This window comes from Lactobacillus sp. ESL0260, assembly GCF_003692935.1.
Taxonomy (GTDB): Bacteria; Bacillota; Bacilli; order Lactobacillales; family Lactobacillaceae; genus Lactobacillus; species Lactobacillus melliventris.
This window is the reverse complement of the sequence record NZ_REHO01000013.1, coordinates 343,061-458,403: the sequence shown is the minus strand read 5'-3', so window position 1 is coordinate 458,403 and position 115,343 is coordinate 343,061. Positions and strand designations below refer to the sequence as shown.

Genomic DNA, 115,343 nt, shown 5'->3' with positions numbered 1-115,343 from the left:
AGACAGTATTTGTCATTGTTGCTAAAAAATCTCCGGTACTATTGTTGCTGAATTCATTTAGGTCGCTTGCAATAATCTCATTAAAAATATGCCTGCGATATTTTTTACTAAAATTATTAACAAACCTATTTTTGGTTAGTTCACTGGTAAAAACAGCAGTTGCCAAAAATATACATACTAATAAACAAACAAATATTGCATTTTTTAATTCATAAACATTCCTGGCAATCCCTGAGTCAATTAATCTTTTTAACACCAAAGCAAGCAATAAGTTTACAAGGGGATAAACTATTCCCGAAAAAAAGAGCGCAAGATAGTAGTTTAACTTATCATACTTTTTGTAATTTTCCATTAATATAAACATCCTTTCTATTCTAAAAAACATAAGTAAAAGTATCTAATTATTTTAAATTCTTCTACGTCTTCTCACTATACGCTAAACATTTTATAATCGAAAGAACTATTTTAAAATAAAGTTATATTTTTTAAAATTATAAAGTAATAGTTATTTTGATAGTTCTGCGTAAAAAATTATAGAAAGTTTTTTTAAAAATAGGCAGGTCAAGTTAGTATTAATTTGAAGGATATTAAGCATAGAAAGAAGTATTTCATTACAAATACAGAAAAAAATAGTTTCTACGAATCACAAAGGATTGTTTATATTTTGTCTTAATGAGAACATCTGATCTGGAGTATTTAAACAGATACAGGAGGAAAATAATGAAGGGAAAAATTTATGCTAAGGCGTAACAGGTTGGCAAGACATTCATGTTGCCAATTTCGTTGCTTCCGATAGCGGGATTATTTCTAGGATTGGGTGCTTCTTTTACCAGTCCGATTTTTATAAAGTTGTATCACTTGGAGAGCATTTTATCGCCAGGGATGCCGTTAAACAGGTTTTTAAGCATTTTAAATGACTGTGGCTCTGTAGTCTTTGACAATCTAGGCTTGCTATTTGCTGTCTCTATAGCGTTGGGAATGGCAAAAAGTGAAAAAGGGGTCGCTGCTCTTTCTGCGGTTGTAGGCTACTTTTTAATGTACGCTTCCTTAACCAGTTCAATCAAAAATCTCAGAAATTTAAATCAGCTCAAACAAGTTAATGGTTTAATTACAAATGTGTTGGGTTTTAACAACACAATGAACTTGGGAGTATTCGGGGGCATTATCATTGGTTTAATAGTCGTATGGCTACACAATAAGTACTACAATATTAAACTGCCTGATGTAATTTCATTTTTTGGCGGTACTCACTTTCCGCCAATTGCCGCTGCGGTTTCTGGCGTAATAATAGGAATTTTGCTTTCATATATTTGGCCTTATTTTGCAGCAGGAATTTCTGCTTTAGGCTTCTTCATTGCTAAATCAGGAGTAGTTGGTTCCTGTCTATACGGACTAATTTATAGAATGTTGATACCCTTTGGTTTACACCACATTTTCTGTTTGCCATTTTGGCAAACAGCGGTAGGTGGAACGGCCGTTGTTGCTGGACATACCGTACAAGGTGCCCAAAACATCGTCTTTGCACAATTAGCAGCTGGCGGTAAGATTTCGTATGAAGCTGCCAGATTCTTTTCATTTCAGTTCCCAGAAATGATTTTTGGCTTGCCAGCAGCTGCCCTTGCAATGTACTCTGTTGCTCGTAAAGATAAACGAAGTGAAATTAAGGGACTTTTAGTATCTTCTGCAGTAACTTCCATTTTAACTGGAATTACCGAACCACTTGAATTTACTATTTTATTTGCTTCACCATTTTTGTATTTTGGCGTTCACTGTGTACTTTTTGCTTTTTCTGCAGTCTTTGTAACATTGCTAAAAGTAGGAGTAGGCTTTACCTTTTCCGGTGGCTTAATAGACTTTATTCTTTATGGTGTGTTACCCGGAAATGCCAGAACTAATTGGGTTTCAATCATCTTCTTAGGTATTGCTTATTTCGTTGTTTACTATTTCTTGTTTAGATTTGTAATTACTAAGTTCGATCTCAATACGCCTGGTCGTAAAGATGATACTACTTTAAAAACCAAGAAAGATTATGTTGATAATAAGAAATTTACTGCTCTAACTAAAGATGAACAAGTAGCTTATGAAATAGTAGCAGCTCTAGGTGGAACTGATAATTTAGTGAATGTTGACAACTGCGCCACAAGACTGCGGGTGACAGTTAAAGATGGCAATTTAGTAGATAAAGAAACATTAACCGCAACGGGAGCAGCGGGAACGGTAGTTAACGGTGCATCTGTTCAAGTAATTTGTGGCACTACTGCCGGCAACATTAAAACAAATGTAATGGATCTGATTAATAGCAGCAAAGCACTAAAAACTGTTGCAAATTCTGTTAAGCCTGCAAATAGTTCGAAGTTAGATTCAGAGGATAAAAAAGTTCAAAAGTCGGTTGAAACGGGTCCGAGTCAAAAAATTGCATTGTTTGCACCTGCTGATGGACAGCTGGAATCATTGCAAACCTTAAATGATGGTGTTTTTTCCAAAGAGATGGTAGGTAAAGGCTTTGCGATCTTACCAGAAAATGGCAATATTTATGCTCCAGTTGATGGCACTATAACAACAATTTTTCCGACTAAACATGCAATTGGCATAAAAGATGAAAATGGCATTGAGCATCTTTTGCATATGGGATTAGATACTGTTGAACTTAAGGGCAAAGGCTTTAAGATTCTTTGCTCTGAAAAAGAACAAGTCCATCAGGGTGACAAGCTGGCAGAGATGAATTTAACAGAAATTAAATCTGCTGGAAAGGCAACTGATGTTATCTTTGTAGCTACTCTGTCTGACCGATTATTAGATGTCAAAGTTGCTGATAATGATAGAGTTACTGCTAATGATCAAGTAGCCGAGTTGTTGGTTAAAAAATAAACAGCTATCATGCCAGATTTCTATGTTAAAACATCTTGCTTCAGCCAATTGCTGCAAGTAAAAAAGCCAAGCTTTTCATTTAGAAAGCCTGGCTTTTGTTTTACTCAAAAATTAAATTGATGGCAAATGTGAAATAGGGTTTAGTTACCAATTTGCTTACGCTATATTTATTCACATTTTATTTTTACTGTCATAGATTCAACAAAAAATCCTGCTTTTGTGGATAATGTAATTGTGCATTATCTACTTAAGCAGGATCGTCTACTAACATTTTTTGCATATTTCAACAAAAAATTAAACAAGCTGTGCCTTTTTTATCTATGATGCCACTATAGTGATGCCCATTTACCATTATGAAAATGATTAAATAAATTTTTATTCTCTTTAAGCAGCCCAATTATCTGTTGTCTATCATAAACGGCTATTCCATGAGTATTAAAGATAGCAACAATTTCTACTAAATCTTTTGCTTGAATATTTCCTAATTCTAATTGAATTACTTTATTATTCACAGTCAAATTTAGTTTAAAAAAGTCTGGATTAAAATCAATTGGGCTAATTCTAACTTTTTTACGATATGTAATTTCAGCCTTAGTGATATTCTCAAATAAATATGATTTTGTATAAATTTTTTTGATATGTAATAACTGCATAAGTTTTATTACATCATTTGAACTATAACTTAACACAGTAATTCCGTTTTTATTAATCTGCCAATATCCACTAAAACATGTTGGTAAAGTAATAAAAATTCCCACCAAAATTATGAGTCCCAACACCCACCAAGGTTGATAGCCAAATCCAGTCATAAATAATGACACCAAAATGACTAAAACTAGTCCTAAGATTACATGCAGAATGTTTACTTTATGTCCAACAGTTACACTTTTATCCCAGTTACTAAATCCTGAATTATTCGCAGGATAGAGTTGTTGTCCTGCAATCATTTCTTCGTTTGACTTCATGATATTCACACTTTCACAATTTAGCAGTAACCATTTTATTTGTATTTAATTATACTACGTCTTGTTTTTTTAGAAAGCGTTTTTCTTAGCAGTAATGAATAATTTTTGCTGTTTAGTAGGACTTAGAATATAAAAGTTCATTATTCAAATTGTAATAAAAAGCTGGTTACCAGTGAATGCTGGAACCGGCTTCTATTTATACTAAATTGCCACCGGTCTTTTCTTGCACAGTTTTTTGCAACTGCTTACTATATTCAGTCATGCCGATTAAGGCAAACTCTTCTATTTGCCTTGCGCAATTATCTAGATAAACCTGTTTAGGATCAAAATGATAGTTAATAATGTTTTCCAAGAATAATAGAGTCATCTTATTAAAGCAGGTTAGTGGCTGGGTGTGAATCTCATGGGATTTTTCCAACAACTGCTTTGCTTGCTGGTACTTGTTTTTTTCCAGACAAATGCTAATCATATTGATTAATATTCCCAACACTATAAATTGAAGACCGTCATTTTCGCTATCTTTAAATTGTTGAAAAATTTTGTTAGTAATGATCATATCACTGGCAAAATCATAAAAAACCATGCAGTTCAGGAAAATTTTGATAGTTTTCCAGTCAAAATTCTCTTCATTAAAGAACTTATTCTTTAGTTGCTGGATTTCTGCAGCGCTTAATTTTTCTCTATTACCATCTATAATAGCTAAGATTGAGTTCACACTTAGCATTAAATCATTTTTACTGGTAAGCCCACTACCTGCAATAGCCTGTTTGATTTCTTTTAGGCGTTTAATATCAAAATTATAATAAGCGTCTGTCATTTGGGCATTAATCTTCTTTTTGAGATTATCTTCACTTTCAGCCTGGTAATCAAGTTGCTTAAAAAAAGTAGCAATTTTAACGTGATTTTGCCGTAATAATTCAATTAGGTCTGCCGCTGAAATACGGGTCAGATCTTTTTCTACTTTAGAATAAAAAGAGGGACTGATAATGTCACCAATCCATGCGCGTTGAGTTTTGCCAGCTTCTAAACGGTATTGCCTAAGTAATGCACCGATAGTCATAATTTAACCTCATTAATATTTTTTGTTTCATATATGACACTTTTTTATTTTCAATTTTAGCTTAAGTACAATTGAAAATAAAGAAAGTTAAAAAGGAGAAAAAATTATGACCATCTTTTTTAAAAATAAAGAATATCGCAAGTTTTCAATTGCCAGTATTTTATCTAGTGCTGGAGATATTTTATTCTACCTAGCATTGATGACATATGCCAGTCGGCTCAAGAATTATTCGCTGGCCTTATCATTAATCGCAATTTCTGAGTCAGTTCCCCGGCTGTTTTCCAGTGTTGGTGGCTATCTAGCTGACCGGACGCAGAATAAATTTCAAAAAATAGTCTGGATGGCCATGATTAGAGGAGCGCTTTATTTACTGGTTGGTTTTCTTTTTAGCCAGAATATTGCGGGTTGGAATCTGGTAATAATGGTGATTATCATCAACTTTATTTCTGATACGGCCGGAACTTATTCTGGCGGACTGACCACACCATTAATTATTAGTCTGGTTAAAAAGGATGAGATTGCTGAAGCTGAAGGTTTTACTAGCGGTGTTTCGCAAGTAATCACTTTGATTAGTCAGTTTGTTGGATCAGGACTTTTGTTATTCATGTCATATTCTGCGCTGGCTGTAATTAACGGTCTGACTTTCGTTGTGGCAGGGTTGATCTATTGCAATATTGCCAGGAGTAAACGAAAAAAGGGCATTTCAACTGTCACACAAGAAGTCGATGATCGTGGCTTTTGGTCCACCTTGGCCTTAGCATTAAAGCAAGTTAAAAAGGCTAGTGGCTTAATTACTACCTTACTGGTAATCGCCGTTTTAAACGGAGTTCTCAGCACGATAGAGCCCCTGATTTCTATTGTCATTGCGGGCAATCGTCAGGTGATGGTCATTGGAACCTATAGTTTTACAATCGCGTTAATCGGCGCTATGGCAGGAATAGGCGCTGCCTTAGGCAGCATTTTTGGTACTAATCTATTTAAAAATGTTAGCCTTTATATCATCATTATGTTTGCTTATATTGCTGGAGCAAGTGTCATAATTGCTATTTTAAGCAAACAAATTTGGTTCTGTTTAATAACTTATTGTATCCTAGGCTTCTTTGCAGGAACTGCTACTCCAAAATTAACCCAATGGATGGTAGGTGCAGTTGATCGTAAAATTTTGGCGTCCTCTGTTGGTCTGATTAATACGATTTTATTAATTGCCAGTCCCTTAATGACAACTGCTTTTACTACCTTATCGGCTGTGACAAGCGTCATCTATTCTCTTTGGGGTCTGTTTATCGTCAGTATTCTGCTCTTTGTAATTACCTTATTGGTGATGAGAAAATCCGCACAAAAAGGAAAATAAACAGCCAGTTTAGCTGATAAATTCGCAGTTGCTTTTTGCCAGCATTTTTCTAAGCCAGATATAAAAAGCCACCAAGATAATGGTGTGAATCCTAAAACTAGCACACTTTATGGTTGTTAACTGAGAACTAATTGCCCTTATTTGATCGGAGTTAGTTCTTTTAGTTTGGTCTTAATTTGATAATTATGCCAAAGCTGATAGATTATAATTTTATCTTGTTTAGCTAATTTAGACAGAAAAAATCCCAAAAGTTGGATAATTTTTGGGGTTCAGTACAGTTTTTGCTTTTTTAAAAAATTGAACTAAAATTGTGCTAATTTTTTCATATTAGCTTCGTCTAAGCTTACTTTGATATTACCTTTCATTCTGACAGTTGGATCTATTGCCCTAACATGCTGCAGCATAGATTTCATCTTGATCTATCTCAATAAATAAAGGTGATTTAACAGACTTTTCTGCTACTCTATATTTCTTTGGTGAAGATATGAGAACTGTTAAGACCGTGTTAAAAAAAGGACCAATCTTAGCTTCACAACATATCATGGAATTATTTACAGAAAGACTGCTTGGCTAATCTTTCTGAAAAACTACTTTTACAATTTTGAGTATCTTTCCCATATAGTCATCAGGTAGTTGCTCTAAATATTGAAATGATTGGTTATGATAATCGATTGTAACTAGCTGATCTAGCATGACTATGCCTTTTGTTTGAGATGCAGCAGGTAATTCTTGATATAATGGGTAGCGTCTTTTAGTAGTTGCTATAGGAGCAAACACAGCAATATGAGCGTATTTTTCAACCCCTTTATAGCTTAAATATAAATAAGGTCGTTTGCCAGATTGTTCATGCCCCTGTTTAGGACTTAAATCCATTAATAGAATAGATCCTTGCTTAATTACCACCTTTCATTTCCTTTTCTCTCATCTGGTAACTTAATTTCGGTATCAAATTCTTCACCTGAATAATCTTTAAAAAGTTCTTCAAAAGTTAAATCAGGTGTATCATCTTGCTTTGTCATTATTACTTTGTTGTCCTCAATTTTAAAGTTTAAACGATCTCCTATAGTAGCGTTTAATGCTTGCAGGACTGCTTGGTTTAATCGGATGCCTTTAGAATTACCCCATTTAGATATAGTAGCACGAATCATAATTTTCCCCCCTATAAAGAATAAACAATGTATATTCTGAAATGTAATAAAGTTATACAATGTTTATCTACGGAGATCAAGCAAAACAAAAAAGCATCCTGAACGAAATATGATGTGACCACCAAAATTAGGATACTTTATTAGTTGTAAGTTAGTTTTTATTTATTAGGACTTTTTCTCAAACTGAAAAAGATAATGAGAATAAAGTTAATCAGTAGGGTAAAGCCTGTAGTCCAGAAAACAGTTGCGTAGTTGAACAGTCCCGAGATAGTGGAGCCCATAAGTGACCCAAACACTGAACCGACCGCTTGAAAAGACTGATTGTAGCTAAAGATACGACCAAAGCTTTCGGCTGGAGTGTTCAGTGTCAAAACGGTCTGTGCTGCCGGTAACATGGCGGCACTGGCAATTCCCAGCAGAAAACGCAATCCTGCCAGCACCCAAGGTGAGTGTGTCAAAGCCATGGGTACGAAAAGAATTGCACCTACTATTAAACCTAGGCGTAATATTTTTAGTGGTCCAATTTCATCCATTTTATGTCCGATTTTGGAAGCAGCCAGCAATGTTCCGAGACCTGGGGTTGCAGCCACAATGCCGGCTACAAATGCAATGTTTTTACTGTTGGGCATCATTGACTTAACATATAAGGAAACAATTGGGTCAATTGACATATTAGCAGCCTGCACTAAGAGAGTAGTCACGAACATCACCACAATCAGCTTAACGTTAGGCAAAGACTGCATAATTTCTTTCATTGGCTTCATTTCTGCACGAGAAATGGGAGTAAAGTTTTCATGAACTAAGAAAGTTGACCCTAAGAAGACGAGCACCATCAAGAAACCGGTGATGAAGAATGGAATCCGGTAGCCCCAAACGCCACCTAACCAGTTACCAAAGAAGTTTGACAAAACACCACCTAAAAGTGGCCCTACCAAGTTTCCTGCCGTTCCGGCGGTCATCATTTGACTCATCACCCAGCCGCTTTTTCTATGGGGAGTTTCCCCTGCGATTAAAGCGGTGGCGTTGTTAATATATCCGGAAAAAGCGCCCTGAATAAAACGCATTACAATAATGTAGATGGCATTAGGAGCAAAACCGGTAGCGGTAATGGTCAAAGCCATGACTCCAGAAGCACGCATGCACATTAACTTACGGCCCTTTCTGTCGGCCAAATTGCCCCAATAAGGTGAAACTATTGCCTGAGCAATAAAGGTCATGGCAAAAGCAAGACCGGAATACATGCTAATCTGCAACTTGCTGTAGTTTCCTAGGTCAGCGATAAATAATGAAATAAAAGGCATTGTCATGGAGTAGCCCATGCCTGTAATAAAGCAGCCTAGCCATAAAGTAACAAAAGCTTTATGCCAGCCAGCTGGGAATTTTTCGGAAACTGTCAAAACGTCCTCGCTTTCTTTTTTAAGATTTTTCTAAAAAATATGATATCTTTTCTATTTTAGCACAATAAATTTGCTAAGAATTTGCTAAATAGCTGATATTTTCATTTTAAACATGATAGGATATTATTTCTGAAAGGAAGAGATGCCGGTATGGAAAGAAATTCACACTTGACCAGGCAGGAATATCGCCAAAAACACAGCCAAAAGTCCCAGCTTCAAAATAAAGAAATGACTAAAACAGCACTCAGAGGGCATGACACGTCTCAGACTCGTGCCGATTATCGTCATTTAAAATTAAATTTTTGGGATATATTTGCAGATCGACCATATGTTGCGGTGGCCATTGTTGTTTTGGCTATTTTCTTAGTTATGGCTAAACTGTGGTGGCTGCTTGCTGGACTGGCCGTTATTGTCGCAATCGGTATTTTCGTCATTGGCCGCAGTCACCATCCCGATCGCGTTCTTAGTCTGGAATTTAAAATGAAGTCATCTCGGAAATTAAGCATGTTGCGAGCTTTGCAATTTGGCGGCTCGATCATCATGTTTCTGGCTACTTACATGAAAAAAGTAGTAACAGTCAATTTTTCTACTGCTGGTTCAACCGATGGGTTACAGATTGTGCAGGGAATTTTATCTAATCGTGGCGGTGTCTATGGTCAACAAGGATCATATTTCTTAAGCTTACTGAATACCTTAACTGGTGGACAACTTTGGGGTAAATATCGCTATGCCACTAATAGTGCCCAAATGATGAACAGTAGCGCTGGACGCTTAATTATTATGTGGATATTACTTTTAATGATTGCGCCTGCCTTTTGCGTTTTAGCACAATTTTTCCGTGAACCCTATTCACGCAATACGGCTTTAGCAGCTTCAATTGTGGCAACCATCAGTTTCGTGTTGACTCCGCGCTTATTGAGTAAGTGGATTGTAGAATATGCGGTGGAAAATCGGATGGCAAGTGCTCAGGCACAAGCTGCCATTAGCGTGGGGCCAATGGCTTATGTGGCAATCTTCTGCGCAATTTTAGTTTTAGTTATTTCTATTTACCGGGTAATTAAAAAGGACAGGTTCGTCTAAAATAGTCTTCTCATAACTTTTAACTTAATTAGCATTAATGCTGGCACCTTAGTGGTGCCAGTTTTTTTGTGAAATTAATTTCTGAAAATGAAACAAATATTCCAAGTTGTGAAATACGTATTCACTTTCTTGGAAAGCGGATACAAAAAATAAGAAAGATGTTATAAATATAAAAGTAAGCTAGCTTAGAAAATATCAGCTCAGGTTGAGCAGAGTGAATTAAAGGAGAAAAATATGTCCCAAAAAGATAAACGTTATTCCGTAGTCATTGCAGGTGGAGGCAGTACTTATACACCAGGATTTGTTTTGAGCTTAATTGCAAACCAGGACAGATTTCCACTAAGAAAGCTGAAATTTTATGATAACGATGCCGAAAGGCAAAAGAAAATTGGTGATGCGTGTGCAATTATTATGAAAGAACGCGCACCGCAAATTGAATTTTTGTATACGACTGATCCTAAAGAAGCATTCACAGATGTTGACTTCGTTATGGGATCAATTCGGGTTGGCAAGTACCACATGCGTGAACTCGATGAAAAGATTCCGTTAAGATATGGCGTTAATGGTCAGGAAACAACCGGACCCGGAGGAATGGCATATGGGATGCGTTCTATTCCAGCTATTATTGAGATAATCGACTGGATGGAAAAGTACTCGCCAAATGCTTGGATGATTAACTATACCAACACGATAGCTATTGTTGCAGAAGCTTGCCGTAGATTAAGACCAAATGCTAAAGTAATTAATATTTGTGATATGCCGGTAGAAATTATGACTAGAATGGCTAAAATTTGTGGCTTAAATGACTACCATGATCTTGATGTCAACTACTATGGCTTAAACCACTTTGGCTGGTGGAAGGAAGTCCGTGATAAAAAGACGGGCAAAGATTTAATGCCACTTCTTAAGAAGCACATATCTGAAAATGGTTACTGGGTCGGTGGTGAATTTGATAAGGAAACAGAGACCAGTTGGGCCGAAACCTTTAAAAAAGCTAAGGACTGCTATGCTCTTGATCCAGAAACTTTACCTAATACTTATATGCAATATTATTACTTCCCACAATATGAGGTGAAAAATGCAGACCCTAACCATACTAGAACTGATGAGATTCGTGAATACAGGCAAAAAATAGTATTTGGTGAATGTGCCAGAATTGTTAAAGCCGGCACTGCTAAAGGCAATATCTGGGAGGCTAATGCCGAACACTCTAATTATATTGTTGATATTTGTCATGCGATTGCTTATAACACGCATGAAAAATTCTTTGCTAACATTCCTAATAACGGCGCTATTGCCAATATTGATTCTGATTCTATTGTTGAAGTACCTTGCTGGTTTGGCGCGGACGGAGTTCAACCTATGGCAACTGGAATGGCCGGTAGATTCCAAAAGGGATTGATAGAAGAACAACAAGCATGTGAAAAGCTGGTAGTTGATGCTTATGAACAACATTCATACACTAAGATGTGGCAAGCCTTTGCTCTTAATAAGACAGTTCCTGATGCTTCTGTAGCGAAAAAGATTCTTGATGACATGATCCCAGAAAACAAGCCATACTGGCCAGAACTTAATTAGTGATTGGGGATGATGTCTTATGATGCAGAAGTTTCAAAAGTTTGGTGCAGCAATGTTTGTGCCAGTGCTTTTGTTCTCGTTTGCGGGTATTGTAGTTGCCTTAGGCAGCTTATTTAACAACCAAGCAGTTTTCGGCTCTCTGGCAAATCCAGGGACAACTTGGTATTCAATTTGGGATACAATTAGCGCAGGTGGTTGGACAGTTTTTAAGCAGGAAGCTTTGCTTTTCGTTGTAGGTCTACCAATTGGTCTAGCAAATAAATCCAGAGGTAGGGCTGCCATGGAAGCAGTAATTACCTACATGACTTACAACTATTTTGTTGGTGCTATGTTATCTCACTGGGGCGCCAGTTTTGGTATTCCTAACTTTGATAAAATCCAGATTGTGGAAAATTCCACTAACCACGGACTAACCGAAATAGCAGGGATCAAAACGCTAGACACTAGTATTATTGGTGCTCTAGTGGTTGCTGGTATAGTAATTTGGTTACATAATCATTATTTTGATAAGAAATTGCCGGACTGGCTGGGAACCTTTCAAGGGTCCACATATGTTTATATTTTAGGCTTTTTCCTTATGATTCCTCTGGCACTTATTACCTGCTGGGGCTGGCCAAAAGTTCAGCTGGGTATAACTGGTATGCAACACTTTATTACTAACAGTGGCGTTATTGGAGTGTGGATTTATAATTTTCTCAATCGTATTTTAATTCCAACTGGACTTCATCATTTGGTATATATTCCGTTTCAGTATGGTCCAGCTGTAGTTGCAGGTGGATTACAACCTTATTGGCTAAAACATTTAACTAAATTTGCGTTAAGTACACGTCCGTTAAAGCAACTGGCTCCTGAAATGGGCTTCCAACTGTGGGGTAATGAAAAAGTATTCCTTGCTCCGGTAATTTGTTTAGCGTTTTATGCGACAGCTAAAAAAAATAAAAAGAAGCAAACTTCAGCTTTGTTAATTCCAGCAGCTTTGACTTCATTCTTTGCTGGAATTACTGAACCAATTGACTTTACCTACTTGTTTGCGGCTCCAATTTTATGGGTAATTTATTCATTACTTTCAGCTACTATGAACACTATTATGTTCAGTTTTGGTGTTGTTGGTAACTTTATATTTGGCAGCATTGATATGGCGGCAGAAAACTGGATACCACTCTGGGCCAATCACTGGCAAACATTTCTAGTACAATTTACAATTGGTATTATTTTTGCAATTCTTACCTTCTTTATTTTTAAATTTATGATTATTAAGTTTGATTATGCTACTCCAGGAAGGGAAAAAGATGACGAAGATGTACATCTACTAAATAAGAAGGAATATCAAGCTAAAAAAGAATCAGCTTCCAGTGCCACAACTACCGCACGGCCATCTAAAAATGAGAAAGAAACTGATCCATACGTTGAAAGAGCAACAGCCTTCTTAGATTTATTAGGTGGAAGTTCCAACATCAAAGAGTTAAGTTCTTGTGCGACGAGATTGCGTGTCACTGTGGCTGATCCTAATAAGATGGGCTCTGATGCTCAGTTTAAGGCAGCCAAGGCCGTTAATGTTGTTCATCACGGCAAAGCAATTCAGGTTATTGTTGGCTTGGATGTTGCCCAAGTTCTTGAAGCAATGCAGGAATTAAGAAAGCAGGATTAATTATGGCTAGAACGCTTGTATAGGTAAAAGCAATTTGTCATATGTAAAATTACTTTATATGGAGCGTTGGTCTATGTCAAAATTAGAATATTTAGTCTATCAAAATAGTGGTAAATTGAATGATTCTGAAATAAGGGTCATTCAATTTATTATAAATAATGCAAAAGCGTGTAAAGGATTAAGTCTTACTGAGCTTGCGCGCAAATTATACGTTTCACGTTCGGCGATTTTCCGATTATGTAAGCACCTAGGCTTGAGCGGATATAATGAATTGAAATTTTACTTAAATGAAGTCGTCCAAGAAAAAGAACAAAATAATATAAGTAAATTTATACCTGACAATTTTGATGCAAGCATAATAAAAGAAATCGAAAACTTACATAAAAATTTTAAGGTACTTAAGTTAGATGAATTTTACAATGAGCTAAGTAATGCTAAGCATATTTATATTTACTCTACCGGCTGGATTCAACAGATGCTGTCTGATTATCTTTCTCACGAGTTATTACTTTTTGGCATTTCATCAATAGTTTTGCCAGCTGCTGTCAGTGAACTGGAAATGGTAGGAAAAATAGCAGAAAAAGGCGACATGCTCTTTATTATTTCTTACACGGGCGATAATAAAGAAATTAACGATGAACTGGGTAAGTTTGAGATGGTTAACAACAAATTGCGTTATGTCTCCTTTACAGACCTAAAGCAAAATAAACTTGCTTCGCTTTCCGACTATAATTTCTACTATCCGACTGTAAAATTTTCGTCTAGCAATGATGTTTCGTTTATACTGGCTTACACCTTGGTGGATTTCATCATAAACAAGTTTGATATTTGGCAAAAAGAAAAAAGTGATAAAAATGGTAAGTAAGATAAACAACTTTGTGATTAGTTTCTTGAATAGGGCCCATTTAGACACCAAAAAAATTTTGACAACCTATATCTATGCTTTAATTTTAATTCCCTTGTTTTTCGGTTGCTTTATAATTTTGACATCATCTATTGCTAAACAAAACATCAATGTTGTTTTGAACAATACACCTTTGATTGCAATAGATATGATAGTAGCTCTTACGGATTTTATTATGGGTTATTATATTTGGCTCAAGAAAGATTTGATTCTTAAGCATGAGGGTAATTATCACTTTTTGATGTTCAGTCAGGCGATCAGCCAGTTAATGGTCGGTAACATTTTTTGCTTGATTTTGGCGCTTTTTGGCATCATACGTATTAATGAACAATCCGGCAAATTAAAATGTCAAAGCAGTTTTATCAAAGTGCCTGCTGTTATCTTTTTGACTATCTTTGGTTTTTGTTTAGTTTTAACAATTAGTATATTTATTAGGAAATAGGTAGAATTAATGTTTAATATATTTAAAAAACGCGGTTTTACAGTGGCTGCAGCTTGTGATGGGAAACTAATGCCAATTACAGATGTGAAAGATGAAGTTTTTTCTCAGAAAATGCTAGGCGATGGCTACGCCATTAAGCCTACAGATGGCAAAATTTATTCTCCTGTTGCAGGAACTGTCACCACAGTCTTTCCCACTAAGCATGCAATCGGCATTACTACTGATAATAATTTAGAAATATTGGTCCATTTAGGAATTGATACTGTGGAATTAAAAGGTGAGCCCTTTGAAGTGGCTGTCAAACAGGGTGATACTGTTAAGCAGGATGATTATTTGGCAAGTATGAATACAGAACTGATTACGGCTGAAAATTACGATGATACGGTAATAGTTGTTTATACTAATATGGACGTCATAAAATCTGTTTCTGATGTGTCGGCAGGTGATACGACCCACGGTGACACAGTTCAGACTCTGCAGTTTAACGCTTAATTATTTTTAAATAAGATGCTTCGACCGGTTAAATAAATTAAAGCCTTGAGCTTTAATTGCAATTTTAACTACCTCGGAGCGTTTTTTATTTAATATTGTAAAGGTATAGGTTTGGATTTATTATGAGGTTAACTAAAGATTAATCGTAGAATTATTCTGAATTTGAAAATCACTGGTATATTTGTGGGAAAAAGTAGCAAAAAGTATATTATCCTTAATGATATTTGTGCTGCCAAAAATAATTTTACTAACATGCTGCTAGTCGTGGCCAAGTGATCGACTATCCGAGAAAAAATAAGGAAATGATCAAAGCCTGCATTAATTTCAAATCAATTTTGAATTAATAAAAATAAATTAAAAATATTGTTGACTTTTTATTAATTACATATTATATTAAAATTAATCATATATGATTAAGAGAAGTATATAATAATGCTTTTGCTATCACAAATACTGTGCCAGCAGCTTCTGTTGGTAATTCTGCTTACGCTCAACTATCTAATGTCTTGAGTCAAGACGTCGTAAACAAAATTGACCCATATGTAGAAGTGAAAAATAATAAATATGTTCTTAATGACGATGTTAAAAAGGTTATTACTTATGCTGAATATGTCTCTGCTCAAGAAGTAATAGCCCATACCAATCAACTTATTAATGGATCATCTTTTGTAATAAATAAAAGCACAAAAACTGCAACTTTAGAATTTGAAATTAATAATTCTGGAAAATCAGTTAGAGTTTTACCATCAACAGAAGATTCTAAAATTCAACCCCGCGCAAAGCATCATTTTGGTGTAAATAAGGTTGAATTTGGATGGAATTACATTAGAGTTTTTATAGATAAACGCACTGCTAAAGCTGTTGCTTCAGGCGGTCTTGCAGGTCTCACAGCTATTATCACCGCTGCTGTTGACCCTGATTGAGGCCCTATAGTAGCTGCAATTGGTGCTTTTCTAAGTTCGACAATTGGTGACAATATTAAAGGTGGCGTTTGGTTTGATGTTAATTGGATACTTACTGGCATCAATCACTATCCAGTAATTACTCAGTGGGGCTGGCAATAATTCAATTTATAAAAGACAAAATGAATAGAAAGAAAAAGACTGAATCTGATTATTATGAATCGGTGAAATATCGTAACGCATTAGCGTACGGAATATCGACTGGAATTATAGTTTTCATATATCAAACATATTTATCACCTTACATAACTAATAGGTGGACAAATATTTTTGTACAATTTTGCATTATACTTTTGGATATTTTTATAGTTAATTGTGTGCTTCATTGGTATGACCGCAACAAAAAATAATTTAAATCAAATATTTTGTAGTCAATAAATGTGACGTATAACTAGAACTTAGACATCCAATTATTATGCAAAAGCCAATGTACGATTTTGATATGGATACGACCTCTGAAATTAAGATAATTTTTGAGGTCGTATTTTTATGGTTAAATTATCTTAATTTTGGTGGTTAACATTAATTACTAAACGATTTTTCGTATACTTTTTAATTTTAAGTTAGCACCAGTTGTTCGTTAGATTACACCCCTTTTGGTCTTCAAAATAAACAGGATTTAACTAAGATTATGAGCGCAATTAAGCATAGGGGAGTCACACTGCATTTTTTCGTCTTTGCGAGGCTTTTTGAAGATTCTAACCTGTAGAGTTGATGAATAACATCATTCTAGAGCTTTACAAGTACCAAACTGAGAGCGAACGTAAGAGAATTAAGGAACGGAAACGGCAGGACACATCCCAATTGCTAAATCTGAGGGCCGCTATCATGGCCGCAAGCCCAAATTCAATAAGAACAGTCTCCAATTGCAACACGCCTTTAAACTTTACCAAAGTGGTATGACTGATATTGCTGTCAGCAAGGTAACTGGAATCAATCGGATAACATTCAAACGATATAGAGAAAAATTAGGGATTACCCAGATAAGTTAATCAGGTTCTTGTGCAAGATCAGTTTAATCATGCTAGAATATAACTATAGAGAAAAAGAAGCCTTGCAAAAACAAGACTTCCTCTCTGAATTTCAAGCAGCCGCTTTAAAGGCGGTTAGCTAGATTATAGTTTGGTTAAAGACCAATCCCATAACGTGCTAAAGTTATTGTTGGGACGGTCTTTTTTTATTTGTGTTTGTCGATATAGGTCAACAAGACAATAATAAACGAGGCAAATGTCAGCGCTAATTCTAGCGCATGGTACACACTCAATAGCTGGACACCTTTCTAAAAGATTTCGTGCCATAGGCACCCTCTCCCTTCAAGTGAAACAGCCAGCCGCCCTCAAAACAATTTGCTATCAATTCAAACTTAATTATAGCAAATATTGTATTGTTCCTGAATGATGATGTGAGCCCCAAATTTAGGACAACTTTTAGAAGCTCAGTACATATTAATTTCGTGTTTTTCTTATATTTAGTTATCTTTTTGCCCTGAAAAAGATAATTTCTCTTGCCGCAACAATTGGACCGGATGATTGATAAATCGTCAGATGCACTTTTTTAGCGCGCACATCCCGCAAGCCTACTACCTTGTTTTTAGTATCAGCCTTCCACTGTAAGTGGTCTGCGTAAGTAGTGTAGTTTTCACCATCTGTTGAAACAGCAATTGAAACAATAAGAGGATCACCATTATGATCAATATTCCGGGGCACAAAAACCATTCTGCTTAGCTTTTCAACCTTTTCAAAGCTAAAAGTTAATTCCAGTGGTTGCTCAGGTGAAACAGATTGGCTAGTTTGCCATTCGCTCGCCAATTTCAGGTCAGTCAAATAGGACAGGGGATGGTTTTCTTTACTATCACAGTTGCTGGTTACCTCAATGTTTTCAATCGCATAGTCTTTGGCAGCGTGTTTCGTAATGACACCGAAAAGGTCAGACCATTCAGAAACTTTATTTCTAATGGCATAACGCATCCTAATAATATAGCGGGTATTAGGCGCTAACTCATGAAAAGTAAAACTTTTGCCGGTAATGCCAACATAAAGAAGATTATTAATTTCAATCTGCACGGCACTTTCATGAGGCCAGGCAAGTTCAAATGAATGAGCCGAGATCTTACTTGAATCTACTGCCGGTAGTTTTGGTGACGGCAAGACGCCACTGGTAATTTCGTGTACTAACACGTTTTTGCCATAGTTGAAGTTACGGACTGTGATTTCTATTTCAGTGGCGGTAATATCTCTAGCGGCTAATTTTATTTGCAGCGCAGTCTGCGTGTTCTTATGGTATTTTTTAAACTCATCGAGGCCGTAATTAGTATTATAAAAAATACCTTCATGAGCATGATTGAAAGCAGCCAGCGAGCCGTATTCTTCTACGGGGACAACTTGATCATTAATTTTAATAGTTACAGCATCAGGGTAAGAATCGCACATAATTGTCAGACTGGTAGGTTGTTCAACGAATTTCTTTGTCAAGTTACCCTCAGTCGGTGCAATAGTGACCACCAGCTTTTCCTGCTCAACTTTACTGCAGATTTTAGTAGTATAGCTGTTACTTGCAGCAATTGTCCCATCATCGTCATAGCTAATGGCTTCACTCTGCTCTTGGGGATAAAGTAGAAAATCACGTTTATTCCAGTCAAAAATACTGCCACCCCGAACAAAAACCGGTAGATGCCATAATGGGAAAGTTAAGTTATTGTAGACCTTGCCGCCAGCATATTTTTTACCGGTAAAAAGGTCAATCCACAGCGTTTTTTTGCCTGGCAAATATAAATTATCCTTACGAGAATCACCGTTTTTGTCTTCGCGACCATTCGTAATAGGAGCAATTAAAAGGTTGGGTCCCAACATAAACTCGTTGCCAAACTGAGCTGTATAATTAGCACGTTCATCAGGAAACTCGCTAAATAGTGGCCGCATAATCAGCTCGCCGCTTTTTGTCCGTTCATTTAACGTATAAATGTAACTGGCTAAGTGCTGACGCAATTTAAGATAAGCCAGATTAATTTCAGTTATTTTCTTATTATAAGCAAACGGGTTTTTACTGAAATTACCTTGATCATCAAAGTTAAATAGTAAAGCGGTAAAACTTTTCCATTCGAAGTCACGGACATTGATTTGAGCGTTGCCGCCGCCTTGCAGACCATCAACCGCTGCCCCAACTAAAGGTTGACCGGAAAGATTTGCTCCCAGTAATCCCGCAACTTGATTAGTAATATTGTCCCAGTTACCACCGATGTCGCCAAAAATAAGTGCGGCGTTTTTTTGCATGCCAGCGGTGCCGCTGTCAGCTAGCACTAGAGGCCGCTCTTTTTGTGATTCACTTTGGAGTTTTGCCGTATCTTGAGCTGCTTCGTCAGCTGCGGTATAAGTAAAGTCAGTTTTTTCAGGTAGATCAACTTCACCCTGATGCCAAAATCCGGGATGAACACCCTGAGTTTGCGCGTATTCATTAAAGAAACTAAGTGCCTGCTCATTTTCGGGTTGCTCACCATAATTAGGGACAAACCAGCTTATTGGAAAATGCATGGCGTGATAGCGATCAATTAGCGCCCTTGCGGAAAACTGGTAGTTTTCTTCGCCATTAAGTGAGGCCTTACCCGAAGCGGCATTTTCATCTTTGGTACGGGTATAATAATTGTTGCCAATTTTGCTGGCATTTCGCTCCTGGGCATGGCTTGGCTGCCATAAGGTCGTGCAGAAATTGCCGATATGGCCGAGACCTAAAGCATACTTAGGCAGTAACATCGGCTTGCCCGTTAAAGTGAAATAGCGCTGTAAAATTTCCTTGGGGGTAGTGCCAAGGAGGTAAAAAGTGTCAAAAACAGCATCTTGATGAGCGAGGATGGTAACTCCCCGCTGGGTTTTACCAAAATCATAGCTTCCCGCTGCAGTGGTATTTCTTAATTCACCATAACCGGCATTCGACCAGAAAAAGGGGACAGGCATAATTACACCGCCTTTTCCAGTTATTTGATCATGCTTAATTGCGATTTTATGGCCTTTATGACTAAAATAACCATTTTGCAGTCCACCACCGTAGAAAAATTCGTTTTGGTTTTCTGCTAAAAATTCTCGCGTTTCGTTTTTACTAAATTCGAGCGGTTGCGACTGACGCATCCTATTATGATGCAGCGATTCATCAAAAATACTGAGCACAGCCGGATTTTGGCCGAAAATAATTTGATAGTTGCCTGTATGAATGATTAAGGAATCGTTGGTAGCTCTGACCTGAGAATTGGTAAAAGCAGTATTATCAAATTGCGACAGCTGAATGTTTGCGACTTGATTTTCACTAAAATTTTGCTCTGGATCAATTAAAAGGCGAAAAATACCGTCAGCTAAGACGTAAAAGTGCGCAATTTCGCCAGTGGCAAAGTGTAATTCATAATAATGGTCACACTTGCTGGCACCAGTAAGTGCTCCCAATGAGTGTTTATTTGTTTGCGTATTTTGAATCATGATTTTTGCTTCCTAATTAGTTACCTACACCACTATTATAACTAAAAAACTAAAACTTTCCGTACTATTTGAAATTGAACTGGTAAAGACCAGTTGATTAAGCTAAAATGAAACTATAAGTAAGAGGTTTATTTTATAAAAGAAAGGCCAAAATATTATGACTTATTATATTCATGCAGATAAATTCTTTCTTGAAAATGTAACTGAACAAGGTGGTTACTTAGAAGTACAAGATGACGGCAAATTCGGCTTTTATTATACTGAAGACCAAAAGCCGGAAGGTAAAATTGTCGATTATAAAGGTAAGTGGATAGCACCGGGACTTGTTGACACTCACGTTCATGGGTCACTAAAAGAAGACGTAATGAAAAGTGATTGGGCAGGAATTAACCACTTGTCAGAAGGCTTTTTGCGTTCAGGTGTTACCAGCTGGTTGCCAACGACTTACACTGCCGGTGCTGATACATTAAGCAAAATTTGTCAGATGTTTGGCGCCCATAAGGGTGAAGAAACTGGTGCTAAGATTCAGGGACTTCACTTTGAGGGCCCATACTTTACTGCGGAACATGCTGGTGCGGAAAATCCGAAATACTTGATTGACCCTGATATTAACCAGTTTAATCAATGGCGCGAAGAATCAAAAGGACTTTTAAATAAAATTTCTCTTGCTCCTGAAAGAAAAGGTGCTAAAGAATTCATTCGTGCAGCTGTTAAAGAGGGCGTAGTTGTAGCTTTAGGACACTCAAGCGCTACCTTTGCAGAAGCTAAAGCCGGTGTTGAAGCTGGTGCCACTATGTTTACTCATACTTTTAACGGGATGCCTGATCCGTCACACCACGATACATCAATTTCTAATGCGGCAATGGCGCTGCATAATGTGACAGATGAGTTGATCTGTGACGGTCATCATGTTCAAAAAGAAATGGTACGGGCATTAGTTCAGCTTAAAGGTGCCGAACATATTTGCTTGATCACAGACTGTATGGAAGCTGGCATGATGCCTGATGGTGACTACATGTTAGGTGAGTTGCCTGTTTATGTTAAGGAAGGTATGGCTCGCTTAAGGGGTGGCAATAATTTAGCCGGCAGTATTTTACAATTGAAGACTGCCGTTAAAAACGTTGTTGACTGGAATGTTGCTACGCCGGAAGAAGCAATCATGATGGCCTCTTACGTACCGGCTAAGAGCGCTCATGTTTTAGATAAATGTGGTTCAATTGCTCCTGATAAGGACGCTGATTTCTTAGTATTAAACCCAGATATGACTTTAAGCGAAACTTACTTAAATGGTGAATCACGTTACAAAGCATAATATGACTAATCGATTAAATTATAAAAAGCCAATTCATCAAGTTGAATTGGCTTTTTGCTTGCTATTATTAACTATATTTAGCTCTTTATTATACACTATACGCTTTTACTATAAGTTAAATTAATTGCACTTTTTTCACCCCGGATATAGTCTAAGAATATAGTACGTGCTATTAATAATTAAATAGACGGAGAGTGAGAAAATGGCTAAAACAGGACAAGATAGGTTGAATGACCCATTTTTGAATAAAGGGACTGCTTATACAGAAGAGCAGCGAGAACAATATCATTTAGTAGGGATGTTACCGCCAAAGGTGCAGACTCTTGAAGAACAAGCTCGCGATGTTTATTTACAATACCAGGAAAAATCAACGAATCTAGAAAAACGAATTTTTCTAATGACGATTTTTAATACTAACCGCGTGCTGTTCTTTAAAATTTTTAGTGAACATGTCACTGAATTTATGCCTATTGTGTATGACCCGACAATAGCTGAAACTATTGAAAATTACAGTCATTTGTTTGTGAATCCGCAATATGCCGCATTTCTGTCAATTAATGAACCGGATAAAATGGCAGAAACATTAAAAAATGCGGCTGATGGCCGTGATATAAAACTAATAGTGGTTACTGACGGTGAAGAAATTTTAGGAATTGGTGACTGGGGCACTCAAGGCGTCGACATTTCTGTTGGCAAGTTGATGGTTTATACTGCTGCAGCTGGTGTCGATCCAGCATGTGTATTACCCGTAGTTCTTGATGTTGGTACTAATAATGATAAATTACTTAATGATTCGCTTTACTTAGGCAACCATCAGCGTCGGGTGAATGGAGATCCTTATTACCAATTTGTTGATCGCTTTGTGCAAACTGTAGAAAAGCTGTTTCCGGGACTATATTTACATTTTGAAGATTTTGGCCGGGATAATGCTGATAATATTTTAAAACATTATCGTGATCATATTCTAACCTTTAATGATGATATTCAGGGTACTGGAGTCATTGTTTTGGCTGGTATTTTGGGAGCCTTAAAGATTAGCGGACAAAAGTTAACCGAGCAAAAGTATGTCTGCTTTGGTGCTGGAACTGCTGGTACTGGAATCGTGGAACAAGTCTACGCTGAGATGTTGCAAGCAGGTTTACAGCCTGATGAAGCACGCAAGCACTTTTACTTAGTGGATAAACAAGGATTGCTTTTTGAAGATACACCTGATTTAACACCAGCGCAAAAGCCTTTTGCAAGAAAACGTTCTGAGTTCAGTAATGCTGACCAGCTTAAAGATTTAAAGAGTGTCGTGCAGGCAGTTCACCCTGACATTTTAGTAGGAACTTCAACCCGTTCAGGTGCTTTCACTCAGGATATTGTGACGGAAATGGCTGCCCATACCGACCGGCCAATTATTTTCCCATTATCAAATCCAACTCAATTGGCGGAGGCAAAAGCAGAAGATTTAATTCATTGGACTAAGGGCAAAGCCTTGGTAGCAACTGGTATTCCTGCTGATCCAGTTGAATATAATGGCGTCAAGTATGAAATAGGTCAAGCCAACAATGCTTTGGTTTACCCCGGACTTGGTCTTGGTGCTTTAGCTGTTAATGCCAAAATTTTAAGCGATGAAATGATTAGTGTAGCAGCCCATTCACTTGGCGGCATTGTTGATTCTAGTAAACCAGGTGCAGCGGTTTTGCCACCAGTCGAAAAATTGAATGTCTTTTCTCAAACTGTAGCGAAAGCTGTGGCTAATAAGGCAATTGCTGATCATCTTAACCAGAACGATTTTCAAGATGGTGAAAAAGCTGTAGCAGCACTTCGCTGGACGCCAGAGTACGCAGATGAGCAGGAGTGAGAATAAATGCAAGCCTTTATTACTTCGTTAACCAGTGTAGTTGAGCTGTTACTTGTAATTGCCTTAGGTTATTGGCTGCGCACGAGTGGCAAACTGGGTGACCAGTTTAAAGGCAATATTTCTTATTTGATTATGAATATTGCTCTGCCTGCTTCAATTTTTGTTTCTGTTTTAAAATATTTGAATCGACAAAAATTGTTCGGTTTAACAGGTGGCTTAATCTATGCCATTATCTGCTTTGCCCTAAGTTATTTGTTTGCCTGGTTATTATGCAAGGTTTTGCGAATTCGCAAGGGTCGTCGTGGTACTTTTATTAATGCCATTACGAACGCCAATACCATTTTTATTGGCCTACCATTAAATATCGCCTTATTTGGGCAAAAAAGTATGCCATACTTTTTAATTTATTATGTTTTAAATACTGTTTCTACTTGGGCAATTGGTGTCTTCTTCATTTCTAGTGATGATCCGACCGCACAAAAGAATAAGCAGCAAAAATTTAACTGGAAAAAGTTGTTGCCAGCGCCACTAGTGGGATTTTTAATAGCTTTGATTTGCTTACTGGTTGAAGTTCCAATTCCTGGCTGGATTACAGCCGTGTTGAGCATGGTCGGTGGTATCGTTACCCCAATGTCACTGATCTATATTGGTATTATATTGGCAGATGCTGGTTTGAAGTCAATCCACCTTGACCGTGATACTATTTGGGCATTGCTTGGCCGCTTTATCTTAGTACCGGCTTTAATGATGATTTTAATTGTTGTTGGTGCTAATTGGTTGCCAGCTTTGACAGGTCTAGCTAAACAAACCTTAGTTGTGCAATCTGCTACTCCTGCTTTGGCAGTTTTGCCAATATTAGTTGGTGAATCGCACGGGGATGTGCAATACGCTACCAACGTTGTGACCACCTCAACGGTCTTATTTGTAATTGTCGTACCACTGGTTTTGGAAATTACCCAAATACTAATATAATTAATAAAGAAATTGTAATATAAAACCCGTCTTTGATCGTATAAATAAGGCGGGTTTTTGTTAGGAAAATAATATTTGCAATTTTTATTTTTAATGTGTTATTTCTTCTTTTATTAATTTCAATATGATATTCTTTCCGTAGTGGATCCCATAGAAAAGGGAGAAATTTATTATGCAAGTTGTTAACAATTACTTTGCTTATACGGATAGCAAAAACTAGTTGCACTGCTTAAATCAAGATATGATTATGATATGTAAAAGAATATAATAAAGGTTGCTTAATATTGGAACATAGAGAATTAGTCAAATCAAATGGTATTTCTGATAAGGCATTAAAAGCAATGGATGAATCTGTTGCCAATTTAAAAAAAGGAAAGGTGTCCGCACCAATAGATTTATCAGACTTTTAGATGAAATAGTATTTAAAGAAATTGCTAGTTTTGTGAATGTAAAGATTTATACATATAAACATATAAAAATCCTCTTAGTTAAATTGAAATCTAACTAAGAGGATTTTTAGCTTTAATTATAGTGAGTTTTGCAAGCTATAATAATTAATCGCTCATTTTTAACTGTGTAAACTAATCTATCTACATTATTTATTCTTCTTGACCAACCAATTTGATATTTTAATTTTTCCGGCTTGCCAATTAACATATTCATTCCAAGCTTCATCTAAAAATTCTACTGTCATTCTTTCTTCTGCTCACTATTTAAAAGATGATGTGAATGGATATCCTGATTATTGTTAATCTTTTTGAAACGCTGATTTAGTTCAGCTTGATTTTCCTCACTATAAAATGGATCCCTAACTTCAAACGGTAAACCACCTTCAGCAATACTTTTCTTTATAAATATATTAATGGCAGTCGAAAGATTAAGGCCTAGGCCGTTAAATATTTCTGTAACTCGGTTTTTATCTTCTGAATTAACTTTAACTGAAATCGAAATTTTGCTTTTTTCTGGACTTAGCATTATTGATCACCTCATATGCATAGTAGCACTTTAGATGTATTATGAAGTATAGTTAATTGCTTTAAATTTACATATAATGTACTAGCTAAATTATTGTTAGTAAACATTTATAAAAAACGAAAATCAATTACAGTTTAAATAAATTATTTTATGGTTTTACCAAATCTTTTCTGCATTTTATTACTGGTATAGCCCAGTTTTTCGTAAAATTTATGAGCACCTAAACGTGATTCTCCTGAATTTAACCTAATTTCTTTCATGCCTAAATTTTTAGCTTGTTTTTCCAAAGTGTGCATAAGTTGACTGCCAACGCCTTTCTTTTGGGCAGAAGAATCTACGGCTAAAGCTAAAACATTGAACATGGGGTCAAAGTAGGTTTCTTCAAAAATTTCTGCATGCAAATAACCTTCAACTTTTTGGGTATTATCATCTTCAAAGACCCAGAGATAGTGGTGTTCAGGATCATTTAGTAATCTCTTAATATTGGCTGTGGTTTTTTCAACAGAATAATCATAACCTAATTCAGTTTTATTGATTTTTTGAATAGCAGCACTGTCAGCTACTTGGCATTTTCTAATCATGAAAATTCCTTTCCTATATATTTTTTTCTTTTCGTGATAAAGCCATTTTAGCGCTCCCAACATTGATTAAAAAGTCTTATTTACATACCTTAAAAATGCGCTCATTTTAAACTTGGATTGGCTTAGTACACTGGTAGTAAAACCGTCTTTTACCCTTGTCAAAAATGTATTTTAGTTTTTAAAGAGGGAAACAAAATACTATATAGTGGAAATAATCAAAATAAGCCATTGATTTGGCAATAATACTTTATAGTTATTCAATATGCAAACAGTATTTGTTATAATTAATTTAGAATTCAAGCAAATTGTTTTGAGGGCGGTTGGCTGTTGATCCGGAAAGGAGATGGTGCCTATGGCACGAAATCTTTTAGAAAGAGAAGCAGTCAATGAGCGTTTACCAGGCATTACAAATAATGTTGGCATTCGCCACGTTTATTATTGTGCTGTTGGATTATATCAATAATCACAAGAAATAAAAAAGACCGTCCCAATAATACTTTAGCAAGTTGGGGATAGTCTTCTATTACCTAGACAGCTAACCGCCTTTAGAGCGGCTGCTTGTTTTCAAAGAGGTCTTGTTAGCGCAAGGCCTCTTTTCTTTACAATTACATTATATCATGACTGAATTAATTTTGCACAAGTTGACTGAGTCAGGGATTGCATGTTGCCATTTATAATCGTTTTTTTACAGTTACAAAATAGGATTAAGGAAAAAATTAGTGCTAACGGGAAATTGTTCAGTATAAATATTAAAAGAAAATAAAATTATCTTATTGACTTTTAAAGATTAAAACCTTATTATTTTGGTTATCTAATATTTGTTTTTTATTAATTTAAAAGCCTGAGTTTTAATAATTAAGCTAAAAATTTCTTCACATGGCTTATTGGACAAGCTTAAGAGCAATATTGAATTTAAAAATGAGTATACATACTATAAGTGAAGAACTAGACTAACAAAATGCTATTTAAAAAATATTGAAAGGGAAAACTATGATTATAAAATACTCACACCCATGGAAAATAGCCTTATACGTTTTTTTTGCTTTTTTGAAATCGCTTCAGGTTGTTTTTGCTGCCTTCATTTTTCAAAAATTTATTGATTTCGCCCAAAAGCCTCAAGGCAGCTTAATCAAGCTGACTGTCTTTGCTGTTTGTGGTCTGCTAATATTTGGAATAGTCGGCGTTATATATCAGTATTTCTATTATAAAATTATAGAAGAAATTAATCTTAACCTAAAAAGTGCATCTGCCAATTATTTAGTTAATAACTATGCTAGCCATAACGAAATTGACAGTTCATTTATGACCAATGACCTCAAGCAAATTGAAACTAATAGTATTGAGGCAGAGCTTTCAATCATTTCTGATTTAATTCAATTTTTGGCAGCTGTAATCTCTGCATTTGTTAGTTCTTGGATTATTGCGCTGGTATTTTTAATAGCTTCATTTACTCCTGCCGTTATTCAGTCTGTTTTTGGCCCTAAGATCGAAAAAAATTCTGAAAAGTGGGAAAAATCCAATAGCAACTATACAAATACTGTTATTGAAACTCATTCTGGAGCGGAAATGGCTAACATCTATGATGTTCAATTTTCAATGGTTAACAGGTTGATTAAAGCAGCGAAGCTAATGGAAACGGCTCTTTTCAAAACCAATTGGACTAAAGGCATGTCTAATGAGATGACTATGATAGTAGCATATATTTTCAGTATGTTCCTTCCTTTTGCCATTGGTATCAGTTTCATTGTTAGCGGTCGGCTGACTTTAGGCACGTTTATGATGATTGCACAACTGGCTAATAATTTTATTAATCCTGTAGTTGGTATTTTTGGGTCAGTTAACGATATTAAAACGGCAAAACCGATTTTGCAAAAAATCAAAAAAATCGACTTGCTGATAAAGCCGCAGGGTAGCAATACTGCAACTGCTTCAGATACTTTCCAATCATTACAATTGACTGATGCTGGAGTTAGTCAGGGTAAACAGAAAATTTTTGCCAATGTTAATCTAAAAATTGATTCCGGGGAAAAAGTTCTCCTGCAAGCTCCATCAGGTTGGGGAAAATCAACTTTACTGAATGTATTAATTGGTATTCAACAACTTGATTCTGGATCCTATGAAGTTAATCATTCTGAAGTAAATGGTGATTGGGGAAAATTACACGAGTACTTCTCTTTTATTCAGCAAAAGCCTTTTATTTTAGATGATACTTTAAAATACAACATTACTTTAGGTCGCCATGTGTCTGAAGAAGACTTAAATTATGCTGTTGAACAAGCCGGCTTAACTGATCTCGTAAACGAAAAGGGCTTAGACTATCAGCTTGGGAAGGGTGGTAGTAATTTATCTGGTGGTCAAAATCAACGAGTTGAAATTGCACGAGCATTAGTATCAAAAAGACCGATATTATTAGCTGATGAAGCAACTTCATCTCTTGATCAGAATTTATCTTTGCAAATACACCAAACTATTCTAAGTGAGTTTAAAGGAACTGTGATCGAAGTTGCTCACCACATTTCAACCAACGAAAAGGAAATGTTTGACCAAATAGTTGACTTGGCAAAGCAATCTTAATTCCAAGTTATCGTGAGGTAAGAATCTAGAGAAAAAATAAAAGAAATCTATAATTTATCCTGTTGATGACTTATCCATGTAATAAGCTGTTAACAGGTTTTTTATTGCATAAAAAAGGTGAATATATTTCTCTTGCTCCTTGTAATACAAAACCAACACTACTCAATTTTTTTATCGTAGACAAAAGTATTAGATATACTGCCGGTAAAGTAGAACTAATAGCAAGGAAGCTTGTTACAGAGCTAAAAACGAATTTTTTCTTTAATTAATAACCTTAAAAAATAATTTACCTTGATGTCATCTTAGAATAATAAATTTGATAGGCTTTCACATAGGTTAATGCTAAGCTAATGAATTAAAGCTGAGCTGGAACTATTTAAATTTAAAGGTAGATAAAAAATAACTTCCCTATAATATGGAAGTTAATCAAAATAAGCCATTGATTTGGCAATAATACTTTATAGTTATTCAATATGCAAACAGTATTTGTTATAATTAATTTAGAATTCAAGCAAATTGTTTTGAGGGCAGTTGGCTGTTGATCTGGAAAGGAGATGGTGCCTATGGCACGAAATCTTTTAGAAAGAGAAGCAGTTAATGAGCGTTTACCAGGCATTACAAATAATGTTGGCATTCGCCACGTTTATTATTGTGCTGTTAGATTATATCAATAATCACAAGAAATAAAAAAGACCGTCCCAATCATACTTTAGCCAGTTAGGGGTAGTCTTCTATCTCTCACACAGCTAACCGCCTTTAGAGCGGCTGCTTGTTTTCAAAGAGGTCTTGTTAGCGCAAGGCCTCTTTTCTTTACAATCACATTATATCATGACTGAATTAATTTTGCACAACGGGCTGAGTAATGAGTGGAATCTTAATTAATAAAGTATCTTATAAAGAAAATCAGGTGAGTTTTCATAAAAAATCTAAATAACCACTTCTTTGTGGCTATAAATAGTAGTTCAATGAAAATTCCACAAATATTATATATACATGGGAACCTTTCTGCTAAACTCACAATTAAGGACATAAATTTCTTAATAAGTTAGTCTAAGTGATAAAAAATATAATCACATAAGGCTAAAAGGTTTAGTTTCATTTTATTAAAATTAATGACTAAATAGGACTGACTTTTAGCGATTAAACATCCAGGATTTATGTTAAACATGTGAGTAATTGACGCATTCTAAAAAAACGGTAAATTGTAAAATGAAGTTGAACACTTGCCCTGATTAGAAAATGAAAAAAGTCCATTGGACTTCTCTGATAGAATGTAATTACCCAAAATTCTAGAAAGAAGTTACCAATGAACTCCCTTAATTCTACCATATCTACTCACCAAAAGGGCCAACATCTTGCTTTGCAAGCTTTAACATTGCTGATTTTATTTTCTGATCTTTTTCAAATTCTGAAACATCTCTGCAGTAGTCATATCTATCGCCACTTCCGAGTTTATAGAACAATAGTGGGGGATTTGTCTTGGATTTGAAGAGAAGTGTCGCTCTTAGCTTGTATGCTTGTTCTTTAATGGCTCTTAACATGTGATGAGGTTTCAATTTATATTTTCTACATCCATCAATAAAGTAGTAGAAAACTAGGGCAAGATTCCTTTCTTCATTGTCTTTTAAGGAAAAGATCTGATCATCATCATTATAGAAAAGCATGTAATGGCCGTACTCACCATAATTTGTAACTTCATCTAAACCTTTAGCTAATCTATTTGCTTCTTTGTTTATTCTTTTGCCCAAAAGCAAATTGGGGAGTTTTACGGTTGAAATTGGCGCAAGGTTTATAGAATCAAAGTCAAACTTTTCTGTAGGGAAACTAGATACGTTGTCAATCTGCTTGCTAATCATATCGAAGATTACATCAGGACTAATAAAAGTGTCATCCTTTAAATGCTTATACGATTCTTGAATGATTAAGTTAAATATAAGCTTGGCAAAACTTTTAGAATCATTGTCTGATGATTCTATTCTGTATTGGCGATAATCATCGGCCATTATCCCTAAAACATAATCTTTAGCATTAACGGCTTTTGCTTTTTTAAAAAAACATCGAAAACCATAATTAGAACCCTTCTTCTAATCCATTTCTTTATCTTTTTGATCCTAGTCTTAATCAATATTTCTAAATACCTTTTGTCGAAAACCAAACTTATATTTAAGCCTAATTTTGGTTCACAGCTTTTATTGTAGATCAGCAAATGCTTAGTTTAAAAAGTGAGTAACTCGATTACGACATTATTAATTTTCTTTTGCTGATTCTTATGTTTGTGAATCTTAAATCGAGTATAATGCACAAGCTATAAAGCTTTATTTTATCAGCGTTTGGACGTATTTTATATGTTATAATTGTATTAACCAGAAAAGTTAATATGAGCGGTGGCACTTCAAAGGAAGGTGATGCCTATGGAAGTTTTAAATTCCTATGCAGATCTTACAATACTGAGGTGCAATTTACGTTGTGGCGTGGCTGACTGCTATCATGCTTGCTCTGCTTTCGCTTCTGTGGTTTGGTTACGAAAGCATTGTTGTGATGACAAAGATCACCAAGCAGGCTCAGAAGCTTATAAAGTCTTACCGCAAGCTGCGCAAAATGCTACACAAACATAAGTAAACAAAAACCGCTTTAACTTTTGGCGAGGTTAGCGGGTTTTGTAATCTATTAATATTAGCCACCGCTCTTAAAAGCGGCTCTGGGCAGGTGCTGTTTGCAGACAGCGCCTTTTTGTTTATACAAATTATATCACATCTTTGAGATTTTTGAGCAAATTCCACTTGTTCAGAGTAGTTTTTGATTCCGTTCAATAGGCTAAAGCCTGATTCCAACAAGTCTGGGGTGGCTTATTTTTTGTGTAAATTTATGTTTTAAAAAACCGATTTATATTCGATAATATGTCACAAAGCTTGATAAATCAACAAATATTTTTGTTTTATTTTTGCAAAATATAGTTGACTTTTGTTTTGCCGAAAATTGCAATTTTAAGTTGAACACTCTACCTGATCTGATAGATGCAATCTAATCTTCTTTCATACAATTCATCGGGTGTGTGGTAGGCTTAGTAATATCCAAAATTAATTAAAATTTGTGTAAACCTAACGCATGTTGTGCGGCTAAGTTTAAAATATTCCATTGCCGATCAAAACTTGGTGAGAAGAAGAAGTCTTGCTCAGCTAAATCTTCTAATGTTAATTTATGACCAATTGCTAAACTTAAGACATTGCCTTGAGCGGTGATATCATGCTTGGACATAACTGCACCTCCCAGAATCTGATGAGTATCCTTATTATAAGTTAAGGAAATATATCCTAACGGATTATCATCTGCAGGAATAAAGTCTGGACGCAAATGATCGATGTAGATGCTAGTTGCAGCATTAATGCCGGCAAATTCAGCAGATTTTTGTGGGAGGCCGCTAACTACCGCGTGTACATCACCGAACTCTAATAATTGGCCACCAACTAAACCTGGGAATGGTCGGCTTGGCTTTTTCTCAAACAAATGTTGTACTAAATAATTTGCTTCATGGCGAGCAGCGACTGCCGATGGAATCGGCATTCTTTTATTAGCCGGGATTGATAGTGGCCAAGTAGCGTCACCCAAAGCATAAACATCTTTTTGATTAGTCCTTAAATATTCGTCTGTTTCAATATAACCACGTTGGTTTAAATTAATAGTATCTTTAAGCCAGTCTGTATTAGCAACAATGCCTGCAGCAACAATGACTAAATCAGCTTTAATGTCACCATGATCAGTTTGGACTAGGTGATCATTGGTAAAGCCAGTAACTTTTGTATCAAGCTTTAAATCGACACCCTTGTCTTGCATTTCTTGTTCAAAAACATCGGTAAAGTCTTTTGAAAAATAATTAGCCAAGATATGGTTGCTGGCATCAACCAAGGTCATGTTTTTACCAGCTAAAACACCAGCTTCAACGGCAGCGATTCCATTACCAGCACCCACCACAACGATATTTTTAATTTCATCATTATGAAGAGCTTCATTGATCTTTTTAGCCCAACTGTAGCCCCGCATTAAATAAACGTAGTCTAAATCTGCCCCTGGAATTGGCAATTGGAGTGGATCAACTCCTGGAGACAAGATTAATTTGTCATAGTTAACTTCTTCTGTCTGACCAGTTTGGGTATTTTTAATTGTAACTTGCTTATTTGTCGGATTTAACGCAACTGCTTGCGAATTATTGACAATTTTACCACCTAATTTTTCCAGATCAGCAGGTGAAAAATTGCGTACATTGTCTTGTCCGGTAGTTTTTTCTTCTAAAAAGAGCTTCATTCCGCAAGACATAAATGAAACAAAGTCACTTGCTTCATAAATAGTGACATCAAGATCTTGATATCTGTCTAATAACCCGATAGCTGCTTCATGACCCGGATGGGAAGCACCAATGATGACTACTTTTTGATTCATAGAAAAAATCCCCTTTTTATCAATATCTGAAAGCGCTTGTAGCACTTTACTGTCTTCTATGGTAACACAAGAAATACGTTAGTTATACAAAGATGCATCAGTATAGCTAATTCGTTTATATATTAAAACTTATAAAACAACAAAAAAATTATGACCGTATAAATTGACTTTGCAAATTTCACTAAATATCAAATTTGCTGATAATTTATGAGCAAAATACGGCCAAGTAAATCATTTAAAAAGAACCTAAGAAGTAGAATTGATACTCAAATAGTAGTACAAATAGAGTATCATTTGAGAAAGAGAAGCATTTATTTAAGCATGCGAGATCAAAATGAAATTGCAACTTTTGCTATTGCTTTAAAATCCAAAAGAAAAGGCAAAAACAGTTCTTGATCAAATTTTGTTCGTTTTACCTTATTTTCTAACAATCTGGTTTTAGTTAGCAGATTGTGGAAATTGGCGCAGTCAAATGCAGTACGCTCACTTTATTTAATTTTGCGATAGAAGTTTTCTAAGTATCCGTTGGAATTACTCCGATACTATCTCTTTGATTACCGCATAAGCGGTGCATGAATTTCTTTAGCAGTCATTAGAAAAAGCATGTCACTTTATGGCAAAAATTCAAGATAGAAATTCAGTACTAAGCTCCTTTTAGTTTATTGTTATATATCCGTATAATTAATTTAATGCTATATGATATCAGTATTTTTGTATATAAAAAATAATAATAAATTGTAAATGTATATGTGTTTATATATCTAAAAATTATACTTTATAACAAATGTTATTTATGCTACACTTTGGTTAGGTGAAATTATATTGCTTAAAGGAGGCAAATAATGAATAAACACCATTTTAGGATTAAACTTACAACGTACTTAGCTATTATTGCTATGACTGTGGTAGGTTTAAATATTATTAAACCGCAAACAACATTTGCATCGGCTTCACCTCCTGCAAATTCAGCAAGAGAAACGAAAATTGCAACAAGAGACATTCGGACAGTTCCATGGGTCAGTACTGATAATGATGATAATAGTGAACTGTCACTTAGCTATGATTCGACCAGTAAAACATTAACTATTCCTGGTAACTCCACAGCTTTTAATGACCCGAAACCGCTGGCAAATGCTTTATATAATGTAGGGCTTGATCCTGTAAATGTTAACCATATTGTTATTCAGGGTCCCTTGTCACTTAGCGGGTCAGTCAGGTATCTATTTAAAGGCTTTAGTAATATAACTAATATAGACGGCTTGGACAAGCTTGATACTAGTAAAATTACTGATATGACAAGCATGTTTTCAACATGTATTTATCTAAGCGATGTTAATCTAAAAAACTTTAATACTGCCAATGTTACCACAATGTCAAGCATGTTTTATGGTTGCGAAAGTCTTAAAAATATTGATGTCAGTTCCTTTAATACCGAAAATGTTTCGGAATTAAGTGGCATGTTTGAAGAATGCAGAAGTTTAAATGCAATTGATTTAAGCAACTTTAAAACTAGTAAGGTGACTAATACCAGTACTATGTTCCACAATTGCTATTCACTAAAAAGTATTAAGTTTGGTAAAGATTTCAAAACTGATAATGTCACTGATATGAACTGGATGTTTAACAACTGTTGGAACTTAACTGACCTAGATGTTAGCGGCTTTTCAACTGCTAACGTTTCGACTATGTCAGGAATGTTTGCTTCATGTAAGTTATTAACAAAAATTGATGTTAGCAAATTTAATACTGATAAAGTAACTGTAATGAATGACATGTTTAATGACTGTGAGTATATCACAGAGCTTGATCTCAGTAATTTTAAAACCGCGAATGTTTTTAATATGAGCAGCATGTTTCAGTATGATATTCGGTTGCAAAGGCTTGACATTAGCGGTTTTGATATGAGCAAAATTACATACATTTCCAATATGCTAAATGATTTGCAAAGTCTAAACTTGTTAAAGCTAGGTAAAGATAATATTGTCAAGGGTACTGGATTTGATGCTGATGGCACTTGGCGCAATGTTGCTGATGGTACACTTAATGATCCTAAAGGCAAAAATAGGTGGAGCTCAAAAGAGTTAATGGCAAATTATGATCCAGCTAAAGATGCCGATACTTATGTTCGCGAGGGTACACACTTTGATGAGGATAAGCCACCAGTCAATCCGCCAACACCACCAACACCGCCGACTCCGACTCCAACACCAACCCCGACTCCAACGCCAACGCCAACCCCACCAAGTCATTCATCTGGTATTATAGAGCCGATTGCAGGAGCTGAGGTCAGAGTTCATTATGAAGATAAAAATGGCCTTAAACTAACACCTGATAAAATCTTGAATGGTAATGTTGGTGATGGCTACGTTACCCAAGAACTGAAATTTGCTGGTTATTTATTAAAGGCAAGACCTTATAATGCGACAGGCTTCTTCAGCTACCAGCCTCAGACTGTAACTTATACTTACCTTAAAGGGACTGAAAGAATGGTAATGCATAATTCGTATCTCTATGATATTAACGGTAAGCGGGTAACGGGCAAACTTATGTCAGGCCAGATGATTACTACCTATGATACCGAAATCATAAACGGTCAGAAGTATTATCTTTTAGATAATAATACGTTTGTGAAGGCTACTAATATTACAGGCCAAAAGCGTAAGTTAAAGCATAATGCACTCATCTATAATCAAAAAGCAAAGAAAATAAGACATGCTAGTCTGAAGCGCGGACGCAAAGTTAGAACATATGGTGGTGCAGTAAAGCGGAAAGGTAGTTATTACTACATCATCGGACTGAACCGGTACGTGAAGAAGGCTAACTTTTAGAATTTTTGGTTAAGCAGTTCAGTAGTACAGCATAAATATGTTTATAACTGCTGAGCAAAAACGGTCAAGAAAGAATTCACAATTTAAATGCACCTAATAGTAGAAATTAGCTATTAGGTGCATTATTTTGTATTATGCTATTTAAATTAGTCCAGAAAATTGTAAAAAGGTCCCGAAAGTTGCTTAACTTCCTGGACTTATTTTTTCTAGTTATAAATTTAATTCTGTTTTTAAGGCTTTAGTTAGTACAGCAGAAAAATTTAAATTTTTCTCTTTGCCCATTTTTACCAGATATTCTGGTACAGTTACTGTTTTGCGGATTGTCTTGGGATTATTGCGTCTATAATCATCCATATCAATGGCCACAATAGTTTTAATATCATTGTCAGCAACATGGATACTTTCTAACTTAGATGGTTTAGGATAATTAGTTGTGTCTTCTAACATTAATCCAATCATATCAGAAGCCATCTCCAAAGCATTAGTTAAATCTTCGCCCTGAGTAAAACCACCTGTAATATCTGGAACTTCGACAGTATAGCCAGTGTCTTCAGGGTGTAGTACAACAGGGTATACTAAAAGCTTAGACATATTAATTCCTCCTAACATGTAAAAATTAGCTGAAAAATTTATTTTAATCCAGCTTCTTTTAGAATTCTCTGTTCTAGTCCTTTTTTCATTTCTTTTGAATGAATGGGAACAGGAATAGTAACATTTGTAATGGGGTTATACATTTTTAGATGGGAACCGTTTTGAGACTTTTTCACAAAGCCTTGCTTTTTTTAAATCTTGATAATTTCTCTTGGCGTCTTCGTCATAAAGTAAACCTTCCATGTTTCTTATTATACGTATAAATACGTATAAATTCAACGGAGTAAGTTTAAAATTAAGTATCTTCCTATATGTTAAGATATTTCCTTAATTAAATTCATCATTTTTTATCTTCCATAATTATAAAAAGGGGTACATGATTAGTAATAGTTATTATATTAGTTGCTTTTTACTATTGTCTCGTTTTGCACTTTTGTTCCCAAAATAAAAGCAATAGCAAAAGATAATAATTTTTAAAGAAGAGAGGTTAAAGTACATGAATAAGAAACTTACTCATTATTTAGCAGCTGGTTTTTTAGGCTTAACAGCCATTTGGACATTTAATCATCAAGCCCATACTGTTCAGGCAAAGATTCCTAGTGCTATAAGAACTGTCATGTATACGTCACAAGCATACGATGAAGATGGACGGAAGGTTGAAGCTAAGTATCCAGCTTTTCATCAAATCAAAGTTGAAAAAAAACCATTAATCCTAACTTTCAAGCCCTATGCTCCATACTATAAAATCAGCGGGAAAAAGCAATATATCAAAGCTAATAACATTGACGGTGTTAAACGTGAAGTTAAGCATAATTCCTATGTTTACGCTACCAGTTCACGCAGGGCTGACTACCGCTTAATTCGAAAGGGAACTTCCATTACAACTTATGGTGGCACCGTCAAGTTTAAGAATGGTTTGCGCTACTACCGCATTGGTGGTCCCGCAAAGCAATATGTGAGAGCCAGCAACTTGGGTAAAATCACCGCTTCAAATACCGAAGAAACTGTCGCAACAGTGACAAGAGATGGCGGTGCCCCAATTTATGAGATCAAAAATGGGGTCAAAACTGCTAAAAAGGCTAAAAAAGGCACTACCTTTATAGTCGACCGAGCTGAAGAAGATAACTATGCGGAGGAGATTGGTCATTCAGCTATCCCTAATCCTACTATTTATCGTATTAAAGGGACGAATAATTGGCTCTATTGCCTGGATGTTAAAGTTCAAAAAGAACTTCCACATCATTTTTATAACTTTGAGCACTATTCTTATATTAGATTTTATCAAGACACAGATGTCTATAATGCTGATGGCACTAAGCAAGACCATAAAGGACAAAGAATCAGAAAACAAGGCGGAAATTTAAAGGTAGATAAATTGCTTTACATTTGGGTACCAGCTGAAAATAAAGCAGAACTGTTTTACCATTTAAAAGGTCATGAGTTTTATGCCTCTGACCTACCAGGTGGTGGAGGACCAGATTCAATTGATGTTGGTGACGGCTATGTAAAAGCAAGTGATGTTAGATTTATTGCTGGTGTTAAATTAAGCCCAATTAATACAGCAGAAGAAGCACAACAAAATGCTAAGCCAAAGACGGCCAAATAAATAATTTTAAGAGAACTAGATAATTTAAATGCACCTAATAGTAAAAATCAGCTATTGGGTGCATTTTTATTTGTATTGCTGTGAATGCTTGTCGATAAATTTAGTCTTAATATATCCCAAAATTCACTCAATTTCGATACATTCATCAAATTAATTTTGAGCCTTTTTATTTAAACTTTCACTGAAACAAAGTAAAGTTTTTATAAAATATTTATCATGTACCTTAAACTAATTTAAAATTTTATCAATCATTTCACTATGCTAGTTGACATAGTTTTTCAATAGATCTAATTTAATATGTGTATAGAAAAAGATAACAGAAAGTGAGACTAGATTATGACTGAAATTTTGCAAGTAAGTAATGTTACCAAAATTTATGAAAAACAATATCATGCAATAGCTGGTATTAGCTTTGAAATTAACTTTGGCGAATTTGTGGCAATCATGGGTGCGTCTGGTTCAGGGAAAACTACTCTGCTTAATATGATTTCGACTTTAGACACAGCTTCTGGTGGCAAAATTTATGTTGACGGTCATGAAATTTCAAAATTATCCGATGATGAAGCTGCCAATTTTCGTAAGAAAAAACTGGGCTTTGTTTTTCAAAACTATCGTTTATTAAAAAGCTTAACGGTAAGACAAAACATTGCCGTTCCTATGTCATTACTGGGTAAGGATGACCAAGAAATAGATCAAAAGATTGATAAATTAGCTGAATATTTTAGATTAAGTAATCAACTTGATAAATACCCCGTTACTTTGTCAGGTGGTCAAAAACAGCGTGTAGCAATTATTAGAGCCATCATTAAAAATCCCGCACTATTATTAGCTGATGAACCAACGGGAGCATTGGATTCAAAAGCAGCAAAATTAATTATGGAATACTTAGCAAAAGTGAATCAAAAGTTTCATACTTCTATCTTAATGGTTACTCATGATAGCTTAGCAGCTAGTTACGCTAATAAAGTTATTTTTCTAAAAGATGGAAAAATTGTTGACCAAATTGTTAAAAAAGATAGCAATGATGCGTTTCAACAGGAGCTAGCAAGGAAATTAGCTAAAGTAGAAGCCTAAGAGGTGAGATTAATTATGAATTACAAAGTAATAGCTAAAAATAATATCAAGAACAGCTTTGGCCTATATAAAAATTATTTTGTTTCCCTCTCAATAGCTTTAGCATTATTCAATACTCTGCAAATTTTCGCTAAGGACCATGTAATTGCAGATTCTTTATCAGGTTCAGCCAAAGTAGAGTTCATGTCTTATGTTACTTCGGTATTATTTACCTTGTTTACAATCTTCTTTATTATTTACTTTAACCGTTTTTTCTTAAAACAGCGTGCTGAAGAGCTAGGAATTTACTCAATGCTGGGTATGTCAAGAAAAAATATTATATCCATTTTAACGGCAGAAAATACTATAATTATTGGAACTTCTTGCTTAGCTGGGATGGTTCTTAGCATTTTGCTTTATAGTTTAATAAAAGCTTTTTTAATAGCAACTCTAAAACTTGATATACCATATTTAACACAACTCACAATAACTCCATTCATAATTACACTTGTGCTTTCTGTGTTTATGATATTGATTATCTTCTTTGATAACCAACATCTGATTAAACGATTGTCTCTAGTAAATATTTCAAATTTAAATCAAGCCAGTGAAAAAGTAATCAAAATCAAGTCTTGGACAGCCTATTTAGGAATTCTATCTCTATTAGTAGCATATATATTAGTTTTAAACACTGCAAAACAAAGTCAATCTTTATGGTCTAAAATTGGTTTTGCACCATTGGCGTTGATTACATTGGTGCTGGTAATATTAGGTACATTTTTAATTATAAAGAGTACTTTGGCTTATTTTATTAATCGGAAAATCAATAACCATCATCAGTTGTATCGACCTACGAATAACATCTTTTTACCAGAATCACTGTTTAAGTTAAAAACTAAATCAAATTTATTAATTGTACTATCCTTAGTTATTTCGGCCATTATTGCTCTTACTGGATCTTTTTTCCTGCTCATAAATTACCAAACGGCTTCATTAATAAAAACTGTTCCTTCAGCTATTGAGATTGATCAAAAACTTAGTCCTTATCAAACTAGCCAGGTGAAACAAATTGCTAGACAGTACAACGGAAAATATAAGGCTATAGAAGTAGCCAGTGCCACATCAAACCGCCCAATTCAATTAAGTAAAACTACAACCACTAAGAAATGTAAAATTATTAGTGAAAGTAATTTTATGGAATTACTACAACAGCAAAATAACAAATTACGTAATAATATTAAAGCTTCTCGAAAGACATCTTACCTTTTCACCTTATATCCGATAAGAGGTTCTCGTGGTACTGTCCATATCAATGGCCAAAGAATCAATTTGAAAGAAGCAAACATCTGGCCTATATATGCGAAAGGAAACTACGCATACATAGCTGTTAATGATAAGCAGTTTAAGGAGATAAGTAGTCATAGTCCAAATAAAACAGTCTATGCGATTAATGGCTCTAACTTACGTGAGAATGAAGAGTTATATAAAAAGATTAAGAAACTAAAAGTTGATTTTTTAAGTGCTTACAAAACTAATAAAGATGTAGTTTCATATAATAGTGCATCATTGCTAATGGATGCTTTTATTGCCGTACTATTTTTTGTCTTTGTTGGTTGTATACTTTATTTCACCATACTTATGGAAACTTTAAATGTAACTGATGAATTTAAGCTCTTGGATAATATTGGATACAATAAGATGCAGCAAAAAAAGATAGCAACTGCTAACAATTTATTGATATTCTTACCACCTATAATAATGGGAAGCCTCAATGGTCTAGTGGCATTTTTAGGTTTCAGATACATGTTTTTAACCAATGACGTAATAAAATTTTTAGGTACATTACAAATGGTGGCAGAACCAATTATTATAACTTTTTTATTACTTATAGTTGCGTATGGTGTAATTTACATTTTTTCATATCATAAAACTAAAGTGCTATTGGAAATATAATTAAAATAAAAATTGAAAAATAAGATCATTAATCTTATTGAGGAAGGGCAGACCACAGCTTTTATACATATTGAGTAGTCTGTGACCTATTTAAGATGTAAAATTCAAGACTGAGAGAAAATATATATGAAAAAGGCATTGAGCATTAAACTCAATGTCTTTTGTTGGTTTATAAGAAATAATTCTTCTAGACTGCACTTTTAAAAATAGGTGTTTTATGCGTTTTATTCGGGAAATAGTAGGAATACCAGACCAGCTTCCATAGAAACAAGACCTAAACCACTTCTCGGTTTACCTATAAGTTCCACTAAAGCCATAAAAAGCAAAACTAAACCTATGCAAGTCGAAAATATCTGCCTATTACTAGGCTTTTGTAAAAATTGAATAACTGTCTGATAGCTTGACCATGCTGTTATTAAACCAAAGCTATCGGTCTATTTATCTGTATCAGCAGGACTGCGTTTAACGCCATTTTTGTATATTCTTTTTTCATTTATTTTCATTTTATTAACAATGTCTTCGCCCAGGTCACTGTCCAGCATTTCTGCAATGCCTAATAGGAATATCCCTACATCGGCTAATTCTTCATTGATATTTTTCTTATTATTCTTGCGCCAGGCTTCAAATAACTCATTAGCTTCTCCATGTAATCGCAATAATTCAAACTCAATATCTGTGGTATTGAAACCGTGTTTTTTCTTATTTTCTATAACTGCTTTTTGTAGTTTCTTAGTATCTATGATCAATTTCGACTCCTAAATAATGATTTTATTCTATTTTATATTTAATCTGTGAAGTAGGTACATTGAAATATCAAATTAGGTTGTATAGTTTTACTGTGTGAGTTTTGTCGATAGGTTATAAAGCTTAATCCTTAGATATTGAAATTTTGCCAGTTCTACTGGTAACTTTAAGCAGTGGGGTTGTTTGAGAAGGAGTAGAAAAATGATGAGAATAATATTTTTTACCGACTTTGATTTTTTGTGTGGAATCAGTTGTAAGATCACAATTGATTTTCGGCAAATCAAACATATCGAACATGCTGAAATTACCGGTATTTAGATCAATTGTGCTTTGGCCAATAGCTTTACTGCTGCCAAAATTAAAATTGCCATGATTGATAAAAGTATTAGTTTTCAGCTTACTGCTGTAAATATAAATGTTTCCTTTATTTACCTTGAAGTTACTGCTTTTTAATTTAGAATCAAAGACATCTATGCATTCATTATCTTCGTCATGATTTTGTTTGGCGTCATAGTTTTTAACTGCAAAGGTCACATTATTTGCTTTAACATCTGAAATAAAAAGGGACCCTGCAGTTGAGCTTAAATTAATACTGGGAATGTTTAATTTATCTACTATGACACCATACTCATAATTGAAGCCGGTTAGCTCTTTTATACTATTTTTATGAGGAACAGTAATGTTAATTTGATAATCACCGTCATTAAATTTATATTCAGGTTCATCATAAACAGTAAGTTGATTGTTGGTTACTTCTGTTTTTATTTTATTAACATCGGCTCCTTTTTCCCCTATAACTGTAATTTTAAATTTTTTGCCCAAGTCAACGACTACATCTGGTCTGTAACAGGCAAGCTTAATTCTGTTAAATTGAGGAACAGCATAAGTTTTTTTGATTTTGCCTTTCTTAGTTGTTGTGACAACTGCTTTGTAACTATTTGTTCTTGTAGTTTTACTGGCTTTTGCATCAACAACTTTTGCCTGTGAAAAATTATTGCTAACCTTACCGACTGCCAAAAGGAGCACTGCTAAAGCAGCGATATAGCCACAAATTTGATAAAATTTTTTCATTTCTAATTTACCTTCATTATTAATTAGTCTATTTTAATATTTCCTTTGCTGTTAACTTTAAGAAGCGGTTGATTAGGCACAGTTTTTGAAAATTGATGAGTGTAACGTTTGCCCTGAAACTTAATTGTGCCTTTTGGTTTAGTTGTTAAAGCATAACTAATTTTTGAAGCTCCTGTCATAACAAAGTCACCGATACTCATATCGAATGTACTGCTTCCCAAAAGCTGGGAATTTTGAATTTTAACGCTACTGTACTTGAAATCAGGCGCCAAAGCTAAACTTGCCTTTGTTTTAAACATACTATTTCTAATTGTTAAGTCTCCGACACTTAATCTAATTGTACTATTTCTAATTGTTGAGTTTAAGACCTTCAAGTCACCATTTGTTTGCTTAACCCTGATATTGTCTGAGTTAACATGATTAAGGATAACATTGCCATAGCCTGTTTTGACAGCAACACTTGGAATATTCAAACCGTTGAAGTAGATATCACTGATATCACAATTCCCAGTAACCTTTTTTATAGAGTTTTTATGAGGAACAGTCACGGTTACTGTGTAACCGCCGTAATTATGATTACCAACAGGTTTGTCATTGATAGTTAGTATTTTGTTTTTAACGCTAACCCTGGTAAATGCAATATGAGCTCTGTGAGTTCCACTGGCTTTGACACTAAATGTATTGCCTACTATGAATTTGATATCAGGCCGCTTGGTATTAAGTTTGACTTGGTCAAATTCTGTAACATTGAAAGTTTGGTTAACTTTATTTTGAGGGTCTAGTTTTTTAGCAAAGACTACCTCATTATCTTGAAATTGAGGTTTCTGTAAGAAATTACTTGCTTTAATGCCAGTAAGTATCAATAATCCTGCAATTCCTATAACGCTGCCTAATTTATATAATCTTTTCATAGTTTATATCTTCTTTTCTGAAAAACTAAGCTAAATCTATCTATAAAATTCTATATTTGCGTTTTTACTAATTACTTTAACAGTTGGTTTGTTCGGTGCTAAGATAGACAGCCGATTATGATAATCTTTATTGTCAGTTTCAATTATATGCTTAGGATCAACGCGCAGATCATAACTGATTTTAGGAGCATCTGTCATCAAAAATAATCCTTTATTAAGAGTGAAGGAACTATCACCCAGGAAAGTGCTATCAACAACTGTCATGCCACCCTTATCAATGTGCACTTTAGCTTTGATTTTACTGTCATCAATAGTCATATTACCTTTACCGATATTAATAGAGCAATTCTTTAAATTAGAATCCATTATGTCTGAAACTTCATGTTTTATTTTTAACTTAACATTTTGAGAAGAGATATGATCAAAGGCAAAATAAGCAATGTTTGATTTGAGATTAATATCGGGAATATTTAACTTTTCTAAGTACACGGAGCCTCCTCGTAAATAGCCTGATACCTTTTTCAAAGCGTTTTTACTTGGTACAGTGACAGTGACTTCATAATAGCCATCATTAAAATGCTTTTCTGGTTCATCATAAATAGTCAGTTGCTTATTTTTAACTTTGGTTTTGATTTTTTGTGCATTTCCACCTCGTTTAGCCTTAATTTTGACTTGGTATTTGTTACCTAAAGTAACGTCAGTATTAGGCCTGTAAGAAGAAAATTTGATTTTATCAAATTTTTTAACTGTGTAAACTTTTTTGGTAGTTTGATTGGTTTGAGCTTCTGTTAATTGGGGCTTTTGTAAAGCATAGTTCATTTTGATACCTGCTAATACGAGAAGACCGACAATGCCGCAAAAAATGATTATTTTAAAAATCTTTTTCATTATAAAGTTACCCCCCATTAATTTAAACGAGCTGATGCTCAGAATTTCAGCTATATTGATTACAATAGTATGAAATAGATTTTAAATTTTTTGATAATAAAAATTTTGCTTATTTATTATTAAATGTATTATACTGTCTTCAGTCATATTATACAATATATGATATTAGATTTTTTAGGAGATGGACAGTAATAAATGAAGAAAATAGTAAGTTTTATTTTTATGACAATTGTCTATTGCGCCATTTTTGGAGCCTTGATTTACTTGTATCACTATAGTGGATTAACATCTGTTCATTTTATCTATAATGAATTCTAAATGGGCTACGCAAATGAAAGAAATTAATCAAGCACTTTATTGAAATAACAAGATTTAATTTTTTAAAACTATTTAGTTATAAAACAGCACAAGTATCAAATTAACTTTAATGTAAAACCAAAATTAAGGAGGTCAACGAGTAGTGAACTTTAACTTCATTAACTTACAGCCTTATTCCAATCCGCATTACTTTGTGTATTTGATGATTGGCTTAATCCCCATTATCATCGGGCTGTATTGGGGGCATCGCTTCAAAACTTATGAAGTTGTGTTCTCGCTAGTTTTTCTTTTTCTTATTTTTGATGCGGAAAAGTGGCAACAGGGCGTTAGCCTGATCATTTATATTGTGTTTCAGCTCTTGGTTTCCTACGGCTATCTCTATTATCGCGGGCGTAAAAATAGTCAAAATAAAACCTGGGTTTTCTACTTGGCCGTCATTTTAGCAATTGTGCCCCTGATTTTAGTCAAAGTGCAGACTGCTTTTCCGCAAGCTAAAATTCCGGGAGTCTTGGCCTTTCTAGGTATTTCCTATCTTACTTTCAAGACCGTGCAGGTGGTAATGGAAGTGCGCGATGGTGCCATTAAAGAGCTTAATCTCGGAACGTATTTACGCTTTCTCTTGTTCTTTCCCACCATTTCATCGGGGCCAATTGATCGCTACCGCAGATTTGCCAAGGAGTGTGATGCTGTTCCTAAGCGTGAGCAATATTTAAATGACTTGGAGCTGGCAACCCGCTATTTGTTTCAGGGCTTTCTCTATAAATTTGTTCTGGGCTGGTTCTTTGGTACCTACTGGCTGCCTCGAATTACCCGAGCAGCAATGATAACAGGTACGGCTAATGGCGGTTTGAAACTTTCTTGGTGGGTAGTCGCCTACATGTACTGCTACAGCATGTATTTGTTCTTTGACTTTGCCGGCTATTCTTTATTTGCCGTGTCAATTTCCTACTTTATGGGTATTCACACCCCAATGAACTTTAATAAGCCGTTTATTTCCCAAAATATTAAAGAATTCTGGAACCGCTGGCACATGACTTTGTCCTTCTGGTTTCGGGACTACATCTATATGCGGTTTACCTTCTTTGCCATGAAGAAAAAGCTGTTCAAGAATCCGGTCAGACTATCTCAAGCAGCTTATCTGTTATTATTCTTAGTGATGGGCTTCTGGCATGGACTAACCTGGTATTATATTGTTTATGGGTTGTTTCATGCTGTGGCCATCATCATCAATGATTGCTGGCTGCGGTTTAAGAAGAAGCACAAAGACAAATTGCCATCAAATAAATACACCAAATGGCTGGCAATTTTTGTTACTTTTAATGTAGTGTGTTTTAGTTTCCTGATATTCTCAGGTTTTCTCAGCCAGCTTTGGTTTGGTTGGGAATAAGCATTAAATTTATAAAGGAGTTTTGGTTATGGATATGAGGGTAAAAATGAGTAACAAAGGCCGGCTGTGGCAGATTTTTGGCCCAGTACTCTGCGCCGCTATCTTGTTACTGGTCATCTTTTTACTGCCGTGGGAGCGAACTTTTTCTCAAGATGCCATTTACCAAGCAGCTAATTCCCAGACCACGACTATTTTTAAAGGCTCTTTGATGAAACAGGATGCCTTTAAAGATGACTATGTGCCTTTTTATGGCTCAAGTGAATTATCACGGCTTGACCCACTGCACCCGAGTGTAATTGCGCAAAAATATCACCGCGATTACCGACCATTTTTGTTAGGTGGGCCAGGTAGCCAATCTTTGGCACACTTCTTAGAGATGCAGGGCACCTCAAAACAGCTTAAGGGCAAAAAAGCCGTGGTGATTGTTTCACCGCAATGGTTTACCAAGAAGGGGCAAAATCCTGATGCCTTCGCACTGTATTATTCACCGCTGCAAGCCTGCAATTTTCTGTTAGGGATTAAAAAAGATACACCGACAAACCGCTATGCGGCTAAACGCTTCTTGCAGATGCCGGAAGTAAAAGGCGTTATTAAGCTGGGAATGAAAAGAGTTACCCGCGGGGAAAAGCTGACCGGTTTTCAGCGTTTCTACTTGGAGAACCAGCGGCGCATACTTAACAATGAAGACAAGTTCTTTAGTACCTTTCAATTACGTGACCGGATCAAAAGGATCAATAAGCAAGCTAAACTTTTGCCGGCTACTTATTCAGTCAAGGCCTTAGACCAAGTGGCAAGTGAGCAGGCTGAACTTAACACTAATTCGAATAGCTTTGGCATTAATAACCGCTTTTTTAAGCGGCGTTTGAATAAACGCTTATTGGTTAAATTGAAGGGCAGTCAACGACACTTTAACTACACTAAATCAGTAGAATACAGTGATTTTGAACTGATGTTGCACCAGTTTGCCAAGCAACATACCAATGTGTTGTTCATTATCCCGCCGATCAATGAAAAATGGTCTAATTACACTGGCCTGTCACAAACCATGTACCAAAAGGCCGTTTCCAAGATTAAGTACCAACTGGCCAGTCAAGGTTTTGATAATGTCACTGATTTGTCTAAGCGCGGCGGTGAACAGTACTTCATGGAAGATACGATTCACCTAGGTTGGCGTGGCTGGGTAGCTGTTGACAAGGCAGTAAAGCCGTTCATGGCGCAAAGTGATCTGCCACGTAATTATAATATTCATAACTATTTTTACAGCAGAAAGTGGCAAAAAAAGCCATACGCAATCAGAACTATAAACCAAAAGCTATATGATTTTAACAAATCAGATTCACTAAAAAGGAAAATAGTGCGCCAGCAAATTGATGCTTTAGGAATCAAGGGCTCAATTCTAGTCATTAAAAATGGTAAGACTTGGCTTGATTACGCTACTGAGAATAATACGAACACTAGTTATTTAATTAATTCTGTACAAAAATCAATGACTGCTGCAATTATCATGCACCTAGTGCAGGAGGGCAAGCTAAGTCTGCAGGATAAATTGAGTAAATTTTATCCGCAAATTGCTGGGGCGAAGAAGGTTAAGTTGAAAAATCTGTTAGACATGACGGCAGGTCTTGATCTTAAGCCAGGGGCAAGATTAGGGCGAAAACATTTCATTTCAGATAATGATAATGTTCAATGTGATGCTAAAAAAACGGTTTTTAATGCTAAAATGCTCGGTAAATGGCATTACCGTTCACTAAACTATATTTATTTATGTGGCATTATGAGTAAAATAACGGGCCAAAGCTATGAGCAGCTATTCCGTGACACCTATGTCAGACCATTAAAGTTGCAACAAACGGAATTTTTGTGGTCAAAGCCGGACAAAATTGTTGCTAGTGGCTTAGTTCCAGGAATGGTTTATCGTAATGGTCAATATAATACTTTTAAATTTAAAAAGGCCTTGCATAATGCACATGACGAACTGGGGGCAGGATCAGTAGTGATGTCCAATCATGATTTAGCTAAGACGGTCCATTATATTTTAGCGGGCAAACTACTTACAAAAGCAAGTTGTAATTTTCTTTATCAAGCTGCTCCACCAGCTTATTACAATGGTGGCTTTTATAACGACAAGTCCCATAATATAAAAAAAGCTAATGGTGGAGGAGCAGGCTATTATACGTTTTTGCGTAGCTCAGATGATGGTAAAACTATTATAGTCATCCAGTCTAACAAAACAAAAGAAGGAGAATTTGATATATTAAGAAGTCAGATAAATAAGATTATGTTGCGATTACTAAAATAAAGAAGTCTCTGAAATTTTAAAGTTTCAGAGGCTTTTTAGTTAGTTTTATTTCAAATTAAGAAGCAGTCTTAGCTGTTGATTAAAATAAATTTTAGTATTATTGCAAATGTCTTTAATTTATAAAAAATCTTCAACTTCCTGTTTTAAACTTTCTGCCAAGTTTTGGGCACCAATTTTTTCTAATAAACTAATCTGTTCTAGTGCTTCTAATTTGTGTTTTTGACAAATTGCAATTCGAGCATTAACAACAAGCAATTTATCATACTGTCTTAGGCTCTTTAATAAAGGCTTTAAACTATTTAAAATAGTGACAGCTAACTTAAATTTGTGATGCGTCATTTGTATTATTGCCTGATTAATTAGCGTATTGGTTTTCAGAGTTCTCATAAATGGGTAATGATTGTCTATATTTGCAATAATCCTGGCAATAATTTCGTTTGCTGTTTGATAGTCAAAGGCAAATAAAATTGAATTAAGGATCGTAATATCTGTAACAGTAAAAATCTCGATATTACAAAGAGAGTTGAACCAAATAGGTTGAACTAGTTCTTGTGCATGAGTAAATCCTTTTGGTTTATCGACTAATAGTAGAGCTTTAAGAATAATAGTAATTCGTTTAATATCATCGTCGTTTTTGACTAAGAGACAATCTTGTAACAAACTATTTATTTTATCCTTATCAATACTACCATCAAGGTTTAAAAACCGATGCAGAAGTTGACTTTTAGTACTAATATGATAACCATTACTAATATATTCAAACTCGTTGGGAGTTAAACCCAGTCGCTTTATTAATTTAAGTTCATTTTCGTAAGTAGTTGATAATTCAGTATTTTCAATTTTTGAAATTGTACTACGGTCAAATAAATCTTGTGCTAAATCTTGCTGGGTCATTTTACGTGTAGTTCTAAGACTATGAATTGTTTTGCCAAAATTGCTCATGGTATTACTCTTTTTATGTTTATTTATTCTTAGAATGATGTGCTGATTTTGCACATTATTAATAATGGCTTAATGTTATTCTTAGTTTAGAAATAAATCAATAATTATATCTGATTTATTTCGTCAATTAAGAAGTCGTCATCTTACCTATAAAGACGTAATAGCATGACTTTTGTACATTTATTTGGAAAGGAGGATAAATACATGACCGAAACAATAGCAGGGGTATCTTTAATCATTACATGCTGGTGTTTGGGTAAAATCTATAAAGATAATCCAGCAATCAAATTTCTTAGGATTAATCGGGGAATGATATTGATATTAACCTCCGTTTCCTTAGTAGCCTTTGAATTAGTAATACATAATTTTCAGTTTGGCCAAATTTTACCGGCTTTCCATTCTGGAATTGCTTTGCTTATTCTGTTAGGTTTATTTTATATTTTTAGTGATTATCGTTCAGCAAAATAAACGATAGAGTTATTATGAGGTGAAAATATGTTGTGGATTATGATTTTACTTCTTATATTATTTGCGGGAATGGAATATACAGGAAGAGAGCAACTGCAAGCTCTTAACAAGATTTTTGCTGGGGTAGCAATTGCAATTATTGTTATACCACCAGTTGTATCGTACTTGCTATTTAAGAATTTCACTGCTTTAAACAGTGTCAGCATTATTCTTGGAGTAGTTCAGGTATGTGTACTAGCAGCAATATATTTTATATTCAGAAAAATTGCTTTGAACGATTAGTTATTAAAAGCAAGCACAGTGATATATGATAAAAATTTTGATTATAGAAATAGCTTAGGATTTTCTAAAAATCTTTTTGCTAATATTTTGACTCCAAGCTACAGTTAGCTTGGAGCTTTTTAAGTTAAAAACAATTGCCCAAAAAATTATTGTCATAGTCTGAATTAGAATTTGCAATAAAATCAAAAGAACTAACTTGCGAATAAATCGTGTGTTAGTTCTTTGTGTTTAATCTTAATTTTAGGGATGTTATTAGTTGGAAATTATTTTAATCTTTTTATCTGCAATTTTAATTAGGTAATCACATTCTCGCCAAACACTCGGATCATGAGTTGCTATCACAATTGTGGCAGCGGGATCAAAATTATTTAACAAGGTTTTTAGCACTACTTGGCTATTTTCTGAATCAAGCGAACCGGTTGGTTCATCTGCAAATATCACTTTGGGAGTTTTTAAAAGTATGCGGGCTAGCGCTATCCGTTGCTGTTCACCTCCGCTGAGAGTATATACTTTTTGATTAAACGGCATTTTTTCCAGACCCACTTGCTTTAAGGCTGACTGCATTCGTTTGCTTTTTTGTCCTTTAGTTAATTTCTGATTAGCAAAGCCTAATTCTAGGTTTTGCTTGACGGTCTCCGTGTCAATTAACCCAAAATTTTGAAAAATAAAGCCAAAAGTTGTGCGATATAGTTTTTTGCGATTTTTACCATTAACAGTTAAGTCAGAAATTACTACTTTTCCGGATGAAGGTTGCTCAAGTCCGCTTAAAACATTAAGAAAAGTTGTTTTACCAGCACCACTTTTGCCCACAATAGCATAAGTTTTACCTGTTTCTAAAGTGCAATTAATATCTTCGAAGATAACTTTTTCTTGAAACTTTTTAGTAAGATGTTCTACTTTAATCAATTTTTCGCTCCTAATTTCCGTGATTAAGGGTAATTAATAAATTGTGCTGTGCGTGAATATAAGTTAATAAAATAATAACTGCTTCTATTAAAAGGTAACCTAAAGTGAGCGGTATTAAGTTTAAATATCCTCTTTTAGCTAAAACCAAGCTAATCATTAAGAAATCAAACCCCAAATTAACAATTAAAAACGTGCAAATTAGTTTAGCGTTAGATTTTCCGAATACCTGATAAACCGCCATTTTATGCCTCTGGCTTTGCAAGAAGGTTGAGCTGACAAACAAGATAATAAAAATTAATTGCAGCAGTGATATGATTGTCGTAATGGTTAACAGGAGCAGCTCCTTATTTGCTTTTGCGACATAATCCGAAAGCAATGCCTGCTGGCTGGTAATTCCAACAGTATAAGGGGTTAAACCTAAACGCTGCACTAATCTTTGCAGGGCTTTAAGATCGGAAAAGCGGATCATTCCTTGACTGTTAGTTGACAAATAGAAATCATCCGATAACAACTTATCATTCACTACGATAATTAACGGATTAAATGAAATAGACGATAGTATCTCGTTATTAACGGTATAATTAAGGACTTTTTGATCACTTGCAATTGGGATGACTTGAACCGATGGCATCTTTTTTTGCTTGCGATAGCGGTTAGGTAACTTATTTTGAAACTTAAGGAAGCTCTTTAACTCCTTCTTAGCTTCTCCCAGTTGGTCTAAGCGATTCTTTGGTACTAAGAGCAAGACATTATTTTCAGGAACTTTAATATGTTTAGAAGTGAGGCCACTCTTTGCCAGGAAGCTTTTATTGGCAGTAATCACATTGCCATTTTCAGGCTGAACATCCCGCATTGCTGGTCTGAATACCTGTGAATTTTTTGCAATGATTGCTTGCGGAGACTCGACCACCAATTTATGAACCTTTCGCGCTACTTTCATATCTTCAGCCTTGTCCGAAGTATGCCAACTAAGATCCAGTGAATAGCCATTTTCTTTAGCAGAAAGCTTTTTGATGATACTCGTGTCTCTTGTATAAATTTGGTAATTTTTATATAAAGCTATCGCGTTAAGCATTATTAAGGCTAGCAGCACTATTTTTAAAAGATAGCCTATTAATAAAAACGCTCCCGAATTTTCTTCGCCCTTGATTGCGGCATATGGCTTTAATAACACCAGTACCAGATAGGATAAGGCGTTTAAGAAGAAGAAACTTAAAAATAAAATCAATAATACGAGTAGCAAGTAGGGTAAAAAAGTTGTCCAGCCTTTAGCAGTAAATGAATAAGATCCCCAAGCGACTATGAATATTACAATTAGGCCGAGAGCTGCAACTAATAAAGGTGCTTCTCTTTTTAAGTCGTTCATAAAAAGCTGCCAGTTATTTAAGCCGTTAATTTTCATTATGCCATACGCTTTGAAACGGTATAATTTTTCGAGCACCATTACAATGAACAAAATGCTGATAACACCCAAAAATATGACTACGTTGGTACTACTTAATTCCGTTAGAAATAAATGCAAAATATAATTAAATGATAGGGAGTTGTGTTCAGTTCGTACTCTTAATTGGTGTGAATGGAGTAATGAAAGCAAATCGCCCAAAACTTTATTTTGGGCATTAGTACAATATACTCCGTAAAGATCTTCTAATTGTAGCTTTTTATTTGATAGTTTTTTAACAGATTTATCTTTATAAAGTGAGTAATCTTTATTATCATTGCCAAAACTATAAACTATTTTACTTTGATGGCCATTAAAATTATTAATTCTTAGCTTAACTAAAGAAATATTCTTAGAATGAGCAAACTTTTGTAATATGATAAAAAAACTTTTTTTATTATGTTTTTTGTTCCATTCTTTACTGTCCGTTTTTTGCCATTTCCTAATTTGCGAATTATTAAGTTTTTTTGAACCATAAATTTCCACAATAGTTGGATTATCGGGTAAAGAACTGTCATCATAGGAATGAAAAATGTTAGTGAACAGGGCGATAGTAGCAATTGTAATTAGCAAGTAAAGTAGGACTTTTATTTTTCGTAGCACATTTAAACCTCTTAAAACCTCTTATCCAAAATAGCTCTGTCAAAATCGAATTGGTATTCTGTATCTTTTATCATATATGTAATTTTAGCTATTTACTATTAGATTAAACGAGTTATCATGTTCTTTCAACTGTGCTTTGCTTTTGATGTTGAAAAGATTGTTGAAAATAATTTTGTAGGTATGTATTTAAGTTGTTAGTTATTTAAACGAAGAGCTTTGATATTTAGTCAGTTTGAATTAATAATATTGAGTATGATTTTTGTAACTAAAAAAATACTTCCAGTAGAGAATAATTTAATACTGGAAGTATTTTAAATTGAACAATTAATGAGTTTTACGGATCACCACCATATTTTTTACGCAGCTTTAGGTCATAGTATGTTGCCAAAAGCAGAATTACTGCCCAGAAAACGCATAGTGCAATTATTGGCCATACATCTACTATTCTTTGAATATAAATTGAAATGTTAGCTTTAAGCGGAAAAATTATGTACCAAAGTACCGGAACCCAGGGAACAAGTATAACACCAAGGATTAAACACATATCAAAGCTTTTGGGATGAGTCCGAGGCCTGCTAAAGACTTCTTTTTCGTGTTTTTTTACATATATTGCGCTAATAATTACTAGTATAATTAGCATGAATTGCAGAATTTTCAGTATTGTGGTTACAAATGGTGGAAACATTATCTTCAACCTCCTTACTTTTATAATCCTAGTATTATGTAATTATGAAAGCTTATTACTAATTAATTTCTGCGATGCGTGTCTTTTAGCAATATCGAATTTGATTTTAAATTGGCATTAAAAAAGAGTAATATACATCTAAATATTTTCTATAGTGTTTGAGGATTCATTTAAAAATTAACCTCTAATGAGTTCTTAGTTTCATAATATCATTTAAGCGAGGTTTTTAAATAGGTTTTTACATGAACAAGTTTGGTCGGACGATTAGGAAATTAAGAATATAACGAAGGATAACACAACAAGTGTTAGCGTCTTTGATCGTATGATTACGAAACTGCAAATAAAATTGTTGACAAAATTATTGAAGCAATCGATAAATATTACCCCTTAAATAAGTCTTCAAAAGTAAATACATTAGTTAATCAGGTAATGACTGAAATGTTGGCACAAAAATTTGACTTGGCAGTAGTTAATTTAATTAAACTAAAACCCCTAATTAAAGAGTTGGTCAATATGATAAATTGCTTGTGAATAAAGTCAGGATTGCTGTTTGTCAGAAATATAAAACCGAAGCTTTAAAACAAGTAAGTTTGCTTCAAAAGAATCGAAGCTGATCATTTAGCTGATAGGTTAAGAACAAAAATTGATGAATTTTATAGTTTAATAAAACAAGCAAATTGCTTTTTTAATAAAATGAACTACTATTTGGTCAATATTGTAAATGAGGTGGCAATAATGACTAGAAAAGTAAAATTTGGTATATTTGCATGTATTGTTGCTGCAGGTCTTTTTTTATTTTACTATTGGGCATCAAATGACTATGTACCTGATGTAGCACAATATCAGGTTAATCAAATAATAAGAAAACACGATACCCGAGAAATTAACCAAGTAGCAACTAATAGGAAAACAGCGAAATTTTTACATTCTCTTAAAACTAGTGATCGTTGCCAGAAAATTAGCGAGTTTCAAGGTGGAACTGAAGAATGTGGCTATTATGTTGCAAGTATCAAAAATAAACCTGTTGGGATTTATATGCAAAAAAAATCCAATTCCTTTTGGAATTGGAAAATAAAAAGTATCATATGTTTTGATTGAGCCAACCCTATAAAAATGTAGGCTACTTCATATATCTATAAATGACAGGTTGCGAATTATTAAGATTTAGGCAACATTTTTACCAGGTCACTTAAATCCAATCCGTAGTTTCTAATACAAATTTGAAACTCTAATTCAGGCTCAGGTAAATACGAGGTACTAAAAAAGGCACCTATTGCTCCAAGTAGTCCTAAAGCCCTGCGGAAATCCTCTTTCGTAAAAACTGATAAGTAAATGTTATCATCATAACCATCTACTCTAGCAGTGTATTCTGTTTCTAAATTTTTTAGAGTGCTTTTGAAAAGCTTCATTAAATTTTCTTGTTTTGTTTTTTCCATGATAATTTGTAACTCCAATTTATGGTTATTGATCTGGCTAAAGTATAATTAAAAAATTATTCCTTGCTTTTTATGCTAGTTGACAAAATTTTGTATTATAAAACAATAATTTACTCAATCGCTTTTTCTTAACTGGTACTACATATTACTGTAATATACTTATTTAGCTAGATATTGTATCTAAAAAATAATGACAAAAGGAATTGAGAATTTTAATGGTAAAAAATAGTAAGCTAATTGGTTCAATACTTTCAGTGGGAATACTTAGTTTTTTGGGAATTGTGATAGAAACTGCACTCAATATTGCTTTTCCCCAATTAATGACTGAATTTAATATTTCTGCCAGAACGGTTCAGTGGTTAACAACAGGCTATATGTTAGTATCTACGATTATTATTCCTTTTGGTTCGTATTTACAAAAGAGATTCAAAGTTGTTTCTTTATTTAGAATAGCTGTTTTATGCTTTTTACTAGGTACTTTTTTAGCAGGAATTTCATCAAGTTTCACTTTATTGCTATTTGGGCGTCTTTTACAAGGAGTTGCTGCCGGCATTGGTTTGCCACTAATGTTTTCAATAATCTTAAGAGAATCACCTCAAAAGCAAGTTGGCATGTTTATGGGGCTCGGTACTCTTGTTATTGCTTTTGCTCCTGCAGTTGGTCCAGTATACGGTGGAATAGTTCTAAAACTATTTCAGTGGCAGAATTTATTTTTGTTTATTATCCCAGTAATTATATTGATCTGGGTATTAGGCGAGTTTAGTATCACTCAAACTACTAAAACTGAAAAAATTCCATTCGATTTTCAGGGCGGATTACTTTTAATTGCGTTTCTCATGTCCGCTTTATTTGTACTTTTGGGTTTTACCAGTGGCAATAATATTTGCCTGCAATTAATACTGGCATTAATCACTATTATTACTGGATCTTTCTTTATTTTGGTTGAAAAGCATAGTCAGCATGCAGTTTTAAAAGTTAGTTTATTTAAAAACTGGCAGTTTACTTTCTTTTTGCTGGCATTTTTTCTGTTGCAATTAATGTCACTGAGCATGTCATTTTTGATACCCAACGTGTTACAGACAGCTTTTGCACAAACAACGGCCACAGCTGGGTTGCTGGTTTTACCTGCTGCTATCACAGATGCAGTTGTTTCAGCGTTTGCTGGAATAATTTACGATAAGGTTAATCAAAAATTACCAATAATATTTGGAGTAGTAATAATTCTTCTCACTTTTATAATTGCTAATTTTTTAAACCCAAATATTACCAACATGGCCTTTATTTATATCAGCTTTATGTTTGGCTTGGGATTTAGCTACGGTAATATCATGACTTTTTGTTTATCCCATATTACGACTGATGTAAAAAATGATGGGAATGTCATTTTTATGACTGCCCAATCATATTCGGGGGCGATAGGCACAGCACTAGCAGCTTCGTTAATAACTTTGGCGCAAACAGGTTTTAAAAACAAAAAGTTAGCGGCATTGGCAGGTCTAAAACTAAATTACAATATGTTAGTATTCCTATCTTTGATCGTACTGGTTTGCATTTTAGTTTGCTTTATTTTTACTAAATCGAAAAGTAAATCTATACCAAATTAAGTTTAGTTATTCTGTTCCAAAAGAGTGTTATCTTTTAACTCGTAATGTTCAAAGTTATTGTCTTTAAATATTTGCTCATCGTAATGGTGTGCAATTTCCAACACAGTGCAGTTCAACCTGTTTATTACTTTTTGCACTTTTTTACCTGTTTCATTATCTAAAGCCGAGGTGGCCTCATCTACTAAAATAATCTTTTTACGGTAAATCAGTGCACGAGCAATTTCAATTCTTTGCTTTTGTCCACCTGACAGATTTGCACCATTTTCACCATACTTTTTGTCTAAACAATTATCACCTAGTTCTGCTAATAAACCGACTGCTTTTAGTGCTTTCAAGCATTCTTCATCCGAAAACTCTTTACCTAGAGTCAGATTAAGACGCAAAGTGTCATTGAACATGAATGGACTCTGAGCAATATAAGCAAGTTCACCAGAACCAGCGACATTTTTAACTACTTGAGAACCATCTTGGAGAAAAATTTGTCCGCTTGTAGGTTTGATGAAGCCTTCTATTAAGTTGAAGATTGTTGATTTGCCTGCACCGGATTTACCAGTAATTAAAATTTTGGTTCTGAATGGAATTGTTAAACTTAAATTTGTCAAAATCACCTTTTTGTCATTGTAAGCAAAACTGACATCATCTATCTTGATGCTAGGAGAATTAAGGTGTCTATTCTTGTTTTCTGCAAATTCAAGCGAATACAGTTTGAGACTTTTACGAATATTTTCTGTTGTCTTCATCTCATTTAGGCATTGTGCGGCATTTCTTAGGGGCCCAACGACACGGTCACTGGCTAAGAAAATGGCGATAATAGCTGCTGGTTCAGCCTGACCTTTGATAACAAAAAACAAACCTGCACCGAGAGGAAGAATAAAACTCAATGCAGAAAGAATGGCGCTGAGAAAAATTGCCCAAGCTTGATAGTCATTCATCTTTTTGTACGAATTTTCTGTTTGCTGCAAGTAGTTTTCTGTATCTGCAAACATTGTTTTTTCAGCTAAATAAGTTTTAATTGTGCGAATACCATTAAACAAGTCGGTTACTTTGCCTAAATAAGTGCTGCTGCTTTTTTGCCAAGTTTCAGAGGAATCACTTAATACTTTGCCAAAAATTTTGGATGAAAGCATTGGCAGCAGTGAAAACAAAATGAATAAGATCCCTATTGTAAAATTAAGCCAAAGAATATAAAAGCTGGATATTACAGCCATCAAAATGGCACCACACAACTCAAAAAAATTTTTAAAATAATTAGTTTCAATCAACTTGAAGTCATTAAAAATTTTTGAAACATTATCTGAAGCAACTGCTGCAAAGTCTGGGTTAACTATCTGACCGTAAACAAAGCTGTCTTTTATTTTGATATTCATTAATTTGATTGCCTGATTGATCCAGATTTGCTTTAGGGTCATGGCGAAATAAACTAATCCCAGAGCCAGCAAACTGCTAATGATATACAACACTGCTTTTATAGCGGGTGTATGGCGGTTGAAAAGCGTCACATTTGAAACTACTGAAGATAAAACCACGCCATCAAAAGAATAAATTATAGTTGCAATTAGAATTCCCAATAATAATGACTTAGGTAATGTTTTAAAAAAAGTTTTGAAAGACATTGCATTCTCCTGGTACTTTGAAATATAAATAGTTTTAATTAAATAAACTTTATTTTATCACGGAATTTTAATAATATTAAATTATTATTTGAATATTTTATTAAAAACATTATGGTGCTAAATTATTTTAAAAGGAGCAAAACGATGAGAATTAATGTTTTACAACACACGCCAAACGAAGGCCCCGGTTCAATTCAGGAATGGGCTGACTTGCATCAGCATGATTTTTATGTATATCATCCCTATCAGTTTGGCATTTTGCCTACTGCTGCCACAACAGATTTACTAGTTATCTTAGGCGGTCCTATGAGTCCAAATGATGATCTGCCATGGATTGAGCAGGAGCGTCAGTTAATTAAGCAGCTATTTAAAGAGGACAAGTCTATTTTAGGAGTATGCTTTGGCGCACAACAAATTGTTAAAACTTTAGGCTATCAGGTTAAAAAGGCGCCGGTTAAGGAAGTAGGCTGGGGGCCGGTCAAATTGCAATCCAAATTAATAAGCGGTTTGCCTGAACAATTAGAAGTATTGCATTGGCATGAAGAGATGTTTGAAATACCAAAAGAAGCTGACGTTTTATTTTCTAATGCTAATTTACAAAATCAAGGTTTTGTTCTGGGTAAGCAAGCTGTTGGTTTGCAGTTTCACTTAGAACCAGAAAAAGATAATATCAAAGAGATTGTGGTCAACGATTCTCAATATCTTTCTGGGTCGATGTTTAAACAAACAGCTAAACAAATTATTGAGCATCCTGTTCCTAAAGAAAATAAAAGGGCAATGTTTCGCATTTTAGATTATTTGACGGAATAAAAATATATAATTCGCTTTAAAGTATTACTTTTTGCTGATAGTTTTAGAATCAGATCAATTATTTGTAAAAGCAGAAAATAGACGAGACTTAGCAATGAAGTGCCCCAAATTTGGGGGTATTTTTATATCTAAATTATCTAAACAAAATAAAATTGAAGTCTATCATCTTTGGCATAATTAGCATTTGGCGCAAACAATATAAGTATTGTAACTACTGAAATAACCTTCAAAATAAAAACCAAGCCATTTTAATGGCTTGGTATATACGATTATAGGTAATTTTCCTAAAATCTGGTTAATATTTGAGATTGGTTTGTTATAATTTAATTAGCGTAGAAAAGTTAAAAGGACGGTAGCTGCCGCTTTCATGAAGGAAGTGAGGCCTATGAATTATTTTGATTCATACTTCAGTCTCCCAAAAGAAAGGAGCAGCAGTTGATGAGCACTGCCGAAGCGTTAAGTTTAATGCTTAACTTTGGTATGTTTATCTTGACCTTGTTAATGTTTATTGACAAGCATCATGATAAATGAGCAAATCAAAAAACCGTCCTAGATACTGGCTGGGCGGTTTATAAATTTAAAAAATTATAACTATAAGCGCAGCTACCGTCCTTTGTGGCGGCTCTACGTGAGGAAGACTTATTGGCGTAAGTCTTCCTTTTTCTTACACCTGTATTTTAGCATGAATGCTTTTATGGTGCAATTAAGTATTATAGAGCAGAATTCATAGCGCTAAAGTATATAAGGCATTTTTAAATTGCAAAGCTGGAGCTAATTTAACAATATGCAGTTAATTTTACGCACTACACTAAACCGACTTGAACAATCATATCTTGCTCACACAAAAACCGTCTCAACAGAAACGGTTTTTATTTGTCTTATTTAGTTTTTGTATGAACGCAGCTTTGTTTAATAAGCAGCTCCATCATAAAAGTCAAAACGAGGTTTATTGAAATCAAAGTCTTTCACTTCACTGAGCTTAAGTGCAATATCGCAAACGCCCCAACTCATTAAATTGATTGGTTTGCCGTAGTCTTCATCAGGAATAACCAATACAATGTATTTTCCTTGGGACAGCGCATAACCCAATTCCATACCGAGACCTACATCTTCTTCATCTGGTAAATAGACGCCGATCATAACATCGCTAGTCTTAATACCTGTTAAGTCACCGCGGTAAGTAGCGGTTTCCCATTCACGATCACGCAAATATTCAGGATGCTCCTCGACATTGATGCCTTTGTATTGATGATCTAAAGGAACATAGCTGTTTTCCAGGTCAATGGTTGGGTTTTCTTCTAAAGCTTTCATTGTCTTCTTGTAAGCGTCGTTTTGCTTATCATTAAACCAACCAGCACCAAAATAAACAGTCTTTGTTTTAGTCATAAAATTTCTCCTTACCATTTAAACCTATTTTAAATATATTTCACGTAACTTACTGATTTCATCATCAGTTAATCTCATAATATCATGTAAGTAGTTTTCAACGCTACCATAATTTTTATTTATAGTTGAAATTACGAAGTCAATGTACTCGGAGTGCACGGTTTGCAAGTCTTTTAGGATATTTACTGTAACGTCGTTTGCTCCTTCATCTTTGGCTTTTTGTAAAAAATTACGGACAAAGTCTTTGGTGGCAACATTTGTTAACAGGTAATCTTTTTTGATAGTTTCAAATGGCACACCAAGTGCTGATAAAATCAGTAGTGCTGCAAAACCAGTTCGGTCTTTCCCAGCGGTGCAATGGAAAATTACACTCCGGTTTTCTTCGTCATTAGCTAGCAGCACATCAAAAAAGTGGCGGTAAGCTTTTTGAGCAGATTCGCTTTTAATCATGTCGTCATAGGCCAAAAACATGTGGTCAAATCCCGCTTGAGGATCTTGGCTTTTTTGACTGAGAATTTCATCGATTCCCTTTGATGACTCAGTCAAGTCCTCACTAAATACCGGATCAAAATTGTAAATGGCGCCTGCAGGAACCCGATCAGGCTCTTTTTCAGCCTCATCTTTACTCCGGAAGTCAACGACATACTTAACGCCATAGTCATGTAAAAATTTCAGATCGGTTTTATCCAGTTTTGCCAAGTTAGCTGTTCTGAGTAATTTATGCATTTTAACAGTTTTGCCGTCAGTAGTTTGATAGCCGCCCAGCTCGCGGAAATTACGGCCGCTTGTTACGCCAATTAATTGATTTTTAAGTTTTTGGGTCATTGAATACCTCCACCTTTGCATTTGACAATTACACTTAATTTTAGCAATAAACTAGTATATAAACAATTATAAAAAAACCTAAGTGGATAGTGAAATTATGGTAAAATAAACAAAAGAACATTATATTTCAAAAGGGTGAGAACATGGAAACGAAAAAAGCTAGCATTTTAGTTCCAGTTGACGGTTCAGAGTCGGCAGAAAGATCCTTTGATAAAGCAGTTAAAATCGCAATGACGGAAAATGCGCATATCGATGTCTTAAGTGTTATTGATACCAGACAATTCTTGGGTGAAATGCAAGATACACTGATCACGGGCGACACCGTTTATCAGATGACGCAAGATTCAGAAAAATATCTTAAAAGCTTAAAAGAATGGGCTCATGACAACTTAGGCTTCGATGATATTGATTATCATATTCGTTATGGCAGTCCGAAGGCGATTATTTCCTATGACTTTATTAAAGATCATCACAATGATTTGATTATCATGGGTGCAACAGGATTAAATGCAGTAGAAAGAATGTTGATGGGTTCAGTTACTGAATATGTTAATCAACATGCTTTGGCTGATGTTTTAATTGTCAGAACAGACGTTAATAATAATCCACTTAAGCCGCAAAACGGTAAGAAATAATTATACATAAATTTAAAAGCATACGATCAACAATTCGTGTGCCTTTTTTGTATTGAATACTGAACCTTAAAGCACTATGTAATGATAGTGTTCGTAAATATAACTTTAATTATACAATTTTAAAATAAATTTTGATATTTTGTTGCCATTTTGCGAATATTTATGGTATCATCATTATGAAATGAACGTAATTATACTGTTTGGAAGGTTGAGGGCAATGAAGGTAACAGGAAGAATTTATAATTTATTTTCCTATTTATGTACTGTTCAACTAGCTTTGTTAACCGTTCGTTTTTCTTTCAGAATAACTACCAGGGCATGATATGACATTGGTCATATCATGCCTTTTTATTTGCTTAATTTCAGGAGGATGTAATGAAAAATAGAAACGGAAGCTGATTCGGGTTAATTTTATTTGAATATTTACATGAATAAATTGCCATGAATATGACAACGAAGTTTATGCTTAAACAAAATTAAAGTTATGGTAAACGTATTTATTAGGAGTAAAAAAACAAATGACCAAAATCAAAAAGTTTCTGATAGCATGTTTTGCATTATTATTAACCGTTGGTGCTACCGCATGTTCCAATTCAAGTAAGAAATCAAGTTCAAGCAGTAACACGCCAAAGTCACTCAACGTCCAGTTTGTTCCCAGCGTAGCAGCTAACAAGTTGGAAGCACGGGCTAAGCCTATGGAAAAGTTATTGTCTAAGCGTCTGGGGATTCCGGTACATGTTTCAATGTCAACGGACTACAACGGACTAGTTGAAGCCATGAAATCTAAGAAAGTAGAAGTCGGCTTTTTACCTTCAGATGCCTATATTATGGCGCATAAGCAAAAAGCAGCTGATCTGCTTTTACAATCTGTTCGTTATGGCATTAAGCAACCAAATGGTGTTCAAACCAAAGAATTAGTTAATTCTTATCGTGGTGAGATCCTGGTTAAGAAGGATTCAAAAATTAAGAGTTGGAAGGATTTAAAGGGTAAGTCAATTTCTGTTCAAGATATTACTTCCGATTCTGGCTATGTTTTCCCAGTTGCCGAATTAAAGCAAAAGGGTTTAGATGTAACCAAGAGTTGCAAGACGGTATCTGTTAAAGGCGCTGACCAAGGCGTTTTAAACGTCTTAAACGGTGACACTGATGCAGCCTTTGTATTTGAAGATGCTCGTAACAATGTTAAAAATGATGACCCGAAGATTATGAGCAAAGTAGTACCAATTTACTTCACTAAGCGTATTCCTAACGACACTATTTCAGTCATCCCAAGTTTGCCAAAAGCTTTCCAGAAGAAACTGGCTAAAGCATTTATTGCTATTGGCAAGTCTAAAGAAGGTAAGAAGATTATTGAAAATGTTTATAACCAGGAGGGTTATACATACGCCAAAGATAGTGACTACGATATTATTCGTCAATACAATAAAATAGTTTCTTCTACTAAGAAATAATTTCCCAATATTTAAAAAACTCAAAAGGCTACATACTAAGAATTAAATAAACTTTCTTAAACAAAATAAGATTTCTAGTCAATTCTCTTTTCTAAATAAAACATTTCTGCTATTATTTGATAGAATAAATACAGTATGTCGAAAGGAGGGTGAAGGTAATGCAAAAACGGCGCTTGGCGTTCATTGAAGTTTTTGCAAAAAAGCCTTTTCGTTCCTTTCAAAATGGTATTGTTCGCTTTTTAGTAAAAGTGTTATTGAAAGACTTAGTTTAATTCACGTTCGTGTTTTTAGCTAAAGTCTTTTTTTATGTCTGGGAGGGCATGATGAAAAAATTTAGAAAAATACTAGCTGGTGCCGCTATTTTTTTAGTAGCATTCATGATGGCTGCCTGCTCAAACAAAGAAAAGAGCAAAGATACTGGCACGCCAAAGTCTTTGAACGTCCAATTCGTTCCTAGTCAGGCTGCCACTAAACTGGAATCTCGTGCAAAGCCGCTGGAAAAAATGTTGTCGGATCGTTTAGGCATTCCAGTACACGTATCAATGTCTACCGACTACAACACGGTGGTTGAAGCCATGAAGTCTAAGAAAGTTGATGTAGGTTTTTTGCCGCCAAATGGCTACATTTTAGCTCATAAGCAGGGTGCAGCAGATGTCTTGCTGCAAGCTCAAAGATATGGTGTTAAGCAACCTGATGGACGACCAACTAAGGAACTGGTTAACTTCTATCGCGCTGAAATTGTGGCAAAGAAAAATTCAAAAATTAAGAGCTGGAAAGATTTAAAGGGCAAGTCTATTTCTATTCAAAGTCCCACTTCTTCAGCTGGCTACGTTTTCCCAATTGCTGAATTAAAGGAAAAGGGCCTTGATGTACGCAAGAGTTGCAAGCTAGTGACAGTAACTGGTCAAGACCAAGCTGTTTTAAATGTTCTCAATGGCGACACAGACGCCGCGTTTGTTTTTGAAGATGCACGAACAATTGTTAAAGACGATAATCCTAAGATCATGAGCCAAGTTGTTCCAATTTACTTTACTAAGCCTATTCCGAACGATACCATTTCCGTTGTTCCGAGCATGAGTGAATCATTCAGAAAGAAATTGGCTAAGGCATTTATCGCTATCGGTAAGTCCAAGAAGGGTAAAAAGGTCATCGAAAGTATTTACACTCACGAAGGATATGTCCACACTAAGGACAGCGACTTTAATGTTGTGCGTAAGTATGAAAAAATTATTGAATCGACCAAAAAATAAAGAATACAAAGGAAGTTTATAATGGCAGATTCTGCAGTTAAGCCAATAATCGAATTAAAAAACGTGAAGAAAGTTTATGGCAAAGATGTTGTTGGTTTAAAAGACGTCAATTTAACTATTAATAAAGGTGAATTTGTCGTTATTGTTGGTCTATCCGGCGCCGGCAAATCAACACTTTTGCGGTCGATTAACCGTTTAATTGATATTACTGAAGGTGATATTTTAATTAACGGTGAATCTATTACCAAGGCCAAGGGTAAAAAGTTAAGAACGCTGCGCCGGCATATTGGAATGATTTTCCAAAGCTTTAATCTGGTTAAACGGTCAAGTGTTCTGCGTAACGTTTTAACAGGCAGAGTGGGTTATTATCCTACTTGGAAATCTACTCTCAACCTTTTTACTAAAGAAGATAAGCAGCGCGCGTATGATGCACTCCAGCAAGTGGATTTGGCAGACAAGGTTTATTCACGAGCTGATGAATTATCTGGTGGTCAGCAACAAAGAGTGGCGATTGCCCGGGTCTTGACTCAAAACCCGGATATTATTTTGGCGGATGAGCCGACAGCTTCACTTGACCCGCAGACTTCACGCCGCGTGATGAAAGACTTGCAGATGCTGAATGAAAAGCATGGTATGACGGTAGTCATTAACCTGCACAGCGTCCAGTTAGCACAAGAATTCGGTAAACGGGTCATTGGTGTTCGTGCTGGTGAAATTATTTATGACGGCAAGATGTCAGATACTCCGGCATCCACGTTTGATCAGATCTATTCCGGTGGTGATCAAGATGAGTAGCACAGAGCAAGAAAAGCTGATGACTTTACCTAAGAAAAAGCTTAAAATTTTGAATTGGCTTTGGGTGCTGCTTTTTGTCGCCGGATTATTCATTTCTACTAATGAAACCAAAACAGATTTGGGTGCTCTATTTGCCAACTTTGGGGATTTTGCTGAAATTTTCTTGCAAATGTTGCACCCTGACTGGTCATACCTGGCAACAGTGGTACCGCTTTTGCTTGAAACTATTAAGATGGCGATCTTGGGTACGGCGATAGGTTCTGTAATTGCTTTTATTTATTCTTTGCTTATTGCCCGCAATATTGTCAAAAATAAGGCAGTCACGGGAATTTTGCGCATAATTATGAACATTATCAGAACTATACCGGACTTGCTTCTTGGTGCTATCTTTGTTGCTATTGTTGGTATCGGACCGGTAGCCGGTGTCTTGGCACTAGCTATTTGTACTTTCGGAATTGTGGTCAAGCTCTTTTATGAAGCTATTGAAACTATTGATCCGGGTCCGATTGAAGCACTAACTGCAGTTGGGGCTAATAAAATACAAATTATTGTCTTTGCGGTTTTGCCACAAGTTATTACCTATTTTATTTCTTATTGTTTATACGCATTCGAAATTAACGTGCGGGCCTCAACCGTTTTGGGTTATATCGGTGCCGGTGGTATTGGGCTATATCTGCAACAAACACTACAAATCTTCGATTACCCGAAGACAGGTACCATTATAATTGTAATTATCATTGTGGTAGTGCTGATTGACTACGTTTCATCTAAGTCACGGGAGGCGTTGATGCAATAATGGATACAAGTATGAAAAAGTTACCTCCTAGGCCTATAGATGTTAAAAAGCGTGCCTTTCACTGGTTGATGGCTATTATCACAGTAGTGCTGATTATTTGGTCGTGTACTGGTATTGACTTTGGCGGCATTAAAGAAACAGCCGGTCAAATTGCAGGTGCGATCTTTTCCGGTATTTTCCATCCTGACTGGTCGTACGTATATAATGGTACTGGTGAAGATCTGCTTTCGCAGCTTTGGGAAACTGTCTGCATTGCCTTTTTGGGCACATTTATTTCCGCTATTATTTCACTGCCCTTTGCTTTTTGGGCAGCGCATACCAAGCATAAGCACTGGTATGTCTCACGCTCTGGTAAAATTGTGCTCGCAATCATCAGATCATTCCCAGAAATTGTTTTGGCTCTGATGTTTATTAAAGCTGTAGGTCCAGGATCGGCAGCCGGTGTTTTGGCCTTGGGTTTTCACTCAGTAGGAATGCTTGCCAAGCTCTTTTCTGAAGCAATTGAAAATTTAGACGATGGCCCTAACGAAGCAGTTACCGCAGTTGGTGGTTCAAAAACAAATATTATTATGTTTTCCACTTTGCCTAATCTGATGCCTGCTCTTATTTCAAACACGTTATACCGGTTTGACGTTTCGATTCGGTCCGCTTCTATCTTAGGTTTAGTTGGAGCCGGTGGTATCGGTTATCCGCTAATTATTGCGCTGCAATATCGCCAGTGGAACCGCGTTGGTATCATTTTATTAGGTATCATTATTATGGTTGTTGTAATTGACTGGATTTCAGGCTGGATTCGGAAGAAATTAGTGTAAAACGCAAATATAACAAATGATGAATCAAGTTGGTAACTAGCAACTTGGTTCATTTTTTTAGCCGTGATATTTAAACGGGCAATTTTCAAGGTGATCGTTAATTAATCCTACGCTTTGTAAGAAAGAATAAAGAATTACTGGCCCCACAAAAGTAAAGCCGTCTTTTTTCATCTGCTTTGCTAGTTCTTGTGCAATCTTGTTTGTCGTTGGTACCTCAATACTTGTTTGGGGGTGATGAATAATAGGAGTAGGAATAAACTTTTGCAAATAATGCGCGAAACTGCCGTATTTGGCATCAATAATTAACAGGGCGCGAGCGTTGGTAACTGCCGCTGCAATTTTTCTTTGGTTGCGGATAATTGCCTTGTTCTGCAGTAAGCGGGTTTGATCCAGCGCACTCATTTGGGCAACTTCTTCTGGAATAAAGTTGTGAAAAGCCTGCCTAAAGTTTAAACGTTTATGCAAAACAGTGGACCAGCTGAGTCCGGATTGAAACAGTTCTAGTACCAGCATTTCAAATAAATAGCGTTCATCTAGGTTTAACTTGCCCCATTCGTGATCGTGGTATTCTCTAACTAAGGCATCATCATGGTCACTCCAGGGGCAGCGAGTGATATCATTCATTTTTATTTCTCCTTAAATATATCTTAGCGTTCATTAATAAATACGCCAAAAGTTTGCTATCCTTTTTAAAATAATTTGACTAGTAACTTTTAATTATTTTCTTTTTCCTAAAATATTAGAAACTTTGCCCTCAAAAAGTGCAATAGTAGTTTTTTTGGTATAATATATATTGAACTTTAGGAGGAAACCATGGAGAAGTTAGAAATAGTAACTTTGGCCGATGACTTGGCCGCAAATCAAGAGAGTATTTTAAATAAAGAAACGGATTTTGACGCCGAGGCAGTTTATCGTGTAATTGATAATTTGCACGTATTGCATAAGCCAATAAAAGAATACTTCGGCATGACTCAGGAAGAGTATTATGACACTGAAAGTGATCATAAACTGACTTTGATTAAATTATCAGAGCAGTTAACCGATTTACATGATCGGATTTTAACTAACCACGTTGACGGTTTTGTTGACAAGAATGAAATCAACTTGACTTATAATCATGAAAATCCTTATGAAGATGGATTTTACAATGATATAGTAGACTTTCACGTTGTTAGTTACAGCTTAAAAGTAATTGGAGCCGTTGAAGAGGTAGCGCCAAAAACATTACAAGGAGTTTTGTCTAAGGATGCACTTCTGTCAATTGGTTTAGCGGCACACGCTTTAGAAAAAAGTTTATAATTTTAGAGCTGAAACATGTGTGTTCAGCTCTTTTTCTTTCTGCTTGAGGCAAAAAATGGGTGTTTTTAAGTATGCTAAAGGATTAGCTGATAAAATAAACGGGGCTAAGCTGCATTCCTTATTTAAGAAAAAAGATGCACAGCTTGATCCCATGCAAGACTATTTGACAGTAGGAGAGTATCACGTTGACGGTGAACAAAGAACTCCCAATGATCAACCTTATACCTTGACTGTCTATCAAGATGAAGAAAAGGTGTTGCACCAGGCATTGAGCTTGGAAAGCACAGATAAGTTAGAGCCTGAATATGTGCGCAGGTATAGTCCTGAACTGCAGCGTTATCGCGCTTTTGTCAGCCGTAAAACCGGTAGGCGTTACGTGGTAGAAGAATATCTCGACCGCTTTATTGAAAGAGTAAAAGGTCACATTCGTACAGGGCAAAATTCTGTGAATGTGAGTGTCATTACGGACACTCATTATAAGGACCGTAACAGTATGGACTTTTATGGCTGGAATGGTTTGACACATGTTAATGAATTTTCTTATCTTGATGATTCCGGTCTTCTTAGTTTAAAAGTTCATTTAGGTGACTGGATCGATGGCTCTGATACCGGCTTTTTGGGCGAAAGTGAGTTAACTAAACTGCGTGATTCTTTTAAATCAGATAAGGTGCCTTATATTTTAATTAAAGGAAATCACGATGAAAATGATAAATTCGATGAACATCATGATTTAAGGGCTTCTTTTCCTGAAAATGAATTTGAAGGAATTATGTGGCCGGCTATGTATCAGCAAGATGGCATTCATTATATTTCCCGCCAGCACGGTGTTTGTTACTATGACGTGGATGACTTGCGCTTTATTTCTGTTAATACTTCAGATTTGCCCTATTATCTGGATGCACAAGGCAGAAAAAAATATGATGCTAAACTCACTTTGGCTGTGAGGGAAGATCAAATAGAAGAAATTATTGAAATTCTGGAGCAGTCATCAAATAAGCAAATTATCTTGATGAGTCATGCCAATCCCATTAATCGTAAGGGTTCAAACGCATTAAAGTACAACGGTCGTTCACTGCATGAACTGCTGGTAGCTTTTAATCAAGGTGAAAAAGGAGAGATGCATTCCAGCTTTGGTCTGCCTCCTGAATTTCGTTTGGCAAATGAGTTTGATTTTACTAATGTAAAAAATGCCCGCATTATTGCCTACTTCTGCGGCCACAGACATAGAGAAGATCAATACCGGATTAACGGGATCCAGTATATCTTGTTTAACTGTTCTGCACTGATGGGTCCTAATCACGCCTTGACCACCAAATACAATAAAAATTGGAAAAGGCAAATTGACCACCAAACCGAATTTGCCGGTTATATCGTAAACATTGATTTACAAAGACACTATATTCAGACCTTCGGTTATGGTGCTGCCAGCAAACGCAGAATCTTTTATATTTAGTAAAGTCGCGACGGGCAGTTTGGAAATTGCCCGGTTCTTAGCATATAATGGAAAAGTTAAAATGAAGACAAAAATATACAAAGTAAGACAAATTAAGGGAAGTTAAGCAATGTGCGGAATTGTTGCATTCTATAATCCAGAAATAAATGATAAACAAGCTGCTATCGGTAAAATGATGGCGGCAATGAAGCATCGTGGTCCTGATTCAGATGGTTTTTATACCAATGACAAAATTGCTTTAGGGTTTCGGAGACTGTCAATCATTGATTTACGTGGCGGCAGTCAGCCAATCTACAATGAAGATAAAACGAAGGCGATTATCTTTAACGGTGAAATTTATAACTTCCAGCCCTTAAGAGAAGAATTGCTTGCGGCAGGTCACACATTTACCACTAAGTCCGATACGGAAGTGCTTTTGCATGGTTTTGAAGAATGGGGCATGGCTGGCCTGCTCAAAAGAATCAGGGGCATGTTTGCCTTCATTATTTGGGATGATAAGACTCAGACAATGTATGGTGCCCGCGACTTTTTCGGTATTAAACCGCTGTATTACAGCAATGAAAATGGTCATTTGATCATGGGCTCGGAAATTAAAAGCTTTCTGGCACTGCCCGGCTTTAAACGGCGTTTAAATATTGAGGCGGTTAAACCGTATTTGATGAATCAGTATAATGACTTGCATGAGACTTTCTTTAAGGGTATTTACAGGTTTCCTGCCGGTCACTGGTTCGAATACAAAGATGGCTCAATGAAAACCCACCAATACTGGGACGCGGAATACAAAGCCAATACTTTAAGTTTCGAAGAAACTGTTAATAAAATTAACGAGGACTTGCACGAATCAGTTAAACTGCACCATATTGCGGATGTTCCCGTCGGTGCTTTCTTATCCGAAGGGGTCGATTCCAGCTATATCACCAGTATCTTAAATCCGGATGATGTTTTTTCAATTTCGTTTGATGATGCTACTTATGATGAAGCGTCAAAGGCCAAGGCGCTAGCGGACATCAAGGGCTGGAACTTCTTTTCCGACAAGGTTAAAGCTGATGAAGCGATGCATGACTTCCCCGAGATGCAGTATCATATGGATGAACCGGATGCCAATCCGTCAATTATCCCGTTGTGGTATCTTTGTAAAATGGCGCGAAAGCACGTCACTGTCGCGTTGTCTGGTGAAGGTGCAGATGAATTGTTTGCCGGTTATGTCAATTACGGGATGCACACGCATAACAGTATTATTAAGGCCTTTACTTCACAGTGCAAGAAATTGCCTAAGAACACTAAGGTTAAGTTGGCGCGCAGAATTAAGAAAATGCCGAATTTCCCGGGCAAAGTGCATCTGTATACCAACTTAGCTGAGCCAAGTGAATTTTACGTTGGTCAATCGGTTATCTATGACATGGATTACCCGACCATCTTCTCTTCTGAAGATGCTAACAGCATCTTAAAGCCGTCATACCGTAATAAGCTAACTGTCAACGGTATTTACCAAAGTGACTTTAAGAAGGTTAAAAATCTCGATAACGTCCGGCAAATGCAGTACATTGATCTGCATCACTTCATGCTTAATGATATTGAACAAAAGGCAGACAAGATTTCTATGGCTCATTCGCTGGAATTGCGGGTACCATATCTTGATAAAAAGGTGGCTGAAAGGGCAAATTCAATTCCCACTGATTATCTAGTTAATAAGCATGATACTAAATATGCTTTACGCAAGGCCTCAGAAAAAGTTTTACCAGCTGAATGGGCTAAACGGCCAAAACTAGGTTTCCCTACCCCAATCAAAGAATGGCTGCAAGAACCTCGTTTTTATAAACAGGTACGAGAACTGTTCAGTGAAGACTTTGTCCAGGATATCTTCGAGCAGGATAAAATTTTAGACTTACTTGATGAAAACTATAAAGGCGATGGCTCTCATCGCAGACAGATTTGGACAATTTATACGTTCTTAGTTTGGTATAAACTATTCTTTGTTGATTATGAAGGTACGGTTGCCAAATACCAGCGTGTTCAACCGGAAGTAGCCGATTTGATTAAACAAGGCAAATTGGTTTAATGAGGAGCAGAATTTATTAATGAAACGAAACTTTACACCAATTTTACTTGGTAGTGACATTAATGTTTACGGCATGGCCCGCTCGTTTAACGAGGCTTATGGTATTAGCGTGAAAGCACTGGCTGACAGCCAGCTGGCAGCAACGCGTTATTCTAAAATTGTCAGTGTGGAACTGTACCAGGGTTTTAGTGAAGATCCCACTTTTATTGAAGTAATGCGCAAGCAAATGAAACTCTACCAAGACCATGAAGAACCGGTGATCTTGATTTCATGCGGAGATGGTTATTCGGAACTGCTTGCCAAACATAAAGAAGAACTAGAGCAGGTATTTGTTGTTCCTTACGTGGATTATGATCTCTTACAAAAATTAATTTCAAAAGAAAACTTTTATCAAATTGCGGAAAAGTATGGCCTGCCGTACCCTAAGACTAAAATTGTGACTATGGCAGATTACAAGGCAGAAAATTATTTGGAGCTGCCTTTTGGCTATCCACTGGAGCTTAAGCCGGAAGACCCAGTATCTTGGCTTGATGTGCAATTTGAAGGTCGCAAAAAGGCTTTTACCATTCATAATGAAACTGAATTGCGCGATATTGTCTCAAAAATCTATGAAAATGGCTACAAAGAAGATTTAATTCTGCAGGATTTCATTCCCGGTGATGATTCCAACATGCGGGTGTTAAATGCCTATGTTGATAAGGATCATCATGTTAAGATGATGTGTATGGGTCATCCTTTACTGGAAGATCCCACGCCCCAGTCAATCGGCAATTATATGGCGATTTTACCTGATTATGATGAAAAGCTGTACGAGCAGGTTGAAGCATTTTTGGAAAAAATCAATTACACGGGGATGGCCAACTTTGACATTAAATATGACGCCCGTGATGGTAAATATAAGTTCTTTGAAATTAATTTGCGTCAGGGCCGCTCAAGTTTCTATGTGACCCTTAATGGTTATAATTTAGCCAAATGGTACGTAGACGATTATGTTTACGATTCACTGCAGGACAAGGAACCAATCTACGGCAACAAATTAAAGTCAAAGCATGAATTGTGGCTGGGTATCCCGGTGAGCGTGTTCAAGGAATATGCCGTGGACAATGAAGCTAAACAGATGGCCGAAGAACTGATTCATGAAGGGCGCTATGGTACAACTGTCTTTTATGATCAGGATCGCAATTTTAAGCGGTGGCTGCTTTTGAAATACATGTTTCATAATTATAAAGGACGCTACCAAAAGTATTACCAGGAAAATAAGGGCCAGTTCTTTTAGGCCTGTTTCCATTGCATAATAATAAAGATGATTGCAGCAAGGCATGTAATCATCTTTTTAGATATAAACTATCTTTTTACCAAGTTAGTTATTAGTTTTGGGGTGTTCTTTTTTAATACTTCTTGCTAAACTGGTAAATGGAATTTAAAAAAAGAAAGGACTGAATAAATGAAACTTAAACACGGATCTAATGAAGAAACAGAAATTAAGCTGCGTTGGCTGTTACTGGGAGAACTGGCCACGTGGATTGGGTCAAGTTTTGTTTGGCCCCTAACTTCGGTTTATTTAAACAAACAATTACACATCAGCCTTTCTGTAATAGGGGTTGTTTTATTTTGCAATTGTGCCAGCAATGTCATGGGCTCATTTTTAGCCGGGCGCTTATACGACCGCTTGAACCCCTACCCGTTAATTGTCACTGGTTTAGGACTTGATGCGCTGGTTCTGTTTATGATGGCATTCTTTCATGGCTGGCCGGAATATTGGATTTGGTTGATTATGACGGGATGTATCAGTGGCTGGAACGGCACGCTGATTAATTCAATTGCGACGAGTCTGCGTAAATATTCAGGACGCTACGTTTTTAATTTAATTTATTTTGCGCAAAACGTTGGTACTGTCACTGGTACTCTGCTTGTCGGTTATCTCTATGACTTCTCAATTGAATTTTTATTTATTCTGGCAGCATCTTTATTTGCTATTGCTTGTGTCAACGCGGCTATCCATTATCGCCCGATCAGCACTTTTCACCAAAACCGTAAAAAGAATGGTGTTAAAAAGGACGCACAATCCAAGGCAATTCCTATGCCAAAATATAACGTGATGTTGATGGTCGGATTTTTGGTTTCTTTAGCTGTGACCTGGTTAATGTATATGAACTGGGAGTCCAACCTGTCAGTTTACATGGTGTCTTTGGGAATACCTTTCCACATGTACAGTTTGCTATGGACCTTTAATGGTGCCATCATAGTTACTGTCCAGGTAATTTTGGCCCGTTTTCCTCATATTTTTAAAAACCTGTTTCAGCAAATTATTTTTGGCACGATCATGTTTGCAATCTCTTTTGCCACATTGATTTTTGCCAAAGACTTTGCCCACTTTGCACTGTCAATGTTTGTTCTGACGCTAGGTGAAGCGACAGCTTTTCCTGCCGTTCCTGCTTACATTAACTATTTATCCCCCGCAACCAGTAAGGGTAAATACCAGGGGGAAATTAATGTTGCCCGTGGTATTGGTCAGGCCTTTGGCCCCTTATTTGGCGGTATGGTAATTGATCGTGCGGGTTATATTCCGTTTTTTATAATTGCTGCCTGTGGTATTTTTCTGATGGTGTTAATGTTATTGCCCCTTCACGCAAAGCTGCGTAAACATATCACACTTTATAAATGATTTTGTAAAGGCTTTTTAATATTAACGGTTTAATTAAAATGATAAGATTAATTTAGTCTATTTTTAATTTAGATATAAAAGGGAGGACTTTCTGAATGAATAAAAATTTTGCTGTTCGCGGCGGTAGTGGCGATATTATTGAACCTAATGTTGCTGCTCGTCCACAGGACAACCTATACTTGGCTATTAATTCTGAGTGGATTAAAAATACTAAAATTCCTGAAGACCGTTCACGGATGGCTTCATTTGACGGCATCGATGTAGATGTTGAAAAGCATTTAATGCAGGATTTTGCCGATTTTGCGTCTGGTAAAAAAGAAGTGCCGAACGTTCCTAACTTAGGTGAAGCAGTTAAGCTCTATAAATTAGCATGCGATTTTGACAAGCGTAATAGAGAAGGTGCTGAACCAATTAAGGACGATTTAGCTATTCTTGCCGGCATTAAGGACTTTTCTGACTACAATCTAAATGCGCCTGACTTAGCAACTTTTACCATGCTCCCATTTAGCCTTAGCGTTGAACCTGACATGAAGAATACTAAAGTTAATGCTTTGTATTTTGCCGGTCCTGGCACTTTCTTGCCTGACACTACAACTTATCAAACGCCTGATGCACCAAAGCTATTAGATACTTTGCAAAAGCAGTCAGTTAAGCTGTTAACCATGGCTGGTATTGCTCAAGCTCAAGCAGAAAAATATGCAGCAGATGCTATTAAGTTTGATGCTAAGCTAGCTAAGATCGTTAAGTCTACAGAGGAGTGGGCAGATTATCCTGCTACTTACAATCCAATGAAGATTGAGGACTTTGAAGCTAAGTTTGATCAATTCAAGATTGCTTACTACTTGAAAGAAGCAATTGGCGAAGAACCAGAACGAATTATTGTTGAAGAACCACGCTACTTGGATCACATTAACGAAATTATCAATGAAGAAAACTTTGCTGAAATCAAAGGCTGGATGATTGTTACCTTTATTAATGCGGCTGCTGACACCTTGTCACAAGACTTCAGAGAAGCAGCGTTCCCATTTAGCCAGGCTTTATATGGCCAGCCTAAGTTGTCTAGTGGTGAAAAGCAAGCTTACCACATTGCCAACAGCGCCTTTAGTGAAGTAGTTGGTGTTTATTATGGTCAGACTTATTTTGGCGAAGATGCTAAAAAAGACGTTGAGGATATGATTCATCGTATGCTTGACGTTTATAAGGAGCGCCTGCAAAATAATGACTGGCTTTCTGCACAAACTAAAAAGCGTGCGATTGTTAAGCTTGATGCTTTGGTCTTAAAAATTGGTTATCCGGATAAAATTGAGGAGATTTATAATCGCTTAAAGGTTATCCCTGCAAGTCAAGGTGGCAGCCTTTATGCAAATGAACGTGCATTTACTATTGCAGAGCAAAAATACAACATTGAGCAATTGCACAAGGAAGTTGACCGGACAGTCTGGGCAATGCCAGGTAATTTAGTTAACGCCTGCTATGATCCGCAAAGAAATGATCTGACTTTCCCTGCAGCCATTTTGCAAAAGCCATTCTATGACTTGAAGCAAGACAGAGCAGCCAACTTTGGTGGTATTGGTTCCGTAATTGCTCATGAAGTTTCTCATGCGTTTGACAACAACGGTGCACAATTTGATGAATTGGGCAATATGACTAATTGGTGGACTGATGAGGATTATGCCGAATTCAAGAAGCGGACACAAGCTGAAATTGATTTGTTTGATGGCATCGAATATGGTCCGGTTAAACTTAATGGTAAGCAAATAGTTTCAGAAAATATTGCTGACCAAGGTGGTTTGACTGCTGCTGTTGAAGCCGCCAAGAATGAAAATGATGACTTAAAGAAGTTATTTGAAAACTTTGCGCGCATTTGGGCTAATAAGCAACTGACTGAATCAATTAAGAGTCAAACCGCTGTTGACGTTCATGCACCTGGTCCATTACGTGCCAACGTTCAAAGCCAATGTCAAGATGACTTTTACAAAGCCTTTGATGTTAAGCCTGAAGATGGCATGTGGCTCGATCCAGACAAACGGGTACATATTTGGTAATTATTAGTAGTAAATCAAAAACCATTGTTCTAATCATTTAGAACAATGGCTTTTTTTGTAAAGGTAAATAATAATTTTACTTATTTTAAAAAAGGATTAAAGATATATTGAAACATATTTTATATTTACTATAATGTAGTTACCATGAAGAATTTCAATCAAAACGCTGTATCAGCACGTACATCAGAAACAAATCGGATAATAAAAATTTTTCATTTAGCACAAACTGTGGGACAAATATTGATCTTACTAATTTGCGCTACTCTGGGTTTTGTTAATAGAAATCTTTTTAATCAAAGCCAAAGACTTGCTATTTCACTCTCTCTTATTTTTGTTTGTTTACAATTTTCTTTATTACAGACTGAAAGTGAACAGCCGAAAAGATGGCAATTGATTAACCATTACATTGAAACTATAGCAATTTGTTACACTTTGCCAATTAGTTTGTCTTTGCTAACAAAATTACTGAATTACTATCATTTGATCAATGGCACTTTCTGGATGCTTTTGGTTACTTTTTATTCCCTTATCATGTATATTCCAATGGCTAAATTAGCCTTAAGTCGGGTGAACAATAATTGGGGCAGGATTTTGCTATTGATGTTTGTTGTCTATGACGTCCGGGTTGTAAGCAAGATTGCCGGAACTTTACGGTACAACAAGGTATTGCACCAGATAAATAATTCGGGTTTGTCTGGAATTCCTGTTTTAATCATCATTACTGTTTTGGTAATGACCAGTTGGAAAATACAAAAACCACACTTTCTATATAGTCGGAATGACTCAATTCTGTTTTCCAGCTTAATAACTTTGCTTTTAGCGGGAGTTTTACTTTTAATTGCTTTATCTCCTTTAGCCAAAGTTGATAACATTGCCGATACTTTGAGTTACTATTTTGATCAAATTAATCTTGGTATTATCGGGTCAGCTATACGAACAGGGATTGCTGAAGAATGGCTAATGCGTTTTTTAGTTATTGCTCTTCTTGCGCAAATTTTTCAAAGCAGTAAGTATCGTATATACTTAATTGTGTTATTTGATGGTCTACTTTTTGGGTTTTGGCATATCACCAACATTGCCTATCAAACGCCATTAACTACTTTGCGCCAAATGTTTGAGGTAAGTGGCGCGGGGTTGGTACTTGCTGCTATTTACCTTTACACACATTCGCTACTGTTAAATATGACCTATCATGGCTTATATGATTTTATTCTATTTCTTCAAGCTGGTATCGGCGAATATGGCAATCCAGTTAAGTCTGCAGTGCAACCTACTATGATGGATTGGCAGGGAACCATTTTGAGAGTGACTATTTATGCAGCTATAGCTTTAGTTATTATTTGGACCAAACGGAGACAAGAAGTAATCGCAAAAAACTTGGCGCAAATGTAATATTTTAAATTGCAGTTTAGGAAGTCATCAAGATTTTACGCAAGATGGAGAAATTAGAAAGAATCTGTTTGACAGTGAAATTCTAAGGAAATTTTTTCCGAAGCAACAGGATTAATTACCATTGATTTTGATTCCATAATTGACAAAGTAATTAAAAAACGCATAAGCTAGACTTTAACTTCAAGCTTGTGCGTTTTTGGTTTGAATAGTTTTCATATAACTAGTTCAGACATATGATTAATAAAAGAGATTTGGTTTATGGGGTTAATTAGTTTTAAAAACTAAAGAGCCACAAAATCTACCAACTTTTCATTAATTAAAATTTGATAAGCATAATATTCAGGTCCAATGTGTTGTACCAATGGAGTCACTCACTTCAAGCTTATCGATATATTTATTCATAATTCGCTCTGTTTGACTAGACTTTTACTACTTGGTCATGATTTCTTCATATCACTTATTATAAACGCTTTTTGCTTAAAATAAAGCCGTCCCGACTCTAACAAGTCGTGGACGGTTATTTATATTATTCAGTATCTTTTTTCTTTAAGTTGGAATAGTCACGTGGTGCAACCCGCTTAATGTGCAAGTTGTGTCTTGGCTTGCCTAAAATCAAAGGCACTTGTTCGACCACCGTGTCAGTGTATTCCAAACCAAACCAGGAGGCAGGATTGGAAGACAGGTTTTGCAGCCATACCCGCGCTTTTAACATTACTTTTTCAAAACCCTTTAGTCTGGTCAAAGGACTGACAACTTCATTAACAATTACAAATGAGAAGTCGCCGACTTTACGACCAGGGGTAGTGGTGTATTCCTGCGGTTGAGCCTCAATGGTGCCGTCTTTGATCAAGTCGTGGACAATTTGGCGCAGGTAAACGTTGACACTGGTTTGTTTCTTGAAACCGAGATACAGCTGCACGTTAATGACATTTTTAGTGCCAAAAGTATTAACGGCGTATCTGGCTGTAAACGGTTCGTTGGTAATGTTAACAGTGACAAACCAGTAGGCCTGAGCGCGTTTAGGCCGTTTATCCAAGATGGAGTACATGATTTCCCGTTTAATAAACTTATTGTATTTAACTTTAGCCATGTAGACCAAGTTAGTCGCATAAGTAGGGTAATCATCATCATGACTTAGGTCCGTTAACATATCGGTGTATTCATCTAAACGTACGTAGGAATGAGCACCTTCGTGCTTGTCGCGGACTTTATTGCCGAAGTACCAAATGAACATGATAACGCCAATGAAACCGGCAATTAGGACGGTGACATAACCGCCATGCATGAATTTGGTTAGACTGGAGATTAAGAACATGCCTTCGATAAAGCCAAAGGCAAGTAAAAAGCACAGGCGCAATATTAGCGGATGGTGTTTTGAACCCAAATACTCAAACAAAAGCAGGGTAGTCATTAACATTGTGACCGTGATTGACAGACCGTAGGCTGCTTCCATGTGTTCTGAAGTCCTGAAGAAAATGACGATTGCAATAGTAGCAACGCAAATCATTTTGTTAACGGAAGGAATATAAATTTGTCCATGCTTAGTAGTAGGATAATTAATATTCATTCGTGGTAAGAATTTCAGACCACTTGCTTCGGATACCAGTGTAAATGAACCGGTGATTAAAGCCTGGGAGGCGATAATGGCGGCAACTGTAGCTAAAATAATAGCGAATAGGCGCAAATCAGTCGGTACAGCCTCAAAGAAAGGATTGAGCTCACCGCCATTAGTTTGGTAGTGCGGGTTCTGCAGTATCCATACCCCTTGTCCCAAGTAATTAAGTGACAGACAAAGAAAGACATATGGCCATGATCCGCGAATGTTACCTTTGCCAACATGACCAACATCAGAATACAGCGCCTCGGCCCCAGTGGTAGCCAGGAAGATTGAACCCAAAATGAAAATGCCGGCTTTATTAGATGGACTGAAAAGGACTTTAATTGCCCAAACCGGATTCAGTGCTTCCAGAATTGACCAGTCGTTAGCCATATTATAGATACCGATCAAACCTAAAAAGGTAAACCAGACAAACATAATCGGGCCAAAGGCTTTACCAATACTGCTGGTGCCCAGCATTTGAATTGAAAACAGTACCAGCAGAATGGCGATCGTAATAATGATGACGGCATTCTGATTAGGAACGGGAACGTGGGAACCAAAGTGCATGTTCTTTAGTCCCTCGATTGAAGTTGTGACGGTCACGGCCGGCGTCAATGTTCCATCGGCTAATAACGCTGCCCCGCCAATCAATGCTGGCATCACCAGCCACTTGGCTCTTTTGCGTACTAAAGCGTATAAAGCAAAAATACCACCTTCACCACGGTTAGTGGCCTTAAGCGCAATCATAACGTACTTAACGGTAGTTAGCAGCGTGACTGTCCAGAAAATCAGCGAGATTGAACCCAAGATTAGTTCCCGATCAACGTTGGCAATACCACCATTACCCGTAACGATTGACTTCATTACATAGAGCGGACTAGTGCCGATATCACCGTAAACGATACCGATGGTAATTAACAAACCGGCAGCTGAGATCCGCTTCTTCTTTTTATCCATAGTAAATATGTACTCCCATAGACAAGATTGAACTATTCATTTTTAAGTAAAAAAGAATGTCAATGTGGCATTCTCATTCAAGTATCTATTTTGTTCTTTTTTTTGCTTTAGTACAAGTAAATTATGATAAAGAAGCTGAAATTTTATTGCGACGGTCTTCGTACCAGTTATCCCAATCCTTGTATGATGTCATTTTTTCTGCTTCAACACCATCTTTAGCCGCAATTTCATCAATTATATTTTGGAAATTTTTGGCATGATATTGTAATACATGCTTAACTAATTCTTTGCGGGTAAAGTGAATGTTGTTAAGAAGATAGTGATTAATATCCACCATGTTGGAATTAGTATCGTATAAGTTCATGATTTCTAAGTCGCGCTGATTAAATTGTGCGATGTAGAAATCAGCGAAGACTATAAGGTAGTCTGGCTGCTGCGCGAATTCTTTTTGCGGCATGGTAGCCCACTCAGCCTCAGGCATGACAACCTTAAGTTCCTTTTCTTTTCTAGCTTTTTCCTTATCCTTTTCTTGTTGTTTTTCGTTATCTTTTTCTTTGGTATTATTTTCTTTATCAGTCAAAGCAGACACTCCTTTAATAAAAATAGGAAACGTGAAAGTCAATAGTCATTTTACAGAGTTTAGACTATAAAAGCAACTATTGGAGCAATTTACCCTTTACATAATAGTAGTTTTTCTCAATTTTAATAAAATTATAGCATTTTTGCCCACGCACAAAAAATTGCTGCTAGTTAAAACTTTGACAGCAAAAATCGTCTTAAATTGCAGCTTAGCAGTTTAAGGCGATTTTACTTAATTCAGAGATCTAAAAAGAATGATTATGGTCTGAGATAATCTTGAATGTCTTTTTTGGTAATCTTGCCTGGCTTGGTTCTGCCGGATTTTCTGTAAAGATCAATTAAATCTTGCGGACTCCAGGAAGTTGCGTCATAACCGAACTTAGCTACACGTTTACGCAATTGCGCAATCTGCTTCTTAGTAACGGTCTTGCCGTTTACCTTATGGTTGCCCATTGCTCCTTCACCGGTCTTACCAGCATTGCCCGTGTCTGGTCCTTTACCGGAAATAGCTTTGTAGCTTTGAGCTGCGTTACCGTTTGTGCCGTCTTTAGCAGCCTTTTGGTTATTCTTCAGTCCCTTTTCTGCTTCTTTCTTATATTGGCTGTAGTATTGCCCGTCGATATATGGCAGGTCTAGAACTTTTTGATACTCATCAGCGGCTTTAAGGTATTGCTTATTCAGTTCGGCTTGGGATGCAGCAAGAAAGATAGGCCGAATTTCGTGCTCGTAATTATCCTGCACATCTTTAATGGTGGTTTTGAGACTTTTACCTTGTTTTACTAAAACGGAGTAGCCATTTTTGCTTTGAATTACGTCTGCAGTTTTGCTTAAGGCATCATCATATTTACCCTTTTTGGTAGCCTTAATTGCAGAAGTCATATTGTCCGATTGGTTTTTATAAGCTTTAGCCTGGTCAGTCTTCTTAATTCTGAAAGCTCTGGCAAATGCGGAGCTTGCTTCTGAGTAGTCTTTGTCAGCAACTGCATTTTTACCGGTAGTCATTGCACTGTTATAGGAAGCATTAACTTTATCACTGTTAGATTTTTGGGTGGCATAAAAAACGCCACCACCAATAGCGATAATTACTACTGCCACAATTGTACCAATTGTCGTTTTTTTCATAATAGGAAATTATCCTCCTTACTCATACTTAGTTTAATTATAGATGGTTTAAGTAGATTTGACTACTTAATGGTGTTTTTTCACTTGTTTTAGCTAAAAAATCACGCCTAAAAAAGTTACATTTTGCAGTGCCAATTCGTTAGTAATAGTGTAAGACATCTGGCGCGCGGGTTGATTACAGCATTAAGATAAATTAAAAAAGGGAAGAAAGATACTATGAATTTTGCATTATTAGATCAAGCAGTCCAATACACATTTTTAAACTCCAAGTATGGCAAACAAGGTGCTAAAACACGCAATTTGAAGAATGTTAAACGGGGCGTTGCAGCTGACAGTTTAGCTAAAGTCGGAAACGCACTGGCTCACTTGCAAGGCGATGAACTGGGAGCGGCAACCTTAATTCAAAAGCAGGGCATTTCATTAGCAAGAGATTAAAACTAGGTAGTCAATAATTAGCAGGATAGGAGTATATAATATGGAAACTAAAACCAAGACTTTACAACTAGTATTTTTAAATGGTGCAGGTAAAAAGGTTAACTTGTCCTTGGCTAACGCTGCGGCCAACTTAACTGGCGCGGAAGTTAAAACGGCAATGACTACAATAGCAAATGCTGATGCATTTGAACAAGAAGGGGTGAGTCTATATCAAACTCCTCAATCTGCTGCATACGTTGAACGAACTGTTACTAGTTTGTTTGATAATACTGCGGATCAGTCTCTGTAATTTGCAGATACTGAAACTGATTAGCAAACTGATTGCTAAAGTCAGACGGATTTTAAAACGAGAGTAGATATTAATAAAGGAAAGGGTTGCACTCAGATTGTTAAGTGCAGCCTTTTTTACTTTATAAAAAGTTTTTTTGTTATTATTTTGTAAAATTTACGAGGAAATAAAAAAGTATTTTTGACTAAAATTGACTAGAAAACCCGCAAAGCATTGCTGCACAACGTTTTTATAGAAATAGGGACTTTACATATCTATTTTACAGCTGTAAGCGTTTGTTACAAAAGTGTGTAAAATAATTGGATGCCTTGCAATTTAAGCAAAAGGTTAGTACAATATGAAATGTGGTAAGTAATAGCTATGCTTCAGGTTCGATAGCCTGTACGCATGCGCGTTCTTCAGCTTGAAGGCTACCTCATAAGAGTTATAAACTTATGATTTCAGCTCGAAGGGTGTTGTAACAATGTAGGCTCATAACGACTGAACCTATAGTCTATTACTATTTTGTATATACACAAGGAGGAAAGACCACATGAAGAAAAATTTAAGAATTGTTAGTGCTGCTGCTGCTGCTTTATTAGCTGTTGCTCCAGTTGCTGCAAGTGCTGTTTCAACTGTTTCAGCTGATACTCCAACTACTACTACAGCAAATAATGGTAAGCTTACTGCAGGGGTTAACACCACTAATTTACAAACAGGGGCTAATAATACGCTTAATTTAAGCGTTTCTGCAAATGTTGCGCCACAAGTAGTAGATGGTAACGATGTTACTAATGGTAATTTGACAGTTAATATAAACTTGAATCAGATGCCTGATGGATATTCACTTGATCCTGCTAAGAACGTGTCTGATGTTAAAGTTTATGATATTACTGATGTAGATTCAACAACATCACTAGTTGGTCAAGATGGTCAATTTGTTAAGCCAGAAAGAGCTACAGAAGCTACTAACTTTAAAAAGGGTCATAAGTATGTTGCTGTAGTTACAATGGATATTGCTGGCTTGGTTGGTGGCCGTGACTATTATGTAAATGGTAGTACAAAAGCAGTTCCTGCTTCAGATAGTAAGAGTGTTCACCTAACCTTGGGAAGTAAACCATTCTCAATTAATGATGCTACCAAGCAAGGCTATCCTTATGTAAAAGCTAAGGAAATAAAAGATAAAGATGGTAAGATAATTCAAGCTGGTGGATATCAGGTTTCAAGAGGTTCAGTAATTTTTTCTGACACAGTTGAAGGTATTGTAAAGAGTATTAAAGATGCATATGAGCCTGCTTCTACTGTAGTTGGTGCTGATAACAATGGTGCTACAGCTGATTGGATAGACGTTGAGCAAGACGTAAGAGATGGTCTTCATGCGGCTGGTATAGTTGTTAGAGCTGACAACAGCATTGCAAGACCAACAAGTACGTTCCCTATTACTTTGCGTTTAGCTACTTCTAATCATCATACTGCAACATTTGTTGTAGATGTTAATCCAGATCCATCATATGGTGATGCAACTTATCCACAAATTGATTATAATGAAGGTACTGGCAGCCAGAATAACAAGACTAATTTACATGGTATAGTAGAAATCACTTCAATTGGTGATACAGCATTTAATTACATTCCACTAAATGGTTATGTTGATGTTAACGCTATTAGAAGAGCGTTCACTGCTAAAGTTAGTGCTACTGACTCAACAACATTGCCAGTAAGTATTGATACAAGCAAAGTAAATACTAAAGTTCTTGGTAGATATCCTGTAACAGTTAGTGCTACTAACGCAGCTGGTAGAACTACTAAGGTTACATTCTACGTAACTGTTGGTCAAAAGGGTGCTACTTATGTAACTGTTCAAGCTGATACTGATACTGTTCCAGTATACAAGATTGATGGTAATGTAGTAACAACTACAACAACAACTGTTAAGAATGGTGACCAAATCGCTACATTTGGAACAGTAACTGTAAATGGTAAGTCATACACCAGAGTTAACGGCCTTGATTCCAACTTCTTCGTAGAAACTAAGTATGTTGACGGTTCAGTTAAACCTGTTCCTGCAACACCTAAGACAATTATGCACAACTCTTACATTTACGACAAGAACCACAAGCGTGTTGGTACTAACAAGCTTGCAGCTTACAGCACTGTAAATGTTTACGGTACTCCAACTAAGCTTGCAGATGGCAGCCTTGCTTACAAGATTGGTGACAACCAATACGTAATGGCGGACAACATTGACGGTACTTCTCGTGTATTGTCACACAACGCTTATGTTTACAAGACCTCTAAGAAGCGTGCTGACAGACGTGTATTGAAGAAGGGTGCAACTGTTGTTACCTATGGTTCACCTTACACATTCAAGAATGGTAAGGCTTACTACCGTATCGGTGGACCTAAGAAGCAATACGTTAAAGTTGCTAACTTTAAGTAATTAATTCTTAGTTAATTATACGAAAACGGAAATGTGTTACATTTCCGTTTTTTTGTTGCCTTTTTAAGCTATGCAAGCGATAACAATACTGGTATAATAGCTTTTATCAATTTTAAAATTAGGAGAAGCTTAAATGATAAAAGAAAATGATACCATTTGTAACTTACCCCCAAGTAAAGACTATCCCATTTGGTCAGAAAGGTTATTGCGCCAGCGCATAGCAGAAGATAAGAAAATTTTAGACTATCTGGTGTTTGATGAAGAATACTGTGTTAGTGCCAGTACCATTGCCTTGTATCAGTTTCAAAATCAGCCGCTGTGGGGCAAGTTCAAAAGCGCCATTTTTGACAGTAAGTGCGGCATAGTCTTAAGTGGTCGTAGTACCAAGTCTCATCTGACTTCATTTGCGCAAAAGTGCCTGTTTGCCGGTCTTGAGTTTCAGCGTGAATTTGCCCGTCAAATTGGTTTAGCAGGACACAACGTCATAGCTACTGGCAAACTGGCTTACTTTTCCACTCGCAGCTACAACACCAGTAATCTTGACTGGGTTGCGCTCCATCAAATGGCCGACTATCAACCAATGCAGAATCACATGTTTGTCTTTGAAACTGTCAGTATTAGCAACAATAAATACCTTTTTGCTTACCGCAACTGCAGCCGGCATTTAACAGATAAGATATGTAACAGCTTATTCTTTAACCATGCCCTGTATGTGCTTAACAGTACCCATTTAGAGCAGAATTTAGGCTGGCGGGTTAGGAAATTTCATGGCAAATCTCTGATTGATCAACCGGCTAATTTTCATCCGCATCAATCTCTGGCCAATTTAAGTCTCAAAAGTATTATGACGGAAGTTCTGGATAAAAAGCACCTACGTTACGGCAACTACTTGGCAGATTTTTATGAATTGCCCCAAATGACCGAGGCACATAAGAAGGCCTACTATTCCAGCAAGAGACCCGACAGCTTATATTAGCTTGCTACACGAATTAAGTAATTGATTCGTGTATTTTTTTAACTCTTTTTTCACCCAGAAATTGTGCGTTATTAGGCTATCTGCAACTAGGATTAGGGTAAATTTTACTTTTATTAAAAAAGTCAGTGATAGTATAATCAACGCCTCATTTTATGTTTTTGCTATTTTAATAAACCTTGTTAATCTATAGGAGCACAAGCGCTTGTGACAAAATGACATAAAGGAAACGTCACAAATGAAGATTAACCAACAGGAATTTTTAACAGCATGGGATAACCAAAAATTAGTTAGAGGCGCATTAAAGGCCGCCCACGTCAGAGTGGACTATACTAATTATGAAGACCTTTTTCAAGAAGGTATTTTAATATACGCGGAAATGTTAACCAAGTTAGCAGATAAGAAGCGTTCTGAAGTAGATCGGCTGAGTTTTCGTAAGATTATCTGGCACACTATTGATCTGTTGCGCAAAAAGCAGCGTCAATCAGAAGAAGAAATTGCCTTTGATTCGCTCACAGAAGCTACATTAATGACTAACTGGAATAATCAGCTGGTTCTTAAGGGTGAGCTTGTTCGTATGAACGAGATAGAAAGACTGGTATTTATTAATCACTTAATTGGTGGTCAAACTATCAGTGCCTTGGCTCAAGAAGCCCATGTGAGCCGAGTTCAGCTGCAGAGAAGCAAGCATAATTTGTTAATTCACTTACGTGAAATTTTAGAAAAATAATTACTATTTGTAATATAAAAACGATCTATATTACTTTTTGACTACAATTCAAGTGCAGCTATTGTTTATAGTCAAATTGCCCGATACAATAAAGGTGTCGGTTAAGGAGGAAATATTATTTATGAAGAAAAGACTAATCACTGGTTTTGCGACAGCTGTCCTCGCCTCAGCGGTTGTCATGCCGGTTACCAACAACTTAATTGCCAATTCTCCAGTACGTGCTGAGAAAGTATCTGCAGCTACTGCGGCTGAAACTGCATTTTTAAATACTATGTCTAAACAGGCACAGAAGGTATCAAAGAAATATGGCTTATACCCTTCTGTGATGATTGCCCAGGCAATCGTAGAATCTAATTGGGGCAAGTCGGGTTTGGCAGTCAATGCCAATAATTTATTTGGCATGAAGGCTAATGACGACTGGCCTGGAGCAACTTACTCGTCTAAGACTCGCGAAGAAGATAAGAACGGCAAGAGCTATTACGTAACTGCTAAGTTTAGAAAATATGACTCTTGTCAGGATTCATTTGATGATAATGGTAAGAAATTGCGCTTAGGAGTAACTTGGCAGCCTGATCGTTATCAAGGAGCTTGGTTGGAAAACGCTGCTTCTTATACAGATGCCACTCAGGCGCTAACTGGTACTTATGCGACTGACAGTAAGTACAATACGACCTTGAACGCCAGAATTACTAACTACAATTTGACGCAATATGACCCTACGGTTTCAAACACCAGCAAGTCTTATGTTGTCAAGAAAGCGGGCGCTACTTACGCTTGGCCCACTGATCACTCGGTTTCAGTTAAGACTAATTCCGTTGCTAAGGGCGATGCTGTGACCGTTACGAAGACCATTACTTATTATAACGGCAAAAAACGCATGTATATCTCCGGCAAGGGCTGGGTTAATGATACGCTCTTAGACTTGGGCAGCGCACTTCCTCCTGCTTCGCAAGCCCCTAAGGGTGAAAAAAAGGTCAACAAGACCTTAATGCACAACTCTTATGTCTATAACTCTGAGGGTAAACGTGTTAAGAAGCTTAAGGCGATCAAGGTACCTAACACTGGCAAAGTGATTGCGACTTACGGCACTAAAACTATTAACGGTAAAAAATATTACCGTATTGGTGAAAACCAGTATATTGCCAGCGGCAATATTGATGGCACAGTGAGACCTTTAAAAAAGAATGCTTATGTTTATAACGATTATGGCAACCGTGATAATCAGCTGGTAATGAAGAAGGGGCAGTCAGTCGCAACCTTTGGCAGCGCAATTAATATTTATGGTCATAAGTATTATAGAATTGGTATTCACCAGTATATTAAGAAAGGCAATTTTTAGACCAGGGTCAAACGGTAAAAAGCAGAAATAAGGAATGAAAATTTAGATGAAGATAAAGAAACTAATAACTACTATTGCTATCGGAGTAGGTTTAGTTGCACCTATTTTTAATGTTAATCACGCACGGGTAGTTGAAGCTGCTTCAATTAATTCAATCGCAAAACAGAACAGTTATGTCGGCGAAACATTTTTGTATCAAATGTTGCAGACGCAGAATATCAAGTATAACAAATTTTATGCTAAAGGCAATAAAATCAAGTATCGAAAAGGAACACCTGAAGGTATTGTCATCCATGAGACTGCTACCCCTGGAGCTTCCGCCTATAACGAAGCCATTTACTTCAACCGTGAATGGATGAATATGTACTCCTACGTTCATGCCTTTGTCGACAGTAAGCAAGTTATTCAAATGATGACGCCCAACTACGGCGTCTGGGGTGCGGGCGCAATAGCCAACAACCGCTTTATTCAAATTGAGCTTTGTCGGGAAAACACGCGCAACAAATTTGCTAAAAGTGTCAATAATGATGCTATTTATGCCGCAAAACTATTGCACCGCTATAACATCACGCCGGTGAATGCTTCAAATACTGGCAAGGGAACTATTTGGTCACATCACGCTGTATCGCGCTTTTTAGGTGGTACCAATCATACCGATCCGGATGGCTATTTCCAAAAATGGGGCTATTCGATGAATGACTTTTTCTCCCTGCTCAAATATTATTATGACATGCAGGCGGCTGAAACCTCTAATACCACAGTGCCCGATAATAGCGTTGGCACAAATGATCCGGTGGTTTCTGATTCTAACACTGAGCCTAACACTGACCCCGTTTCTCAAGCACCAACTGGCAACAAGACTTTAATGCATGATGCCTATACTTATGATGCCCAGGGTAATCGCACCACTGCTGCACTGAAAACTGCAGGTACTGTGGTAACTGTAGCGCAAGAGCAAGTTATCAACGGTAAAAAGTACCTGCAAATTGGTGAAAGCGAATACGTTGTTGCCAGCAACATTGTTGGTACTAAGCGAATTTTAACTCATAATGCTTATATTTATGACACTACCGGAATTCGCAGTGATAATGCAAAACTTTTACGTGGTACTTCTGTTCGTACTTATGGCGGCCGCATCAATATTGGTGGCAAAATGTATTATCCAATTGATACCAACCGCTTTGTCAAAGCAGCTAATTTTAAGTAACAAGTAAAGAAACAGGTTATGATATGGCCCCCAAATTTGGGGGTCATTTTGTTATTTCTCACCCGTATTATTTTCTTCATTTGGCAATTTTTTGTATAATCGACTAAGAATAAATGAGGGGGCATTCCTTGTGGCACAGTTGTCTTTATTCTTAGTCGTTTTATTTGCGCTGGTAGTGCCTATATTAATGGCGCGTTTAAGGGTTAATGCAGTTCCGACCGCAGTTGCAGAAATTATTATTGGTATTGTGTTAGGTGCAAGTGGCTTCAATCTCGTCCGGCCGACCCATGACCTGTCTTTTCTGTCAAATTTAGGCGTGATCTTGTTGCTATTTTTGTCAGGGATGGAAATTAACTTTGACTTGTTAAAGCCGGGGCAAAAGTCCAAGAGGAAAAAGGGTCAGATTGCCCCTTTTAAAGTGGCACTCAACGCCTTTTTAGGTGTGACAATTTTGTCTATTTGCTTAGCATTATTGTTAAAAGTGTTGGGTTTATTTGGGGACGTCATGCTGGCAACCATCATTTTTATGACTGTTGCTTTGGGCGTGGTGATTGCTACCTTGAAGGAAAAGGATATTTTAAACAGACCCATCGGACAGACAATTTTACTAACTGCAGTTTTAGGGGAAGTAATTCCCTTAATGCTCTTAACGGTTTATGCAGCCATTAATGGCGGTAACACTAAGCAGTTGTGGCTGATTATCCTGCTCTTTGGCGTTGCTATTCTATTATTGTGGCGCTTTAAGCAGCCCTACTTGTGGTTTGTAAAAGTGACAAAATCAACCACTCAGTTAGATGTCCGTTTAGCTTTCTTTCTAATATTTGCTTTGGTTACGGTAGCAGAGAGAGTAGGAGTAGAAAACATCCTGGGGGCGTTTTTAGCCGGCATTGTCATGAAGTTGCTGGAACCCAGTCAGGAAACAGCGGACAAGTTAACCTCAATCGGCTATGGTTTCTTTATTCCTATTTTCTTTATCATGACGGGAGTAAAACTTAATTTAAGGTCACTTTTGGCCCACCCAAAATCACTGATCTTATTACCAATATTAATCTTGTTTCTGTTCTTGGCTAAAGTACCTGTTGCTTTGGTTTACGCGCAAAAATTCGGCAGCAGAAATGGTATTGCCGGGGGCTTTTTAACTGCAACTACGATTACTATAGTGCTTCCGACTTTAGCAGTGGCACGTAAATTAAACGTTATTACACGGCTGCAATCAGATGTTTTTATCTTGGCTGCTGTGATCGTCTGCATTCTGTGTCCGATTTTATTTAATGCCATTTTTAAATTAAAAGCAGAAGATCGCATTAAAGAAAAAGTTGTGATTTTGGGTACGAATGCCTTGACTGTTCCCGTAATGCTTGACCTGCATGATAACTGGTATTCGGTTAAGATGTTTACTACCAGTAACGAACACTATCATATTTATCAAAGCCGCGTGCCACAGCTAAAATTATTATCCCAATTGGATAGTGAAAATCTGGCACAATCCGGTGCCTTTACTGGTGATATTTTCGTTGCGGCTATGAGATCTGACGATACTAATTTGCTCCTAGGGCAGCTGGCACAAGAGCAGGGTGACTTCAAGCGCATTATTATTTGTCAAAAGCGTGCTGATATTGCCAGGGTCAAGGAATTGCGCAAGAGCGGTATGGAAGTCTTTGACTTAAGTAATATTACTTCAGCACTCTTACGAGCACTAATTGAATCACCCGCTCTCTATAGTGTCTTGAGTGATACTAAAAATGCTGTTTACTCTGTTGTTGTCCGTAATACGCAGTATTCTGGTCGGCAACTGATGGACTGGGATGTGGCTCATGATATCACTGTCAGCCGTATTCGCCGGGGGCAAGAGTGGTTGGTGCCGCACGGTCACACTGTCATTGAATTAGGTGATGAACTGATTTTCACCGCAAAATATCAGGCGGCCGATCGTATGCGCCAGGTTATCGGCAAAAAATAATTGCTAATTATATTGACTAACAAAGGACTGATTTTGACAATCAGTCTTTTTTAATTGAGAACTTTTCTGAGTTAGAAAATAATACAAAAATTAAGAAGTGACTGTCAGCATTTTTTAATCTTCAGTTAAAATATACTTTTGTATAGTTATAATAATTTTCATTTTTAAATACTGAAAGGTTTAGATATGAGTAAAAATAATCTTTGCAAGAAAGTGATCATTTCTTTGACCACCGTAACTTTGCTAACAGGATTTTTAGAGCAAGCGCCGCCGAGTGTCTTAAATGCCATGCCGGAAAAAGTAAGTGCAGCTAAGAAAAGTAGTCGAACTAGAAGAATAAAAAGGGTGGGAACCAATTCCGTTGTCTATGTCCGCAAGGGCCAAAAGCTGGTTAAATCCAAGAAAATCATCAAGGCGGGTCAAAAAGTACGTATTTATGGCCAAAAAACTGTTAAGAGTAAACTGTTTTATCGCATTGGTAAAAATAAATTTGTTAAAGCCGTTAACATTCAAGGCAAAATTTATCAAGTAACCAAAGATACGGTACTTTATACTCGAAATGGCCATAAACTAAAAGCAGTTCACAAAGGACAAAAAATCAGGATTTTTGGTGCGCCAAAGGTAATTAAGGGTAAGAAATGCTACGCCACTAGCCACGGTTACATCAAAAGGAGTGTGTTAGCCAAGCTAAATGCAGCGGCGAAATCACCTGAGCAGGAAATTAAAACCCTCTCACCGGCAGTAAATATCAGTTATGAATTGGCAAAAAGTATTGCTGATAATGAGACGCAAACTGCCACCACGTTGGCATTTAATGGCTCTAGCATGAATAATACACCAAGTAATAGTTTTACTCCTAATGTAAATAAGACTATTCAGGGTGAAACTAATAATAACCATAATAATAGTGTATCCAGTGCAAATGGGGCAGAGAACTCTGATAAGTCTGAAAGCACTAATGATAGCAATATTGCCCCAAGTCCACATAATCCGGATGATTTTTCAGATGCACACGTTGCTAATGTAGTTCAGGAAGACACTGAAGCTAATGGTAAAAATACTTCTGCACCTAAAATACCCGAAGACAAGACGAATCTTAATCAAGAAGATACCTCTGATGATGCGGCACAGGATACAGCCTCCGCTAATTTACCAGATCCTAGTGCTGCTAGTGAGAATGTTTCAGACTCTCACACAAATGAATTTTCACCTAGTAAATTTAGACAAGTCTTTTTAAGAGAACTTAATCAGGAACGGGTTAGCCGGGGTTTAACCAAATTAACAGCAGACCCTACTTATGACAAGGTTGTTCAAGAACGTGCCCAAGATTTGATCAAGAATTTTAGTCTTTATGATAAATCTGGAAGGTCTATTTTACAAAAGGCTTTTCAAAAAAGAGGCATTGATTATCCCATATTGGGAGAATGTATTGCTAGTTTTTCGTGGGAGTGGACTATTAATCGCACTACCAACATGCTAGAACTTGCACTTGATGGTGGATCAACTGAAGACGTTGCCAGCAGCATTCTTTACGAATATCTTAACAATAATATAACTAGAGACGGGAAGTATCGGGACATATTGCTTGATCCGGCTGCTAGAACAATTGGCCTAGGAGCAGCCTTTGAGAAAACTACTGTTTATTCGGCCGTAGCTGTGATGCCATGATAATATAACAGTGATATTTCAGTTACTGGCAAAGCAAATTATTTATAGTAACAGTGTTATCATTTTTAGACTTACTTATAAATAAAGTTAAAGAATTAACTTATTAATATTTATATTCTTTTTTCATAGTGCTAGAATAAAAGACATGTAACTCAATAAGAGTTATAGCGTTCTTAATTTTTAACTAAGCACGTCAAAATGTTGTCAATGGAAAAAGGAAGGCTCAATATGAGTAAAAATAGTTTTTATAGAAAAATGATAGTTTCTGTAGCTGGTGCAACATTGTTAGCAGTTGGCGTAAATCAATTGCCTGTCAATGCTTTAGGTAGTACTCCAACTGAAGTTAGTGCTGCTAAAAAAGCTAATAAAACTAAAAAAGTTGGTGCAAACTCTGCTGTCTACAAGCAAAAGGGCAAGAAGTTAGTTAAGACTAAGGTAACAGTTAAGGTTGGCCAAAAGGTTAGTGTTCTTGGCAAAAAGACTGTTAAAGGCAAAGTTTACTATAAGATCGGAAAAAACCAATATATTAAAGCCGTTAATGTTGATGGTAAAACTGTTCAAGTAGTTAAAAACACTGTTTTGGTAACTAGAAGTGGTAAAGCTTTAAAGAAGAGTAAAGTTCGTAAAGGCCAAAAAGTTACCGTTTATGGTGGTACTGTTAAAATTAAGGGTAAGAAGTATTACTCAACTTTAGCTGGATACATTAAAGTAAGTGCTTTAGCTAAAGACAAGACAGAGGTTACGCCAATTAGCTCAACTGGTTCTAATGGTTCAACCGGCTCCACTAGTTCCAACGGCTCAACTGGCTCAACTAGTTCTAATGGCTCAACTGGCTCAACTAGTTCTAACGGTTCAACTGGCTCTACCGGTTCTACTAGCTCTAACGGCTCAACCGGTTCCACTAGTTCCAACGGTTCAACCGGCTCAACCAGTTCTACTAGTTCTAACGGCTCAACTGGCTCCACCAGTTCTAACGGTTCCACTAACTCAACCGGTTCTAGCAGTTCATCCGCTGCTAATCCTTCAAAGTAAATAATATTTAATATTACTAGCAAAAGAGACCTAAGTGCTACCCCTGATAAATACTAAAATGTATTACAGGACTTTTAGGTCTCTTTTCATATTCAAAAACGCAGTTGCTCTAAATGAGAGGTAACTGCGCTTTTAATTTTATTTATTTGACCGACTCTTTTGCTTGAGCTAGAACAGCCATTACAGCTACGCTGTGATCATACAATTTGTCAGCTTCCACAGTGTCGTGATTGTCAATAATTTTAACAAAGTCTGTAAATTCACTCGCCATCCGATGATCAAATTGGTTAAAGTTGAATTCACTGTTTTCACCATTTCTTCGTTCAATGGTAAAGTTTTTAATTACACCCGTTGAACCGTCAAAATAGATAGTGCCCTTTTCACCTTCAATAAAGGATCTTGGCGTAGTATAGCTATCCTTTGAAGCAATCAAAACAGCTTGCTTATCTGGGTAAACTAAGTTAAGTATACCGGAAGTATCAATATGCTGCTGGATCACTGGGTAATATTGTACCTTTTCCGGTTTGCCAAAAAGACCGACGGCTAAATGAATATTGTAAATATTTAAATCCATTAAGGTGCCACCGTCTTTTGCCGGATCAAAAACGGGAGCGATCTTACCCTGCAAGAAATCATCATAGCGGCTGGAGTATTGTGTATAGTTCAGAGAGATGATATGAATAGGCGCTATTTTGGTTAATTTTCGTTTGATTTCCTTATAATTTGGCAAATGAATATTGGTGATAGCCTCGACAATAATTACATTATGATCATCAGCTATTTTTTTAAGTTCCTGAGCTTGAGCAACGGTTTCAACATAAGGCTTTTCGCAAATAACATTTTTACCTGCCAGAAGAGCTGTCTTAACAACGTCATAATGCAAAAAGTTAGGTACGGCGACGTAAACGGTGTCTACGTTGTCGTCATTACACAACTGATTGTTATCCGCAAAGACCTCTTTAATACCATACTGCTTGGCTAAATCTTCAGCGATATGGCGACTGCGTTTAGTCGTTGAAATTGCTGCTAGTTCCAAATTTTTAATTTTAGCAGCAGTGGTTAAAAAATCATGGACAATTTTGCCACTGCCAATAATACCTAATTTCATTTTGGACCTCCATTTTACTGATGAAAATATTTAAAAGAGTTAACACCCTTATTTTATCTCATCGAATAGATCTGGAGAACCCTATCATTTTAGATTATTTAGTTGTAGCAGGGGTCGCATTTTTAACTTCGTCAGGTAGGCTTAAAGAGTCAGAGCCGCCAAAGCCAAACATTTTAAGTTTGAATGCTGCTGGTGTCTTTTTATCATAATTCATCTTAAAGGAAACAGCATAGTCTGTTACTTCTTCGTCTTTCAGAGTGAAAGTAACGTAGCATTTGCTGAGTTTAACGTGTTTTTTGAAAGACTTGGTGTCTACCTTATAATCTTTAAAAATCTGATTTAATAGTTTAGCTGCTTTAGTCATATTGACGCTACTTTTGAGAGTATAAACGCCTTTTTTATGACTAAGACGGGCATTCTTGTTGAAATCATGCTTAATACTCTTGGCAAATTTCTTAATTGTACTTTCATATTTTTGCATGTCCGGCTGAGTAGTTTCACTTTCTTCGAGAGTTGTATATTGCCATTTGCCATCGACTTTAGTGTAAAGGCGGTTAGAAGTCATATCAACCCATTGTTCTACTTTACCTTTGTTTTTGCCAGCGTTGACGGTAGTAATAGATTGCACTAGTTGAGGCTTGGTAGTGAAGGCACCATGTGCATCAAAACCCAGTTTTTGCTTACCACTTTTAATCTTAGTGGTGAAAACGTATTGGCCACTGGTTGGTTCCGCCTTTTTATTGTTAACAATCGCAATAGCCTGCTTTTTATTTAACGCTGCGTCAACTGTTTTGGCGTGAGTCAAACCACCACCAACAAGGGCGGCAGATAATAATACAGTAGAAATTAGTTTTTTAAATTTCATTGGTAATATCTCCTTTTTTAAGATAACTATATTTTATATTAAAAAAAACTTTTGTATACCTTTTTTTAGTTAAATTTTTATTAAAATTATATATATTAGTCTGCCCAACAGGTCTTGACCAAATAAAAGTCTGAATAATCCTGTTGCCATTGGTGGTAGAGCTTGATTTTTAGATAATCCGGTCATAAAAATAGTCCCGCAAGTTGCTTAATTTGCAGGACTCATTTCATTATTCGGCATTTTTTCTAAATTAAAAGGACTAGCTTCTGCTTAGTAGCGGAAGTAAGTCCTTAACTAGAACCCCATAAACTTTGCTGGTTTTAGGGTTCACATTAATAATAGTTATTTCTTCTTTTTATTTGTTTCAGGTAATGGCTTGGCGTTAAGTGCATTATTAGGAATCTTTAAAAAGTCCCTGCTGCCAATGTTGCCGTAACTTTGACCAGCACTGAAGCGCATTAGTTTGTTTACTTTAATTTTAACTAAGTACTGAAACGTATAAAGTTTCTTATTTTTAACCACTAGCTTTGCGGTCATACCTTGAATTTTACCTATTTTGGCTATTTTACGGTAAATCGTTTGTTGCTTTGAGCTTTGATTATTAGTGACAAAGATGGGGTCAAGCGCCTTCTTTATCGTCTTTTGATCTTTAACTGTTGCGTCTAGCGTATATGTTTGTCCCTTACGTGTCATTTTATAAGCTTTTGTAAGAGCTGCAGGCGGATCCATTAACATGGGGTTGTTGACTATGGAGTCTAATAAATCAACGTATGAATGACCGGTTAATTTGTTAAAGTCGCTCTTGTACCAATTACTTGCACCATTAATATAGATATGATTGGAATTATCAACCCATTCTTGTGCAGACTGGGTTTTGCCTTTCACCTGTGTTTGGGAATTAAGTTGAAAAACGGTGGGATTGCCTCCAAATAGGGCAGTCGTAGCAACAACTTGGTTAGAGGTATCAGTACCCAAAGTGATGACTTGTTTTGCCTGGCCACTCTTAAAAGATTTCTGTGAACATTTGATTACTTGGCTTTTAGTTAAAATTGGTTCGCTTTGCTTTTTTGGCTTCGAGCAACCACCAGCAATTAAAGCTGCCATTAAGCTTAGGCCCAGCATTAGTTTTTTAATTTTCATAACGAGTTAGATAATCTCTTTTCTTATAATCATTATTATTTCTATTGTATCTTAAAACTTGAATTTAAAAAACGATTTTTAACCCTAAAACCTATGAAAACAAAATGTAAATGTGTAAAATAGTAAGTGAAACATTTAATTTGCAAAGGAGATATTTCATGTCAAAATTAGTTTTGATTCGTCACGGACAAAGTGAATGGAACCTTGAAAATAAATTTACTGGTTGGATTGATGTAGATTTATCAGAAAAAGGCGTTGAAGAAGCCAAGAATGCGGGTAAGTTAATTAAGGAACACGGCTTGAAATTTGATCAAGCTTATACTTCAGTTTTAACTCGTGCCATTAAGACTTTGCACTATGCCTTGGAAGAAAGCGACCAACTCTGGGTTCCCGAAACTAAGACCTGGAGATTAAACGAGCGTCACTACGGTGGCTTGCAAGGTTTAAACAAGAAGGCTACTGCTGACAAGTATGGCGATGAACAAGTTCACATTTGGCGTCGTTCATACGATGTTTTACCACCAAAGATTGAGGATGACTCTGAATACAGTCAAGTTCACGACCGTCGGTACGCTGACCTTGATCCCCACATTATTCCTCGGACTGAGAACTTAAAGGTTTGCTTAAAGAGAGTTATGCCATTCTGGGAAGATCACATTGCACCAGACCTATTGGCTGGTAAGAATGTCATTATTGCCGCTCACGGTAATTCACTTCGTGCTTTGACTAAATACATCGAAAACATTTCTGACGCTGATATTATGAACTTGGAAATGAAGACCGGTGAACCTGTAGTTTACACCTTTGATGACAAGTTGAATGTCACTAACAAAGAGAAGTTAGACGACTAATTTTAAATTGAAAAATAAAATTCCTAGCCTTCGTGGTTAGGAATTTTTTTGTGGTTACAGTTTATTTGTGACTTTTGACAGAAGCGTCAAGTTGCCGACCATATTGTTCAGCATATTCTTTTAATTTTGGTTTGATTTTTTTCAATAAAGTCTACTCTCCTTTTTATCACTTATACTCCGCAACATATTGTACTTTAATATATTCAAAACACTATATGTTGAAAAGGCTATTGCTTTTAGGCTTTAGCATGATTATCAATCCGGTTCCTTTTTCCAGCACAAAAAAGCAAAAAAATAGATCAAGTCTTTTCCAAAAGAAATACTTGATTTATCTTTTTGTCTAAAAATTAATTTTTACATTTTCTACTATAGCAATACCGTGCAAAGTATAGTTTTTTCCAGGAATTGATTCCTTATAAGAAATTGTATTAAACGACATTTCAATGCTTAAAGCTACTAATATAGCTTTTAAAATGAAAAAAGTAAAACATTAGTACAAACAAGATTATTAATGAAATAAAAGAACTAAGTAAAAAATATGGCTACCCGCCATATGCTGATCAATATATTATCAGAGTGACCTTGCTATAAAGATATTAAAAACCGATCTGTCCAATTACTAGGCAGATCGGTTTTGTTCTTTAGTTTTTGCCTTTTCTTTTGGATTTCAAAGCAATAGCAAAATCAGCAATTTCATTTTGATCTCGCTTACTTAAATGACCGATTCCCTTAAAGGTTAAACCTTTTTTGGGAAAGCGGTAAAGCTTACCAATATCGACCCATGAGGGTTTCATTAAACCGGCAGCTTGCCATTCTTTAATTGGATAATACTGTTGCCTGATATAAGCCGATTTATTTTTGTACTTACTGGTAATTTTATAAGCTTCAACTGTTTGCGCCGAAACCTTGCGAATTAATACTGGTCTACGCTTACCACCATTAGCTTCTACATAACTAACGTATAAGCTAATTAGGTCATTAGTCTTCATTTGGATCATTTAGCCAATTAGCAACTTCTTTAGCGTCTTTAAACTCCACTATTGGAGTATTTTCAGTGGCCTTTAAAAAACGTAACTCTGCTCGTTCTGTTTCACTTAAAGTTGGCTTAAAGGGGAAAGCACCATCTGCAACGATTTGCTTATAAAGCATGTTAATAGCCGTGGTGGGTGTTAGGCCCAACTCACTTAAAACTGCTTCGGTATTTTCAGCCAAGTTTTTATCAATTTGTACTTGAACTCTTTTTTTATCTTTAACTGCCATGACTGTCTCGCCTCTCTCAAATAGTACTCTAATTGTACTACTGTTTGAGTACTACTTCAATTTCTATGCCTTTTTGGGCTTTTGCTTTAATTTTAACCGCTTCGCTACTGCTTATTTTTAATTTCTTCGTCTGACCAAGTGTGGCTTTTCCCTTGATCTTGTATAATAGATATTATAAAGAATTTTACTTAGGTAAGAATCTGTTCAGACAACTAAATATCAATATTTAACAGAAATTAGGTGCTCTTCAACTTAGCTACGTAATACTGAAATTAGTAAGACTAAAATAATATCGATATTGGGCTTGATACTCTTGAACATTTAAATCGTGAAGATGTAATGTTGTACATTGATTATCTTAAGAATAGCCAAAATAAACAGGGGGAGTATAACTTCCCCCCATTTAAAAATTAGAAAGCAACGTTATCATGCTCCAAAGGGAGACAAAGCCCTATTTTTAACTATATTTATCGTAGGCTGGTTAAGTCGCTAATTGAAGAAAAAGAAATTTCAAACTGGGATTTAAAAATTGCAGGTCAGTGTTTCAAAAATTTTGAGCTAAGGGATGTGAATTCTTTGCCAGGTTTTAAGAATTACTCTGGCAAAAGTAGTTATTCAACTACTATAACAGTCGAGAAGCTTTTAGATGAGTTTTTAATTAATCTAGGACAAATCGGTGAAGTCGCTGAACTAAAGGTTAATGGCAAATTAGTGGGAAGAACAATTGAGCAAAACTCAACTTTTGCTATAACACCATTCTTAAAAGTAGGTCCAAATAAAATTGAAATTGAAACGGTAAATAACTTGGCTATTAAAATTCAAGATCCAGAATCCCAATTTGGTATTATTCCACCAGCTGGATTAATCGGGCCAGTAAAGTTAGAGATCTATCAAGGCTGAAAATAAGAAAGACAATCAATTACGTAAAAATAATTGATTGTCTTTTTCTTGAAATGGGTGTTGAAAAATTTCTAATCCGGTTCATTAATATTTAAAATGGCATCGAATACGCTCTGCGGCAACTTAATATCACTTTTAACAGCTTGCCTTTTGTTTAGACTTTGTCTACGCAAAAGTTGTTGTTTTTTCGAAATACTCCGTTTTTCGCCATTAACAGCCGCATTTTTACGCAAAGGCGGCACGTCAACTCTGGCTATTGACTTGTTTTCCACCATTGCTTGCACAGGCATGGGGTATAAACGCCGCGGCACAGTATATTTCAATTTTTTAACTAATTTATGAGCGATCAAATCGGCTTTTTGCCGCGGCACGATAATGTCTAGAGCATCAACAGCAGCATAATTAATCTGAATTTGAATTTTAACTACATCTACTAGTTCGTAATCCAGAAATTCAGTGTCAAGAGTCGCAAAACCATGAGTAATTGATTTTAAGCTGTTGAAAAAGTCATAGGCAATTTCAGACACCGGCAGTTTGTATGTTAATGTGACTAAATCTTGTTGATTGTCCAAGTCTACCATTTCCCCAAAATGCTGGTCGCATAATTTCATGACGGCACCCAAGTATTCATTGGGTGTGGTAATTACGGCCTTAACGTATGATTCAGTGACATAATCAATTTCAGAAAAATCAGGAAATTTTGCCGGATTGGTGATAGTGAGATATTCCTGTTTAGGCTGAGGCTGCTTGAGGTAAACATGGTAGGTGGCATTCGGCGCAGTAGTCAACACTTCGACATGATATTCATCGCGCAGTCGTTCCTGGATGATTTGCAAATGGAAAATACCTAAGAAGCCGCAACGAAAGCCGGCATCAAGAGCTTCAGATTGTTCGGGGGTGTAATGAAAGGCTGAATCATTGAGAGCGAGCTTACTGATAGCCTGCTTTAGAGCCTCATAGCTGGTATCTCCTTTAGGATAAAAACCAGCATAAACCATTGATTGTGCGGGTTTGAAGTGCGGAATCGCATTTTTAGTCGGATTGTCTGCAGCAGTTAAGGTATCGCCAACCTGCACGCTGGCAACATCCTTAATCCCAGTCACAAGATAGCCGACTTCACCCGCATTTAATTCCTTTACTGGCTTCATATCTGGCGTGAAGATTCCCACTGCTTGAGCATTAAATGTGCTGCCGTTCTGCATTAATTCCAGTTTTTGCTGGCTTTTTAACGTGCCGTCAATTAGTCTGACGTCCGCAATAATTCCCTGGTAAGAATCATATTGCGAGTCAAAAATTAAGGCTTTAAGAGGTGCAGCGGGTTTTCCCTGCGGCGCTGGAATTTTTTGATAAATAGCTTCTAATACCTGGTGAACATTTTCGCCGGTTTTAGCAGAAATTTTTAAAATAGCCACATCTGCGAATTCGGGACGCAGCGCACGAATTTGCGCTTCTGTTGCCGCAACGTCAGCCGCTGCATTGTCAATCTTGTTAATAACCGGGATGATGGTCAAGTTATGCTTTAAAGCTAAACGTAAGTTGGCTACGGTTTGTGCTTGTACGCCTTGGGTTGCGTCAACTAATAAAATAGCACCATCGCTGGCGGCGAGGCTTTTAGAGACTTCGTAGGAAAAATCAACGTGTCCTGGTGTATCGATTAGATTGTATTCGTATTCTTGACCATTGTTAGCTTGATAAAAGTTACGCACTGATCGTGATTTGACCGTTACTCCGTGCGCTTGTTCAACTTCCATGCTGTCGAGTAATTGGTCACTTAACTGCCTTTTGCTCACAGTATCAGTTTGTTCCATAATTCTGTCAGCTAAGGTTGATTTACCATGATCAATATGAGCAATTATGGCAAAATTTCTAATATTAGCAAGTTTCATTTTATTTAGTTCCCTCCAGTTTTTGTTGCAATCCTTGCAAGTAAAACAACATTATTTGATTGGCTTCTTGTTCGAGGTCGATTTGGAAGCCGTTAAAATCAACCGGCAATTGATCGTGGTGAAATTCGTCTAGATTCATCATGTTCATGAGGCCGCTAATTATGGCGCTCTGAATAATGAAAAGGTGACTGGCCTGTTTAACGCTTAATAGTGTAATTCTTGCAGCAATCGTCTGTCCCAGTTGCTGGTTTATTTCATATAGTTTTTCCCGACCGGCCAAAGTTTGTTCTCTGTCAGCCGCTGCTTCTAAAATTGGCCCCCGTAATGCGTTAAGCCGCAATAAATCGGGCCTTTCACGTATTAACAGGTGATTTTGTTCTAATAAAAAAGCAGTAAAGTCATTCCAAGAAGTGATACTTGCAGTTTTTTGAAAACGCTGGCGTACTTCCTTGAGGTAGTCTTGATAACCTGAAAGCAGCAGATACATAAAGATGTTCTCTTTAGTTTTAAAGTAATTAAATAGTGTGCCTTTAGCTACGCCTGATTCATGTGCAATTTGCGCCATGGATATTTGGTTAAAATCATTTTTTTGAAATAATTTACTGGCAGCAGCCGCAATTAGCTGCTTTTTGGCTTCTTTTTCTTGGGGAGTTAAGACATACATAATGATATTTTGTGCTCCTTTCATTCAATAATGACCAACGGTCATTTTACAAATAATTATTAATTTTTGCAAGCAAAAAACCAGCTACGCCTGCAGCTGGCTTGAACACATATTTTATTTATTAATGTATTTCTTTAATTGTTCACCATGAAGTCCGGCACTTAAGCCCACTAAGAGTTTAATTCTGGCCTTTTGCCCATTAAGGCCGCGGCAGAAGATAATACCCATTTTAGCTAAGCCGACACCGCCGCCCTCGTAATCATAAACCGGTTCAGCGATACCATTAAAGCAGCGTGAGACTAATACCAGCGGAATATTATTATCAAGCAATTTTTGCAGTGCTGGCAGTGTTTGTGGCGGCATGTTGCCGGCACCTAAAGCTTCAATCACAATTCCTCTAGTTGTCGGTTTATCCAAGGCTTGCAGAATTTCTGGTCCCATTCCTGCATAGGCCTTTACCAGATAGACATTTGCAACGACATGATCAATAGGTAAATGTTGTTGCGGATTAATGGTTTGCACATAATTGACGTGGCCTTCTGAAACAACGCCAATTGGACCAAAAGTGGCTGTCCGAAAAGTAGCTACATTTGTGGTATGAGTTTTGGTGACATAGCGGGCTGGATGAATTTCATCATTCATGACTACTACAACGCCCTTACCGATGGAAGCAGCAGAACTGGCTACCATAATTGCAGTCCTGAAATTGTACAGGCCGTCACTGCCAATTTCGTTAGAAGAACGCATGGCCCCGGTTACTACTACAGGCATTTTGCTGGAGATGGTTAGGTCTAAAAATAAGGCTGTTTCTTCTAAAGTATCAGTGCCGTGAGTTACAACTGCGCCAAAAAAGCCTTCTGCTTCAGCTTGGCGGATACGCAAGGAGAGCTGTAACATACGCTCAGGAGTCATATGGGGCGAGGGTAAATTAAAAATTTCTTCTGTAACTAACTGCACGTCATCATCAACATTTAAAGGTAAATCAGCCAATGGATTTTGACTGTTGGGCTTAATTTTGCCATTTTCATCTTCTGACATTGAAATGGTGCCACCAGTGTGTAAAATTAAAATTTTTTTGCTCATGATCGTTTTACTCCCGTAATTTCTTTTAATACCCATCAAGAGTAACACAAATTTTTAGCTGCTGATACCTTTAACGGTCAAAGTTTTTAGACATAAAAAAGCAGCCAGACGAAGCAGTGATATGACCCTCAAATTTAAGACAACTTTGGCCGTCATATGAGCAAACAGACCAGCCGTTTATATTAAAAGTTTTAATCAGTGAAAACCTCTTGCGCCAGACCAAATGCAGACCATGCTTTAGGCCAGCCGCAATAAAATGCCAAATGAGTAATCAGTTCGGCCATTTCGTCTTTGGTAATACCGTTCTTTTTTCCCATAATCATATGTGATTTAAGTTGGGGAAAAGCCCCTTGTGCCATTAATGCAGCACAGGTAATTAAGCTACGGTCGCGTGCAGATAATTTATCTTCTCTTGACCAGACTTCACCAAATAAAACATCATCATTTAATTCCGCAAATTTAGGTGCAAAATCACCTAGTTTATCTCTACCAGCAGTTTGTTTTGCCATTTTTAATCCTCCAGTTTCTCATATTCTTCATCTGTAACTGGTTCCAGCCATTTAGGTGTTCCCGCAGTAATAGCTATATGTGCAAACCAACTGTTCTTGGTAGCGCCGTGCCAATGTTTGACGCTGTCATGAACTACGACGACATCTCCTGGGTGCAGTTTGCGTGCCGGCTTACCTTCTTCTTTATACCAGCCTTCACCAGCAGTAGCTAATAAAATTTGAAAGCCGCCAATGTGCTGGTGCCAGTTGTTGCGACAACCGGGTTCAAAACTGACATTTGAAACGCTGACATTAATATTAGGATCACTGACTAAACTCTGCAGATAGCTTTGACCTTTAAAATATTTTTGATAAGCAGTATTTTTTTCACCTAAAGCAAAAATACCATCTTGCACATCACTTTTATAATCGTCCATTTTTTAACTCCTTTATATTTGATTTAATAAGATTACTTTAATCCTTAACGTGAACTTTAAGTCAAGTTGTTTTAACAGATGAGTTCAATGAGTTTTATTAATAATGATTATTGTTTTTTGAATAGTATATATTGGAAAAATATAATGTGATAAAATTAATTTGATAAATGAAAGCGATTTATACAAAGGAGATTTATATGATTTATCATAAAGATTTTGCATGGGATGCAAATTATGATGTTGTTGTTTTAGGATTTGGCGGTGCTGGTGCAACTGCTGCTCGGTTTGCGGCTGATCATGATGCCAAAGTGCTACTGGTTGATGCAGCTCCTGAAGGGCACGAAGGTGGTAATACCCGTTATTCTGCCCAATTAATTGGTACTGGCAATGACTTTAATGAGCTGAAAAAGTATTATCAGAAACTAACGGCGCCAATGGAACTTGACGAAGAGATGATTGATACTTATGTTGATGGGATGGTGCACATTCCTGAATACGTTTCTAAATATTTGGGTGTTAAACCAAATAGTGCTAAGGAATATGCCCCTGATAAAAGTTATGCTTTCAGGGAATTTCCGGAATTTCCAGGCTCGAAGTCCTATGATTTCACCACTGTCACTAAGCATTGGTTTGATGCTTCCTTATGGCAAATTTTAAAGAAGCAGGTAGTGAAGCGGCAAGACAAAATAGATGTTTTGTACAGCACACCTGCAGAAGAACTAATTCAAGATCCGGAAACGAAAAAGATTTACGGTGTAGTGATTAAGCGTGATGGTAAATTGCTCAAAATTCAGGCCAAAAACGGTGTTGTCATGACCACCGGTGGTTTTGAAAATAACCAAAGAATGATCGAAGACTTTATTGGCGCCAAAAGGCTGGCACCTTTAGGCACCCTTTATAACAAAGGTGACGGTCTGAGAATGGCCCAGGAAGTTGGCGCTGACTTTTGGCATTTACATAATTATGAATCTTTAGGTCTGCTGCATGGTATGGCTTTTGCGGTACCAGCAGGACAACGCGGTCGCTTAATGTTAGGGCCTCAAAATGAAGCTGTTTCTACCGGTAGTGCCTTTGTTGTAGGTGATGACGGTACCAGATACTTTAATGAAGCAGAAGAAAACCGCCACGGCCATATCAAGAATCATGGTCAATGGAAAGTGCCGCTAAATCAAGAGCACCCATACTTGATTTTTGATGAAACTAAAAAGCATGAATTAGATAGCGATAAAATTATTGGCGATTACAAACCATACACAGAAAATGTTATCAAAGCTGACTCTGTTTCCGAATTAGCCGATAAAATTGGTGTTGAACCGGCAGTATTGTCTGACACCCTCAATCGTTTCAATCAAGCATGTCAAAAGCAAGATGATCCCGAATTTAGAAGAGACCCAGCAACTTTACGTGCATTTACTGGTAACACAATTTATGCTGTCAGACTAGAACAAACTATGCTCAATACGCAAGGCGGACCTAGAAGAAATAAGAATGCCGAAATTTTGGATACCAGAGGCAAAGCGATTCCTAATCTTTATTCTGCAGGTGAACTTGGCGGTATCTGTGCTAACCAATACCAAGGCGGCAATAATTTGGCAGAATGCTTAATTTGGGGCAAGATTGCCGGAGAAAATGCGGCTAAACCGAAAGTTGCTGCAACTACTGATGCGGCAAGTGGTGCTACTATGCCTGAAAAGCACTTAACTTCGGATCTTAAACACGAAACCTATGAAACAGGAGCAAACCAATATATTGGTAAATCAACTAAAGGTATGGGTGATGAAATAGTTGTCCGCGTAACTGTTGATGAACAAAAGAACTTAAAGAATATTGAAGTTTTGAAGCAAGCTGAATCAGATGACTATGGCTTGAAAGCTATCAAGACTTTACCTGCCAAAATGGTTCAGGAAAATACCGTTGATGTTGATGCAGTCAGCGGTGCCTCAAGCTCATCACGCGGTCTCAAAGATGCGGTTAATGATGCGCTAAGTAAGATAAAGTAACAGTTTTTAAAAAGGCCATTTGCGCTAAATGGCCTTTTTGTATACACTAAAACAAATTGGATAAAGTAAAGCCCGTATTTTTATATTAAAAGTTTTTAGTATAATATAATATATACAGAAATTAAATTGAGATTTTTAATGAGGTAATAAAAATGAATTTTACTCAATTACGTTGTTTTATCAAGGCTATAGATAATTCAAGTTTTACTATCGCAGCTGAGCAGCTAAATTTTTCCCAATCAGCAGTTTCTAAAAACATTAAAGATCTTGAAAATACCATCGGGGTAACTTTAATTAATCGCGCGCATCATCGGATTTCATTAACAAACGCCGGCAAATATTTTTATCGTGTGGCCAGAAACGTAGTAGACGATATGGACTACACCGTTGCCTATTTACAGAGTAAGAAGAATGATCCAGAAACCCTTGTGCGGATAGGAGTTTGTGATACACCATTTGAGCAAAAAATCTTACCAATCTTTTTGCGTAAATTACGGGAATCTGGTAGCAACTTAAATATTCAATTTGTTTTTGTTCTTAATAATTCAATCGGTGAACTTCTCAATCATCATGTAGACTTATGCGCAATTGCTCGAGAAGATGTTGATATCATTGAAGATATCAATTTTGAACCAATGGTTCAGGGTAAAGTAGTTATTGCATGTCCTCAAGGTTCAAAATTGGCTGAAAAGTCTAAGATTAATATTTCTGATTTGGTCGGTCAGGATTTATTTTTACTTGATCCAAATAGCTCATTAAATGTGCAATTAAATTTTCAAACTGCCCTAATCAATAAATTGGGGATGGATCATATTAAATTTGTACAAGACTTTTTAGCAATGGATATTTATGTTCGGGGAGGCTGGGGCTATGGCATCTTACCTAATTTCATTGCAGATTATCAAACAGAGGGAATCAAATATATTCCCATTGATTATCATGATATTTCGCCTTATGGTATTGCATATATGGAAAGCTTTACCAATGATTCTGTACTTGAAAAAGTGGTAAGTACATTGAAGTCAGCAATAAACGAATATTTATTTGAAAATAAAAATAAGTAATTCACAACTGAAAGTGATTTTTGCAGAGCTTGCAGTCAACATATAAACGTTGATACTGCAAGCTTTTTTGCGTTGAATTTCAAAGGCTTAATGTCTGCATTCCATTTTGTAATCTTCAATTCTGAAATGCGTGAAAAGAATCACTTGATTCATAGTATCATGTAAGCGATTGAGATATTAGTTTTAAAAAGTGAGGGACAAAAATGGAAAATACTTATGATGTAATTATCGCCGGTGCCAGTAATGCCGGCGGTATGGCAGCATGTGCTGCGGCAGAAAAAGGAGCTAAAGTTCTGTTAATTGATAAACAGGGTAGTTCACAATTTCTCTACCGTTCTTTCTTCGCCGCTCTGAATAGTAATGCTCAAAAGCGGGCAGGTATTAAGGTTGATAAAGCTAAATTAATGAACTTTTTAACTTTATTTTTCCAAGATAATGTTGATGAAAGATTACTTTGGACCTGGGCTAACCACGCTGATGAAACAGCTAACTGGCTTGAAGATAACATTCTAAAACCAAATGGTGGTGTCTTGAGACCACAAAAAGATGCATACTATGAAACGGTTGTTAACACAGCCTTTAACACTGAACTTGCAATTGCTACGCCTGATAATGGCTGGGCTCACTATGGTGACTGGGTAATTAATAAAGTTAAGGAGTTAGGAGTAACTCTTAAATACAATACTAAACTTGAAGAGCTCGTTACTGATGATAGTGGTGCGGTTACCGGTGTCATTACCAGCGATCGTAATAGCGGTGAAAAAACGGAATATCAAGCTACCAAGGGTGTCATCATTTGTACAGGTGGCTATGGCGGCAACGTTGAATTAATGAAGAAGTGGGATCCACTTGGCTACAAGAAGAACGTTTATTCTGACGGTCCGCGTGATGACGGTTCAGGAATTCTTGCTGGCCTGAAAGTGGGAGCTGCCCGCGATGAGGAACCTGCAGAAATTATTTTTGACCGTGGCGCTGTTCCTGTTGGTACCAACGCTGAAGAACATTATCAAATTGACTTTAAGGGTCCTGGCTATTTCTGGATGGGTGCATACCCAATGCTAAAAGTTAATCTGAACGGCGAACGTTTTGGCAACGAGAGTGTTCCTTACCAATTTGATATTAATGCAATGGCTAAACAACCAGGATACTTAGAAGCACAAATTTGGTCAGAAGATACTATGGATCACTTAGCACAATTTAAGACTCAAGGTTGCTCACGTTTAGGCTGGCCTGGTATTTATAATACTGAAGAAAATAAGGCTGAGATTCAACGCAGAATTGATGATGGTATGGTTCAAAAAGCAGATACCATTGAAGAATTGGCTGAGAAATTGAACTTACCAAAAGATAACCTGGTTAACAGTGTTAAACGTTATAACGAGATGTGTGCTAAGGGCGTCGATACTGATTTTGGTAAAGAAAAATTCAGATTATTCCCAGTTGATAAAGCTCCATACTATGGCGTTATTATGGGTGGTCGCCTTCTAGCAACACTAGATGGCTTGCGTATTAATACCAAGATGGAAGTAATTGATAAGATGGGTAAGCCAATTCCTCATTTGTATGCGGCCGGTAATGCCAGTGGTGGTTTCTTCTGGGGTAGTTACCCAGACCGTGTTCCAGGTCTTACTTGCAGCCATGCACAAACATTTGGCCGTTTAGCTGGACAATATGCCGCTGAAAATTAATTTTAATCACAAAAGGAGTTTTAATTTATTATGGATGAAAAACAGTTACCTAAGCTTTCCAGCTATAGATGGGTAATCCTAGCGATTGTAGCTTTGCTTGATGCAACGAGCAATTACATTCAGTTTCAAATTTCAACATTAGCTGTTCAAATTATTCCGGCTTTGCACCTGTCAACAGCACAGTTTCAAAGTTTGGCAATGGCACCAATGTTGGTCGCAGTTTTCTTAAGTATTCCTGCTGGTTCACTTGCAGATAAATTTGGTGCTAAGAAAATTGTTTCAGTAGGACTAATTATTTCTTTACTTGGTGCATATGGCCGTATAATTGCCACTAATTTTGTCACCATGATGATCATGTTGTTATTGTTTGGCGTGTACATGGCACTTTTAAATGCAAATACTATCAAGATTTTTGGTATATGGTTTAAGCAAGATACTAATTTAGCTATGGGAGTTTTCTTCGCATCAGCTAGTGTAGGTATTATCTTAACTCGTATCACCAGTCCTTTATTTCCAAGTGTAAAGGCAGCCTTTACATTTTCAGCAAGCTTATTATTAGTTCTGACAGTTTGCTGGCTGCTATTTATAAAAGATGCCCCTAAGGGTGAAGAAATTCCCCAACCTCAAGTAAAACAAGGAAAAGCTGAGTCATCCCTTGATTTCTTTAAAGAAGCTGCACACAGTAAAAAGACTTGGATTGTCGCTATCAGTGTTGGTGTCGGAATGGGAGCAAGTGAGGCTTTCTCTAATATTATGCCTCCAGCTTTTGCTGCAAGAGGAATGTCTACCATTCAAGGAAATAATATCGCTGCTATAGCTACCATCGGTAGCCTTTGTGGTTCATTATTTGGTCCTGCACTAATTGGCAAAGCTAAAAAGGCTAAACCAATTATGATTACCGTAACCCTGATCGCTGGTTTGTTAATTGCTCTTACTTGGTTCATTCCATTAGGATTGCCACTAACCATTTCTTTAGTACTTGGTGGATTGTTCGGTGCTATGACCGGCCCATTGATGCAGGCAATGCCAATCTCATTCCCAGAAATTGGTCCTAAATATGCAGGTTCAGCAGGTGGTTTGATCGGTACTGTTTCGTTACTGTTTTCATATTGTATCCCAGTTATTATCTCAATGATTGCTGGACGTAACTTTATGTTGACTTTTATCATTCAGGGTATTGTCTTAATGATGACAGCAATTTTCATTGGCATTTTACCTGACGCTAATGCTGCTAAAAATGCTCCGCGTGGTAAGTAATTGATTTGATTTTGAAAGGAATTTTGTAATGGCAAAAAAAATAACTGCAAATCCGGGTAAATACACTGGCTCGGGTCAAGGTAAAGAAAGTCAAATTAACCTTGAAGTTGAGGTAGACACAGATAAAATCGTTAATGTTAAACCATTAGATAAATATGCGCCAGACAGTTTGGCTGACAATGCATTTAAGAAAATGGCCCAAAAGATTGTTGACCAGCAATCAGTTGATGTTGACGTCGTTTCTGGAGCTTCCGAAACTTCTCGCGGTATTATTGCGGGTGTTAAAGAAGCCCTTGATAAAGCCGGAGTAGACTACGATGCTCTTAAAGAAAATGGTGGTCAAAATGCCGGTAAGAAAGAAGAAACTATTAACGTTGACGTCGCTGTAGTTGGTGCCGGTGGTGCTGGCGTAGCAGCCGCATTAGCTGCTCGTCAACATGGCGCAAGCGTTGCTTTGTTTGAAAAAACTATTTCTCCACTTGGAGCAACTACTTTTGCTGGTGGTATGTTTGCCAGCGATAGTCAACAACAAAAAGACCAAGATGCAGTGGTTTCTAAGAAGTGGCTTTATGACGAATACATGGATGCTTCTCAAGGCTACATGAACTCAATTCTTGTGCGCCGCATTATCGATGAATCAGGTAAGACTGTCGATTGGTTAAATGAAAACGGCGCGATTATGAAATTGGTTGACGCAGGTACTGGTGGCAGTTATGACCATATCGGTATGCCAGCTACTCTTCATGGCTATCAAGAAGGCGGTACTAAGGCAGTAACTAAATTGATTGAAAAATTTAAGTCAATTGGTGGCAAGATGTACTTTGGCTTTGCTGGCAAAAAATTACTGCAAGATGATGGCAAAGTTGTTGGTTTAATTGCTGAAAGTGACGAAGAAACACTTCACGTTAATGCTAAGAAAGTTGTTATTGCAACAGGTGGTTTTGGCGGTAATCCTGAAATGCGTAAAGAATACTTGGGTGATGTCAGCACACAAGGACAGGTTTTGCAAAACACCGGTGATGGTTTGAACATGGCGTGGGATGCAGGAACTGCTCACCATATTAACGGCTCAACTCATTACTTCTGGCAAACATTTAGCAATAAAGATATTGGTGATATGGCTAAACTTGTTGGCCCCAACTGGATGCCTGTTAATGCTTTGGCAGACTTTCCAAATTTGCGCGTTAATAATCGCGGCCAGCGTTATGCCAGCGAAACTCATGCGTTAGACTTTGCTGTGCATGGAGCCGAATTGTCAGAACAACCACAACAAACCGAATTCGTTATCTTTGATCAGGCAATGCTGGACAAGATTAAAGAAGGCGGTACAGTTGCAATTGAAGATCACTATGGCAAGTGGAAAAACCATCGCCAGTTCTATATGGAATTTAATTATCCAACAGACACTGAAGAAAGCATCAAGCACGAACACGAGAAGACTGACTTTACTGCATTATTAAATAAGCTGGCTTCAACTAATGTTGTATTTATTGGTAATACAATTGCAGAATTGGCTGAAAAGATGGGTGTTGACAAGGAAAACTTGGCAAAATCAGTTGAGCAATACAATGATGCTAAAAAGAAGGGTGAAGATGAATTGTTCTTCTCCGATACCAAGAGAATGATTCCAGTAGAAAACGGACCATTTTACGCTGTGAAATTTATTGCCCGGAACCTAGGAACTCTTGGTGGTGCCACAATTGATGAAAAGATGCATGCTTTGACTCCAAAAGGTGAACCTGTACCTAACCTTTACGTAGCTGGTGCCGATGCATCTGGAATGTACGGTAAGGCTTATGTTGACTTTGAAGGTGGTACTTTAGGCTTTGCTTATATCTCTGGTAGATTAGCCGGAATTGATGCAGCTGAAACTGCTAAAGCAGGTAAGTAGTTTTTTAAAAATCATGTATTAAATTTTAAAAATTGATTTGTACATGATTTTTTACTTGAGGAAAAAATATGACACAAGAAAAATACGATGTAGTAATTGTTGGTGCTGGTCTTGCTGGTTTTGCTGCCGCGGATGAAGCTGTTGACAATAATTTGAAAACTTTGCTGGTTGAAAAAGGTAAAACAACTGGTGGAACAGGCAATTATGTTGAAGGTGTTTTTGCTGCCGATTCAGAATTGCAAAAAAAGGATAACGCGGTTCTTAATAAGGAAGACTTACTTAAAGAAGAACTGACTTATTCGCATTACAAAGCCGATGGCAAAATGTGGCAAAAATATATTGACAATGCCGGTAAAAATGTTTCTTGGCTTCAGGACCATGGTGCTGAAATTGGTATGGTAGCAAACCTGGGTTCTGGCGCAAGGACCTGGCACTTGTTTAAAGGCAAGGGTCATGATGCTATTCATAATGGCTTAGAACCGTATGCTAAGAATAAGGGCATTACAATTCTTACTTTAACTAGAGTAACTGATCTAAAACAAAATGCAGACAGCACTTATGATGTTACTCTGACTAATGTGGTAGAAAAAACTACTAAAGTTGTTAATGCTAAGAATGTGGTTTTAGCTACAGGTGGTTATCTGAACGACCAAAAATTATTAGAAAGTACACCTCACCAAAATCCTGATAACATTATTCCCGTTAATTCTGGTAAAAATACTGGAGACGGTTTGAGATTGGCTTGGAAGTTGGGCGCTAAAAAGTACTTCACTGGCATGGCAATGATGTTTGGTGGTCAGCTAAAAGATAAGACTATTCCATCATTTAAGCTTTGGGGGACAGCTATCTGGAGTTCAGTTTGTGACCAACCGCAAATGTGGGTTAATGAATTAGGTGAGCGTTTTGTTGATGAAAGTGCAGCAGTTGTGAACTGGGCTAACGAAGGTAATTCAATGAACCGCCAGGATCGGGTCTTCTGCATCTTTAGTCAAAAGATTTTGGATGACTTTACTGATAAATCATATCCAAGATCAATGAAGCCATTTGTACCAGAAGACAGATACCCAACTTTGCGTGATGACATTGCCAAGGCTGAAAAAGAAGGTCGTCAATATCTGCACAAGGCTGCAACATTGGAAGAACTAGCTCAAGAAATTGATACTCCTAACTTAGTTGCCTATGTTAAGCACTACAATGAAATGGCCGCTAACGGTGAGGATACTGATTTTCATAAACCAGCCAAATATCTATTACCAGTTGATGGCAAAGGACCGTTTTATGCTATTGAATTAGGTGTTGGTGCATATACTACTGGTGACGGCCTTCGTGTTAACATCAATAATGAAGTACTTGATACTAAGGGCAGACCTATTAAAGGCTTATATGCTATCGGTGGTGACGGTTCTGCTGTTCTGTATGGTGATACTTATGGTGTTAACGTTCCTGGTACACATGCAGGCTACTGTATCTTTTCAGGTCGTAATGCAATTAAAGCAATTGCAGCTAAGGAATAAAAAAGCAAAAAATAATTCCTAAAATAATAAAATAATAAAATAATATCCCAAGTTAAAAGACTAACTCCCGTTTTGATGAGAGTTAGTCTTTTTCGTTTAACTGAAGTATAATGCTACTTATTTTGCTTTTTAAATTGATTAGGCGACATTTGGTAGACGGAATAAAAAGCATTATATAAATTACGATATGTCATAAAGCCCGTTAATTCAGAGATTTCTACCCAGGACTTAGAAGAAGAATTCATTAAATCAATTGCCTTATTGATTCTGACTAATTTTAAAAGGTCAGAAAAAGAAGAGCCTAAATTTTTCTTTATTAGTCTTGAAGTATAACCATTTGAATAGCAAAAATGCTGGGCAACATCGCTAATTCGCAATTCATGCTGATAGTTCTTTAATACAAATTTGGTGAGTTCTTCTATAAAGCTGATGTTACTTTCCTCTTCAATAGTTTTACTTTCTTGAGCGTAGTATTCAGTTAATATGCGAATGACATTTATCACCTCTGTCATAATTTTGAGGTTAGTCACCAAGTTGCTTTTTTGATTTTGTAAATTATTGATGCTAGCTAGCGCAGAAACTAGTT

At 36.4% G+C, this 115,343-nt stretch carries 101 protein-coding genes and 3 pseudogenes (2 of these 104 running past the window's edge); 61 read left to right on the top strand and 43 right to left on the bottom strand.

Going from position 1 to position 115,343, the window contains the following annotated elements:
• Window positions 1–352, bottom strand: partial view of an ABC transporter ATP-binding protein gene (locus F5ESL0260_RS08500; RefSeq protein ID WP_158593830.1) — the start only. Its footprint begins 1,370 nt before the window's first position; only the first 352 of its 1,722 coding nucleotides appear in the window; it begins with the start codon at window positions 350–352; its stop codon lies off the left edge, out of view.
• A gap of 416 nt (window positions 353–768) precedes the next feature.
• On the opposite strand from F5ESL0260_RS08500, the gene F5ESL0260_RS08495 reads away from it, so the two are divergent.
• A complete protein-coding gene (locus tag F5ESL0260_RS08495; protein WP_233557731.1) occupies window positions 769–2,868 on the top strand; it encodes a PTS transporter subunit IIABC in 2,100 nt (699 codons plus the stop codon).
• Window positions 2,869–3,197: 329 nt separating this feature from the next.
• Here F5ESL0260_RS08495 and F5ESL0260_RS08490 read toward each other — a convergent pair whose 3' ends face one another.
• Both F5ESL0260_RS08490 and F5ESL0260_RS08485 read right to left on the bottom strand, forming a co-directional pair.
• Entirely contained in the window at window positions 3,198–3,833 is a 636-nt protein-coding gene (locus tag F5ESL0260_RS08490) for a hypothetical protein (protein ID WP_122026584.1), read from the bottom strand.
• A 196-nt stretch (window positions 3,834–4,029) separates the two neighbouring features.
• Window positions 4,030–4,893: a helix-turn-helix domain-containing protein gene (locus F5ESL0260_RS08485; protein ID WP_122026583.1), complete on the bottom strand. Its 864-nt coding sequence runs from the start codon at window positions 4,891–4,893 to the stop codon at window positions 4,030–4,032.
• 106 nt (window positions 4,894–4,999) lie between these two features.
• On the opposite strand from F5ESL0260_RS08485, the gene F5ESL0260_RS08480 reads away from it, so the two are divergent.
• Complete coding sequence (locus F5ESL0260_RS08480) at window positions 5,000–6,244, top strand: MFS transporter (RefSeq protein ID WP_122026582.1); 1,245 nt, start codon at window positions 5,000–5,002, stop codon at window positions 6,242–6,244.
• Window positions 6,245–6,814: 570 nt separating this feature from the next.
• On the opposite strand, the gene F5ESL0260_RS08475 is transcribed toward F5ESL0260_RS08480, so the two are convergent.
• The 3 genes from F5ESL0260_RS08475 to F5ESL0260_RS08465 all read right to left on the bottom strand — a co-directional run bounded on the left by F5ESL0260_RS08475 (window position 6,815) and on the right by F5ESL0260_RS08465 (window position 8,789).
• The gene (locus F5ESL0260_RS08475) at window positions 6,815–7,147 is read right to left on the bottom strand and encodes a type II toxin-antitoxin system PemK/MazF family toxin (RefSeq protein WP_255410405.1); all 333 of its coding nucleotides are present in this window, start codon (window positions 7,145–7,147) and stop codon (window positions 6,815–6,817) included.
• Window positions 7,141–7,392, bottom strand: coding sequence for a hypothetical protein (locus F5ESL0260_RS08470; protein WP_122026581.1), 252 nt, complete (start codon window positions 7,390–7,392; stop codon window positions 7,141–7,143). The genes F5ESL0260_RS08475 and F5ESL0260_RS08470 overlap by 7 nt, the downstream gene beginning before the upstream one ends.
• A 158-nt stretch (window positions 7,393–7,550) precedes the next feature.
• Entirely contained in the window at window positions 7,551–8,789 is a 1,239-nt protein-coding gene (locus F5ESL0260_RS08465; protein WP_122026580.1) for an MFS transporter, read from the bottom strand.
• Window positions 8,790–8,939: 150 nt separating this feature from the next.
• On the opposite strand from F5ESL0260_RS08465, the gene F5ESL0260_RS08460 reads away from it, so the two are divergent.
• From F5ESL0260_RS08460 to F5ESL0260_RS09655, 8 genes are all read left to right on the top strand, one after another.
• Window positions 8,940–9,869, top strand: a complete 930-nt coding sequence (locus tag F5ESL0260_RS08460; RefSeq protein ID WP_122026579.1) for a cytochrome C5 — start codon at window positions 8,940–8,942, stop codon at window positions 9,867–9,869.
• 234 nt (window positions 9,870–10,103) lie between these two features.
• Window positions 10,104–11,447 (top strand): 6-phospho-alpha-glucosidase, encoded by a 1,344-nt coding sequence (locus F5ESL0260_RS08455; protein WP_122026578.1) that lies wholly within the window; start codon window positions 10,104–10,106, stop codon window positions 11,445–11,447.
• 19 nt (window positions 11,448–11,466) lie between these two features.
• Window positions 11,467–13,095 (top strand): alpha-glucoside-specific PTS transporter subunit IIBC, encoded by a 1,629-nt coding sequence (locus F5ESL0260_RS08450; protein WP_122026577.1) that lies wholly within the window; start codon window positions 11,467–11,469, stop codon window positions 13,093–13,095.
• Window positions 13,096–13,168: 73 nt separating this feature from the next.
• Window positions 13,169–13,960 (top strand): MurR/RpiR family transcriptional regulator, encoded by a 792-nt coding sequence (locus F5ESL0260_RS08445; RefSeq protein ID WP_122026576.1) that lies wholly within the window; start codon window positions 13,169–13,171, stop codon window positions 13,958–13,960.
• Complete coding sequence (locus F5ESL0260_RS08440; RefSeq protein ID WP_122026575.1) at window positions 13,950–14,441, top strand: hypothetical protein; 492 nt, start codon at window positions 13,950–13,952, stop codon at window positions 14,439–14,441. The genes F5ESL0260_RS08445 and F5ESL0260_RS08440 overlap by 11 nt, the downstream gene beginning before the upstream one ends.
• Window positions 14,442–14,450: 9 nt before the next feature.
• Window positions 14,451–14,933 carry a PTS glucose transporter subunit IIA gene (locus tag F5ESL0260_RS08435; RefSeq protein WP_046325615.1) on the top strand — a complete coding sequence of 161 codons (483 nt, stop codon included), beginning with the start codon at window positions 14,451–14,453 and terminating at the stop codon, window positions 14,931–14,933.
• A 455-nt stretch (window positions 14,934–15,388) separates the two neighbouring features.
• Window positions 15,389–15,856 (top strand): hypothetical protein, encoded by a 468-nt coding sequence (locus tag F5ESL0260_RS08430; protein WP_122026574.1) that lies wholly within the window; start codon window positions 15,389–15,391, stop codon window positions 15,854–15,856.
• A gap of 905 nt (window positions 15,857–16,761) precedes the next feature.
• Window positions 16,762–16,887, top strand: a complete 126-nt coding sequence (locus tag F5ESL0260_RS09655) for a hypothetical protein (RefSeq protein ID WP_366125492.1) — start codon at window positions 16,762–16,764, stop codon at window positions 16,885–16,887.
• Window positions 16,888–17,072: 185 nt separating this feature from the next.
• On the opposite strand, the gene F5ESL0260_RS09650 is transcribed toward F5ESL0260_RS09655, so the two are convergent.
• Together F5ESL0260_RS09650 and F5ESL0260_RS08420 are read right to left on the bottom strand one after the other, a co-directional pair.
• The gene (locus tag F5ESL0260_RS09650) at window positions 17,073–17,153 is read right to left on the bottom strand and encodes a putative holin-like toxin (protein ID WP_366125493.1); all 81 of its coding nucleotides are present in this window, start codon (window positions 17,151–17,153) and stop codon (window positions 17,073–17,075) included.
• Between the two features lie 214 nt (window positions 17,154–17,367).
• The gene (locus F5ESL0260_RS08420; RefSeq protein ID WP_122026573.1) at window positions 17,368–20,355 is read right to left on the bottom strand and encodes a TIM-barrel domain-containing protein; all 2,988 of its coding nucleotides are present in this window, start codon (window positions 20,353–20,355) and stop codon (window positions 17,368–17,370) included.
• 157 nt (window positions 20,356–20,512) lie between these two features.
• Between F5ESL0260_RS08420 and nagA the strand changes: the two genes are divergently transcribed.
• From nagA to F5ESL0260_RS09580, 4 genes are all read left to right on the top strand, one after another.
• Window positions 20,513–21,667 carry an N-acetylglucosamine-6-phosphate deacetylase gene (nagA, locus tag F5ESL0260_RS08415; protein ID WP_122026572.1) on the top strand — a complete coding sequence of 385 codons (1,155 nt, stop codon included), beginning with the start codon at window positions 20,513–20,515 and terminating at the stop codon, window positions 21,665–21,667.
• Window positions 21,668–21,869: 202 nt separating this feature from the next.
• Entirely contained in the window at window positions 21,870–23,513 is a 1,644-nt protein-coding gene (locus F5ESL0260_RS08410; RefSeq protein ID WP_122026571.1) for a malolactic enzyme, read from the top strand.
• A gap of 6 nt (window positions 23,514–23,519) precedes the next feature.
• Complete coding sequence (locus tag F5ESL0260_RS08405; RefSeq protein ID WP_122026570.1) at window positions 23,520–24,485, top strand: AEC family transporter; 966 nt, start codon at window positions 23,520–23,522, stop codon at window positions 24,483–24,485.
• 284 nt (window positions 24,486–24,769) lie between these two features.
• Window positions 24,770–24,895, top strand: coding sequence for a hypothetical protein (locus tag F5ESL0260_RS09580; RefSeq protein ID WP_255410404.1), 126 nt, complete (start codon window positions 24,770–24,772; stop codon window positions 24,893–24,895).
• A gap of 112 nt (window positions 24,896–25,007) precedes the next feature.
• On the opposite strand, the gene F5ESL0260_RS09550 is transcribed toward F5ESL0260_RS09580, so the two are convergent.
• From F5ESL0260_RS09550 to F5ESL0260_RS08385, 3 genes are all read right to left on the bottom strand, one after another.
• Window positions 25,008–25,088 (bottom strand): type II toxin-antitoxin system YoeB family toxin, encoded by an 81-nt coding sequence (locus F5ESL0260_RS09550; RefSeq protein WP_233557734.1) that lies wholly within the window; start codon window positions 25,086–25,088, stop codon window positions 25,008–25,010.
• 87 nt (window positions 25,089–25,175) lie between these two features.
• Complete coding sequence (locus tag F5ESL0260_RS08390) at window positions 25,176–25,460, bottom strand: type II toxin-antitoxin system RelB/DinJ family antitoxin (RefSeq protein WP_122026569.1); 285 nt, start codon at window positions 25,458–25,460, stop codon at window positions 25,176–25,178.
• A 143-nt stretch (window positions 25,461–25,603) separates the two neighbouring features.
• Window positions 25,604–26,041, bottom strand: coding sequence for a GNAT family N-acetyltransferase (locus tag F5ESL0260_RS08385; RefSeq protein WP_122026568.1), 438 nt, complete (start codon window positions 26,039–26,041; stop codon window positions 25,604–25,606).
• Between the two features lie 386 nt (window positions 26,042–26,427).
• Between F5ESL0260_RS08385 and F5ESL0260_RS09645 the strand changes: the two genes are divergently transcribed.
• The 3 genes from F5ESL0260_RS09645 (at window position 26,428) to F5ESL0260_RS09640 (ending at window position 29,302) form a co-directional block, all read left to right on the top strand.
• Window positions 26,428–26,517: a putative holin-like toxin gene (locus F5ESL0260_RS09645; protein WP_081945396.1), complete on the top strand. Its 90-nt coding sequence runs from the start codon at window positions 26,428–26,430 to the stop codon at window positions 26,515–26,517.
• Window positions 26,518–27,031: 514 nt separating this feature from the next.
• A complete protein-coding gene (locus F5ESL0260_RS08375) occupies window positions 27,032–28,615 on the top strand; it encodes an ABC transporter ATP-binding protein (RefSeq protein ID WP_122026567.1) in 1,584 nt (527 codons plus the stop codon).
• 597 nt (window positions 28,616–29,212) lie between these two features.
• Entirely contained in the window at window positions 29,213–29,302 is a 90-nt protein-coding gene (locus F5ESL0260_RS09640; RefSeq protein WP_081945396.1) for a putative holin-like toxin, read from the top strand.
• A 644-nt stretch (window positions 29,303–29,946) separates the two neighbouring features.
• Here F5ESL0260_RS09640 and F5ESL0260_RS08360 read toward each other — a convergent pair.
• Window positions 29,947–30,618, bottom strand: a complete 672-nt coding sequence (locus F5ESL0260_RS08360) for a hypothetical protein (protein ID WP_122026566.1) — start codon at window positions 30,616–30,618, stop codon at window positions 29,947–29,949.
• A 1,078-nt stretch (window positions 30,619–31,696) separates the two neighbouring features.
• Complete coding sequence (locus F5ESL0260_RS08350; protein WP_122026719.1) at window positions 31,697–33,049, bottom strand: FAD-dependent oxidoreductase; 1,353 nt, start codon at window positions 33,047–33,049, stop codon at window positions 31,697–31,699.
• An 842-nt stretch (window positions 33,050–33,891) separates the two neighbouring features.
• Here F5ESL0260_RS08350 and F5ESL0260_RS08345 point away from each other — a divergent pair.
• Entirely contained in the window at window positions 33,892–35,877 is a 1,986-nt protein-coding gene (locus tag F5ESL0260_RS08345) for a BspA family leucine-rich repeat surface protein (protein ID WP_122026565.1), read from the top strand.
• Window positions 35,878–36,087: 210 nt separating this feature from the next.
• Here the strand turns inward: F5ESL0260_RS08345 and F5ESL0260_RS08340 are convergent, their stop codons facing one another.
• Both F5ESL0260_RS08340 and F5ESL0260_RS08335 read right to left on the bottom strand, forming a co-directional pair.
• On the bottom strand, window positions 36,088–36,468 hold the full coding sequence (locus F5ESL0260_RS08340; RefSeq protein WP_122026564.1) for a type II toxin-antitoxin system HicB family antitoxin: 381 nt from the start codon (window positions 36,466–36,468) through the stop codon (window positions 36,088–36,090).
• Between the two features lie 38 nt (window positions 36,469–36,506).
• Window positions 36,507–36,647 (bottom strand): annotated as a pseudogene (locus tag F5ESL0260_RS08335) (type II toxin-antitoxin system HicA family toxin); the annotation flags it as partial.
• Between the two features lie 317 nt (window positions 36,648–36,964).
• Here F5ESL0260_RS08335 and F5ESL0260_RS08330 point away from each other — a divergent pair.
• The 3 genes from F5ESL0260_RS08330 (at window position 36,965) to F5ESL0260_RS08320 (ending at window position 41,080) form a co-directional block, all read left to right on the top strand.
• Window positions 36,965–38,074, top strand: coding sequence for an SLAP domain-containing protein (locus F5ESL0260_RS08330; protein ID WP_122026563.1), 1,110 nt, complete (start codon window positions 36,965–36,967; stop codon window positions 38,072–38,074).
• 336 nt (window positions 38,075–38,410) lie between these two features.
• Window positions 38,411–39,148, top strand: coding sequence for an ABC transporter ATP-binding protein (locus F5ESL0260_RS08325; RefSeq protein ID WP_122026562.1), 738 nt, complete (start codon window positions 38,411–38,413; stop codon window positions 39,146–39,148).
• A 15-nt stretch (window positions 39,149–39,163) separates the two neighbouring features.
• Window positions 39,164–41,080, top strand: coding sequence for an FtsX-like permease family protein (locus tag F5ESL0260_RS08320; RefSeq protein WP_122026561.1), 1,917 nt, complete (start codon window positions 39,164–39,166; stop codon window positions 41,078–41,080).
• Between the two features lie 434 nt (window positions 41,081–41,514).
• Here the strand turns inward: F5ESL0260_RS08320 and F5ESL0260_RS08315 are convergent, their stop codons facing one another.
• From F5ESL0260_RS08315 to F5ESL0260_RS08300, 4 genes are all read right to left on the bottom strand, one after another.
• Window positions 41,515–41,826 carry a MazG nucleotide pyrophosphohydrolase domain-containing protein gene (locus F5ESL0260_RS08315; RefSeq protein ID WP_122026560.1) on the bottom strand — a complete coding sequence of 104 codons (312 nt, stop codon included), beginning with the start codon at window positions 41,824–41,826 and terminating at the stop codon, window positions 41,515–41,517.
• 121 nt (window positions 41,827–41,947) lie between these two features.
• Window positions 41,948–42,895 carry a GIN domain-containing protein gene (locus tag F5ESL0260_RS08310; protein WP_122026559.1) on the bottom strand — a complete coding sequence of 316 codons (948 nt, stop codon included), beginning with the start codon at window positions 42,893–42,895 and terminating at the stop codon, window positions 41,948–41,950.
• A 23-nt stretch (window positions 42,896–42,918) separates the two neighbouring features.
• Window positions 42,919–43,806: a DUF4097 family beta strand repeat-containing protein gene (locus tag F5ESL0260_RS08305; RefSeq protein ID WP_122026558.1), complete on the bottom strand. Its 888-nt coding sequence runs from the start codon at window positions 43,804–43,806 to the stop codon at window positions 42,919–42,921.
• 36 nt (window positions 43,807–43,842) lie between these two features.
• Complete coding sequence (locus F5ESL0260_RS08300) at window positions 43,843–44,694, bottom strand: DUF4097 family beta strand repeat-containing protein (protein ID WP_158593829.1); 852 nt, start codon at window positions 44,692–44,694, stop codon at window positions 43,843–43,845.
• Window positions 44,695–44,889: 195 nt separating this feature from the next.
• Here F5ESL0260_RS08300 and F5ESL0260_RS08295 point away from each other — a divergent pair, with 195 nt between their 5' ends.
• The 3 genes from F5ESL0260_RS08295 (at window position 44,890) to dltD (ending at window position 48,698) form a co-directional block, all read left to right on the top strand.
• The gene (locus tag F5ESL0260_RS08295; RefSeq protein WP_084600361.1) at window positions 44,890–45,012 is read left to right on the top strand and encodes a teichoic acid D-Ala incorporation-associated protein DltX; all 123 of its coding nucleotides are present in this window, start codon (window positions 44,890–44,892) and stop codon (window positions 45,010–45,012) included.
• A 142-nt stretch (window positions 45,013–45,154) separates the two neighbouring features.
• Window positions 45,155–46,399, top strand: a complete 1,245-nt coding sequence (dltB, locus tag F5ESL0260_RS08290; RefSeq protein ID WP_122026556.1) for a D-alanyl-lipoteichoic acid biosynthesis protein DltB — start codon at window positions 45,155–45,157, stop codon at window positions 46,397–46,399.
• Between the two features lie 46 nt (window positions 46,400–46,445).
• Entirely contained in the window at window positions 46,446–48,698 is a 2,253-nt protein-coding gene (gene dltD, locus F5ESL0260_RS08285; protein ID WP_122026718.1) for a D-alanyl-lipoteichoic acid biosynthesis protein DltD, read from the top strand.
• Window positions 48,699–48,815: 117 nt separating this feature from the next.
• Here dltD and F5ESL0260_RS08280 read toward each other — a convergent pair whose 3' ends face one another.
• Window positions 48,816–49,640 carry a helix-turn-helix domain-containing protein gene (locus tag F5ESL0260_RS08280; protein ID WP_122026555.1) on the bottom strand — a complete coding sequence of 275 codons (825 nt, stop codon included), beginning with the start codon at window positions 49,638–49,640 and terminating at the stop codon, window positions 48,816–48,818.
• A gap of 204 nt (window positions 49,641–49,844) precedes the next feature.
• Here F5ESL0260_RS08280 and F5ESL0260_RS08275 point away from each other — a divergent pair, with 204 nt between their 5' ends.
• Together F5ESL0260_RS08275 and F5ESL0260_RS08270 are read left to right on the top strand one after the other, a co-directional pair.
• Window positions 49,845–50,108 carry a hypothetical protein gene (locus F5ESL0260_RS08275; protein ID WP_122026554.1) on the top strand — a complete coding sequence of 88 codons (264 nt, stop codon included), beginning with the start codon at window positions 49,845–49,847 and terminating at the stop codon, window positions 50,106–50,108.
• 27 nt (window positions 50,109–50,135) lie between these two features.
• Window positions 50,136–50,390, top strand: a complete 255-nt coding sequence (locus tag F5ESL0260_RS08270; RefSeq protein ID WP_122026553.1) for a hypothetical protein — start codon at window positions 50,136–50,138, stop codon at window positions 50,388–50,390.
• A 252-nt stretch (window positions 50,391–50,642) separates the two neighbouring features.
• Here the strand turns inward: F5ESL0260_RS08270 and F5ESL0260_RS08265 are convergent, their stop codons facing one another.
• The 3 genes from F5ESL0260_RS08265 to F5ESL0260_RS08255 form a co-directional block, all read right to left on the bottom strand.
• Window positions 50,643–51,296: a putative bacteriocin export ABC transporter gene (locus F5ESL0260_RS08265; RefSeq protein WP_122026552.1), complete on the bottom strand. Its 654-nt coding sequence runs from the start codon at window positions 51,294–51,296 to the stop codon at window positions 50,643–50,645.
• A gap of 10 nt (window positions 51,297–51,306) precedes the next feature.
• The gene (locus tag F5ESL0260_RS08260; protein ID WP_122026551.1) at window positions 51,307–53,340 is read right to left on the bottom strand and encodes a hypothetical protein; all 2,034 of its coding nucleotides are present in this window, start codon (window positions 53,338–53,340) and stop codon (window positions 51,307–51,309) included.
• A 334-nt stretch (window positions 53,341–53,674) separates the two neighbouring features.
• Complete coding sequence (locus F5ESL0260_RS08255) at window positions 53,675–54,025, bottom strand: hypothetical protein (RefSeq protein ID WP_122026550.1); 351 nt, start codon at window positions 54,023–54,025, stop codon at window positions 53,675–53,677.
• Window positions 54,026–54,760: 735 nt separating this feature from the next.
• On the opposite strand from F5ESL0260_RS08255, the gene F5ESL0260_RS08250 reads away from it, so the two are divergent.
• Window positions 54,761–55,123 (top strand): hypothetical protein, encoded by a 363-nt coding sequence (locus tag F5ESL0260_RS08250; RefSeq protein WP_122026549.1) that lies wholly within the window; start codon window positions 54,761–54,763, stop codon window positions 55,121–55,123.
• Between the two features lie 59 nt (window positions 55,124–55,182).
• Here F5ESL0260_RS08250 and F5ESL0260_RS08245 read toward each other — a convergent pair whose 3' ends face one another.
• Window positions 55,183–55,461 (bottom strand): hypothetical protein, encoded by a 279-nt coding sequence (locus F5ESL0260_RS08245; protein WP_122026548.1) that lies wholly within the window; start codon window positions 55,459–55,461, stop codon window positions 55,183–55,185.
• 215 nt (window positions 55,462–55,676) lie between these two features.
• Between F5ESL0260_RS08245 and F5ESL0260_RS08240 the strand changes: the two genes are divergently transcribed.
• The gene (locus tag F5ESL0260_RS08240) at window positions 55,677–57,065 is read left to right on the top strand and encodes an MFS transporter (RefSeq protein WP_233557729.1); all 1,389 of its coding nucleotides are present in this window, start codon (window positions 55,677–55,679) and stop codon (window positions 57,063–57,065) included.
• Between the two features lie 2 nt (window positions 57,066–57,067).
• On the opposite strand, the gene F5ESL0260_RS08235 is transcribed toward F5ESL0260_RS08240, so the two are convergent.
• Complete coding sequence (locus tag F5ESL0260_RS08235; RefSeq protein ID WP_122026547.1) at window positions 57,068–58,678, bottom strand: ABC transporter ATP-binding protein; 1,611 nt, start codon at window positions 58,676–58,678, stop codon at window positions 57,068–57,070.
• Between the two features lie 144 nt (window positions 58,679–58,822).
• On the opposite strand from F5ESL0260_RS08235, the gene F5ESL0260_RS08230 reads away from it, so the two are divergent.
• Together F5ESL0260_RS08230 and F5ESL0260_RS08225 are read left to right on the top strand one after the other, a co-directional pair.
• Window positions 58,823–59,488, top strand: a complete 666-nt coding sequence (locus F5ESL0260_RS08230; protein ID WP_122026546.1) for a type 1 glutamine amidotransferase — start codon at window positions 58,823–58,825, stop codon at window positions 59,486–59,488.
• Window positions 59,489–59,926: 438 nt separating this feature from the next.
• Window positions 59,927–60,019 carry a putative holin-like toxin gene (locus F5ESL0260_RS08225; RefSeq protein WP_081945322.1) on the top strand — a complete coding sequence of 31 codons (93 nt, stop codon included), beginning with the start codon at window positions 59,927–59,929 and terminating at the stop codon, window positions 60,017–60,019.
• 378 nt (window positions 60,020–60,397) lie between these two features.
• On the opposite strand, the gene F5ESL0260_RS08220 is transcribed toward F5ESL0260_RS08225, so the two are convergent.
• On the bottom strand, window positions 60,398–60,874 hold the full coding sequence (locus F5ESL0260_RS08220; RefSeq protein ID WP_046327691.1) for a nucleoside 2-deoxyribosyltransferase: 477 nt from the start codon (window positions 60,872–60,874) through the stop codon (window positions 60,398–60,400).
• A 24-nt stretch (window positions 60,875–60,898) separates the two neighbouring features.
• Window positions 60,899–61,699 (bottom strand): tyrosine-protein phosphatase, encoded by an 801-nt coding sequence (locus F5ESL0260_RS08215; RefSeq protein WP_122026545.1) that lies wholly within the window; start codon window positions 61,697–61,699, stop codon window positions 60,899–60,901.
• A 143-nt stretch (window positions 61,700–61,842) separates the two neighbouring features.
• Between F5ESL0260_RS08215 and F5ESL0260_RS08210 the strand changes: the two genes are divergently transcribed.
• The 6 genes from F5ESL0260_RS08210 to phnE (F5ESL0260_RS08185) all read left to right on the top strand — a co-directional run bounded on the left by F5ESL0260_RS08210 (window position 61,843) and on the right by phnE (F5ESL0260_RS08185) (window position 67,438).
• Complete coding sequence (locus F5ESL0260_RS08210; protein ID WP_110446633.1) at window positions 61,843–62,334, top strand: universal stress protein; 492 nt, start codon at window positions 61,843–61,845, stop codon at window positions 62,332–62,334.
• Between the two features lie 518 nt (window positions 62,335–62,852).
• Entirely contained in the window at window positions 62,853–63,785 is a 933-nt protein-coding gene (locus F5ESL0260_RS08205; protein WP_110446632.1) for a phosphate/phosphite/phosphonate ABC transporter substrate-binding protein, read from the top strand.
• 323 nt (window positions 63,786–64,108) lie between these two features.
• Window positions 64,109–65,035, top strand: coding sequence for a phosphate/phosphite/phosphonate ABC transporter substrate-binding protein (locus F5ESL0260_RS08200; RefSeq protein ID WP_122026544.1), 927 nt, complete (start codon window positions 64,109–64,111; stop codon window positions 65,033–65,035).
• A 21-nt stretch (window positions 65,036–65,056) separates the two neighbouring features.
• Window positions 65,057–65,830, top strand: a complete 774-nt coding sequence (gene phnC, locus F5ESL0260_RS08195; protein WP_122026543.1) for a phosphonate ABC transporter ATP-binding protein — start codon at window positions 65,057–65,059, stop codon at window positions 65,828–65,830.
• The gene (gene phnE, locus F5ESL0260_RS08190) at window positions 65,823–66,626 is read left to right on the top strand and encodes a phosphonate ABC transporter, permease protein PhnE (protein WP_122026542.1); all 804 of its coding nucleotides are present in this window, start codon (window positions 65,823–65,825) and stop codon (window positions 66,624–66,626) included. The genes phnC and phnE (F5ESL0260_RS08190) overlap by 8 nt, the downstream gene beginning before the upstream one ends.
• A complete protein-coding gene (phnE, locus tag F5ESL0260_RS08185) occupies window positions 66,626–67,438 on the top strand; it encodes a phosphonate ABC transporter, permease protein PhnE (RefSeq protein ID WP_110446630.1) in 813 nt (270 codons plus the stop codon). The genes phnE (F5ESL0260_RS08190) and phnE (F5ESL0260_RS08185) overlap by 1 nt, the downstream gene beginning before the upstream one ends.
• A 57-nt stretch (window positions 67,439–67,495) precedes the next feature.
• Here the strand turns inward: phnE (F5ESL0260_RS08185) and F5ESL0260_RS08180 are convergent, their stop codons facing one another.
• Window positions 67,496–68,062, bottom strand: coding sequence for a DNA-3-methyladenine glycosylase I (locus F5ESL0260_RS08180; RefSeq protein ID WP_122026541.1), 567 nt, complete (start codon window positions 68,060–68,062; stop codon window positions 67,496–67,498).
• Between the two features lie 189 nt (window positions 68,063–68,251).
• On the opposite strand from F5ESL0260_RS08180, the gene F5ESL0260_RS08175 reads away from it, so the two are divergent.
• The 7 genes from F5ESL0260_RS08175 (at window position 68,252) to F5ESL0260_RS08145 (ending at window position 78,351) form a co-directional block, all read left to right on the top strand.
• Window positions 68,252–68,737 carry a hypothetical protein gene (locus F5ESL0260_RS08175; RefSeq protein WP_046325563.1) on the top strand — a complete coding sequence of 162 codons (486 nt, stop codon included), beginning with the start codon at window positions 68,252–68,254 and terminating at the stop codon, window positions 68,735–68,737.
• Between the two features lie 55 nt (window positions 68,738–68,792).
• The gene (locus tag F5ESL0260_RS08170; RefSeq protein ID WP_122026540.1) at window positions 68,793–70,190 is read left to right on the top strand and encodes a metallophosphoesterase; all 1,398 of its coding nucleotides are present in this window, start codon (window positions 68,793–68,795) and stop codon (window positions 70,188–70,190) included.
• Between the two features lie 109 nt (window positions 70,191–70,299).
• Window positions 70,300–72,249, top strand: a complete 1,950-nt coding sequence (gene asnB, locus F5ESL0260_RS08165; RefSeq protein ID WP_122026539.1) for an asparagine synthase (glutamine-hydrolyzing) — start codon at window positions 70,300–70,302, stop codon at window positions 72,247–72,249.
• A 19-nt stretch (window positions 72,250–72,268) separates the two neighbouring features.
• Entirely contained in the window at window positions 72,269–73,525 is a 1,257-nt protein-coding gene (locus F5ESL0260_RS08160; protein WP_122026538.1) for a carboxylate--amine ligase, read from the top strand.
• Between the two features lie 168 nt (window positions 73,526–73,693).
• Window positions 73,694–74,914: an MFS transporter gene (locus tag F5ESL0260_RS08155; protein ID WP_122026537.1), complete on the top strand. Its 1,221-nt coding sequence runs from the start codon at window positions 73,694–73,696 to the stop codon at window positions 74,912–74,914.
• A 95-nt stretch (window positions 74,915–75,009) separates the two neighbouring features.
• The gene (locus F5ESL0260_RS08150) at window positions 75,010–76,959 is read left to right on the top strand and encodes a M13 family metallopeptidase (protein WP_122026536.1); all 1,950 of its coding nucleotides are present in this window, start codon (window positions 75,010–75,012) and stop codon (window positions 76,957–76,959) included.
• Window positions 76,960–77,103: 144 nt separating this feature from the next.
• A complete protein-coding gene (locus F5ESL0260_RS08145; protein WP_122026535.1) occupies window positions 77,104–78,351 on the top strand; it encodes a CPBP family intramembrane glutamic endopeptidase in 1,248 nt (415 codons plus the stop codon).
• Between the two features lie 526 nt (window positions 78,352–78,877).
• On the opposite strand, the gene F5ESL0260_RS08140 is transcribed toward F5ESL0260_RS08145, so the two are convergent.
• From F5ESL0260_RS08140 to F5ESL0260_RS08130, 3 genes are all read right to left on the bottom strand, one after another.
• Window positions 78,878–80,908: a KUP/HAK/KT family potassium transporter gene (locus F5ESL0260_RS08140; RefSeq protein ID WP_122026534.1), complete on the bottom strand. Its 2,031-nt coding sequence runs from the start codon at window positions 80,906–80,908 to the stop codon at window positions 78,878–78,880.
• A gap of 121 nt (window positions 80,909–81,029) precedes the next feature.
• Complete coding sequence (locus F5ESL0260_RS08135; RefSeq protein ID WP_122026533.1) at window positions 81,030–81,488, bottom strand: hypothetical protein; 459 nt, start codon at window positions 81,486–81,488, stop codon at window positions 81,030–81,032.
• Between the two features lie 257 nt (window positions 81,489–81,745).
• On the bottom strand, window positions 81,746–82,609 hold the full coding sequence (locus tag F5ESL0260_RS08130) for a hypothetical protein (RefSeq protein ID WP_122026532.1): 864 nt from the start codon (window positions 82,607–82,609) through the stop codon (window positions 81,746–81,748).
• A gap of 216 nt (window positions 82,610–82,825) precedes the next feature.
• Between F5ESL0260_RS08130 and F5ESL0260_RS08125 the strand changes: the two genes are divergently transcribed.
• The 10 genes and pseudogenes from F5ESL0260_RS08125 to F5ESL0260_RS09635 all read left to right on the top strand — a co-directional run.
• A complete protein-coding gene (locus tag F5ESL0260_RS08125; RefSeq protein WP_046325553.1) occupies window positions 82,826–83,044 on the top strand; it encodes a hypothetical protein in 219 nt (72 codons plus the stop codon).
• A 40-nt stretch (window positions 83,045–83,084) separates the two neighbouring features.
• A complete protein-coding gene (locus F5ESL0260_RS08120) occupies window positions 83,085–83,333 on the top strand; it encodes a DUF2922 domain-containing protein (protein ID WP_046325552.1) in 249 nt (82 codons plus the stop codon).
• A 532-nt stretch (window positions 83,334–83,865) separates the two neighbouring features.
• The gene (locus F5ESL0260_RS09590) at window positions 83,866–85,752 is read left to right on the top strand and encodes an SLAP domain-containing protein (RefSeq protein ID WP_122026531.1); all 1,887 of its coding nucleotides are present in this window, start codon (window positions 83,866–83,868) and stop codon (window positions 85,750–85,752) included.
• 133 nt (window positions 85,753–85,885) lie between these two features.
• Window positions 85,886–86,728, top strand: a complete 843-nt coding sequence (locus F5ESL0260_RS08110; protein ID WP_122026530.1) for a hypothetical protein — start codon at window positions 85,886–85,888, stop codon at window positions 86,726–86,728.
• Window positions 86,729–86,963: 235 nt separating this feature from the next.
• Window positions 86,964–87,455 carry a sigma-70 family RNA polymerase sigma factor gene (locus tag F5ESL0260_RS08105; RefSeq protein WP_122026529.1) on the top strand — a complete coding sequence of 164 codons (492 nt, stop codon included), beginning with the start codon at window positions 86,964–86,966 and terminating at the stop codon, window positions 87,453–87,455.
• A 121-nt stretch (window positions 87,456–87,576) separates the two neighbouring features.
• Window positions 87,577–88,794: a glucosaminidase domain-containing protein gene (locus F5ESL0260_RS08100; RefSeq protein WP_122026528.1), complete on the top strand. Its 1,218-nt coding sequence runs from the start codon at window positions 87,577–87,579 to the stop codon at window positions 88,792–88,794.
• 46 nt (window positions 88,795–88,840) lie between these two features.
• Window positions 88,841–90,001, top strand: coding sequence for an SLAP domain-containing protein (locus tag F5ESL0260_RS08095; RefSeq protein WP_122026527.1), 1,161 nt, complete (start codon window positions 88,841–88,843; stop codon window positions 89,999–90,001).
• Between the two features lie 130 nt (window positions 90,002–90,131).
• Window positions 90,132–91,961, top strand: a complete 1,830-nt coding sequence (locus F5ESL0260_RS08090) for a cation:proton antiporter family protein (RefSeq protein WP_122026526.1) — start codon at window positions 90,132–90,134, stop codon at window positions 91,959–91,961.
• A 186-nt stretch (window positions 91,962–92,147) separates the two neighbouring features.
• Window positions 92,148–93,629, top strand: coding sequence for an SLAP domain-containing protein (locus F5ESL0260_RS08085; RefSeq protein WP_122026525.1), 1,482 nt, complete (start codon window positions 92,148–92,150; stop codon window positions 93,627–93,629).
• Between the two features lie 198 nt (window positions 93,630–93,827).
• Window positions 93,828–94,331, top strand: a pseudogene (locus tag F5ESL0260_RS09635) (SLAP domain-containing protein); the annotation flags it as partial.
• Here the strand turns inward: F5ESL0260_RS09635 and F5ESL0260_RS09630 are convergent.
• The 4 genes from F5ESL0260_RS09630 to F5ESL0260_RS08065 form a co-directional block, all read right to left on the bottom strand.
• Window positions 94,310–94,594: a hypothetical protein gene (locus F5ESL0260_RS09630; protein ID WP_370448597.1), complete on the bottom strand. Its 285-nt coding sequence runs from the start codon at window positions 94,592–94,594 to the stop codon at window positions 94,310–94,312. The pseudogene F5ESL0260_RS09635 and the gene F5ESL0260_RS09630 sit on opposite strands and share 22 nt — an antisense overlap.
• A gap of 209 nt (window positions 94,595–94,803) precedes the next feature.
• Window positions 94,804–95,769 (bottom strand): Gfo/Idh/MocA family protein, encoded by a 966-nt coding sequence (locus F5ESL0260_RS08075; protein WP_110446609.1) that lies wholly within the window; start codon window positions 95,767–95,769, stop codon window positions 94,804–94,806.
• A gap of 94 nt (window positions 95,770–95,863) precedes the next feature.
• Window positions 95,864–96,634, bottom strand: coding sequence for a hypothetical protein (locus F5ESL0260_RS08070; RefSeq protein ID WP_122026523.1), 771 nt, complete (start codon window positions 96,632–96,634; stop codon window positions 95,864–95,866).
• 342 nt (window positions 96,635–96,976) lie between these two features.
• Window positions 96,977–97,774 carry a DUF6612 family protein gene (locus F5ESL0260_RS08065; protein WP_122026522.1) on the bottom strand — a complete coding sequence of 266 codons (798 nt, stop codon included), beginning with the start codon at window positions 97,772–97,774 and terminating at the stop codon, window positions 96,977–96,979.
• Window positions 97,775–97,932: 158 nt separating this feature from the next.
• Here F5ESL0260_RS08065 and F5ESL0260_RS08060 point away from each other — a divergent pair, with 158 nt between their 5' ends.
• On the top strand, window positions 97,933–98,625 hold the full coding sequence (locus F5ESL0260_RS08060; protein ID WP_122026521.1) for a 2,3-diphosphoglycerate-dependent phosphoglycerate mutase: 693 nt from the start codon (window positions 97,933–97,935) through the stop codon (window positions 98,623–98,625).
• A gap of 647 nt (window positions 98,626–99,272) precedes the next feature.
• On the opposite strand, the pseudogene F5ESL0260_RS08055 reads toward F5ESL0260_RS08060, so the two are convergent.
• Both F5ESL0260_RS08055 and F5ESL0260_RS08050 read right to left on the bottom strand, forming a co-directional pair.
• A pseudogene (locus F5ESL0260_RS08055) lies at window positions 99,273–99,614 on the bottom strand (hypothetical protein); the annotation flags it as partial.
• Window positions 99,604–99,885, bottom strand: a complete 282-nt coding sequence (locus F5ESL0260_RS08050) for a type II toxin-antitoxin system RelB/DinJ family antitoxin (protein WP_122026520.1) — start codon at window positions 99,883–99,885, stop codon at window positions 99,604–99,606. The gene F5ESL0260_RS08050 and the pseudogene F5ESL0260_RS08055, both read right to left, overlap by 11 nt.
• A gap of 576 nt (window positions 99,886–100,461) precedes the next feature.
• Here F5ESL0260_RS08050 and F5ESL0260_RS08045 point away from each other — a divergent pair.
• Window positions 100,462–100,785 (top strand): hypothetical protein, encoded by a 324-nt coding sequence (locus tag F5ESL0260_RS08045; protein ID WP_122026519.1) that lies wholly within the window; start codon window positions 100,462–100,464, stop codon window positions 100,783–100,785.
• Window positions 100,786–100,856: 71 nt separating this feature from the next.
• Here the strand turns inward: F5ESL0260_RS08045 and lepA are convergent, their stop codons facing one another.
• The 5 genes from lepA to F5ESL0260_RS08020 form a co-directional block, all read right to left on the bottom strand.
• Window positions 100,857–102,671, bottom strand: a complete 1,815-nt coding sequence (gene lepA, locus F5ESL0260_RS08040; protein ID WP_122026518.1) for a translation elongation factor 4 — start codon at window positions 102,669–102,671, stop codon at window positions 100,857–100,859.
• 1 nt (window position 102,672) lies between these two features.
• Window positions 102,673–103,359 (bottom strand): TetR/AcrR family transcriptional regulator, encoded by a 687-nt coding sequence (locus F5ESL0260_RS08035; RefSeq protein WP_233557728.1) that lies wholly within the window; start codon window positions 103,357–103,359, stop codon window positions 102,673–102,675.
• 90 nt (window positions 103,360–103,449) lie between these two features.
• Window positions 103,450–104,418 (bottom strand): asparaginase, encoded by a 969-nt coding sequence (locus F5ESL0260_RS08030; protein WP_122026517.1) that lies wholly within the window; start codon window positions 104,416–104,418, stop codon window positions 103,450–103,452.
• A 191-nt stretch (window positions 104,419–104,609) separates the two neighbouring features.
• Window positions 104,610–104,927 (bottom strand): carboxymuconolactone decarboxylase family protein, encoded by a 318-nt coding sequence (locus F5ESL0260_RS08025; RefSeq protein WP_122026516.1) that lies wholly within the window; start codon window positions 104,925–104,927, stop codon window positions 104,610–104,612.
• Between the two features lie 2 nt (window positions 104,928–104,929).
• Window positions 104,930–105,343 (bottom strand): cupin domain-containing protein, encoded by a 414-nt coding sequence (locus F5ESL0260_RS08020; RefSeq protein ID WP_122026515.1) that lies wholly within the window; start codon window positions 105,341–105,343, stop codon window positions 104,930–104,932.
• Between the two features lie 197 nt (window positions 105,344–105,540).
• On the opposite strand from F5ESL0260_RS08020, the gene F5ESL0260_RS08015 reads away from it, so the two are divergent.
• The 6 genes from F5ESL0260_RS08015 (at window position 105,541) to F5ESL0260_RS07990 (ending at window position 114,757) form a co-directional block, all read left to right on the top strand.
• The gene (locus F5ESL0260_RS08015) at window positions 105,541–107,343 is read left to right on the top strand and encodes an FAD-binding protein (protein WP_122026514.1); all 1,803 of its coding nucleotides are present in this window, start codon (window positions 105,541–105,543) and stop codon (window positions 107,341–107,343) included.
• Window positions 107,344–107,495: 152 nt separating this feature from the next.
• Window positions 107,496–108,407: a LysR family transcriptional regulator gene (locus tag F5ESL0260_RS08010; protein WP_046325533.1), complete on the top strand. Its 912-nt coding sequence runs from the start codon at window positions 107,496–107,498 to the stop codon at window positions 108,405–108,407.
• 203 nt (window positions 108,408–108,610) lie between these two features.
• Window positions 108,611–110,095 (top strand): FAD-dependent oxidoreductase, encoded by a 1,485-nt coding sequence (locus tag F5ESL0260_RS08005; protein WP_122026513.1) that lies wholly within the window; start codon window positions 108,611–108,613, stop codon window positions 110,093–110,095.
• Window positions 110,096–110,125: 30 nt separating this feature from the next.
• Entirely contained in the window at window positions 110,126–111,352 is a 1,227-nt protein-coding gene (locus F5ESL0260_RS08000) for a nitrate/nitrite transporter (protein ID WP_122026512.1), read from the top strand.
• Between the two features lie 28 nt (window positions 111,353–111,380).
• On the top strand, window positions 111,381–113,243 hold the full coding sequence (locus tag F5ESL0260_RS07995) for an FAD-dependent oxidoreductase (protein WP_122026511.1): 1,863 nt from the start codon (window positions 111,381–111,383) through the stop codon (window positions 113,241–113,243).
• A gap of 68 nt (window positions 113,244–113,311) precedes the next feature.
• Window positions 113,312–114,757, top strand: a complete 1,446-nt coding sequence (locus tag F5ESL0260_RS07990; RefSeq protein WP_122026510.1) for an FAD-dependent oxidoreductase — start codon at window positions 113,312–113,314, stop codon at window positions 114,755–114,757.
• 113 nt (window positions 114,758–114,870) lie between these two features.
• Here the strand turns inward: F5ESL0260_RS07990 and F5ESL0260_RS07985 are convergent, their stop codons facing one another.
• On the bottom strand, window positions 114,871–115,343 hold the 3' portion of the coding sequence (locus F5ESL0260_RS07985; protein WP_122026509.1) for an AraC family transcriptional regulator. It continues 364 nt past the right edge of the window; only the last 473 of its 837 coding nucleotides appear in the window; its start codon lies off the right edge, out of view — the gene reads right to left on this strand; the stop codon is at window positions 114,871–114,873.

Excerpts from the sequence above, each read along its gene's own strand:
- F5ESL0260_RS09640 (WP_081945396.1), top strand. The coding sequence starts at position 29,213 with ATGAGCGTTTACCAGGCATTACAAATAATGTTGGCATTCGCCACGTTT.
- F5ESL0260_RS08005 (WP_122026513.1), top strand. The coding sequence starts at position 108,611 with ATGGAAAATACTTATGATGTAATTATCGCCGGTGCCAGTAATGCCGGC.
- F5ESL0260_RS08130 (WP_122026532.1), bottom strand. The coding sequence starts at position 82,609 with ATGAAAAAAACGACAATTGGTACAATTGTGGCAGTAGTAATTATCGCT.
- F5ESL0260_RS08245 (WP_122026548.1), bottom strand. The coding sequence starts at position 55,461 with ATGGAAAAAACAAAACAAGAAAATTTAATGAAGCTTTTCAAAAGCACT.
- F5ESL0260_RS09645 (WP_081945396.1), top strand. The coding sequence starts at position 26,428 with ATGAGCGTTTACCAGGCATTACAAATAATGTTGGCATTCGCCACGTTT.
- F5ESL0260_RS08145 (WP_122026535.1), top strand. The coding sequence starts at position 77,104 with ATGAAGAATTTCAATCAAAACGCTGTATCAGCACGTACATCAGAAACA.
- F5ESL0260_RS08490 (WP_122026584.1), bottom strand. The coding sequence starts at position 3,833 with ATGAAGTCAAACGAAGAAATGATTGCAGGACAACAACTCTATCCTGCG.
- F5ESL0260_RS08110 (WP_122026530.1), top strand. The coding sequence starts at position 85,886 with ATGATAAAAGAAAATGATACCATTTGTAACTTACCCCCAAGTAAAGAC.
- F5ESL0260_RS08495 (WP_233557731.1), top strand. The coding sequence starts at position 769 with ATGTTGCCAATTTCGTTGCTTCCGATAGCGGGATTATTTCTAGGATTG.
- F5ESL0260_RS08480 (WP_122026582.1), top strand. The coding sequence starts at position 5,000 with ATGACCATCTTTTTTAAAAATAAAGAATATCGCAAGTTTTCAATTGCC.
- F5ESL0260_RS08170 (WP_122026540.1), top strand. The coding sequence starts at position 68,793 with ATGGGTGTTTTTAAGTATGCTAAAGGATTAGCTGATAAAATAAACGGG.
- F5ESL0260_RS08350 (WP_122026719.1), bottom strand. The coding sequence starts at position 33,049 with ATGAATCAAAAAGTAGTCATCATTGGTGCTTCCCATCCGGGTCATGAA.
- F5ESL0260_RS08140 (WP_122026534.1), bottom strand. The coding sequence starts at position 80,908 with ATGGATAAAAAGAAGAAGCGGATCTCAGCTGCCGGTTTGTTAATTACC.
- F5ESL0260_RS08020 (WP_122026515.1), bottom strand. The coding sequence starts at position 105,343 with ATGGACGATTATAAAAGTGATGTGCAAGATGGTATTTTTGCTTTAGGT.
- F5ESL0260_RS08095 (WP_122026527.1), top strand. The coding sequence starts at position 88,841 with ATGAAGATAAAGAAACTAATAACTACTATTGCTATCGGAGTAGGTTTA.
- F5ESL0260_RS08485 (WP_122026583.1), bottom strand. The coding sequence starts at position 4,893 with ATGACTATCGGTGCATTACTTAGGCAATACCGTTTAGAAGCTGGCAAA.
- F5ESL0260_RS08345 (WP_122026565.1), top strand. The coding sequence starts at position 33,892 with ATGAATAAACACCATTTTAGGATTAAACTTACAACGTACTTAGCTATT.
- F5ESL0260_RS08085 (WP_122026525.1), top strand. The coding sequence starts at position 92,148 with ATGAGTAAAAATAATCTTTGCAAGAAAGTGATCATTTCTTTGACCACC.
- F5ESL0260_RS08330 (WP_122026563.1), top strand. The coding sequence starts at position 36,965 with ATGAATAAGAAACTTACTCATTATTTAGCAGCTGGTTTTTTAGGCTTA.
- F5ESL0260_RS08435 (WP_046325615.1), top strand. The coding sequence starts at position 14,451 with ATGTTTAATATATTTAAAAAACGCGGTTTTACAGTGGCTGCAGCTTGT.
- F5ESL0260_RS08455 (WP_122026578.1), top strand. The coding sequence starts at position 10,104 with ATGTCCCAAAAAGATAAACGTTATTCCGTAGTCATTGCAGGTGGAGGC.
- asnB (WP_122026539.1), top strand. The coding sequence starts at position 70,300 with ATGTGCGGAATTGTTGCATTCTATAATCCAGAAATAAATGATAAACAA.
- F5ESL0260_RS08280 (WP_122026555.1), bottom strand. The coding sequence starts at position 49,640 with ATGAGCAATTTTGGCAAAACAATTCATAGTCTTAGAACTACACGTAAA.
- F5ESL0260_RS08015 (WP_122026514.1), top strand. The coding sequence starts at position 105,541 with ATGATTTATCATAAAGATTTTGCATGGGATGCAAATTATGATGTTGTT.
- F5ESL0260_RS08275 (WP_122026554.1), top strand. The coding sequence starts at position 49,845 with ATGACCGAAACAATAGCAGGGGTATCTTTAATCATTACATGCTGGTGT.
- phnC (WP_122026543.1), top strand. The coding sequence starts at position 65,057 with ATGGCAGATTCTGCAGTTAAGCCAATAATCGAATTAAAAAACGTGAAG.
- F5ESL0260_RS08000 (WP_122026512.1), top strand. The coding sequence starts at position 110,126 with ATGGATGAAAAACAGTTACCTAAGCTTTCCAGCTATAGATGGGTAATC.
- F5ESL0260_RS08340 (WP_122026564.1), bottom strand. The coding sequence starts at position 36,468 with ATGTCTAAGCTTTTAGTATACCCTGTTGTACTACACCCTGAAGACACT.
- F5ESL0260_RS08180 (WP_122026541.1), bottom strand. The coding sequence starts at position 68,062 with ATGAATGATATCACTCGCTGCCCCTGGAGTGACCATGATGATGCCTTA.
- F5ESL0260_RS08410 (WP_122026571.1), top strand. The coding sequence starts at position 21,870 with ATGGCTAAAACAGGACAAGATAGGTTGAATGACCCATTTTTGAATAAA.
- F5ESL0260_RS08200 (WP_122026544.1), top strand. The coding sequence starts at position 64,109 with ATGAAAAAATTTAGAAAAATACTAGCTGGTGCCGCTATTTTTTTAGTA.
- F5ESL0260_RS08405 (WP_122026570.1), top strand. The coding sequence starts at position 23,520 with ATGCAAGCCTTTATTACTTCGTTAACCAGTGTAGTTGAGCTGTTACTT.
- lepA (WP_122026518.1), bottom strand. The coding sequence starts at position 102,671 with ATGAAACTTGCTAATATTAGAAATTTTGCCATAATTGCTCATATTGAT.
- F5ESL0260_RS08175 (WP_046325563.1), top strand. The coding sequence starts at position 68,252 with ATGGAGAAGTTAGAAATAGTAACTTTGGCCGATGACTTGGCCGCAAAT.
- F5ESL0260_RS08385 (WP_122026568.1), bottom strand. The coding sequence starts at position 26,041 with ATGATTAGAAAATGCCAAGTAGCTGACAGTGCTGCTATTCAAAAAATC.
- F5ESL0260_RS08010 (WP_046325533.1), top strand. The coding sequence starts at position 107,496 with ATGAATTTTACTCAATTACGTTGTTTTATCAAGGCTATAGATAATTCA.
- F5ESL0260_RS08320 (WP_122026561.1), top strand. The coding sequence starts at position 39,164 with ATGAATTACAAAGTAATAGCTAAAAATAATATCAAGAACAGCTTTGGC.
- F5ESL0260_RS08030 (WP_122026517.1), bottom strand. The coding sequence starts at position 104,418 with ATGAGCAAAAAAATTTTAATTTTACACACTGGTGGCACCATTTCAATG.
- F5ESL0260_RS09590 (WP_122026531.1), top strand. The coding sequence starts at position 83,866 with ATGAAGAAAAATTTAAGAATTGTTAGTGCTGCTGCTGCTGCTTTATTA.
- F5ESL0260_RS08300 (WP_158593829.1), bottom strand. The coding sequence starts at position 44,694 with ATGAAAAAGATTTTTAAAATAATCATTTTTTGCGGCATTGTCGGTCTT.
- F5ESL0260_RS07995 (WP_122026511.1), top strand. The coding sequence starts at position 111,381 with ATGGCAAAAAAAATAACTGCAAATCCGGGTAAATACACTGGCTCGGGT.
- F5ESL0260_RS08255 (WP_122026550.1), bottom strand. The coding sequence starts at position 54,025 with ATGTTTCCACCATTTGTAACCACAATACTGAAAATTCTGCAATTCATG.
- F5ESL0260_RS08105 (WP_122026529.1), top strand. The coding sequence starts at position 86,964 with ATGAAGATTAACCAACAGGAATTTTTAACAGCATGGGATAACCAAAAA.
- F5ESL0260_RS08220 (WP_046327691.1), bottom strand. The coding sequence starts at position 60,874 with ATGACTAAAACAAAGACTGTTTATTTTGGTGCTGGTTGGTTTAATGAT.
- F5ESL0260_RS08305 (WP_122026558.1), bottom strand. The coding sequence starts at position 43,806 with ATGAAAAGATTATATAAATTAGGCAGCGTTATAGGAATTGCAGGATTA.
- F5ESL0260_RS08125 (WP_046325553.1), top strand. The coding sequence starts at position 82,826 with ATGAATTTTGCATTATTAGATCAAGCAGTCCAATACACATTTTTAAAC.
- F5ESL0260_RS08310 (WP_122026559.1), bottom strand. The coding sequence starts at position 42,895 with ATGAAAAAATTTTATCAAATTTGTGGCTATATCGCTGCTTTAGCAGTG.
- F5ESL0260_RS08160 (WP_122026538.1), top strand. The coding sequence starts at position 72,269 with ATGAAACGAAACTTTACACCAATTTTACTTGGTAGTGACATTAATGTT.
- F5ESL0260_RS08375 (WP_122026567.1), top strand. The coding sequence starts at position 27,032 with ATGATTATAAAATACTCACACCCATGGAAAATAGCCTTATACGTTTTT.
- F5ESL0260_RS08205 (WP_110446632.1), top strand. The coding sequence starts at position 62,853 with ATGACCAAAATCAAAAAGTTTCTGATAGCATGTTTTGCATTATTATTA.
- nagA (WP_122026572.1), top strand. The coding sequence starts at position 20,513 with ATGACTTATTATATTCATGCAGATAAATTCTTTCTTGAAAATGTAACT.
- F5ESL0260_RS08210 (WP_110446633.1), top strand. The coding sequence starts at position 61,843 with ATGGAAACGAAAAAAGCTAGCATTTTAGTTCCAGTTGACGGTTCAGAG.
- F5ESL0260_RS08420 (WP_122026573.1), bottom strand. The coding sequence starts at position 20,355 with ATGATTCAAAATACGCAAACAAATAAACACTCATTGGGAGCACTTACT.
- F5ESL0260_RS08035 (WP_233557728.1), bottom strand. The coding sequence starts at position 103,359 with ATGAAAGGAGCACAAAATATCATTATGTATGTCTTAACTCCCCAAGAA.
- F5ESL0260_RS08270 (WP_122026553.1), top strand. The coding sequence starts at position 50,136 with ATGTTGTGGATTATGATTTTACTTCTTATATTATTTGCGGGAATGGAA.
- phnE (WP_122026542.1), top strand. The coding sequence starts at position 65,823 with ATGAGTAGCACAGAGCAAGAAAAGCTGATGACTTTACCTAAGAAAAAG.
- F5ESL0260_RS08215 (WP_122026545.1), bottom strand. The coding sequence starts at position 61,699 with ATGACCCAAAAACTTAAAAATCAATTAATTGGCGTAACAAGCGGCCGT.
- F5ESL0260_RS08250 (WP_122026549.1), top strand. The coding sequence starts at position 54,761 with ATGACTAGAAAAGTAAAATTTGGTATATTTGCATGTATTGTTGCTGCA.
- F5ESL0260_RS08070 (WP_122026523.1), bottom strand. The coding sequence starts at position 96,634 with ATGAAATTTAAAAAACTAATTTCTACTGTATTATTATCTGCCGCCCTT.
- F5ESL0260_RS08025 (WP_122026516.1), bottom strand. The coding sequence starts at position 104,927 with ATGGCAAAACAAACTGCTGGTAGAGATAAACTAGGTGATTTTGCACCT.
- F5ESL0260_RS08065 (WP_122026522.1), bottom strand. The coding sequence starts at position 97,774 with ATGAAAATTAAAAAACTAATGCTGGGCCTAAGCTTAATGGCAGCTTTA.
- F5ESL0260_RS08295 (WP_084600361.1), top strand. The coding sequence starts at position 44,890 with ATGAAGAAAATAGTAAGTTTTATTTTTATGACAATTGTCTATTGCGCC.
- F5ESL0260_RS08155 (WP_122026537.1), top strand. The coding sequence starts at position 73,694 with ATGAAACTTAAACACGGATCTAATGAAGAAACAGAAATTAAGCTGCGT.
- phnE (WP_110446630.1), top strand. The coding sequence starts at position 66,626 with ATGGATACAAGTATGAAAAAGTTACCTCCTAGGCCTATAGATGTTAAA.
- F5ESL0260_RS08075 (WP_110446609.1), bottom strand. The coding sequence starts at position 95,769 with ATGAAATTAGGTATTATTGGCAGTGGCAAAATTGTCCATGATTTTTTA.
- F5ESL0260_RS08360 (WP_122026566.1), bottom strand. The coding sequence starts at position 30,618 with ATGGCCGATGATTATCGCCAATACAGAATAGAATCATCAGACAATGAT.
- F5ESL0260_RS08450 (WP_122026577.1), top strand. The coding sequence starts at position 11,467 with ATGATGCAGAAGTTTCAAAAGTTTGGTGCAGCAATGTTTGTGCCAGTG.
- F5ESL0260_RS08100 (WP_122026528.1), top strand. The coding sequence starts at position 87,577 with ATGAAGAAAAGACTAATCACTGGTTTTGCGACAGCTGTCCTCGCCTCA.
- F5ESL0260_RS08235 (WP_122026547.1), bottom strand. The coding sequence starts at position 58,678 with ATGTCTTTCAAAACTTTTTTTAAAACATTACCTAAGTCATTATTATTG.
- dltD (WP_122026718.1), top strand. The coding sequence starts at position 46,446 with ATGAGTAACAAAGGCCGGCTGTGGCAGATTTTTGGCCCAGTACTCTGC.
- F5ESL0260_RS08445 (WP_122026576.1), top strand. The coding sequence starts at position 13,169 with ATGTCAAAATTAGAATATTTAGTCTATCAAAATAGTGGTAAATTGAAT.
- F5ESL0260_RS08240 (WP_233557729.1), top strand. The coding sequence starts at position 55,677 with ATGGTAAAAAATAGTAAGCTAATTGGTTCAATACTTTCAGTGGGAATA.
- F5ESL0260_RS08150 (WP_122026536.1), top strand. The coding sequence starts at position 75,010 with ATGAATAAAAATTTTGCTGTTCGCGGCGGTAGTGGCGATATTATTGAA.
- F5ESL0260_RS08440 (WP_122026575.1), top strand. The coding sequence starts at position 13,950 with ATGGTAAGTAAGATAAACAACTTTGTGATTAGTTTCTTGAATAGGGCC.
- F5ESL0260_RS08390 (WP_122026569.1), bottom strand. The coding sequence starts at position 25,460 with ATGCTAAGTCCAGAAAAAAGCAAAATTTCGATTTCAGTTAAAGTTAAT.
- F5ESL0260_RS08120 (WP_046325552.1), top strand. The coding sequence starts at position 83,085 with ATGGAAACTAAAACCAAGACTTTACAACTAGTATTTTTAAATGGTGCA.
- F5ESL0260_RS08050 (WP_122026520.1), bottom strand. The coding sequence starts at position 99,885 with ATGGCAGTTAAAGATAAAAAAAGAGTTCAAGTACAAATTGATAAAAAC.
- F5ESL0260_RS08460 (WP_122026579.1), top strand. The coding sequence starts at position 8,940 with ATGGAAAGAAATTCACACTTGACCAGGCAGGAATATCGCCAAAAACAC.
- F5ESL0260_RS08060 (WP_122026521.1), top strand. The coding sequence starts at position 97,933 with ATGTCAAAATTAGTTTTGATTCGTCACGGACAAAGTGAATGGAACCTT.
- F5ESL0260_RS08225 (WP_081945322.1), top strand. The coding sequence starts at position 59,927 with ATGAGCACTGCCGAAGCGTTAAGTTTAATGCTTAACTTTGGTATGTTT.
- F5ESL0260_RS08470 (WP_122026581.1), bottom strand. The coding sequence starts at position 7,392 with ATGATTCGTGCTACTATATCTAAATGGGGTAATTCTAAAGGCATCCGA.
- F5ESL0260_RS08230 (WP_122026546.1), top strand. The coding sequence starts at position 58,823 with ATGAGAATTAATGTTTTACAACACACGCCAAACGAAGGCCCCGGTTCA.
- F5ESL0260_RS07990 (WP_122026510.1), top strand. The coding sequence starts at position 113,312 with ATGACACAAGAAAAATACGATGTAGTAATTGTTGGTGCTGGTCTTGCT.
- F5ESL0260_RS08325 (WP_122026562.1), top strand. The coding sequence starts at position 38,411 with ATGACTGAAATTTTGCAAGTAAGTAATGTTACCAAAATTTATGAAAAA.